The organism is Myxococcus hansupus, from assembly GCF_000280925.3.
Taxonomy (GTDB): domain Bacteria; phylum Myxococcota; class Myxococcia; order Myxococcales; family Myxococcaceae; genus Myxococcus; species Myxococcus hansupus.
On record NZ_CP012109.1, the window covers coordinates 1,199,482 to 1,314,824 of the forward strand.

The 115,343-nt window shown below is 69.0% G+C and carries 79 protein-coding genes and 2 pseudogenes (1 of these 81 running past the window's edge); 36 read left to right on the forward strand and 45 right to left on the reverse strand.

Features of this window, described 5'->3' with window-relative positions:
* The 4 genes from A176_RS05030 to A176_RS05045 all read right to left on the reverse strand — a co-directional run.
* Positions 1-41 carry the beginning of a beta-ketoacyl synthase N-terminal-like domain-containing protein gene (locus tag A176_RS05030; protein ID WP_002638802.1) on the reverse strand. Its footprint begins 1,528 nt before the window's first position, so 41 of the gene's 1,569 nt are visible here — the first part of the coding sequence; the start codon lies at positions 39-41; its stop codon lies beyond the left edge, outside the window.
* A 20-nt stretch (positions 42-61) separates the two neighbouring features.
* Positions 62-1,495, reverse strand: coding sequence for a DUF6250 domain-containing protein (locus A176_RS05035; RefSeq protein ID WP_002638803.1), 1,434 nt, complete (start codon positions 1,493-1,495; stop codon positions 62-64).
* A gap of 79 nt (positions 1,496-1,574) precedes the next feature.
* Positions 1,575-2,279 (reverse strand): hypothetical protein, encoded by a 705-nt coding sequence (locus tag A176_RS05040; protein WP_002638804.1) that lies wholly within the window; start codon positions 2,277-2,279, stop codon positions 1,575-1,577.
* A 32-nt stretch (positions 2,280-2,311) separates the two neighbouring features.
* Complete coding sequence (locus tag A176_RS05045) at positions 2,312-2,575, reverse strand: hypothetical protein (RefSeq protein ID WP_002638805.1); 264 nt, start codon at positions 2,573-2,575, stop codon at positions 2,312-2,314.
* Between the two features lie 57 nt (positions 2,576-2,632).
* Between A176_RS05045 and A176_RS05050 the strand changes: the two genes are divergently transcribed.
* Positions 2,633-3,391: a DUF4159 domain-containing protein gene (locus A176_RS05050; protein ID WP_002638806.1), complete on the forward strand. Its 759-nt coding sequence runs from the start codon at positions 2,633-2,635 to the stop codon at positions 3,389-3,391.
* 27 nt (positions 3,392-3,418) lie between these two features.
* Entirely contained in the window at positions 3,419-5,698 is a 2,280-nt protein-coding gene (locus tag A176_RS05055; protein WP_002638807.1) for a glutamine amidotransferase, read from the forward strand.
* 61 nt (positions 5,699-5,759) lie between these two features.
* On the opposite strand, the gene A176_RS05060 is transcribed toward A176_RS05055, so the two are convergent.
* From A176_RS05060 to A176_RS05115, 12 genes are all read right to left on the reverse strand, one after another.
* Positions 5,760-6,317 carry a superoxide dismutase family protein gene (locus tag A176_RS05060; protein ID WP_002638808.1) on the reverse strand — a complete coding sequence of 186 codons (558 nt, stop codon included), beginning with the start codon at positions 6,315-6,317 and terminating at the stop codon, positions 5,760-5,762.
* A gap of 114 nt (positions 6,318-6,431) precedes the next feature.
* The gene (locus A176_RS05065) at positions 6,432-8,000 is read right to left on the reverse strand and encodes an HsdM family class I SAM-dependent methyltransferase (protein ID WP_002638809.1); all 1,569 of its coding nucleotides are present in this window, start codon (positions 7,998-8,000) and stop codon (positions 6,432-6,434) included.
* A gap of 421 nt (positions 8,001-8,421) precedes the next feature.
* Complete coding sequence (locus A176_RS05070; RefSeq protein WP_002638811.1) at positions 8,422-9,135, reverse strand: MBL fold metallo-hydrolase; 714 nt, start codon at positions 9,133-9,135, stop codon at positions 8,422-8,424.
* A gap of 169 nt (positions 9,136-9,304) precedes the next feature.
* The gene (locus tag A176_RS05075; RefSeq protein ID WP_044889646.1) at positions 9,305-10,132 is read right to left on the reverse strand and encodes an ion transporter; all 828 of its coding nucleotides are present in this window, start codon (positions 10,130-10,132) and stop codon (positions 9,305-9,307) included.
* Between the two features lie 48 nt (positions 10,133-10,180).
* Positions 10,181-11,818, reverse strand: a complete 1,638-nt coding sequence (locus A176_RS05080; protein WP_002638813.1) for a sodium:solute symporter family transporter — start codon at positions 11,816-11,818, stop codon at positions 10,181-10,183.
* Positions 11,819-11,825: 7 nt separating this feature from the next.
* On the reverse strand, positions 11,826-12,110 hold the full coding sequence (locus A176_RS05085) for a DUF485 domain-containing protein (RefSeq protein ID WP_002638814.1): 285 nt from the start codon (positions 12,108-12,110) through the stop codon (positions 11,826-11,828).
* Positions 12,111-12,126: 16 nt separating this feature from the next.
* A complete protein-coding gene (gene acs / locus A176_RS05090; RefSeq protein WP_002638815.1) occupies positions 12,127-14,091 on the reverse strand; it encodes an acetate--CoA ligase in 1,965 nt (654 codons plus the stop codon).
* A 27-nt stretch (positions 14,092-14,118) separates the two neighbouring features.
* Entirely contained in the window at positions 14,119-15,225 is a 1,107-nt protein-coding gene (locus A176_RS05095) for a hypothetical protein (protein ID WP_226994204.1), read from the reverse strand.
* 153 nt (positions 15,226-15,378) lie between these two features.
* Entirely contained in the window at positions 15,379-16,206 is an 828-nt protein-coding gene (locus A176_RS05100; protein WP_044889644.1) for a hypothetical protein, read from the reverse strand.
* Positions 16,207-16,340: 134 nt separating this feature from the next.
* Positions 16,341-17,720, reverse strand: a complete 1,380-nt coding sequence (locus A176_RS05105) for a sigma-54-dependent transcriptional regulator (protein ID WP_002638818.1) — start codon at positions 17,718-17,720, stop codon at positions 16,341-16,343.
* A complete protein-coding gene (locus A176_RS05110; RefSeq protein ID WP_002638819.1) occupies positions 17,717-20,650 on the reverse strand; it encodes an ATP-binding protein in 2,934 nt (977 codons plus the stop codon). Before A176_RS05110 ends, A176_RS05105 begins: the two co-directional genes overlap by 4 nt.
* Positions 20,640-20,840: a hypothetical protein gene (locus A176_RS05115; protein WP_002638820.1), complete on the reverse strand. Its 201-nt coding sequence runs from the start codon at positions 20,838-20,840 to the stop codon at positions 20,640-20,642. The genes A176_RS05110 and A176_RS05115 overlap by 11 nt, the downstream gene beginning before the upstream one ends.
* A gap of 234 nt (positions 20,841-21,074) precedes the next feature.
* Here A176_RS05115 and A176_RS05120 point away from each other — a divergent pair, with 234 nt between their 5' ends.
* Genes A176_RS05120 through A176_RS05130 form a run of 3 tightly spaced genes read left to right on the forward strand, consistent with a single transcriptional unit; the run spans position 21,075 to position 24,182 of the window.
* The gene (locus A176_RS05120; protein ID WP_002638821.1) at positions 21,075-22,259 is read left to right on the forward strand and encodes a GNAT family N-acetyltransferase; all 1,185 of its coding nucleotides are present in this window, start codon (positions 21,075-21,077) and stop codon (positions 22,257-22,259) included.
* A gap of 60 nt (positions 22,260-22,319) precedes the next feature.
* A complete protein-coding gene (locus A176_RS05125; protein WP_002638822.1) occupies positions 22,320-23,315 on the forward strand; it encodes an NAD-dependent epimerase/dehydratase family protein in 996 nt (331 codons plus the stop codon).
* 3 nt (positions 23,316-23,318) lie between these two features.
* Positions 23,319-24,182, forward strand: coding sequence for a WGR domain-containing protein (locus tag A176_RS05130; protein ID WP_002638823.1), 864 nt, complete (start codon positions 23,319-23,321; stop codon positions 24,180-24,182).
* Positions 24,183-24,287: 105 nt separating this feature from the next.
* Here A176_RS05130 and A176_RS05135 read toward each other — a convergent pair whose 3' ends face one another.
* On the reverse strand, positions 24,288-25,136 hold the full coding sequence (locus tag A176_RS05135; protein WP_044889643.1) for a hypothetical protein: 849 nt from the start codon (positions 25,134-25,136) through the stop codon (positions 24,288-24,290).
* A gap of 172 nt (positions 25,137-25,308) precedes the next feature.
* Between A176_RS05135 and A176_RS05140 the strand changes: the two genes are divergently transcribed.
* A complete protein-coding gene (locus A176_RS05140) occupies positions 25,309-26,514 on the forward strand; it encodes a substrate-binding domain-containing protein (RefSeq protein ID WP_002638825.1) in 1,206 nt (401 codons plus the stop codon).
* A 22-nt stretch (positions 26,515-26,536) separates the two neighbouring features.
* Here the strand turns inward: A176_RS05140 and A176_RS05145 are convergent, their stop codons facing one another.
* Both A176_RS05145 and A176_RS05150 read right to left on the reverse strand, forming a co-directional pair.
* Positions 26,537-27,334, reverse strand: coding sequence for a M14 family metallopeptidase (locus A176_RS05145; protein WP_044889679.1), 798 nt, complete (start codon positions 27,332-27,334; stop codon positions 26,537-26,539).
* A 94-nt stretch (positions 27,335-27,428) separates the two neighbouring features.
* Positions 27,429-27,872, reverse strand: a complete 444-nt coding sequence (locus A176_RS05150) for a Spy/CpxP family protein refolding chaperone (protein WP_002638827.1) — start codon at positions 27,870-27,872, stop codon at positions 27,429-27,431.
* 419 nt (positions 27,873-28,291) lie between these two features.
* Here A176_RS05150 and dnaE point away from each other — a divergent pair, with 419 nt between their 5' ends.
* The 3 genes from dnaE (at position 28,292) to A176_RS05165 (ending at position 33,813) form a co-directional block, all read left to right on the forward strand.
* Complete coding sequence (gene dnaE, locus A176_RS05155; RefSeq protein ID WP_002638829.1) at positions 28,292-31,846, forward strand: DNA polymerase III subunit alpha; 3,555 nt, start codon at positions 28,292-28,294, stop codon at positions 31,844-31,846.
* A 29-nt stretch (positions 31,847-31,875) separates the two neighbouring features.
* Positions 31,876-32,703 (forward strand): crotonase/enoyl-CoA hydratase family protein, encoded by an 828-nt coding sequence (locus A176_RS05160; RefSeq protein ID WP_002638830.1) that lies wholly within the window; start codon positions 31,876-31,878, stop codon positions 32,701-32,703.
* 81 nt (positions 32,704-32,784) lie between these two features.
* Positions 32,785-33,813 (forward strand): prephenate dehydrogenase/arogenate dehydrogenase family protein, encoded by a 1,029-nt coding sequence (locus A176_RS05165; protein ID WP_002638831.1) that lies wholly within the window; start codon positions 32,785-32,787, stop codon positions 33,811-33,813.
* 9 nt (positions 33,814-33,822) lie between these two features.
* Here A176_RS05165 and A176_RS05170 read toward each other — a convergent pair whose 3' ends face one another.
* A complete protein-coding gene (locus A176_RS05170) occupies positions 33,823-36,459 on the reverse strand; it encodes a U32 family peptidase (RefSeq protein WP_002638832.1) in 2,637 nt (878 codons plus the stop codon).
* A gap of 116 nt (positions 36,460-36,575) precedes the next feature.
* On the opposite strand from A176_RS05170, the gene A176_RS05175 reads away from it, so the two are divergent.
* From A176_RS05175 to A176_RS05190, 4 genes are all read left to right on the forward strand, one after another.
* Positions 36,576-37,379 carry an SDR family oxidoreductase gene (locus A176_RS05175; protein ID WP_002638833.1) on the forward strand — a complete coding sequence of 268 codons (804 nt, stop codon included), beginning with the start codon at positions 36,576-36,578 and terminating at the stop codon, positions 37,377-37,379.
* A 170-nt stretch (positions 37,380-37,549) separates the two neighbouring features.
* A complete protein-coding gene (locus A176_RS40755) occupies positions 37,550-43,123 on the forward strand; it encodes a lamin tail domain-containing protein (protein WP_044889642.1) in 5,574 nt (1,857 codons plus the stop codon).
* A gap of 190 nt (positions 43,124-43,313) precedes the next feature.
* A complete protein-coding gene (locus tag A176_RS05185; RefSeq protein WP_002638835.1) occupies positions 43,314-48,881 on the forward strand; it encodes a lamin tail domain-containing protein in 5,568 nt (1,855 codons plus the stop codon).
* A gap of 157 nt (positions 48,882-49,038) precedes the next feature.
* Positions 49,039-50,991, forward strand: a complete 1,953-nt coding sequence (locus A176_RS05190; protein WP_002638836.1) for a M3 family metallopeptidase — start codon at positions 49,039-49,041, stop codon at positions 50,989-50,991.
* 15 nt (positions 50,992-51,006) lie between these two features.
* Here the strand turns inward: A176_RS05190 and A176_RS05195 are convergent, their stop codons facing one another.
* Positions 51,007-52,071: a hypothetical protein gene (locus A176_RS05195; RefSeq protein WP_044889641.1), complete on the reverse strand. Its 1,065-nt coding sequence runs from the start codon at positions 52,069-52,071 to the stop codon at positions 51,007-51,009.
* A 527-nt stretch (positions 52,072-52,598) separates the two neighbouring features.
* Between A176_RS05195 and A176_RS05200 the strand changes: the two genes are divergently transcribed.
* The 8 genes and pseudogenes from A176_RS05200 to A176_RS05225 all read left to right on the forward strand — a co-directional run bounded on the left by A176_RS05200 (position 52,599) and on the right by A176_RS05225 (position 60,442).
* The gene (locus A176_RS05200) at positions 52,599-53,198 is read left to right on the forward strand and encodes a TetR/AcrR family transcriptional regulator (protein ID WP_002638838.1); all 600 of its coding nucleotides are present in this window, start codon (positions 52,599-52,601) and stop codon (positions 53,196-53,198) included.
* A gap of 139 nt (positions 53,199-53,337) precedes the next feature.
* Positions 53,338-54,447, forward strand: coding sequence for an efflux RND transporter periplasmic adaptor subunit (locus A176_RS05205; RefSeq protein ID WP_044889640.1), 1,110 nt, complete (start codon positions 53,338-53,340; stop codon positions 54,445-54,447).
* A 39-nt stretch (positions 54,448-54,486) separates the two neighbouring features.
* On the forward strand, positions 54,487-57,594 hold the full coding sequence (locus tag A176_RS05210) for an efflux RND transporter permease subunit (RefSeq protein WP_002638841.1): 3,108 nt from the start codon (positions 54,487-54,489) through the stop codon (positions 57,592-57,594).
* 153 nt (positions 57,595-57,747) lie between these two features.
* On the forward strand, positions 57,748-59,190 hold the full coding sequence (locus tag A176_RS05215) for a TolC family protein (RefSeq protein WP_044889639.1): 1,443 nt from the start codon (positions 57,748-57,750) through the stop codon (positions 59,188-59,190).
* A gap of 15 nt (positions 59,191-59,205) precedes the next feature.
* A pseudogene (locus tag A176_RS41000) lies at positions 59,206-59,334 on the forward strand (dihydrofolate reductase family protein); the annotation flags it as partial.
* Positions 59,335-59,434: 100 nt separating this feature from the next.
* On the forward strand, positions 59,435-59,725 hold the full coding sequence (locus tag A176_RS05220) for a hypothetical protein (protein WP_044889638.1): 291 nt from the start codon (positions 59,435-59,437) through the stop codon (positions 59,723-59,725).
* Positions 59,726-59,883: 158 nt separating this feature from the next.
* Complete coding sequence (locus A176_RS38560; protein ID WP_002638844.1) at positions 59,884-60,036, forward strand: hypothetical protein; 153 nt, start codon at positions 59,884-59,886, stop codon at positions 60,034-60,036.
* A gap of 52 nt (positions 60,037-60,088) precedes the next feature.
* Complete coding sequence (locus A176_RS05225; RefSeq protein WP_226994205.1) at positions 60,089-60,442, forward strand: hypothetical protein; 354 nt, start codon at positions 60,089-60,091, stop codon at positions 60,440-60,442.
* 1,808 nt (positions 60,443-62,250) lie between these two features.
* On the opposite strand, the gene A176_RS05230 is transcribed toward A176_RS05225, so the two are convergent.
* Together A176_RS05230 and A176_RS05235 are read right to left on the reverse strand one after the other, a co-directional pair.
* Entirely contained in the window at positions 62,251-64,482 is a 2,232-nt protein-coding gene (locus A176_RS05230; protein WP_021781106.1) for a trypsin-like serine protease, read from the reverse strand.
* A 495-nt stretch (positions 64,483-64,977) separates the two neighbouring features.
* A complete protein-coding gene (locus A176_RS05235; RefSeq protein ID WP_002638847.1) occupies positions 64,978-67,485 on the reverse strand; it encodes a glycogen/starch/alpha-glucan phosphorylase in 2,508 nt (835 codons plus the stop codon).
* Positions 67,486-67,708: 223 nt separating this feature from the next.
* Here A176_RS05235 and A176_RS05240 point away from each other — a divergent pair, with 223 nt between their 5' ends.
* Positions 67,709-68,293 (forward strand): TIGR02265 family protein, encoded by a 585-nt coding sequence (locus A176_RS05240; protein ID WP_002638848.1) that lies wholly within the window; start codon positions 67,709-67,711, stop codon positions 68,291-68,293.
* Between the two features lie 9 nt (positions 68,294-68,302).
* On the opposite strand, the gene A176_RS05245 is transcribed toward A176_RS05240, so the two are convergent.
* Complete coding sequence (locus A176_RS05245; protein WP_002638849.1) at positions 68,303-69,481, reverse strand: M23 family metallopeptidase; 1,179 nt, start codon at positions 69,479-69,481, stop codon at positions 68,303-68,305.
* Between the two features lie 200 nt (positions 69,482-69,681).
* Between A176_RS05245 and A176_RS05250 the strand changes: the two genes are divergently transcribed.
* Positions 69,682-70,668 carry an aldo/keto reductase gene (locus A176_RS05250; protein WP_002638850.1) on the forward strand — a complete coding sequence of 329 codons (987 nt, stop codon included), beginning with the start codon at positions 69,682-69,684 and terminating at the stop codon, positions 70,666-70,668.
* Between the two features lie 19 nt (positions 70,669-70,687).
* Here A176_RS05250 and A176_RS05255 read toward each other — a convergent pair whose 3' ends face one another.
* From A176_RS05255 to A176_RS05265, 3 genes are read right to left on the reverse strand one after another with little or no spacing between them, the layout of a single operon-like run.
* Positions 70,688-72,181, reverse strand: a complete 1,494-nt coding sequence (locus A176_RS05255; protein WP_002638851.1) for a SpoVR family protein — start codon at positions 72,179-72,181, stop codon at positions 70,688-70,690.
* 36 nt (positions 72,182-72,217) lie between these two features.
* Entirely contained in the window at positions 72,218-73,327 is a 1,110-nt protein-coding gene (locus A176_RS05260) for a DUF444 family protein (RefSeq protein WP_002638852.1), read from the reverse strand.
* Positions 73,328-73,349: 22 nt separating this feature from the next.
* Positions 73,350-75,413 carry a PrkA family serine protein kinase gene (locus A176_RS05265; RefSeq protein ID WP_002638853.1) on the reverse strand — a complete coding sequence of 688 codons (2,064 nt, stop codon included), beginning with the start codon at positions 75,411-75,413 and terminating at the stop codon, positions 73,350-73,352.
* Between the two features lie 583 nt (positions 75,414-75,996).
* Between A176_RS05265 and A176_RS05270 the strand changes: the two genes are divergently transcribed.
* Together A176_RS05270 and A176_RS05275 are read left to right on the forward strand one after the other, a co-directional pair.
* Positions 75,997-76,917 carry a hypothetical protein gene (locus A176_RS05270; RefSeq protein WP_002638854.1) on the forward strand — a complete coding sequence of 307 codons (921 nt, stop codon included), beginning with the start codon at positions 75,997-75,999 and terminating at the stop codon, positions 76,915-76,917.
* On the forward strand, positions 76,914-78,584 hold the full coding sequence (locus tag A176_RS05275) for an ArnT family glycosyltransferase (protein WP_044889636.1): 1,671 nt from the start codon (positions 76,914-76,916) through the stop codon (positions 78,582-78,584). The genes A176_RS05270 and A176_RS05275 overlap by 4 nt, the downstream gene beginning before the upstream one ends.
* A gap of 51 nt (positions 78,585-78,635) precedes the next feature.
* Here A176_RS05275 and ruvX read toward each other — a convergent pair whose 3' ends face one another.
* Positions 78,636-79,091, reverse strand: a complete 456-nt coding sequence (gene ruvX / locus A176_RS05280; RefSeq protein ID WP_044889635.1) for a Holliday junction resolvase RuvX — start codon at positions 79,089-79,091, stop codon at positions 78,636-78,638.
* A 201-nt stretch (positions 79,092-79,292) separates the two neighbouring features.
* Here ruvX and A176_RS05285 point away from each other — a divergent pair, with 201 nt between their 5' ends.
* Positions 79,293-80,750: a hypothetical protein gene (locus A176_RS05285; RefSeq protein WP_002638857.1), complete on the forward strand. Its 1,458-nt coding sequence runs from the start codon at positions 79,293-79,295 to the stop codon at positions 80,748-80,750.
* Between the two features lie 6 nt (positions 80,751-80,756).
* The gene (locus A176_RS05290) at positions 80,757-81,278 is read left to right on the forward strand and encodes a tetratricopeptide repeat protein (RefSeq protein ID WP_021781104.1); all 522 of its coding nucleotides are present in this window, start codon (positions 80,757-80,759) and stop codon (positions 81,276-81,278) included.
* A gap of 130 nt (positions 81,279-81,408) precedes the next feature.
* Here the strand turns inward: A176_RS05290 and A176_RS05295 are convergent, their stop codons facing one another.
* The 4 genes from A176_RS05295 to A176_RS05310 all read right to left on the reverse strand — a co-directional run bounded on the left by A176_RS05295 (position 81,409) and on the right by A176_RS05310 (position 86,058).
* Positions 81,409-82,602 (reverse strand): M48 family metalloprotease, encoded by a 1,194-nt coding sequence (locus A176_RS05295; RefSeq protein WP_002638859.1) that lies wholly within the window; start codon positions 82,600-82,602, stop codon positions 81,409-81,411.
* Positions 82,603-82,659: 57 nt separating this feature from the next.
* Entirely contained in the window at positions 82,660-83,802 is a 1,143-nt protein-coding gene (locus A176_RS05300) for a tetratricopeptide repeat protein (RefSeq protein ID WP_044889675.1), read from the reverse strand.
* Positions 83,803-84,034: 232 nt separating this feature from the next.
* A complete protein-coding gene (locus A176_RS05305) occupies positions 84,035-85,147 on the reverse strand; it encodes an ArsA family ATPase (protein WP_044889634.1) in 1,113 nt (370 codons plus the stop codon).
* Entirely contained in the window at positions 85,144-86,058 is a 915-nt protein-coding gene (locus A176_RS05310; protein WP_002638861.1) for an ArsA family ATPase, read from the reverse strand. Before A176_RS05310 ends, A176_RS05305 begins: the two co-directional genes overlap by 4 nt.
* Positions 86,059-86,228: 170 nt before the next feature.
* Between A176_RS05310 and A176_RS05315 the strand changes: the two genes are divergently transcribed.
* Positions 86,229-86,537, forward strand: coding sequence for a hypothetical protein (locus A176_RS05315; protein ID WP_044889674.1), 309 nt, complete (start codon positions 86,229-86,231; stop codon positions 86,535-86,537).
* 61 nt (positions 86,538-86,598) lie between these two features.
* Entirely contained in the window at positions 86,599-87,399 is an 801-nt protein-coding gene (locus A176_RS05320; RefSeq protein WP_002638863.1) for a ParA family protein, read from the forward strand.
* 10 nt (positions 87,400-87,409) lie between these two features.
* On the opposite strand, the gene A176_RS05325 is transcribed toward A176_RS05320, so the two are convergent.
* Positions 87,410-88,081, reverse strand: coding sequence for a polyhydroxyalkanoate synthesis regulator DNA-binding domain-containing protein (locus tag A176_RS05325; RefSeq protein ID WP_002638864.1), 672 nt, complete (start codon positions 88,079-88,081; stop codon positions 87,410-87,412).
* A 166-nt stretch (positions 88,082-88,247) separates the two neighbouring features.
* Here A176_RS05325 and A176_RS37805 point away from each other — a divergent pair, with 166 nt between their 5' ends.
* Positions 88,248-90,704 carry a zinc-ribbon domain-containing protein gene (locus tag A176_RS37805; RefSeq protein WP_226994206.1) on the forward strand — a complete coding sequence of 819 codons (2,457 nt, stop codon included), beginning with the start codon at positions 88,248-88,250 and terminating at the stop codon, positions 90,702-90,704.
* Positions 90,705-90,763: 59 nt separating this feature from the next.
* Complete coding sequence (locus tag A176_RS05335; protein ID WP_002638866.1) at positions 90,764-91,516, forward strand: hypothetical protein; 753 nt, start codon at positions 90,764-90,766, stop codon at positions 91,514-91,516.
* Here the strand turns inward: A176_RS05335 and A176_RS39645 are convergent.
* The gene (locus A176_RS39645; protein ID WP_226994207.1) at positions 91,513-91,869 is read right to left on the reverse strand and encodes a twin-arginine translocase TatA/TatE family subunit; all 357 of its coding nucleotides are present in this window, start codon (positions 91,867-91,869) and stop codon (positions 91,513-91,515) included. The genes A176_RS05335 and A176_RS39645 overlap by 4 nt on opposite strands.
* Between A176_RS39645 and A176_RS05345 the strand changes: the two genes are divergently transcribed.
* On the forward strand, positions 91,852-92,577 hold the full coding sequence (locus A176_RS05345; RefSeq protein ID WP_002638867.1) for a glycerophosphodiester phosphodiesterase: 726 nt from the start codon (positions 91,852-91,854) through the stop codon (positions 92,575-92,577). The genes A176_RS39645 and A176_RS05345 overlap by 18 nt on opposite strands.
* Before the next feature lie 3 nt (positions 92,578-92,580).
* On the opposite strand, the gene A176_RS05350 is transcribed toward A176_RS05345, so the two are convergent.
* The 3 genes from A176_RS05350 to A176_RS05360 form a co-directional block, all read right to left on the reverse strand.
* Entirely contained in the window at positions 92,581-93,477 is an 897-nt protein-coding gene (locus tag A176_RS05350; RefSeq protein ID WP_002638868.1) for a hypothetical protein, read from the reverse strand.
* Between the two features lie 170 nt (positions 93,478-93,647).
* Complete coding sequence (locus A176_RS05355; protein ID WP_044889631.1) at positions 93,648-96,878, reverse strand: MXAN_5808 family serine peptidase; 3,231 nt, start codon at positions 96,876-96,878, stop codon at positions 93,648-93,650.
* A gap of 210 nt (positions 96,879-97,088) precedes the next feature.
* Positions 97,089-97,907 carry an EI24 domain-containing protein gene (locus tag A176_RS05360; RefSeq protein WP_002638871.1) on the reverse strand — a complete coding sequence of 273 codons (819 nt, stop codon included), beginning with the start codon at positions 97,905-97,907 and terminating at the stop codon, positions 97,089-97,091.
* Between the two features lie 59 nt (positions 97,908-97,966).
* Between A176_RS05360 and A176_RS05365 the strand changes: the two genes are divergently transcribed.
* Entirely contained in the window at positions 97,967-99,304 is a 1,338-nt protein-coding gene (locus tag A176_RS05365) for a glutamate--cysteine ligase (RefSeq protein ID WP_002638872.1), read from the forward strand.
* Between the two features lie 13 nt (positions 99,305-99,317).
* Here the strand turns inward: A176_RS05365 and A176_RS05370 are convergent, their stop codons facing one another.
* Together A176_RS05370 and A176_RS05375 are read right to left on the reverse strand one after the other, a co-directional pair.
* Positions 99,318-99,944 carry a hypothetical protein gene (locus A176_RS05370; protein ID WP_002638873.1) on the reverse strand — a complete coding sequence of 209 codons (627 nt, stop codon included), beginning with the start codon at positions 99,942-99,944 and terminating at the stop codon, positions 99,318-99,320.
* A 160-nt stretch (positions 99,945-100,104) separates the two neighbouring features.
* Positions 100,105-101,667 carry an Hsp70 family protein gene (locus tag A176_RS05375; RefSeq protein WP_002638874.1) on the reverse strand — a complete coding sequence of 521 codons (1,563 nt, stop codon included), beginning with the start codon at positions 101,665-101,667 and terminating at the stop codon, positions 100,105-100,107.
* A 391-nt stretch (positions 101,668-102,058) separates the two neighbouring features.
* On the opposite strand from A176_RS05375, the gene A176_RS39210 reads away from it, so the two are divergent.
* On the forward strand, positions 102,059-103,384 hold the full coding sequence (locus tag A176_RS39210; protein WP_162492073.1) for a hypothetical protein: 1,326 nt from the start codon (positions 102,059-102,061) through the stop codon (positions 103,382-103,384).
* A gap of 1,886 nt (positions 103,385-105,270) precedes the next feature.
* Here A176_RS39210 and A176_RS39650 read toward each other — a convergent pair.
* The 4 genes and pseudogenes from A176_RS39650 to A176_RS05395 all read right to left on the reverse strand — a co-directional run.
* Positions 105,271-105,564, reverse strand: a pseudogene (locus tag A176_RS39650) (TIGR02266 family protein); the annotation flags it as partial.
* Complete coding sequence (locus A176_RS05385) at positions 105,561-106,214, reverse strand: hypothetical protein (RefSeq protein ID WP_002638876.1); 654 nt, start codon at positions 106,212-106,214, stop codon at positions 105,561-105,563. The pseudogene A176_RS39650 and the gene A176_RS05385, both read right to left, overlap by 4 nt.
* Positions 106,211-108,904, reverse strand: a complete 2,694-nt coding sequence (gene alaS / locus A176_RS05390) for an alanine--tRNA ligase (protein WP_002638877.1) — start codon at positions 108,902-108,904, stop codon at positions 106,211-106,213. Before alaS ends, A176_RS05385 begins: the two co-directional genes overlap by 4 nt.
* 227 nt (positions 108,905-109,131) lie before the next feature.
* Positions 109,132-109,956 carry a hypothetical protein gene (locus tag A176_RS05395; protein WP_021781102.1) on the reverse strand — a complete coding sequence of 275 codons (825 nt, stop codon included), beginning with the start codon at positions 109,954-109,956 and terminating at the stop codon, positions 109,132-109,134.
* A 436-nt stretch (positions 109,957-110,392) separates the two neighbouring features.
* On the opposite strand from A176_RS05395, the gene A176_RS05400 reads away from it, so the two are divergent.
* Both A176_RS05400 and A176_RS05405 read left to right on the forward strand, forming a co-directional pair.
* Entirely contained in the window at positions 110,393-111,142 is a 750-nt protein-coding gene (locus A176_RS05400) for a HEAT repeat domain-containing protein (protein ID WP_002638880.1), read from the forward strand.
* The gene (locus tag A176_RS05405) at positions 111,139-111,876 is read left to right on the forward strand and encodes a methyl-accepting chemotaxis protein (protein ID WP_021781101.1); all 738 of its coding nucleotides are present in this window, start codon (positions 111,139-111,141) and stop codon (positions 111,874-111,876) included. The genes A176_RS05400 and A176_RS05405 overlap by 4 nt, the downstream gene beginning before the upstream one ends.
* Before the next feature lie 15 nt (positions 111,877-111,891).
* Here A176_RS05405 and A176_RS05410 read toward each other — a convergent pair whose 3' ends face one another.
* Together A176_RS05410 and A176_RS05415 are read right to left on the reverse strand one after the other, a co-directional pair.
* On the reverse strand, positions 111,892-114,858 hold the full coding sequence (locus tag A176_RS05410) for a helicase C-terminal domain-containing protein (protein WP_002638882.1): 2,967 nt from the start codon (positions 114,856-114,858) through the stop codon (positions 111,892-111,894).
* A 58-nt stretch (positions 114,859-114,916) separates the two neighbouring features.
* Positions 114,917-115,327 carry a cupredoxin domain-containing protein gene (locus tag A176_RS05415; protein WP_002638883.1) on the reverse strand — a complete coding sequence of 137 codons (411 nt, stop codon included), beginning with the start codon at positions 115,325-115,327 and terminating at the stop codon, positions 114,917-114,919.
* Positions 115,328-115,343: the final 16 nt, after the last annotated feature.

The following is a 115,343-nucleotide window of genomic DNA, read 5'->3' on the forward strand; positions in this document are numbered from 1 at the left end:
GGGGCGACGACGCCCCAGCCGAAGATGCCTACTCTGCGCACGGTGTGACTTTCCTTCGCCGCTAGGGGGCGAGCGGCACGATCTTCAAGTTGTCGAAGTGAACCCGGTTCTTCCAGCCGGAGAAGCCGAAGTACTGGTTGCGCGGCCCCTCCAGCGGGACGGGGTCCTTGAGCGTGAGGTAGGGCTGTCCGTCCAGCTCCCACGCGATGGTGCCGCCGTTGCGGGTGATTTTGATGTGGTGGCGCTTGCCGGCCACCACCGCGGCGCCGTCGCGCACCGCCCGGTCATTCGTGTGTTCGTTCTGCCGGGCGATGGCGGACTGGGTGTTGCGCCAGCCACCGAAGATGATGACGTAGCCGGTGGCGGTGTACTGGAGCCGCAGGTCGCCCGCGTAGAACGAGCGCCCGTCACCCCACACCTCCACCTTGATGTCGCCCTCCGGGTTGTCCGTCCAGGCGTCGAACTCAATGACGGCGTGGGTGGGGATGGGCTGCTTCAGCCACACCGGCCGGTTGTGCATCAGCTCCACCACCAGCGCGCCGTCCACCAGCTTCGTCGCGGACGGGTTGGTGACGTTCCACGCGTCGCCCAGCGTGTCGCGGTTGAAGTCGTCCTCGAAGGGGCCCGGCGGCGGGGTGGGCGCGCGCGCGGCGGGCGTGAAGGGCAGCCGGTCCGGCGCGTCCACGCGCAGGTTGTCGAAGAAGATTTGCGACTCGAAGCCGGACAGGCCCAGCCGGTCCTGACCGGGGCCCTTGAGCGGGTACGGGTCGTCCAGCTCCAGCAGCAGCTCGCCGTCCACGAACCAGCGCAGCAGCGTGCCCCGGCGCTCCACGCGCCAGTGGTACGTGCGGCCCGCCTGCACCTGCTGGCCCCGCGCCTCCACGCGCACCTTCGTGTCCTTCTTGAAGAGGCCGCTGGCCTTCAGGTCCAGGTCGTCCACGCCGGAGCGCGCGGCCCGGCGCTTGAGCACGTCCAGGGACTGCGCGTTCATGTCCCGGCGGGCAATGACGGACGTGGAGTTGTTCCACCCGCCCTGCACCAGGATGTAGCCGGAGGACGGGTCCACGCCGTTGCCGAAGAGCTCCAGCCGGATGTCCCCGGCGGGCAGCTCGGAGCGCACGTCGAACTCCACCGCGACGTCATCCGGCAGCGGCGCCTGGAGCCACAGCGGGTTGTTCTTCACGCCGGGGGACAGCAGCTCGCCCTGCGTGACGCGCCAGTAGCCGCCGGTGGAGAAGAAGTCGCGCTGCACCACGCCCGGGTCCGAGAAGTCCTGGGTGTAGGGCATCTTCGCCGTCACGTCCGCCTGGCCCCGCACCAGGGCGTAGTGGATGAGCGGGAACTGGACGACGAGGATGAGGCCGACGAGCACGGCCCACCCCTTGCGCGTCAGCCCGTTCGGCTTCACCCACCCGGTGCTCGCGGGCGGCTCCTGCCGGGGAGCGGGCTCCGTGGGGGACTGGTCCTGCTTCTCCTTGCGCCTGGCCTGACCCATCAATCCTTCCGGGGGGAAAGGCGGCGGAATCTACGCGCCGGACCCGTGGAGGTAAAGCACGGGCGCAGGGGAGCGGGGGTTACTTGACCCCCCACCGTTTTTCGAGCGCATGTTGCTCCGCCTGCCGCTGTTTGAGCTGGGCTTTCTCGAACCGCAGCTTGTCCGCCTCCTCCGGAGAGGGCCGGACGGCGAGCTGATACACGGCGCCCGCGATGGCGAAGAGGCCCGCGGCGATGATGACGCCCCAGGGCTTGCTGGCCACCGCCTGGACGACGCCGTCCACCTGGTGCAGCGCGGAGAGCGCGCCGATGACGAACAGCCAGGCGCCCACCGCGGAGGCCACCACCGCGGCCACCGGCCGCTGCAGCAGCGCGCCCACCAGCCCGCCAATGATGAAGCCCGGCGCGAAGCCCAGGAGGAAGTCCTGCTGCCCGGCAATCTGCCCGGCCAGCAGGCCCAGGGGCACGCCCACGCCCAGGAAGGTGATGGCCGTGGGGAGCAGGAAGCCCAGCGCCATCAGCACGGCGGCGACGATGGTGGCCATCCGGGCCACGTCCGGCAGGCCCAGCTTGGTGACGATGATGGGCGTCCACAGCAGGCCGAGCACCGCGCCAATGGGGCCCGCCAGCACGCGGAACATCTTGCCGCCGCCGGCCACGAGCAACGTCACGCCCACGACACAGCACACGACGCCGGCCCACATGGGCAGCAGCCGATAGATGGCCACCCAGCCGGAAGGGTTGAACGTCTGGTACGCCCCGAGGGCCTGGATGAGGCCTTCCATGGCTGATTCTCCTTGATGCGGTCCGCCGCAGCTTACGCGTATCGGACGATTGCGAGTACGAGCAGGAGCACGAAGACGGTGGCGCCGAGCAGCGCGAAGCCATACAGGGCGCGCGGGGTGGCGGTTCGACGGAGCAGTTCCTCGGCCTCGGCGCGGTCCTCCGGGGTGGGGGTGCCCGCGAGGATGCGCTCGGCGTCACGCCGCGCTCCGCTCACGTCCCCCGCGTCCCGGCGGGCCCAGGCGCCCTGGACCTCCGCCGACCCCGGCGCCGGGGGCGTCTGTCCGCCTTTCGCCATGATGCGGCTCTATACCGGGGAATGCGCATACCCGTCGACGGTATATAGATACGCCCTATGTCCGCGCGGCGTCTGACCCGTCGAAATCTCCTGCTCGGCACCGCCGCGCTCGCCCCGTTGCTGGCAGGGCGGGCGCACGCCTTCGGTGAGAAGAACCGTTTCATCCCCGCCGTGGCCCGGCACAAGGGCCGCTGGGACACGCGGCTGTCCGGTCTGCGCCGCATCGCCTGGGAGCTGCAGCGCCGCACCTCCGTGGAGGTGGTGCCGGACGCGCGCCCCTTCGCGCTCAGCTCGCCGGACCTCTTCGAGTACCCCTTCCTCTACTTCGGCGGCGAGGGCGAGTTCCCCCCGCTGGAGGAGGCGGAGGTGGCCAACCTGCGGCGCTATTTGACGTACGGCGGCTTCATGCTGGCGGACGCCAACGACGCCAGCGACGGGGCCGGCTTCGACGCGTCCTTCCGCCGGGAGATGGCGCGGGTGCTGCCGCAGAGTCCGCTGGCGGAGGTGCCCGCCAAGCACGTGGTGTTCAAGTCCTTCTTCCTGCTGGACGCGGCGCCCGGGCGGCTGCTCAACAAGCCCCAGTTGATGGGGTGCAACCTGGGCAAGCGCGCCGCGGTGCTGTACTCGCAGAACGACCTGGCCGGGGCGTGGAGCCGCAACGAGTCAGGCGACTACGAGTTCGATGTCTCACCGGGGGGCGAGCCCCAGCGGGAGCTGGCGGTGCGCCTGGGCGTCAACGTCTGCATGTATGCCCTCTGCCTGGATTACAAGGACGACGCCGTCCACCTGCCGCTCATCCTCAACAAGCGGCGCTGAAGCACCGGCCCCACGCCGAAAGCCTGGATGAATTCCCCCACGTTCAACGCCTGGAAGCTCGTCACCCTCTCGCCATTGCCACTGTGGGCGCTGGTTCTGCTCGCCCTGGGCCTGGTGCTGGGGGTGGCGCTGGCCGCCTGGGGCGTGCGCCGCGAGCCCTCGCGCGGGCGCCGTGTCCTCCTCTGGGCCCTGCGGGCCGGGGCGGGCGTGGCCGCGCTCTTCTTCCTGCTGGAGCCCGGCATCCGTCACCTGCAGGTGGCGCGGATGAAGAACCGCGTGGCGGTGCTGGTGGACCGCTCCGCCTCCATGAGCTTCCCCGCCGAGGTGGGCGGGCGCTCGCGCTCCGAGGAGGTCGCGGCCTTCCTGGAGCGCGCCTCGCCGCGACTGGCGGAGCTGCAGGACCGCTTCACGGTGGAGGTGTACGGCTTCGACCCGGAGCTGGCGCCCGCGACGGCGGACTCGCTGAAGACGCCTGCGCGCGCGGGCACCACGGACCTGCTCTCCGCGGTGCGCTCGGCCGCGGGCGCGGGCCAGGGCTCGCGCAAGCTGTCCGGCGTGCTGCTGTTCAGCGATGGCGCGGACAACACGGAGCTGAAGGCCGGCGTGGTGGGCCGGGCGCGCGCGGCGCTGGCGGACCTCAACGTCCCCGTCTCCACCTTCACCGTGGGGCAGGAGACGCTGAAGGACGTCGCGGTGGAGGGGCTGAAGGTGGATGACTTCGCCTTCGTCCGCAACTCGCTCACCGTGGAGGTGGAGATTCACGGCCGCGGCTTCGCGGGGCAGGACATCCCGGTGGTGCTGAGCCAGGAGGGCAAGACGGTCGCCAGCAAGGTGGTGCGGATGGCGTCCGCGGACGACGTCAAGCCCGTGTCCTTCACCTTCACGCCGGACCAGACGGGGCGCTTCGTCTACACGGTGACGGTGCCCACCTTCCCGGGCGAGGCGGTGGCGGACAACAACACCCGCTCCTTCACGCTCAAGGTGATTCGGGACCGCGTGCGGGTGCTGCTGGTGGTGGGCCGGCCCTCGTGGGACGAGCGCTACCTGCGCGGCCTGCTGCGCCAGGACGCCAACGTGGACCTGGTGTCCTTCTACATCCTGCGCACGCACGCGGATGACCCGGGCGTGGTGAACGAGCAGCGCGAGCTGTCCCTCATCCCGTTCCCCATGGACGAGATTTTCGACACGAAGCTGGACACCTTCGACGTCGTCATCTTCCAGAACTTTGGCCACGCGGACCCGCAGCTCTCCATCGCCGAGTACGAGCGCAACCTGGAGCGCTACATCCACAATGGCGGCGCCTTCGTGATGATTGGCGGGGACAGCGTGCTCGGTGAAGGCCGCGCCACCATGCCCACGCTGATGGACGCGCTGCCCGTGGCCGCCGCGGGCCCGGCCAACCTGGACGCCTTCAAGGCGCGGCTCACCCCCGAGGGCCTGCGTCACCCGGTGACGGGCATCGGCATGGGCGCCGCCAGCACGGAGGCCGCGTGGGCGGAGCTGCCGGCCATCCCCGGCGCCAACCTGACGCAGGCGCGCCCGGGCGCCACGGTGCTGCTGGACCATCCGCACCTGACGTCCGGTGGGAAGAACGCGCCGCTGGTGGCGGTGTGGGACTACGGCCGGGGCCGCTCGCTGGTGATGGCCACGGACGCGTCCTGGTACTGGGCCTTCGCGGCGCACAAGGACGGCTCGCCCAGCCGCGCGTATGACCGCTTCTGGGGCAATGCGCTGCGGTGGCTGGTGAGGGACCCGGACCTGACGACGCTGAAGGTGACGGCGGACCCGCCGTCCGTGGAGCCGGGCCGGCCCGTGGGCGTCGTCGTCCAGGCGCGGATGGCGGACTACCAGCCCGCGCAGGACGCGCAGGTGCGCGTGGAGCTGTTCTCCGTCGCCACGCAGCGGCCGGTGGCGGTGCAGACGGGCACCACCGGGACGGACGGCGTGGTGCGGTTGGAGTTCGAACCCCCCGAGCCGGGGCCGTACAAGCTGCTGGCCACCGCGAAGAAGGGTGAGACGGAGCTGGGCAAGGGCGAGGACGCGGTGGCCGTGCGCGCCGTGGGGCCGGAGCTGTCGGACGCCTCGGTGCGCTCGGAGCTGATGGCGCAAATCGCGAAGGTGACGGGCGGCAAGTCGTACACACTGCCGCAGGACGGCCTGCCGGATGTGCCGCTGTTGGACCCGCCGGTGGTGGAGGTGGGGCGCGCCAAGGACCAGCCGCTGTGGGACCGCTGGTACTACCTGGTGGCGCTCATCGCGCTGCTGGGCGCGGAGTGGTTCGCGCGGCGGCGCTTCGGTTACGTGTGAGTCACGGCGCCTCTCCGGATGACCGGGAGAGGCGCGTGGGTTTCAGCGGCGTGCCGAGCGACTACGACTTCTCCACCACGCCGCAGGCGATGCGGCCACCGGCGTCGCCGGTCGGGTCGGTGTGGTAGTCGTCCTCCTTGGCGTGGATGACCACCGCGGAGCCGTCCTTGTCGAACATGGACTTCACGGTGAGGCCGTTCTGGGAGAACGTGTCGAACTGCACCTTGCCGTCCTGGCCCACGTAGAGGTTGGGCAGGTCGCCGTGGTGCTTGCCCTTGGGCGCCAGCAGGCCGTGGGCCTTCTTCGTCGGGTTGAAGTGACCGCCGGCCGTGGTGAAGGCGGGCGCCTCGCACTTGCCCACCTCGTGCACGTGGAAGGCATGCTCGCCCGGAGGCAGGTTGCTCAGCGTGCCCTTGATGAGCACGCCGTGCTTGGTCTGCTCGAAGGTGATTTCGCCCACGTCCTTGCCCTGGGAGTCCTTCACCAGTGCCTTTGCCGTCTGACCCTTGGGCGGCGTCTTCTTCTCCGCCGGCGGAGGGGTGGCGGCCGCGCCTTCCTGGGCGACGGCGGGCACGGCGGCGGTCAGCGCGACGGCGGTGAGCAGGGCTCGAATCTTCATGAGTGTGTCTTCCTCCTGAGTAGGACGCTACGGAGCGAAGGTGGACACTAGCGGTTGCTCGTGCCCGCCGCTGCGGAAAGCAAGCGGGCATCCGAGCCAACTGCCTTGCAGTCTTCACTCGTCCGCGAGGGGCACGGGCACCACGCGGGAAGCGCCGAACGCGGGCGCCCAGACACCCTGGACCTCGGGGCTGTTGAGGAAGCGCACCAGGGCTCGGAAGGCGGGCAGGGGACCTCCCAGGCTTTCAGCCCAGGCGAGTCCCCGGGGCGAGAGATTGGGCACCAGCGGGCCCAACTCGTCCAGTGACTTCACGGAGCGGGTGAGGCCCAGGCCCTCGTCACGCAGACGCTGCGGGACGTAGAGCGGGGCGAAGCGCGCGTGGCGGTGGTCGTGGACGCAGCCCTCGTCTTCCAACAGCGCGGCGGACAAGGGGAGCTCGCGCACGTTGAAGAGCAGCTTCACCGCGCCCAGGTGCGGGTCGTAGGCACCGCGCAGCCGGTGGTCTCCACGCGGGACGAGCCTGCGGTCCAGGTAGCAGTACGCACGGGCCTCCGGGGGCACGGCGCCGCGGTGTCTCGCGCCGCCGTAGCGGTAGAAGGGCCGCACGTTCTTCGGGTCGACCTCCCATGGCGGCCCGGCCTTCAGGGCGCGCAGCTTGGGCATCAGGGCGTCGGGGAGATTGTGCGTCTTGGCGAACTCGGTGAGGGCTTCCTCGGACGTGGCCGCGAAGTCCTTCACGCGGGTGAGCAGCCGCTCCGGGTCCGCGTCCACGAGCAGCTCGTCGAAGCGCGTCTTCACGCCGGGCAGGCTCACCGGGACGAGGCGCGTCAGCGGTTCGCCGCTCTGCCTCCAGCGCGCATCCAGGGCGGAGGCCTCGGGGGCGGTGGGGGCGAGCCGCCACTCGGGGGCCTCGGGGACGAAGAACTGTCCGTTGCCGCGCCGCTCGAAGCGCGGCGGCGTGTGGGGACCCGGCAGCGAGCTCCACACGGTGATGCAGGTTCGCACCTGCGTGCCCGCGAAGGCGCCGGGGCCCAGGTCCACGACCTCGCGCAGGGACAGCGTCTCCAGCAGGGATTGCCGGAGCGGCGCGTACATGAACGCGTCGAGGAAGCTCGCGGGGGTGATGAACGCGAGCGCGCCTGGACGCGTGGCCAGCCGGTGCGCGGCGACGAGGAGGAAGAAGGCGAAGTCGTCGCGGAGGCTGGTGCCGGGCATCAACGCCAGCGGGAGCAGGGCGCGCAGCCGGGCGTAGGTGGCCGGGTCCTTCAACACGGACGAGGTGCCGTTGTAGGGCGGGTTGCCGACCCACAGCTCCTTGTGGTCCGGCGGCGTGGTGGCGAGGAGCGGCTCCAGGCCATCGCGGAGTGCGTCTCCCGCGTGCACCTTGGCCTCGGGAACGCGGGCCTGGCACAAGCGGGAGACCTCGGGGTCCAGCTCCAAACCGCAGAGCCGGACGCCGGGCCGGAGTCGCGCGGCGGCGGTGAGGAATGCCCCCGCGCCACACGACGGGTCCACGACCGTGAGCGGCCCTTCTCCCACGTGCTGGAGTGCGAGGGCGAGTGTGCGTTCCGCCAATGGTGCCGGCGTGAAGAACGCACCCACTGCCTTGCGATCCAGGCTGGGGAACTGAAGGACGAGCTTCTCCTCATCCACTTCCAGCGGCCTATGCGCAGTGCGAGGCATGGACCCGCATCCTACCCAGGGTGGTGCGGAGTGAACGTCCTGGGCCCGCATTCAGGCTCGATGTTTCGACGAGTTGTGTGCTTGGCATCAACAGACCTGCCCTGCGGTCGCAGATGCGGGGCCGTGCGGCGTGACGTTCGGGCTGCGCGCGCCGTGTTGCTACAGGTTGGCTCAGGAACGCCACCTGTTGGAAGGGGATTCCCGAAGTTCTGACAGCGCCTCATTCCCAACCGCGCTCTTCGATGACAGATGGCTGCTTGTCCTTGGCGCCTGGGCGAGGGGCGGTGACAGGCTTCGCCCCGAGCTGTTCGGAAATGTCGGGGGTTTTGAGCGCCAAAACCCCCGACATTTCCGAACAGGTAGCCACGAGGATGGGCTCGGGGGCCTCTGGCACCGGGGTGGTCTCCGGCCCTCGTCGAGTTCAGTGCGTGAGGCTTTCATGAGCGCCGTCCGGCCTCACGAGGCCACAGGCGCGGTTGGCGGGAACGGCGACGTCGATGAGTTTGGGTTTGGGCAATCCCAGGCTGTTCATGAGCTGGATGAAGCCTTCCCTGCTCCGGCCCGCGACGCGTGGATTGTGCCGCTTCTCCTCGCCGATGGTCGTCACCGTCATGCCCTTGTAGTCATGCGCGGGGTACACGAGGGTTTCGTCCGGCAGGGAGAACAGCACCCGGGTGATGGAGTCGTACAGGGTGCCGGCATTGCCATTCTGGAAGTCTGTTCTGCCATTGCCCCGGATGAGCAGGGCATCCCCGGTGAAGACGCGGTCTCCCAGCAGGTAGCTCACGCTGTCATCGGTGTGTCCTGGCGTCCCCAGCACCTGGAAGTTGAAGGCCCCCACCCGCAGCGTGTCGCCGTGCTGGACATGGAGGTCGGCGCAGGGAGCCCCGGCCGCGCCGCCGACCACCTTGGCGCCCGTGCGAGCCCGAAGCAGCCCGGACGCGGTGACGTGGTCCGCGTGGACGTGTGTGTCGAGCACATGCGTGAGGGACAGCCCCAGCTCCCGCAGCAGCGAGAGGTCCCGTTCAACCTTCTCCGCGACAGGGTCAATCAGGAGCGCCATTCCCTGCTCCTCATCTCCAATCAGATAGGTGTACGTCGACGACGTCGTATCGAAGAGCTGGCGGAAGAGCATGGTGACCTCCAGGGCGTCATGGCCAAGGGCGCGACCCTGGAAGATGGACCCTTCCAGAGGGAACGACCGGCCAGGGCCGCTGGGTCCAGCTCCCCTCCGCCAGGGATGCGTCAGGCCGCCTTTCTGGTGCGCGGCCAAACGAGCATGGTCCTCTTGGCGAGACGCGCGCCTACAACACCTGCCCGCAGTGCTTGCAGAAGTGCGCATCCAAATCGTGTCCCTGTTGCCCACAGGCGGGGCACGCCCGGTTGTCCACGGCATGCCGCGTGGCGGCGGCCAGCTCCACGGAGACGATGCCCGTGGGCACCGCGATGATGCCGTAGCCCATCACCATCAGGATGGATGCGATGAACTGCCCCGGCACCGTCTTGGGCGTGATGTCGCCAAAGCCCACCGTCGTCACCGTGACGATGGCCCAGTACATGGCGCGCGGGATGCTGTCGAAGCCGTTCTCCCGTCCCTCCACCACGTACATCAGCGTGCCCATGATGACGACGATGGTGAGCACGGTGCCCAGGAAGACGGTGATTTTCGGCCGGCTGGCGCGCAGGGCGGTGAGCAGCACCTCTGCCTGCCCCAGCAGGTGCGTCAGCTTGAGCACGCGGAAGACGCGCAGCAGCCGCAGCACCCGAATCACCAGGAGCGAGTGCGCCCCGGGAATCAGCACGCTCAGGAAGGTGGGCAAGAGCGCCAGCAGGTCCACCAGCCCGAAGAAGCTCCGCGCGTAGCGCAGGGGCCGGCTGACGGAGAAGAGGCGGAGCAGGTACTCCAGGGTGAACAGCCCGGTGAAGAACCACTCGACGTTCCGCAGGAAGTCGCCGTGGCTCTCTCGCACCGAGGCGACGCTCTCCAGCATCACCGCGATGATGCTGAAGAGGATGGCCCACAGCAGGCCAATGTCGAACGCCTTGCCCGCCGGCGTATCCGACTCGAAGATGATTTCGTGCAACCGACCGCGGAGGCCCTCGGTGGGGCCCTGCTCTGAGGCGCTAGACACGGGTCCAGTGTAGGCGACCCGTGTCCCTTGGGAACGAAACGCCTTCCGTCAGGCCTTCGCCTCGCTGCCGGTGGCGGCGGGGTGGGGCAGGCCGGAGCCCGGCGTCGAGGCCACCGGCGCCGCCGCGGGGGCCGGCTTGGGGGCACCCACGTGCATCCGGTGCTTCACCTCGGCGAAGCGGGCGGCGGACTCGTGCTCGGGGAAGAGCAGCGACACCACCGCGCCCACGATGAAGGCCAGGGGAATGGTGATGACGCCCGGGTTGCGCAGCGGGAACAGCGCTTCCGGGTTGCCCAGCAAGTCCACCTGCACCGTGGGCGACAGGAAGATGAAGAGCACCGAGCTGAACGCGCCCGTCAGCATGCTGGCCACCGCGCCATAGGTGGTGAACTTCTTCCAGGCCATGGACAGGAGCAGCGCCGGGAAGTTGGCGCTCGCCGCGATGGCGAAGGCCAGCCCCACCATGAAGGCCACGTTCTGCCCCTTGAAGGCCACGCCCAGGATGATGGCGAGCACGCCCAGGAAGAGGCTGGCGAGCCGGGCCACCTTGAGCTGCTCCGCCTCCGGCGCCTGTCCCTTGCGCACCACGCTGGACCACAAGTCATGGGACAGCGCCGCCGCGCCGGACAGCGTCAGGCCGGCCACCACCGCCAGAATCGTGGCGAAGGCCACGGCGGAGATGAAGCCCAGGAAGCCCGTGCCGCCCACGACTTCGGCCAGCATGGGCGCCGCCATGTTGCCGCCCTTGTCCACGCCGGTAATCGCCTGGCGGCCCACCAGCACGGACGCGCCGAAGCCCAGGATGAACGTCACCAGGTAGAAGTAGCCGATGAGCCCCGTGGCGTAGAACACGCTGCTGCGCGCCGCCTTCGCGTCCGGCACCGTGTAGAAGCGCATCAGGATGTGGGGCAGGCCCGCGGTGCCGAACATCAGCGCCACGCCCAGGGAGATGGCCTCCAGCGGGTTGTTCACCAGCTTGCCGGGCGCGAGCACCTCCGCGCCGTACTGGGTGGCGGCCTCGTTGAAGAGCCGCAGCGGGCTGAAGCCGAACTTGGCCAGCACCATGCCCGCCAGGCCCGTGGCGCCCGCCAGCAGCAACACCGCCTTGACGATTTGCACCCACGTGGTGGCGATCATCCCGCCGAAGAGCACGTAGAGAATCATCACCGCGCCCACGATGATGACGGCCGTCTCGTAGGACAGGCCGAACAGCAGGTGGATGAGGTTGCCTGCGCCCACCATCTGGGCAATCAGATAGAAGCTGACCACCGTGAGCGTGCCCACCGCCGCGGACAGACGCACCGGCGTCTGCTTGAGCCGGTAGGCCACCACGTCCGCGAAGGTGTACTTGCCCAGGTTGCGCAGGGGCTCGGCGATGAGGAAGGTCACCACCGGCCAGCCCACCAGCCAGCCCACGGAGTAGATGAGCCCGTCGAAGCCGGAGGTGGCCACCAGGCCGGCGATGCCCAGGAAGCTGGCGGCGCTCATGTAGTCGCCCGCGAGCGCGAAGCCGTTCTGCGCCGCGCTCACGCCGCCGCCCGCGGCGAAGAACTCCGAGGTCGTCTTCGTCTTGCGCGCCGCCCAGTACGTAATCGCCAGGGTGATGCCAACGAAGATGAGGAAGAAGAGGATGGCCGTCGCGTTGGGCTGTCCGAGCTGCGTCGTCGTCGTTTCTGCCGGGTTCATGCCTGCCTCACTTCCCACCGCGGAGTTGGTGCAGGGCGCGGTCGTACTTGCCGTTCGCCCACAGCATGTAGATGCCCGTCAGCGCCCAGGCCGTGACGATGACCAGCGCGCCCAGCAGGATGCCAACGGACAGGCCCGGGGTGATTTGCTGCCCCATGAGCGGCTTGTTGAAGGCCACCAGGAGGATGAAGCCCAGGTAGGCCACCAGCGTCGACACCGTGAGCACGCCGGCCACGCGCCAGCGCGCCGCCGCGAGTGCTTCCAGCGCTTCCTCGTTTGGATTCGTGGACATGTGGAATCTCCTCCGTTCAGCGCTTCGCCTGTGAGGGGGTGGCCTTCGCGAGCAGCTCGTCGAGCACCGACGGGTCCGCCAGGGTGGAGGCGTCACCCAGGTTCTCCACCTCGCCCGAGGCAATCTTGCGGAGCATGCGGCGCAGAATCTTCCCGGAGCGCGTCTTCGGCAGGCCGTTGACCAGCACCACCCGGTCCGGCGTGGCGATGGGGCCAATGACATGCCGGACCTGCTCCTTGAGCGCGCCCACCATCTGCTCGGAGCCGGACTCCTGCCAGTCCGGCTTCACCGTGACGAACGCGCACACGCCCGTGCCCTTGAGGTCGTGCGGGAAGCCCACCACGGCGGCCTCGGCGACGGCCTCGTGGGCGACGAGCGCGCTCTCCACCTCGGCGGTGCCCAGGCGGTGGCCGGAGACGTTGAGCACGTCATCCACGCGGCCGGTAATCCAGTAGTACCCATCCTCGTCGCGGCGGCAGCCGTCGCCGGTGAAGTAGAGGTTGGGGAAGCGCGCGTAGTACGTCTCCTTGAAGCGCTGGTGGTGGCCGTACAGCGTGCGGGCCTGGCCGGGCCACGAGCGCGCCATGCACAGGTTGCCGCTGACGCCGTTGCCTTCGATGATGCGGCCCTCGTCGTCCACCAGCACCGGCTCCACGCCGAAGAAGGGCAGGGTGGCCGAGCCCGGCTTGGACGGCGTGGCACCCGGCAGCGGCGCAATCAGGATGCCGCCCGTCTCCGTCTGCCACCAGGTGTCCACCACCGGGCAGCGGCCCTCGCCGACGACGTCGTGGTACCAGCGCCAGACCTCCGGGTTGATGGGCTCGCCCACGCTGCCCAGCAGGCGCAGCGACTGGCGCGAGGACTTCTTCACCCACGCGTCGCCCTCCTTGATGAGCGAGCGCAGCGCGGTGGGCGCCGTGTAGAGGATGCTGGCCTTGAGGTCATCCACCACGCGCCAGAGCCGGCTCGCGTCCGGGTAGGTGGGCGTGGACTCGAACATCACCGTGGTGGTGCCGTTCATCAGCGGCCCGTAGAGGATGTAGCTGTGGCCGGTGACCCAGCCCAGGTCCGCCGCGCAGAAGTAGACGTCGTCCGGCTGGATGTCGAAGACGTAGCGGAACGTGGTGGCCGCATACACGAGATAGCCGCCCGTGGTGTGCAGCACGCCCTTGGGCTTCCCGGTGGAGCCGGACGTGTAGAGGATGAAGAGCGGGTCCTCCGAATCCATCCATTCCGCCGGACAGACGCCGCGGTGCTTGGACATCTCCGCGTCCAGCCAGTAGTCGCGGCCATCGAGCATGGGAACTTCCTTGCCCGTGCGGCGCACGACGAGGATGGACTGCACCAGGGACAGACCCTCCACGGCCTCGTCGGCGATGGCCTTGGTGGCCACGAACTTGGGGCCGCGCGGGCCTTCATTGGCGGTGACCAGCACCTTGGCGCCCGAGTCCAGGATGCGCTCGCGCAGGGCCTCCGAGGAGAAGCCGGCGAACACCACCGAGTGCACCGCGCCGAGGCGGGCGCACGCGAGCATGGTGTAGGCCAGCTCCGGCACCATGGGCAGGTAGATGCAGACGCGGTCGCCCTTGCGCACGCCGTGGGCCTTGAGGACGTTGGCCACGCGGCCCACGTGGTGCTGGAGGTCGCGGTAGGTGATGGATTCGTATTCGCCCGGCTCGTTCTTCGCCCAGACGATGGCGACCTTGCCGGGGCGCGTCCTGGCGTGCCGGTCGACACAGTTGTAGGCCGCGTTGATCTTGCCGCCGCCGAACCAGGAGAAGTCCACCTGCTCGGCGTCCACGTCCATGATGGAGTCGGGCTTGTGGAACCAGGTGAGCTGCTCGGCCATCTCGCCCCAGAAGGACTCGGGCTGCTCGAGGCTGCGCCGGTAGAGGCGCTGGTAGTCCTCCAGGCTCTTCACGTGGGCGTTGCGGCTGAAGGCGTCCTTCGTGGGAATGAGCGCGTCGTGCGTTGGGGCCATCGTCGTCATCCTGGGAATGGAGGAGGGTTAGTAGAAGAGCTGCAGTTGGCTGGTGCCCGTCACGGCGGCCGGGGCCTGGGCGAGGTCACCCGTCCATGTGACGGCGACCTCGGTGCGGAGGTTGAGCGTGTGCTTCTGGAACCAGATGTTGAAGCCGGGCTTGATGGCGACCTGGTCCACGCCGGACACGCGCGCCTTGAAGTACTCGCCGGAGATGAGCGGCTGGAGCTTGCCGAAGCGCCAGCCCGTCTCCGCGTAGAAGCCCGTGCCGCTCTGCGGGTTGTCCAGGCCCTGGCGGTAGTGGAAGAGCGTGGCGTTGAAGACGAACTCCTGGTCGTTCGGCAGGGGCACGTCGAGGAACACGTCCGCGGCCAGGCCCAGCGAGTCATGGAGCCCGGACACCGTGGACACCGCCTTGGGCTGGTAGTCGGCGCCAATGCCCACCGACAGGCGCGGCTCGGAGGAGAAGTAGATGCCCTGGAAGAAGAGGTCCTCCTCCCGCGTGAAGAAGTTCCAGCGCGCCATCGCGGTGACGCGAGGCAGGTCGTCCGGGTTGAGGACCGTGCCATCCGGGGCCGTCTGGCCGTTGACGCCGTTGAAGACGGCGGCACGGAAGCCCACGGGGCCCGCGAAGCCGCGGACCTGCACGCCGATGTCCCGCCACACCTTGCCCACGCCCGGCGTCCAGCGGACCAGATTGGAGTGGTAGTCCACCGCCTGCAACGCGATGGCGCCCTGGAGCACGTGGCGCGTCAGCGGCGGCAGCAGCATGCCGACGTCAATCCAGATTTTCTCCGCGACCTCGTACGAGATGAACGCGTCCTGGATGAAGAACTCGACGTCCCAGTTGCCATTCTTTCCGAAGTTCGGCTGGTCCGTCTCCGCGAAGAACGACAGCTTCTTGGTGATGTTCCCGAAGACGAGCAGGCGCGTGCGCCGCAGGAACATGTCGCTGCCGGGGCCTCCGGACGGCGCGCCCCCGTCGACAATCTGGAGCTGCGGCTGAAGGAGGATGGCGACGTTGAGATAGGACTCCTCGCTGATGGGAATCTTGAATGCGCTCGAAGGCGTGGCTGACAGACAGACCGCGAGCGCGGCCATGAGCGACAGCATGCGTGCGGGGGCAGTGCGCATGCCCCGCACCAGAGCAACGCATCTGCCAACGCGTTGCGCTCGGCAATTCAAGACCTTACAGGTTGGCTCGGCGCGTCAGGTGTTACCGAAGGTGACGTGCGCGTTACCGCCGTAACGCTTTATGCACCGCGCCGTAACGATTCACGCACGGCGTCACGCGGGCTTCGAGTTCGAGTGGTCACCTGTCTTGCCGAGCAGGTATCCACCATGGCTGATGGCCAGCAGGGCGAGCATCCCTTGTGACAGCTCGGGCAGCGCATCATGGGATTTGCGCATCACCGCCATGGCCACGTCCATGAAGTAGCCCGTCGCGGCGATGAGCGTGAAATAGAACATCTGCACCTTGGCCAGGTCGATGTGCGCGGTGTTGCCCACCTCGTCTCCCTGGAACATGTCCGCCATGCGCGCGTCCGTCAGGTGGGGGTTGGCGTAGAGCACGCCCTGGCGGTGCGCATCGATGTCCGTGGTCGGCTCGGCGAGCTGCTCGGAGGTGTTCTGCACCAGCTTCTCATCCGGGCTGCGCGCGCGCTTGGCCCCCAGCACCAGCGGTGTGCCCAGCAGCGACGTGGTGGCGATGCCCATGGCAATCCAGAGCTCCTGGGGGATGGCGACGCCCACGGCGCTCTGTCCGCCCGCCTTCACGCGGGCGAGCGTCATCGTCAGGTAGCCCCCCATCACCACCACCGTCCAGACCAACGCCTGGAAGCGCGAGAGGCTCATCAGGTTGCGCTCGCTGATGAGCAACGCGAGGGGCACGCCCGAGATGGCCTTGCCCAGCACCAGCAGGCCCGCGGTGAGCATGGCGGTCGTTCCCACCAGGTTCCAACCGGGAGGCAGGTACCAGTTGGTGGCCAGCACGGCGATGGGCATGGCCGTGGTGAGGACCGCCAGTCGTCCATACTCCGCGCGAGGAATGGCCTCGACGACGCCCCCCGCGTGATTGCCAGCGCTGCTGCTCGTCACAGGCACGCTCTCTGCCATGTCGCCCCCCTGAGGTGTGTTGCGGGGATGCTAGCGATGGGCGGTGGCGGGCGGTCCGCCGTGCCGGCGCGCCGCCGCTGGAGGACGCGCCCGTGAGACCCGGGGGCCATGGACGGCCGCCGGTGCGCCGTGTTTCACGCGCGCGTGCGGGGGATGCCCAGCTTCTGGCGTTTCTCCCACAGCGTCTTGCGGCTGATGCCCAGCCGCTTGGCCAGCTCCGTCTCGCCCAGGTGGTCCTGGTTCTCGAGGACGAAGCGGCGGAAGTACTCCTCCATGGAGTCCGGGGAGCCGGTGGGCTCCTCGGTGGCGACGGCGACCGGGTCAGTGGCTTCGGCGGGAGACGCGAAGCTGTCCGCCGTGTCGGGCAGCTCCAGCGCCAGCAGCCCCGCTGTCACCACCGGCCCATCCGCGAGGATGACGGCGCGCTCGAGCGCGTTCTCCAGCTCGCGCACGTTGCCCGGCCACGGGTGCGTGGTCAGCGCGGCGAGGGCCTCGGGCGCCAGACTCACGGGCGGGCGGCCCACCTTGCGGCTCGCCTTCTCCAGCAGGTGTTTCGCCAGCGCGGGCACGTCCTCGGCGCGCTCTCGCAGGGGCGGCAGGCGAATCTCCACCACGCGCAGGCGGAAGTAGAGGTCCTGGCGGAACGTCCCTTCCTGCACGCGGCGGGGCAAATCCCGGTGGGTCGCCGCGACGATGCGCACGTCCACCTTGCGCGGCCGCGTCGCGCCCACCCGCCGCACCTCACCATCTTGAAGCATGCGCAACAGGCGCGCCTGCGCGGGCGCGGGCAGCTCGCCAATCTCGTCGAGGAACAACGTGCCGCCGTGGGCGGCTTCCACCAGGCCCGGGTGCGCGGCTTGCGCGCCGGTGAAGGCGCCCTTCTCGTGGCCGAACAGCTCGCTCTCCAGGAGGCCCTCGGGAATCGCGGCGCAGTTCACCGCGACCAGCGGCCCCTCGGCGCGGGGACTCTGGGCGTGGATGGCGCGGGCCACCAGCTCCTTGCCGGTGCCGGATTCGCGCAGGACGAGCACGGTGGCGGGGGAGGGCGCCACCTTGCGGACGCGCTCGAACACCTCGTGCATCGCGGGGCTGTTGCCCACCATTCCGCTGACGGGGTGGGCCTGCTCCACCTCGCGCTTCAGCGCCGCGTTCTGCCGCGTCAGCAGGCCTTCGCGCAGCACCCGCTCCACCTGCATCAACAGCTCGTCGTGGTCGAAGGGCTTGGCGATGTAGTCCACCGCGCCCAGCTTCATCGCGTCCACCGCCGACTTCACGGTGGCGTAGCTGGTCATGATGAGGACCGGCACGCCCGGACACATGTGGATGATGTCCGTCCCCGGGGCGCCCGGCAGGCGCAGGTCCGACAGCACCAGGTCGAACGAGTCCAGCGGGTAGTCGCCCGCCGCCTCGTGCACGGAGCCCGCTTCCGACACGTCGTGGCCCGCGCGCACCAGCAGCCTGCGCAGCTCGGTGCGGATGATGGGCTCGTCTTCGATGACCAGGATGCGGCTCATGTCGGGGCCCCCGGAAGGCGCACCACGACGCTAGTCCCGCCCCCCTGTCGTCTGTCCACCTGCATTGTTCCGCCGTGCTCCCGGACGATGCCCGCGGCGAGCGCCAGGCCCAGGCCTGTTCCCTCGCCGGGACCCTTCGTCGTGAAGAAGGGTTCGAAGATTCGCTGCGCCAGTTCGGCGGGAATCCCATGCCCCCGGTCCATGATGTGCAAACGCACGACGCCCTCGTGGACGTCCGCTTCCAGCTCCACCACGCCGCGCTCCGGAGACGCGTCCATCGCGTTCGTGAGCAGGTTGACGAGCACCTGCTCCAGCCGCTGCGCGTCGCCTTCGACCTCCAGGCCTTCCGGGCAGCGGTGCTCGAAGCTCACTCCACGTTGCTTGCGTGCGAACTGGGCGAGCTGCATCGCCTCTCCGAGCAGTTGGGCCACGGACACCCGCGTGAAGGGCCGCGCTTGTCCACCCACCGTGCCTTCGTGGCTGAACGTCACCAACGTCCGGACGATGGCGTCGATGCGCCGGCACTGCTGGAGGATGAGCCCCGCGCGCTCCTGCACCGCGCCCGGGTCATCCAGGTCGTACTTGAGGTTCTGCGTCAGGCTGGCGATGGCTGTCAGGGGATTGCCAATCTCATGCGCCACGCCGGCGGCCACGCGGCCCAGCGAGGCCAGCCGGTCCTGGTGGGCCAGCCGCGCGTCCACGGCCTTGCGCGCCGTCAGGTCCTCCACCAGCAAGGCCATGCCCTCGGACGTGCCGCCGCCTTCCTCGGCGGGGGACAGCCGGGAGCGGTGCAGCCGCAGGGTGCGCTCGACGCCGGACACGGTGAGCCGCACCTCGGTGTCGCTGTCCGCCCCGCTGGCGAAGCGGGACAGGAGCTCGCCCCAGGTCGCGGGGAGCGCCTCCAGCAGGTGGCCTCGCGCGGCGTCCACCGGCACGCGGGTGAGCTGCTCCATCGCCGCGTTCCAGATGAGGACCTCGCCATCCGGCCCCACGGCGCAGACGCCCACTGGCAGGTCCTCCAGGATGCGGCGCAGGTAGCGGCGCACGGCCTCCAGGGCGGGCACGGGGCCGCGCATGCTCCGCGCGTCGCGCAGGCGCTCCTCCACGAAGCGGAGCTGCTCCGCCAGGGCGGTGCGCGCGCCCGGCTCCAGGCGCAGCGCTTCTTCCACCGTCATCCGGGCGAGCACCGGCCCCAGCAGGCCGGACAGGTTGCGCTCCACGCCGTCGCGCAGGCGGCGCAGCTCGGAGGGGCGGCGCTCGTCCGGAGGCAGGGCCAACGCCGTCAGCGCGCGGTCCACCTCCGCGGACGCGGCCTCCTCGCCCAGCAGCGGCGCCAGCTTGCGCCGGAACTCCTCGGGCGAGCCCGCCACCACGCCTCCCGCCGCGGGGGCCACTTCCTCGCGGGTGCAGGTCCGCGCGGCCTCGGTCTCCTCGGCGGACTGGCGCGTGACCAGCGACACGCCGACGAAGGCGAGCGTGTTGAGCGAGAGGGACGCGAAGGTGGCGAAGCCCCAGGGCTCCGCGACCGGGAAGCCCAGCAGCGCCGCCATCCGGTGCGTCCACGCGACGACGCCCGGCGAGGCCCACAGCGGCAGCACCAACGTGAAGAACCACAGCACCGCGCCCACGCCCATGCCCGTCAGCAGGCCCGCGCGCGTGCCACGCTTCCAGAACAGCAGCCCCAGCACGCCGGGGATGAACTGCGCCACCGCGACGAAGGACACCAGGCCCAGGTCCACCAGCCCCGTGCCGCGCGTGTTCAGCAGCCAGTGGAAGCCGTAGCCGGCCAGGATGATGATGCCGATGAGCAGGCGGCGCGCCCACAGCAGCCAGCCGTACAGGTGCGGCTGTCCGCGCGCGTACCCCAGGGGCAGCACCAGGTGCGTGAGGCACATGGGCGCCAGGGCCAGCGTGGTGACGATGACCATGGCGCTGGACGCGGAGACGCCGCCCAGGAAGGCCCCCAGCGCCAGCCACGTGGCGCCGCCCGCCGCGGGCACGGCCAGCACGTGGAAGTCCGCGGGCCACGGCAGGCCCATCGCCTCGCCGCCCCACAGCACCAGCGGCACCATGAGGTTCATCACCAGCAGCAGCAGCGGGAAGGCCCAGGTGGCGGTGGCCAGCCCCTCGCGCTCCGGGGCCTCGGTGAAGGCGACGTGGTAGCTGCGCGGCGTGAGGAAGGCGGCGGCGCAGGACAGCACCAGCAGCGGCGCCCAGGGTGCATCGCGCGCGGGGCGCTGCAGGCCGTCGATGGCTTCCGGGTGCGCGTCCAGCCAGGCGCGCAGCCCGTCCACGCCGCCGAACACGTTGGAGACGGCCCAGAGGCCCACGGCCACCAGGGCCACCAGCTTCACCGCGGACTCGAAGGCGATGGCCAGCATCAGGCCTTCGTGCCGCTCGCGCGGGGTGAGGTGCCGCGCGCCGAAGAGGACGGAGAAGACGGTGAGCACCGCGCAGAAGCCCAGGCCCACCAGGGTGGGGGACGCGGACGGGCTGAGCACGCGCGCGGACTCCACGACGGCGCGCACCTGGAGGGCCAGGTAGGGCAGGCTGCCCGCCAGCAGGAGCAGCGTCACCGCCGTGCCGGTGCTCTGTCCCGGGTAGCGGAAGGCCAGCACATCCGCCAGGGAGGTGAGCTGGAGCTCGCGCGACAAGCGCAAGAGCGGGCGCCACAACACGGGCACCAGCAGGCATGCCAGCGTGGCGCCCAGGTAGATGCCGAGGTAGCGGAAGCCGTGCCTCGCCGCATAGCCCACGCTGCCGAAGTAGGACCATGACGTGGCGTAGACGCCCAGGGCCAGCGCGTAGACGAGCGGGTGCTGGGTGATGCGCGCGGGGATGGCGCCGCGCTCCGCCGCGTAGGCCACCAGGAAGAGCACCAGCAGGTACGCGACCGAGGCGGCGACGAGCGAGCCCAGGTCAAGCGTCATGGCCACCGCTCCGGTGGGCCACCCAGCCGCCGAGGACGATGACACCCAGCCACACCACGAAGGGCAGGTAGCCCGGCGCCCCCTCCGCCAGCCACAGCCGGCGCAGCGGCGAGCCGAAGAGCAGCACCGCGATGGCGAAGACGAGCAGCGACGGCATCACTGGTGCGTCGGGCTCGGAGGGGCGCTTCATCGCGGTGAGGATACCAGCGGAAGGGGCCACCGGTGGGGCGTCGTCACGCGTTCAGGCGGAAGCGGTGGGCTGGCTTCCTGGGCGCGGGCAGGGCGGCCATTCGCTCACCGTATCCCGCGAGGACGGCGTCCACGGACCTTTTCGTGCCGGCGAGTTGCTCGACAGACCACCTGGGCTGTCATGAGAATGCGGCCGCCGCGGGGACCGTCTTCGTCCCCGGGAAACGGAGGGCAGATGGAGACGACGCCTGCTGGTGATTTCGGGCCGCCGCGAGACGAACGCGAGCTGGCCGCTGTCGCGGACATCATGGTGCATTCGTACGCGATGTCCCCGGCGGACAGCGCCGCGTGGATGCAGCGGACGACGCGGTCGGACCTGCGGGTGTTGCGCGAGGGCGGCCACGTGGCGGGCTCGTTGGTGCACATCCCCATGGGGCAGTGGTACGGCGGGCGCAGCGTGCCTGTCATCGGCGTGGGTGGCGTGGGCGTGTCGCCCGTGCACCGGGGGCGGGGCACCGCCACGCGGCTCATGCAGCACCTCCTGCGCGAGGCGCGCGCGTCGGGCGCGCCGCTGTCCGTGCTGTACCCCGCGACGCAGCCGCTCTACCGGCGCGTGGGCTATGAGCACGCGGGCGCGCGTTACGAGCTTCGCGTCCAGGTTCCTTCACTGGACTTCACGGAGCGGACGCTGGCGCTGAGGGCCATCGAGGCGGCGGACACGCCCGCCATCCTCCAGGCTTACCAGCGGTTCGCGCGCCATCGCACGGGCTGGTTGGACCGGACCGACTTCTCGTGGAGCCGCGTCCGGAACCTGCGCGGAGAGGTGGCGCATGGCTACCTCGTGGAGGGGCAGGACGGCGTGGAGGGCTACCTCTACGTCATCCGCAGGCCGGTGAAGGACTTCAAGCAGGAGCTGTTCCTCACCGACGTGGTGGCCCACACGCCGGCCGCGGCGCGGCGGATTCTGAGCTTCCTGGGCGACCACCGCTCCCTGGCCATGGAGGCGAGTTGGTACGGCGGCGTGGATGACCCGCTGCTCCTGCTGCTGCGTGAGCAGACGTACTCCGTGAAGCTCTACATGCACTGGATGGTGCGCGTGCTGGACGTGGCGTCCGCGCTGCAGGCGCGGGGCTGGCCGGAGGGCCTCACCGGGACGCTCCACCTGGAGGTGGAGGACGACCTCTTCCCGGAGAACACCGGGCGCTACGTGCTGGACGTGGCGGACGGACAGGCGAAGGTCCACCGTGGGGGCGACGGGCGGTTGCGGCTGCACGTGAAGTCGCTGGCCCCGCTGTACGCGGGCCACCTGAACGCCGAGTCCCTTCGCGCCATGGGGGCGCTGGAGGCGGACGATGCCTCGGTGCGCGTGGCCGGGGCGCTCTTCGCGGGCCCTCCACCTTCGCTGCGCGACATGTTCTGAGCCGGGCCTGAAGTGGTAGGAGCAGGGGGCAGTTCTTCACGTCACCAGGGAGTGCGGTCGATGCGGGCATTCGTCACCGGTGGTTCTGGCTTCGTGGGTCGACACCTCCTCACCGCGCTGAAGGTGCGGGGGACGCCGGCCCGGGCGCTCGCGCGCTCCACCGCGGCCATGGAGGCGGTGGCGGCGGCCGGCGCGGAGCCCGTCGATGGGGATTTGTCCGACGTGGAGAAGCTGCGGGCGGGCATGGAGGGCTGCGACACCGTCTTCCACTCCGCCGCGTACGTGAAGGGCGCTGGCGCGCGCAGCGAGTTCTACGAAGCGAACGTGCGCGGCACCGAGCGCGTGCTGGAGGCCGCGCGCGCCGCGGGCGTGAAGCGCCTGGTCCACGTCAGCACGGAGGCCGTGCTCGTGGATGGCACGCCGCTGGTGAAGGTGGACGAGACGATGCCGCTGCCCGAGCGCCCCATCGGGGACTACCCCTCCACCAAGGGGGAGGCGGAGCGGCGGGTGTTGAGCGTGAATTCGGAGGACTTCGTCACCGTGGCCGTGCGGCCCCGCTTCGTGTGGGGCGCGGGGGACACGTCGCTGTTCCCCCAGTTCGCGGAGGCGGTGCGCGCGGGGCGCTTCCGCTGGTTCAGCGGCGGGCGTTACCTGACGTCCACCTGCCACGTGGCCAACTGCGTGGAGGGCATGTTGCTCGCGGCGGAGAAGGGGCGCGGCGGCGAGGCGTACTTCCTCACCGACGGGGAACCCGTGGAGTTCCGCGCGTTCATCACCGCGATGCTCGCGGCCCGGGGCGTGGACGCGGGCTCGCGCACGCTGCCGTACGGCGTGGCGGCGACGGTGGCCACGGTGGGAGACCTGCTGTGGGGCACCCTGGGGCTCCCGGGGCGGCCTCCGCTCACCCGCACCGAGGTGCTCCTCATGGGGCGCGAGGTGACGGTCCGGGACGACAAGGCTCGCGCCGAGCTGGGGTATGAGGGCCGCCGCTCCCGCGAGGAGGGGCTCCGGGAAATGAAGGCGGAGCACGAGAGCGCCGCGTCGCGTATGCTCTGAGGCATGCGCAGGTTCGAGTTCGTCGAAGGCAGCAGCTCCAAGTTCTGGGAGCCGGAGCTTCAGGGCAACACCTTCATCGTCACGTTCGGCCGCATCGGTACCGCGGGCCAGCGGCGGGAGAAGGCCTTCGCGGATGAGGCCGGCGCCCGGAAGGAATACGACAAGAAGGTCGCGGAGAAGGTGCGGGAGGGCTACCGCGAGGTGACGGAGGGTGGCGCCCCCGCGGCCGCCGCGCCCACGCCACCCCCGCCGCCGAAGAAGGCCGAGCTGCCCCGGCGCGTGCCCGTCGCCACCCCCACGCCCGAGTCGCTGAAGGCCGCCGCCGAGGCGCTGGCCGCGCTGAGGGCCCGGCTGGGCTGGCGAAGCTGGGAGGTGACGTCCCGCGCGCGTCGCGCGAGGCGTGCACTGCAGGCCCTGGGCGGCGTGGACCCCGCGGCCCACCCGGAGCTGGCGGGGACCTTCTCCGCGCTGATGGAGCGCGTGGTCGCGTCGCCGAAGGACGGCCGCTTGCCGCTTCGTCACGCGCTCGGGCTGCTGGGCGTGCTGGACGTGGCGGCCTTCGTTCGCGCGGCCGAGGTGTGGCTCAAGTCGCCCACCGCCGTTCCCGCGGCCACCGCCCTGGCCCGTCAGGCGACGGAGCTGGGCCAGCCGGAGCTGGCGCTGCGGCTGGGGCTGCTGCTCTCGGACCGGCCGGGGCAGGCGGGGGCACCGTCGGAGGATGGCTGGAGCAAGCGGTGGACGTCGCTGCGTCCCCACGTGGAGGACCACCTGTCCTCCAAGGGGGGGGCGCTGGCCGCGTGGATTCAGTCGGTGGACGCCGCGGGCGACGCGCACCTCGCCGGACGATTGACGCGCCTGGGGGCCTGAGCGGCCGATCAGGCTCCCTCGTGGAGGCCCTGCCCGGGCCTCTGTGAGGGCGAGCGGGGCATCTGGAGCGCATGAGGTGAACCCATGCGCTCCAAGGACGCGTGGTCAGCCCGGCCCGTTGCTGTCGGTCGACGGTTTCGTCTTCTTCGCCGCGCCCTGGCCAGAGCCAGGCACGCTCTCCGGCTGCCGGTCCATCTCCGCCAGCGGGTAGTCCCGCGCCGCGTCCAGGTATGACTGCGGCTTGATGCGGCGGCGCATGCGCCATGTCAGGTTGTCGGGCTGGACGAGCACGGGCTCGCCATCCGGGCGCTGCTCCACGAGGTGCCCGTCGCAGAAGCGCCACTGCTTGCGGCCGTCCACGTCGTGGCGCGCGTAGTAGAGGTCCGTCTGGCCAATCTCGGGCTTGGGCGGGCACCAGGTGCGGCGGGCGGACTCCTCGCGCTCGGGCATCTCCTCGCGCCACTGCTGGCGCGCCTGCTTCAACGCCACCGCCGCCAACACCTTCGGGCCTTCCTCCAGCCGGGCATCCGCCTCGCGCAGCAGCTCCTGGCCGCGCCGGGCAATCTCCGGGAACGCGCCCGTGTCACGGAAGCCGCACTCTCTCAGGCGGTTCAACGTGTACCGGTGCACGTCCATGATGGCCGGAAGCGAATCGGTGGCCTCCCGCATCATCGCCAACTGCTTGGGGTGGTCTGGCGCGTCGAGCCTGGCGACGTCCTCCGTCTCCCGGAGGAAGCGGGCCATGAGCCCGTTGACCGTCGTCAGCTCGTCCGCGAGCCAGCGCGGCTCCGAGGACGCACACGGGTCCGCCTTGGCCTTCTTGTAGTTCCGGTAATCCGCCCGGGACATGCCCAGGGCGTAATGCTCCACCGGAGGGGCGGGCTTGGTCGCGCACGCGCTCAGCGCCGCCGTGCCCAGGCCCGCAAGCACGAGCCGCCGAATGTTTGCCGTCATTCGGCCATTCTGGCATGTACTTTGTGTTCAAACAAACGTGCGGTAGCCAACGGTTCCGACGCGAGGTCCGGATTTCCTGAAGGACGTGCCGCCACCTTGAACGGCGCCACCGAGGTTGCCTACAAGACGTCCCAGGCGCCGAGCAGGCCTTCGCGGAAGTGTGAGCCGGTACATGAAGCCCGCGGTCCTCATCATCATCGGAGTGCTCACGGCGTTGGGCGGGGCGCTCTACTTGTCCTCGCGCCACACGCACGGGAGTCCGCGAGAGGTGCGCCCCGAGGCGCGCGCGCCCGTCTCCACGCCGCGGGGCGTGCGGACCGAAATCACCTTCCTCTACAGCACGGAGAAGCAGGCGTGGGTGGAGGAGGCCGCCAAGGACTTCCAGAAAGCCAATCCGCTCATCCGCGTGAACCTGGTGGGCCGGGGCTCGCTGGAGGCGGCGCAGGCCATCCTCGAAGGCCGTGAGCGCCCCACCGTGTGGAGTCCCGCGGACAGCGCGGTGCTGCGGATGCTGGAGTCGGATTGGGCGACGGACACCGCGCGCGAGCCGCTGTTCGCCGCGGACGGTGACGCCGCGCCGCGGCCCCTGGTCGTCACCCCGCTGGTCTTCGTGGCGTGGGAGGAGCGGGCGGAGGTGCTGACGCGGGCCCGTGGGAGCGGCGCCGTGTCTTGGAAGCTCATCCAGGAGGCGGTCTCGAGCGACCGGGGCTGGCCCGCGGTGGGTGGCAAGCCCGAGTGGGGTTTCGTGAAGCTGGGCCACACCAACCCGACGCACTCCAACTCCGGACTCCAGGCGCTGCTGCTGGCGGCGCTGGAGTTCTACGGGAAGCAGGGTGGGCTGACGGTGGCGGACCTGCTGGAGCCCCGGTTCCAGACGTGGTTGAGCGAGCTGGAGCGGGGCGTGGGACGCTTCGAGCTGACGACCGGCGCGCTGATGGCGGACATGGTCCGCTTCGGTCCGGACCGCTACGACGTCGCGGCGGTCTACGAGAACCTGGCCATCGCCCAGCTCGCCCAGCCACAGGGGCCGTGGGGCGCGCTGAAGGTCCTCTATCCGCCGCTCACGTTCTGGAGCGACCATCCCGCGGCGGTGTTGCAGGGCGAGTGGGTGTTGCCCCGGCAGCGGGAAGCCGCGCTGGAGTGGCTTCGCTACCTGCGCAGCCGGCCCGTGCAGCAGCGCGCGCTGGCCTACGGGTTCCGGCCGGCGGACCCGACGGTGCCCGTGCGGGCCGACGCGGAGGAGAGCCCCTTCCAGCGCATGGAGGCGCGGGGCATCCAGGTGGACGTGCCGCCCAGCGCGGAGGTGCCGGACGGCGCGGTGGTCCGCAACCTGCTCACGCTATGGTCTCGCAGGGTGGGCAACGCGCGAGCGCCCTGAACCCGGGCGCCCGTCACGGGCTTCAGCCCCGGCGCGCGGCCAGGTCGATGAAGCCGCGAATCCAGACGAGGTTCACCGCGTCACACACGGCGAGCGGCGTGGGCGTCGTCGTCTCCAGCGCGGCGGTGTAGGGCACGCCCTGGCGCGAGTACCAGTCGGTGACGCTGCCGTCGTGGTACTCGATGAGGCCGTCCGCGTCGGTGAAGCTGTGGTCGTCCACCTTCTGGCTGCGCACCACCGTGACGTGCTTCGCGCTGGCCTCCACCAGCGGGCGGTACGCGGCCTTGTCCCCGAAGGTGTACGCGTACGTCGAGGACCCGCCCAGGTAGTCGTCCTGGTGGATGTCGAGCGCGGCGGCCGGAGCGGGGTAGCGCGCCAGCTCGCTGCGAATCGCCCGCGTCTCCTTGGGGCCGCCGTCGTAGAGCGCCCAGCGGAGGATGGGCCGCTCCACGTGCAGCTCGCCCACCCATTCACCCGGGGCGACCTCGTAGCGGAGGAAGTCGTTGTTGGGCTTCTCGCCGCTGCGGTTGTAGCGGGTCCCCGCCTCGAAGCCGGAGGGGTTGATGCAGGGGTAGACGCGCAGGCCCACGCCGCGCTCCACGGCGTAGGCCGCCACCTGGGGAAAGTGCTCGGCCAGCGTCAGCGGCCCCGCGGGTTCCTCCCCGTGGAAGCCGGAGGTGATGACCAGCCAACGTTCTCCCGGCACGATGAGCCGGAAGAGGGGGTAGTCCTGGTCTCCCTCCGTCACCCGTCCGTACTCGGAAACCTCCGCGAGCTGGCCGTGGGCGCGGATCCGCTTGGCGTAGTCGGTGTAATTCACCCGGGTAAGGTAGCCGCGAGTCACCAGCGCGCCCACCCTTTCCCGCAACCGCACACCTCACCTGTCCCGCGCGCCCCGCCGCGCCCCGCAGGGGCTACTGGCCCATGCGCTGGCGGAACTCGTCGGCCAGCTCCTTGCGCTGCGCGGGCGTCAACGTGCCGTGGACCTCCAGGGCCGCGTCCGTCGCCTTGTGTGCGAAGGCGCGCAGGGCCTCGATGCGGGCATCCACCAGGGCGTGCAGCTTCTGCCGGTCCGGCGTGTCCGACGCGAGCTGTTGGAAGGCCTCGTCGCGCGCGGCGTGGTGCTCCTGCATCACCTGCACGCCGTCGGTGAACAGCCGGTCCTTCACGGCGTGGATGGCCTGTTTCTGCGACGCGGTGGCGTCCAACGTGTCCAGCTTGTCGTCGAGCTTCCACGTCACCATCTGCTTCACGCGCTCGGGGTCCTTGCCCCAACGGGGACCGGAGCGGAACGCGAAGCCGCTGAGCAGGGCGACGGCGAGCAGCGCGGAGCCGGCGATGGCGAATCTCTTCATCATGAGGGCACTTCCTTTTTCGGAGAGGTGGATTGCGACAGTGGCCAATCTGCAGGGCCGGCGTTGTCGCCACTTGTACGAGGCGTGAAGAAGTATGAAGCGCGCCCGCCACGTGGGCCCGCAGCGACGCGGGCGCCTGTCCGCGAGGGTGCGCGGGTGGCCCGCCTGGCCGCCAGGGGAGGGGGCTGGACGGGGGCGCCAGGGCCCCGTGGGAAGACGCATCGTGACTTCCACGGAGACGGGCGGTGGGGCAGGCGGGCCGTTAGGCTTCCCGTGGTGTCTTCCGCCTAGGGCGGAACGTCGCAAAGGGCCGATTTTCCGGCCTCGCCCGTGACGGCAACGAAGCTGCGTTTGCAGAGTAGCGGGCGTGCTGCCACGGCCGTACTGTACTGCCCCCCGGCCTCCAGGAGCGGAACGCACCCATGTCCTTTACCCACCTCCATCTGCACACCCTCTACTCGCTCCTCGACGGAGCGATTCGGATGAAGGACCTCATCAAGACGGTGAAGGAGAAGGGGATGAGCAGCGTCGCCGTGACGGACCACGGCAACATGTTCGGCGCCATCGACTTCTACAAGAAGGCGAAGGACGCGGGCATCAAGCCGATTCTGGGCATGGAGGCCTACGTCGCCGGTCCCAAGGGCCGCGAGGACCGCTCCGAGAAGGTCTCCCACCACCTCATCCTGGTCGCGAAGAACGCGGAGGGTTACGCCAACCTGCGCTACCTGTCCTCCACGGCGTACATGCACGGGTTCTACTACCACCCGCGCATCGACAAGAAGGTCCTGGCGGACCACAGCAAGGGCCTCTTCGCGCTCACCGCGTGCCTGGGCGGTGAGGTCACCAGCGCGTGCTTCCGCGGCGACATGGACCACGCCCGCCGCGCCGCGCAGGAGTACAAGGACATCTTCGAGCCCGGGCAGTTCTTCCTGGAGGTGCAGTCCAACGGGATGCCCGAGCAGGACAAGGCGAACGAGAACCTCAAGCAGCTCTCTCGCGACCTGGACATCCCGCTGTGCGCCACCGCGGACGCGCACTACATCAAGCGCGAGGACGCGCGCGCCCACGAGCTGCTCATGTGCATCGCCAGCGGCAAGACGCTGGCGGACGGCAAGCGCATGAAGCACTCCACGGACAAGCTCTACGTCACCAGCCCCACGGAGATGCTGGAGTTCTTCAAGGACACGCCCGAGGCGGTCCACAACACCCAGCGCATCGCCGAGCAGTGCAACCTGGAGCTCAAGCTGGGCAAGCCGATGCTGCCCACCTTCAAGGTGCCCGACAGCCACACGCCGGACAGCTACATGGCGGAGCTGTCCTACGAAGGCCTGCGCGAGCGCTTCATCGAGCTGGCGGCCACCGTCACGTACCCCATTGACCGCGAGCAGTACCAGGCGCGCCTGGCGCTGGAGCTTGGCGTCATCCAGAAGATGGGGTTCAGCGGCTACTTCCTCATCGTCCAGGACTTCATCAACTGGGCGAAGAAGATGAACATCCCGGTGGGCCCGGGCCGTGGCTCCGGCGCCGGAAGCCTGGTGGCCTACGCGCTGCGCATCACCGACGTGGACCCCATCCCGTACAACCTCCTCTTCGAGCGCTTCCTGAACCCGGAACGCGTGTCGATGCCCGACTTCGATATCGACTTCTGCCAGGACCGCCGGGACGAGGTCATTCAGTACGTCGGCCGGAAGTACGGCGAGATGAACGTGGGGCAGATCATCACCTTCGGTTCGCTGAAGGCGAAGAGCGTGCTGCGCGACGTGTGCCGCGTGTTCGCGTTGCCCTTCAGTGAAGGTGACCGCATCGCGAAGCTGGTGCCGGAGGTGCTCAACATCACCTTGAAGGAGGCCATCGAGATGGAGCCTCGCCTCAAGGAGATGATGGAGTCGCCCTCCAACATCGGCGAGGTGGAAGGCAAGCCCGTCACCACCAAGGAGGTGCTCGAAATCGCGCTCGCGCTGGAAGGCCTGCACCGCCAGCCCGGCATGCACGCCGCCGGCGTGGTCATCGCCGACAAGCCCCTGTGGGAGTTCGTGCCCGTCTACCAGCCGCCGGGTGAGAAGACGCTCATCACCCAGTTCGCCAAGGACGAGGTGGAAGCGGCCGGCCTGGTGAAGTTCGACTTCCTCGGTCTGAAGACGCTCACCGTGATTCAGCACGCGCTGGACCTGGTGAAGCGCAACCACGACAAGGACATCCCCCGGCACGAGATTCCGCTCAACGACGAGAAGACCTGGGAGTTGATGGCCAAGGGCGACACGGCCGGCGTCTTCCAGATGGAGTCGAGCGGCTTCACGGAAATGGTCGTGAAGCTCAAGCCGAACTGCTTCGAAGACGTCATCGCCGCCGGCGCGCTCTACCGCCCGGGTCCGCTGGACTCCGGCATGGTGGACGTCTTCATCAACCGCAAGCACGGCCGGGAGAAGGTGGCGTACCCGCACCCCGCGCTGGAGCCGGTGCTCAAGGACACCTACGGCGTCATCGTGTACCAGGAGCAGGTGATGCAGATTTCGCAGGTCCTGGGTGGCTACACCCTGGGCCGCGCGGACCTGCTTCGCCGCGCCATGGGCAAGAAGAAGGCCGAGGTCATGCAGGCCGAACGGGCCGGCTTCCTCGAGGGCTGCGCGAAGAACAACGTCGACCTCAAGGTCGCCGGTGAAATCTTCGACCTGATGGAGAAGTTCGCCGAGTACGGCTTCAACAAGAGCCACTCGGCCGCCTACGGCCTGGTCACCATCCACACGGCCTGGCTGAAGGCGCACTACCCCTGCGAGTTCATGGCGGCCCTTCTCTCCAGCGAGAAGGACAACACGGACAAGGTGGTGAAGCACATCGGCGAGGCGCGCGAGTCGGGCCTCGAGGTGCTGCCGCCGGACGTGAATCAGTCCGACATGGAGTTCGGCGCGGTGGAGGGGAAGATTCGCTTCGGCCTGGGCGCCATCAAGGGCGTCGGCGAGGGCGCCATCGAGTCCATCCTGGAGGCGCGCAAGGACGGTCACTTCAAGAGCCTGTTCGACTTCTGCGAGCGCGTGGACAGCCGCAAGGTGAACCGGAAGGTGATGGAAGCGCTGGTGAAGGCGGGCTCCTTCGACTTCGAGAAGCGCTCGCGCCGGCAGATTTTCGACACCATCGAGAAGGCGATGAACCGCGGCTCGGCCAGCCAGAAGGACAAGGCGGCGGGGCAGAGCTCGTTGTTCGGGATGCTGGCCGGTCCGGCCTCGGGTGGCGGCGGCGGTCTGAAGGATGACTACGTCGAGGTGGAGGACTGGTCGGAGAAGGAGCGGCTGTCGCTGGAGAAGGAAGCCATTGGCTTCTACGTGTCCGGCCATCCGCTGCACCAGTACGACAAGGAGCTGAAGCGCTACTCGCGGCCCATCACCGCGGTGCAGCGCGCGCGCAAGGACGACAAGCTCACGGTGGCGGGCATCGTCACGGTGCTGCGCGAGCGGCCCACGAAGACGGGCAAGCGCATGGCGTGGGTGACGATTGAAGACCTGTCCGGCTCCATCGAGCTGGTGTGCTTCCCGGGCAAGGACGGCGTGCGCAACGTCATGGGCCGGGACGGCAAGTGGGCGAAGCAGGGGCCCAAGCCGGGCTTCGAGCACTGGGAGCACCTGCTCAAGTCGGACGACCCCATCCTGGTGTCCGGCACGGTGCAGATCAGCCAGCGTGACGAGGATTCGCCCACGCCGGAGCTCATCGTCGACGACATCCAGAGTCTCAAGGCCGTGCGTGAGAAGCGCACCAAGCGGCTGGAGCTGCGCGTGCCGGCGGACCTCCTCACGGAGGAGCGGGTGGCGAAGCTGCACGAGCTGGCGAAGAAGTACGTCGGCGCCACGCCCGTGGCGGTGAGCGTGCTCTTCAAGGGCGAGGGCGAGGCGCTCATCGCCAACACCTCCATCAAGGTGCAGGTGAACGACGACCTGCTCCTCGCGGTGGACCGCCTGTTCGGCATGCGGGTGGTGGAGTTCGGCTGATGTCTGATTGCGGTGTTCGGGAGGGCTGAATGGACGGCACCTACAAGTCGCTGCGCATCGAGAAGAACGAAGGCATCGCCGAGCTCGTGCTCACCGGACCGGGCAAGGGCAACGCCATGGGCCCCGACTTCTGGCGGGAGATGCCCGAGGCCATTCGCGCCCTGGACGCCGATGACGCCGTTCGCGTCATCCTCGTGCGCGGGGAAGGGAAGAACTTCACCTACGGCCTGGACCTGATGGGGATGATGGAGTCCCTGGGGCCGCTGCTCACCGGGGACAGCAACCTGGCGCTGGAGCGTCTGAAGCTACTGGCCCTGATTGGTGACATGCAGCAGGCCACCGAGGGCCTGGCCCGCTGTCGCAAGCCCGTCATCGCCGCTGTCCATGGCTGGTGCATCGGCGGGGGCATGGACCTCATCGCCGCGTGCGACTTCCGGTACTGCTCAGAGGACGCGAAGTTCTCCCTGCGAGAGGTGAAGGTGGGCATCGTCGCCGACCTGGGCGCGCTCCAGCGTCTGCCGCGCATCATTGGCGAAGGGAACACGCGCGAGCTGGCGTACACGGGCGGCGACGTGGGCTCGGCCCGGGCGCTCCGCATGGGGCTGGTCAACGAGGTGTTTCCCACCCAGGAAGCCCTGCTGGCCGAGGCCCGGGCGACCGCGAAGCGCATCGCCGAGAACCCGCCGCTCGTCGTCCAGGGCGCCAAGCAGGTCATGGAGTACTGCGCCGACAAATCCACCGCGGATGGCCTGCGTTACGTCGCGGTGTGGAACTCCGCGTTCCTCCAGTCGCAGGACCTGGCCGAAGCCTTCGCCGCCTTCGCGGAACGTCGAACGCCCCAGTTCCAGGGTCGCTGACGCCCCGGGGCAGCGCCCTTTCGTCAGGCCGGCTGGGGATGCGAGAATTCCAGGAACAACTTGGATTCGGAGCCCGGCGACATGACGGAAAGCATCGCGTTGCTGGGGTACGGCCGCTTTGGCCGTGCCCTCTCGGGGCTGTTCGTGGACGCGGGCATCTCGCATCGGGTGTTCGACCCCGGGCAGGACGACGTGCCCTCGGCGCTGCGCGCGCCGGCGCTCGCGCAGGCCGTCGAAGGCGCGACGTTCGTCATCCTGTCCATGCCCGTGTCCGCGATGCGCTCGGTGCTGGAGGCGCTTCGCCCGCACCTGACGCCCGCGCAGACGGTGCTCGACGTCGGAAGCGTCAAGGTGCGGCCCGTGCAGGTCCTGGCCTCGGTGCTGGGGCGGGACATTCCGTGGGTGGGCACCCATCCGCTGTTCGGCCCGGCCAGCCTCGCGCGCGGTGACCTGCCACGCCGCACGGTGGTGTGTCCGAACGAGCTGCACCCGGCCGCGGTGCACAAGGCCCGGGCCCTGTTCGAGCGCATCGGCTGTGAAGTCACGGAGCTGTCGCCGGATGCCCATGACGCGCTGATGGCGCGCACGCACGTGCTCACCTTCTTCCTGGCGCACGGCTTGTTGAAGGCCGAGGCCGGGAAGGACCTGCCCTTCGCGCCGCCCAGCTTCCAGCCCGTGGCGCGCCTGGAGGAGTACGCGCGCCTGGAGGTGCCGCATCTCTTCGGCGTCGTGCAGTCGGAGAACCCCTACGCACGCGATGCCCGCGTGCACCTGCTGGATGCGCTGACGCAGCTCCACCTCGCATGTGAGGCGGGAGGGCCGGGGGCCTCCGTGCCCGCGCCGCCGGGACTGGCCGAGGTCCGGGAGCACGTCGATGCCGTGGACCGTGAGCTGGTTCAGCTCCTGGACCGCCGCGCCCGGCTCATCCATCAAGCGGCGCGCCTGAAGGCGGAGCACGGACTGCCGCTGCCCGACTCGGAGCGGGAGGCGAGCCTGCTGGAGGCTCGGCGTCAGTGGGCCTCGGAGTTGAATCTGGACCCGGACGCGACGGAGGACGTGTTCCGCGCGGTGCTGCGCTTCTCGCGCCGCGCGGTGCCCACGTCCCACTGAGCGTCGCGCTCAGCGCTGCACGGTGAAGGTCGGGTTGAGCACCTTCATCGTGCCCTTCGTCACGCCGAACTGCTCGTGGACGGCCGCGCGCCGGATGGCCTCGGCGGGGGAGATGCGGCCCGCGAGCAGCTCCTGGTAGGCGGCGAGCACCCGCGCGGACTCCTCGCGCGACTCCCGCACGAACTCCACCCGGAAGCGGCGCACGCCCCGCGTGAGCAGCGACGGCACCAGCGACGCGGCGCTCTGGGCCTGCGCGTTGAACACCGTGTTCCGGCAGCCCACGTCTACCACCACGGGGTGCTCCAGGCCCTTGTGGTCTCTCAGCGACACGCGCTGCTTCTCACACGGGCGCCCACAGCTCCGGTAGTCGCGCCCATGGGACAGCGTGTGGGAGTACACGCAGTGCTCGGTGTGGAACGTGGAGATGTGGTGGTGCAGCGTCACCGTGAAGCGCTCCGCGGGCAGGTGCTCCAGCATGGCCCCGAGCTGCACCGCGTCCAAATCATGGGCGAAGGTCAGCGTGTCCAGCCCGAGCCCCAGCAGGTGCAGCGCCGTCACGGAGTTGGTGACGTTCAAGGAGAAGTCCGCGTGCAGGGCAGGGCGCGTCTCACCGGGAGCGGGAGGCCGCTCCAGGAAGTGCATCATCGCGCCCCAGTGGCGCACCAGCACCGCGTCCGGCTTCAGCTTCGCGATGCGCGCGTCGTAGCCTTCCTCGCCCGGCTTCTGCACGCGCACCGTGGCAATCGTCACGCGCAGCCCCGCGGCGCGAGCCCGCTCCACCGCGCGCTGGAGCCCCACCAGCTCCATCCAGTCCAGCTCGACCTCGGGCAGGCCCGCCGCGATGACCGCTTCGAGTTGCTCATCCGTGCGGCACAGCGGCAGCAAGCGCGCGTCCTCCACCGCGCGCGGCGTGGGCGTCACCCGCTCCCGCAGCGAGGCGCGCAGGGGCTCCAGCGTGGAGCCCGCGTTCACCGTCCGCACGGGCCCACGGGCCACGGCCTCGGCCAGCTTGGGCACCAGCCGGCGGCGCAGCGCCTTCATCTCCGACACCGGCAGGTGCAGCCCCGCCGCGAGCCCGGAGGTGTCCAGGCCCGCCAACTGGAAAGGCGTGCCGCCCAGCGCCGCCAGCTTGTCGCGCAGCAGCGCTTCATCGATGCCACCGCCGCGAGACTCGGCCAGCATCACCTCGCTGGACACCGTGGCCACATGGCCACCGCGCGCGCGGCCCACCACCGTCAGCGGCGCGCCCGCGGCGCCCGTCACGGTCAGCTCAAGCGGCACGCGGCCTTCCGGCTCGCCGCGCTCCAGCAGCTCCTCGGTGCGCTTCACCAGGGCGGGATCGCTCGTCACCCACACCCGCTGGCCCGGCTTCACGCGCGCCAGGTCCGGCCCGGGGTTGCCGAAGCCCAGCACCCACCCCGAGCCCTTGCGCTCCACGCGGAACAGGGGGCCGCCGGGCTCGTGCTTGTCCTCGGGGTGCCCATCGTCGAACACCACGCCCATGCCGGGCCGGGGCGATACGTCCGCCGCCACCGGGGCCGCCGTCTCCAGCGGAGAGGACACCTTGCCCACGGGCGCATCGCCGCGCTTGGGCGCGTCATCCTGGCCCAGCCCGCCCGTCCAGGGGCGGCCCTCCGCGTCGTCCACCACGCGCACGTCGCGCCCGTGCACGGACTCCACCCGGCCCAGGAACGCGCCTCGGTGCTTGGGGAAGCGTCCCTCCACCAGCGTCTGGTGGTCCGAGCCCGCGAAGAAGCCGTGCGAGAAGCCGCGGCTGTACGACAGCGTCATGTCCGACAAGTCCCGGCGCAGCGCGCCCGTGTCCGGCGTGCCCGCGGCCACGCCGTCCACCCATCGCCGGTAACCTTGCACCGCCGTGGCGACGTACTGCGGGCCCTTCTGGCGGCCTTCAATCTTCAGCGAGTGGACGCCGATGTCCACGAGCTGCGGCACGGCCATGACCCCCGCGAGGTCCTTGGGGCTGAGCAGGTACTGCACGTCGCCCAGCTCGCGCGTCTGGCCATCCACGACCAGGTCATAGGGCAGCCGACACGACTGCGCGCACTGGCCCCGGTTGGCGGAGCGGCCACCCCACGCCTCGCTGGTGAGGCACTGGCCGCTCCAGGACATGCAGAGCGCGCCGTGGATGAACACCTCCAGCTCGATGTCCGTCTCCGATGCCAGCCGGCGAATCTCCGCCACGGACAGCTCGCGTGGCACCACCACGCGGGTGGCGCCCAGGCCCCTCGCGAAGCGCGCGCCCTCCGCGCTCGAAATCGTCATCTGCGTGGAGGCGTGGACCTCCATCTGAGGACACACCGCGCGCGCGACCAGGGCAATCGCGGGGTCCTGGACGATGAGCGCGTCCACGCCCGCCTCGGCCACGCGGCGCAGGATGTCCTCCACCACGGGCAGCTCGGGCTCGAACACCAGGGTGTTCAGCGTCAGGTAGGCCCGGGCCCCGGCGCGGTGTACGAGCGCCAGCGTCTCGGCCAGGTTGGCGAGCGAGAAGTTCTCCGCGCGGGCTCGCGCATTGAAGCCTTCGTCCAACCCGAAATAGATGGCGTCCGCGCCGCTGGCGAGCGCGGCCTTCATCGAGTCAAGGTCCCCAGCGGGGGCGAGGATTTCGGGGCGGCGGCGGGTCATGGCGCGACCTCTAACACACGGGCCCAGGTTCCGCCGTCCGTCCGGCGATGGACGTGGACGCAGTGCGGCAGGTTTGTTCAAGTCCGAGCCTGGTTGCTTCCACAGGAGACGGTCAAATGGCTGATGGCGTGTTCCGGGACGGGCTGCTCGCGGGCAAGGTGGCGTTCATTTCCGGCGGCAGCAGTGGCATCAACCTCGGCATCGCCGAGGCCTTCGTGAAGGCGGGCGCCAAGGTGGCCATCAATGGCCGCAACGTGGAGAAGCTCGAGGGCGCGGTGAAGGGCCTCCAGGCGCACGGCACCGCCATGGGCGTGGCCGCCGACGTCCGGGACTTCGCGGCGGTGGAGAAGGCCCTGCAGACGGTGCGCGACGCGTACGGCGAGCTGGACATCGTCGTCTGTGGCGCCGCCGGCAACTTCCCGGCGCCGGCCCTGGGCATGTCCTCCAACGGCTTCAAGGCGGTGATGGACATCGACGTGCTGGGCACCTTCAACATCAGCCGCGCCGCCTTCGAGCACCTGCGCAAGCCGGGCGCGTCCCTCATCAACATCTCCGCGCCCCAGGCCTATCTCCCCATGGCCATGCAGGCCCACGTCTGTGCGGCCAAGGCGGGCGTGGACATGCTCACGCGCGTGTTGGCCATCGAGTGGGGTGGCTCCGGTGTGCGCGTGAACTCCATCACGCCGGGCCCCATCGACGACACCGAGGGCATGCGCCGGCTCGCCCCCAGCGATGAAGGCCGCGACAAGCTCGCGCAGGCCCTGCCGCTCCAGCGCTTCGGCAAGAAGCAGGACATCGCGCAGCTCGCGCTGTTCCTGGCGTCGGAGGGCTCGGCGTACATCACCGGTTCCATCATGGTGTGCGACGGTGGCCAGTCCCTGCTGGGTGGCGGCGCACTCATGGCCGCGCTCGGGATGTAACGCCAGACGCTACATCTTTTCTCAGGGGGTCATGCCCGGCGCGGGCAGCTCTGTCGGAGTCGTAAAATTCCGATATGTGATTGCTTTGCGCCGGGGCATGTCTGCTAGAAGGCCCCGCCGCCTCGTGAGGGGGAAGTTCACACGAGGTGCGTCTGCTCTTGGGGCCTTCCATGTCCGTGCGGCGTCTTCTTCACACCCAGGTGCTGGGTGTGCTGTTCCTGGGCCTGTCTCTCGCGTGTGGTGGTGGGGATTCCAAGCCCCCTGGGCCTCAGCCGCAGCCGGGCCTGGACGCCACGCGCTCCTCGGTGGAGGTGAGCCGGACCTCGCGAGTCATCGCGGACGGTCAGGACGTGGTCACCGTCACCGTGACGGCGCGGCGCGAGGACGGCTCGCCCGTGGAAGGGGCCTCGGTGAGGGTGGAGGTGTCCGGTGAAGGGAACACCGTGACGCAGCCCACGGGCCGGACGAACGGACAAGGGGTTGCCGTCGCGTCGGTGATGTCCACGCGCGCGGAGGAGAAGACGGTCTCCGCCACCGTGGAGGTGGATGGGCGCTCGGTGCTCGTGAGCACGCGTCCGGTCGTCACGTTCGACGCGGTGCCGCCCGCGCGGCTGGTGTTCTCCGCGGGGGCGCTGAGCGCCCGTGCCGGCGTGCCCGTGGACCCCTTGGCGGTGGTGATTGAGGACGCGAACGGCCGCTTCGTCGAGACCTCGACCGCGGAGGTGACGCTTTCGCTCGTCGCGGGGCCCGGTGCGGCATCGCTGGACGGCACGGTGACCGCCTCCGCGGTGGGCGGTGTGGCGCGCTTCACCGAGGTGGTGTTGACCCGAGCGGGTGCGGGCTACCAGCTCAAGGCGGAGGCGGACGGACTGGAGCCGGCACTGAGCCCCGTCTTCGACGTGACGCCCTCCTACGCGGCGTCGGTCGAGACGTCGGGCCTGCCGTCGAACGTGGTCGCTGGCGCGGCCTTCGATGTGGAGGTGACGGTGCGTGATGCCTTTGGCAACGTCGCCAGCGGGTATCGGGGCACGATGTCGGTTCGCGCGTCGGATGTGACGGCGGAGGTGCCATCGGCGCATGCGTTCACGGAAGGCGACGCGGGGCGTTTCCGCTTCACGGGCCTCCAGCTCAAGCGGGCGGGCTCTCAGCGCGTGGACATCGTGGACGAGGTCCAGCCCGCGCTCTCGGCGGGCGCGGACCTGCGTGTGTCCGCGGGGAGCGTCGCGGGGCTGGTGTTCGTGCAGGTGCCTTCGCGCGTGTCCGTGCGGGCGACGCTGCCCCTGGTGCAGGTGGGGCTGGAGGACATCCACGGGAACCGGGTGACGGCGTCGGCGCCCGGGGTGACGTTGGGGCTGGGGTCGTCGACGGTGTCCCTGATGGGGAGCACGGAGGCAACGCCGGTGGAGGGCGTCGCTTCCTTCGCCAGCGTCCGGGTGGAGTCGGAGGGTCGCTTCCGGCTTCGGGCCACGGCCGACGGCTTGCCCCCTGTGGAGAGCGCGGACCTCGACGTCGTGGATGACGTTCCGCCCGCGACGCCGGTCCTCACGGCGAGCGCCGCGACGTTGAGCACCGTGACGGTGTCCTGGGTCGCGGTGGGGGATGACGGTGAATGGGGGCAGGCCACGGCACACGACCTGCGCTACTCGACGTCGCCCATCGACACCGATGCGCGGTTCGACGCGGCGACGCCAGTGCCTGGGCTCTCCGCGCCGTCACCGGCGGGGACGTCCGAGTCCGCCACCCTCACGGGCTTGAACCCCGGGACCCCCTACCACGTGGCGTTGCGTGTGGTGGACAACCAGGGCAACACCGCGCGCTCGGCGGGGGTGATGGTTCAGACGCGTGACCCGGGCGTCGCGCGGGTGGCCTTCACGGTACAGCCCGCGGGTGGCATCGCCGGGGCCTCGCTGCCCGGCGTTCGTGTCGCCTTGCTGGATGCGGATGGCCAGGTCTTCACGTCGGCCACGTCGCCGGTGACGCTGACGTTGGTGGGCAGTGAGCGTTTCCAGGCCGTGCAGGTGGCCGCGGTGAACGGCGTGGCGAGCTTCGACGGCCTGACCGTGGCGTCGGCGGGGACGCACCGCTTCTCCGCGAGTGTCGCGGGGCTGCCGGCGGTGCAGAGCGAGCCGTTCACCATCCAGCCGGGCCCGGCGGTTCGCCTGGGGCTGTCGTTGGCCTCGGGGACGCTCTCCGCGGGTGTCGCGGGGGAGCTGGTCGTCACGGCCTATGACGCCTTCGACAACGTGGCCCCGGGATACACCGGGACGGTTCGCTTCACGTCCGACGACGCGCAGGCGCAGCTACCGGCCGACTTCACCTTCACGTCCGCCGCGGGCGGCCGACACACCCTCGGAGGCGTCATCCTGTACGCCTCGGGTGTCCGGCACATCACCGTGACGGATGCGGCGCAGCCGCAGTTGACGGCGACGCTCGACGTGGAGGTGGTCACGGGCGCGGTGGACCGGCTGGAGCTGGCCGGGCTGCCTGGTGCCATCTCCGCGGGGGTGGAGCAGCACGTGACGGTCTCCGTGAGAGACCGCTTCGGCAACCTCGTCACCGGGTATGCGGGCACGGTGCGGTTCACGTCGACCGACAGCGGCGCGACCCTGCCCGCGGACTACACCTTCGTGCCGGGGCAGGACGCCGGGCAGCACACCTTCCCGGTGGTGTTGATGGCGGCGGGTTCGCGCTCGGTGACGGTCCGGGACGTGGGGCAGACGTCGCTGACGGCGACCGCGAGCACGCAGGTGTCGGCGGGCGCGGTGGCCCGGATGGTGCTGACGTTGTCGCCCGCGCAGCCGGCGGTCGGCGCGAGCGTGACCGCGACGGTGTCCATCCGCGATGCGTTCGACAACGTGGCCACGAACTACCGGGGCACCGTGCGCTTCGAGGCGCCGGGGGATTCGGGGGCCACGGTGCCCGCGGACTACACGTTCACCGAGGCGGACGCGGGCCAGCGGATGTTCAACGTGGCCTTCACGGTGGTGGGAAGCCGGACCCTCGTTGCGAGGGACACGGTGGTCGCGGGGCTGACGGCGCAGGCGCAGGTGGCGGTGCGGCCCGGGGCGCTCGCGGCGTTGCGGATGACGCCGCTCCCGACGGAGCTCGTGGCGGGTCAGTCCCGCTCCTTCTCGGTCACCGCGTATGACGGGTTCGGCAATGTGAAGACGGACTACACCGGGACCGTGGTGACCTCGTCCTCGGATGCCGCCGCCTCTCCTCTGCCGACCCGCACCTATGCACTGGCGAACCAGGGCGTGCAGTCGTTCCCCATCACCCTTCGGACCGCTGGGAGCCAGTCGGTGACGTTCCGGGACTCCGCGGCGCAGGTGTCGGCCTCGCATGCCCTCACCGTGACGCCCGGGGCGCCGGCCGAGCTGCGCTTCCCGTCGTCCGTCGCCTTCGGGCTCGTACGGCAGGTCCTTCCGGGGTTGCGCGTCACGGTGACGGACCTCTTCGGCAATCGGGTGAGCACCGCGTCGTCCGCGGTGACGCTCGGTCTTCAGGGCGGGCCGGCGGGGGCATTGCGCGGCACCTTGACGGTGGTTCCTGTGGACGGGGTCGCGACCTTCTCCGACGTGTCCCTGGATGACGAAGGCACGTACACGCTCACCGCGACCATCGGAGGCTCGAGCCTCACCTCCGCGGAGGTCCTGCTCGTCGTCACGGATGACATTGCCCCCGCGCAGCCGGTGCTGTCCGCGAGCCTGCGGGACTACCGGACGGTCCACCTGACGTGGCGGGCGACGGGGGACGACGACATGCTGGGCACCGCCTCGCGCTATGAGCTGCGTTACAGCGCGTCGCCCATCACCGAGGGGAACTTCGCCAGCGCGACGCTGATGACGACCGCCCAGCCGCGCGCACCGGGTGAGGAAGAGGAGGCCACGCGGGTCCTGCCGTCCGCGGCGGCGACCTGGTACTTCGGCCTGCGCGTGTTCGACGGCGCGGACAACAGCAGCGCCCTGGCCACCACGTCCATCACGCTGCCCGGGGCGTGTGCGGACTTTGTCTGTCCGCCCAGGGCGGCCGAGTGCGCGGCGGATGGCGTCCGCATCGTGCGGTATGCCGAGGCGTGCGTGGTGCAGGACGACGTGCCCCGCTGCGTCTACACGCCGACCACGAACCTTTGCCCGGGCCAGGGCGCGGTCTGCTTCGACGGCGCCTGTGCCACGCCGTCGCGCGCGGGCAGCAGTGACGTCCTCATCACCGAGGTGATGTATCAGCCCACGGGGGGCACGACCGAATACGTGGAGATTCTCAACCTCACCGACAAGCTGCTCGACGTCTCCGGGCTGGACGTCGATGTCGAGATCGCGTCGGGCGAGCGCTTCACGGTCGACGTCCGGTGGGTCGCCGGTCAGCGCCCCCTGATGGCGCCGCACGGGATGCTCGTCCTGGGCCCGAACGCGAATCGCGCCACCAACGGCGGCATCCCCGTTCACGGTGTCTTTCCGGGCAATCCGCTGGATGACACCCGGGGCCGCGTCGGCGTCCTCCTGGGGAACTCCTACCTGGACCGGATGAGCTACGGCTACAGCACGCACATGAACTCCGGACCCGGCCGCTCCCTGAACCTGGCGCCGCTGATCTACGACGCGCCGAGCTCCCGGCCCTGGTACTGGTGCCCCAGTGAAACGCTGCTCTCCGGGGCGAACCGGGGCACGCCGGGGCAGCCGAACGAGTCGTGTGGCGTCGTCATCCCGGGCCCCGTGGAGGACTGCTCCATTCACAGGCCCAAGACCTTTGGGCTGCCGGTCAACCAGGGCACCACCCAGAACGTCTTCAGCCGCTTCTATACGGACCAGGTGACCACCCGGAACGCAGCGGGCAACGACGAGTTCCCCTACCTCGTGGTCCAGATGGGGTACGGCACGGATGCCCAGGCGCCGGAGACCTGGGCGTGGCAATACGCGACGTTCCACTACGCCTACGCCGCGGACGCGGCCTCCGCGCACGAGGACGAGACGTGGTCCATCTTCGACTTCAACACGCTGGGCACCTACTTCTACGGCTTCCGCTACCGCTTCACCCGGGGGCCCGCGGAGGCCCAGGAATGGGTGTACTGCGACCAGGACGGCGCCGTCGCGCAGGGGAGCCCGGCCAACTTCGGCACCGTGACGGTGCAGCCCCCGGTGGCCGACCACGTCGTCATCAGTGAGGTCTCTGGCGCGGGCGTCGGCTCGAGCCTCGAGGACTTCATCGAGCTGCACAACCCCACCATTCTCGATGTCGACATGAGTGGATGGCAGGTGCAGTACCGCACGGCCGCCTGGGACAGCTCCGCCATCAACTTCACCGTGCTGACGACGTTGCCGCCTGGAAGCGTGATTCCGGCGCGGGGCTACTTCCTGGTGGGCAGCAACGGCTACGCGGCCTCCAACCCGAGCGTTCCGCCGGATGTGGTCTGGGGCAGCACCAACATCGCGTCGGGCGTCGGAAACGTGCGCCTGGGCACCGGACGCCTGGGGACGCAGCCCACCGACCGGGACGGGCTCGTGGATGCCCTGGGTTACGGCGTGGGACGGAGCGTTCCGGAAACCAACCCAGGCCCCGCGCACCCAGCGGCTGGAGGCAGCGTGGAGCGCAAGGCCCAGCCCACGTCGACTTCCGCGACGATGGCGGTGGGCGGCGCCGACGAGTTCCGGGGAAATGGTTCGGACACCGACGACAATTCACGGGACTTCGTGACACGCGCGGTGCGCCAGCCGCAGAACACGGCGAGCCCCACCGAGCGGCCCTGAGCCCTCTTCCCCGGGGGGCGGCCCCGGGGCCCGGACTCACAAGAATGGGTCAGGATGACCCCGTGGATTTTACCTGGGCTGCAAAGCTCTTGCTGGGGCCTACTTGGTAGGGCGGGATGTCTGGTAGAAGGCACTGGGGCCCCGCGAGGGGATGCGTGCATGTGGGGCCCGTTCGCTGCCGGAGCCATTCATGTCGCGTCGTCTGCTGGTGCTCGCCCGGTCTTTCGGGCTGAGCGTGCTGTGCCTGGGCGTTGCGCTGGGGTGTGGTGGAAGCTCCACGCCAACCCCCCCGCCCCCCGTGATTCCGCTGCCCGATGCCTCGCTGTCCACCGTGGAGGTGGACCGCGCGGCGCAGGTGCTGGCGAACGGGAGTGATCCCGTCACCATCACCGTGACGGTGCGGCGGAGGGACGGCTCCCCGTTGGAGGGCCGCACGGTGCGGGTGGAGGTGTCCGGCGACGGCAACACCGTGACGCAGCCCGCGGAGCGGACGAATGCCCAGGGCGTGGCCACCGCGTCGGTGGTCTCCACGCGGGGTGGTTCGAAGCGGGTGACGGCCGCGGTGGACGCGGAGGGGGGCGCGGTGGTGTTGGGCTCGCGCCCTGTCGTGGTCTTCTCGGCGTTGAGCGCGGCGCGGCTGGCGTTCGTGTCTTCCTCCGTGACGGCGAGGGCGGGTGCGCCCGTGGGAGGCCTGGAGGTCGCGTTCCAGGATGCCGAAGGTCACATCGTGACGTCTGCCACGGGCGAGGTGACGCTGGCGCTGGCCGCCGGTCCCGGTGGCGCGCCGCTGGGAGGAACCCTTCGGGCGCAGTCCGTGGAAGGCGTCGCCCGTTTTCAGGAAGTGGTGCTGACGCGCGCCGGTGTCGGCTACCAGCTCCGCGCGGAGTCGGCGGGCGTCGAGAGCGCGCTCAGCCCCCTCTTCAACGTGACGCCGGCCGCCGCGGCCACGGTCGAGGTGAGCGGTCTGCTGGCGACCGCCCCGGCGGGGGTTCGCCACGATGCGGACGTGACGGTGCGTGACGCGTTCGGCAACGTCGCCACGGGTTACCGGGGCACCTTGGCGGTCCTGTCTTCCGACGCGGCGGCCTCGCTGCCCGCGCCGCACACCTTCACCGAAGGCGATGCGGGCCGCTTCCGCTTCACGGACATCGTGCTCTATCGCGCGGGCCTTCAGCGCGTCGACATCCAGGACACCACGCAGACGGGCCTGACGGGGCGGCAGGACGTGCGCATCGCGGCGGGGCCCACCGCGGCCCTGGCCTTCGTGCAGGTGCCTTCGCGTGCGTCCGTGCGCGCTGCGTTGTCGCTCGTTCAGGTGTCGCTCCAGGATGCCTATGGCAACCGGACGCCGGTGGGCTCGCCCAACGTGACCTTGTCGTTGGCCGGCGGGGCGCCCCTGCGCGGCGTCACCGAGATGGCGCCCGCGGAGGGCGTGGCGTCGTTCACCAGCCTTCATGTGGACTCGGAGGGACGTGTCCGGCTCCAGGCCAGCGCGCCGGGACTGACGCCGGCCACGAGCACCGAAATCAACATCGAGGACGACGTGCGCCCCTCCACGCCGGTGCTCACCGCGACGGCCTCCACGGAGGACAGCGTCACCGTGGCATGGGTGGCCGTGGGGGATGACGGCGACCTGGGCCGGGCGGCGTCCCAGTCCTTGCGCTATTCGCTGGCCCCCATCCTGACCCAGGCGGACTTCGACGCGGCGACGCCCGTGAGCGTGGGCGCCCCCGAGGAGCCCGGCACGCCGGAGTCCGCCGTCCTCACGGGCCTCGAGCCGAACACGAACTACCACGTGGCGTTGGAGGTGGTGGACAATGCGGGCAATGGGGCGCGCTCCGCGAGCCTGATGATTCAGACGCGGGACCCGGGCGTCTCGCAGCTCGTCTTCTCGCAGCAGCCCCAAGGGGGCGTCGCGGGCGCCGTGCTGCCGGAGGTCCACGTGTCGCTGCGGAACTCGAGCGGAGAGGTCGTCACCACGGCGACGTCGCCTGTCACCCTCGCGGTGGTGGGGGAGCCCAGCTTCGAGCCCGTCCAGGTCGCCGCCGTCAACGGCGTGGCCGTCTTCACCGGGCTGGTGGTGGAGAAGGCGGGGACGCACCGGTTCACCGCGACCGTGACGGGCGTCCCCGAGGCGCAGAGCGATGTGTTCACCATCACCCCGGGCGCCGCGGCACGGCTGGGGCTCATCGGGCTCGTGGGCCCGGTGGCCGCTGGCGTTCAGGGAAGCGTGGAGGTGACGGCCTACGACGCGTTCGACAACGTGGTCACCGGCTACACGGGCCAGGTGCGCTTCACGTCGACCGACGCGGAGGCCGCGCTGCCCCAGGACTACACGTTCACCGCGGGAGACCAGGGCACCCATGTCTTCAACAACGGCGTGACGCTCCGGACTTCGGGAGCGCAGACCCTCACCGTGACGGACCTGGCCGCGCCGCAGGTGTCCGGTGAACTCACGGTGGAGGTGAGCACGGGCGCGGCGGCGTCGCTGGCGTTGAGCGAGCTGCCCGTTGGCGGCGTGGAGGCCGGGGCGGCGCAGAACCTCACGGTCACCGCGCGCGATGCTTTCGGCAACATCGTCACGGGCTATGCCGGCACGGTGCGCTTCGAGTCGAGTGACGGCCAGGCTGTATTGCCCGCGGACTACACCTTCGTGCCCGCGGACGCGGGGCTGCGCGGGTTCTCCGTGACGTTGGTGACGGTGGGCTCGCGGTCCGTGACGGTGCGTGACGTGGGCAACATGGCGCTGACGGCGACGGTGAGCACGGAGGTGCGGCACGGGCCGGTGACCCAACTGCGGCTGGCGCTGTCCACCGCCACGGCTTCCGCAGGCCAGTCGGTGGGCGTCACCGTCTCGCTGCGGGACGCGCACGACAACCTCGCGACGGGGTACCGGGGCACCGTGCACTTCTCGGCGCCCGGTGACACGCAGGCGACGCTTCCGGCGAACTACACGTTCGGCGAGGAAGATGGTGGGCAGCACCTCTTCAATGTGAGCTTCGCCACGGCGGGGGTGCGGCAGCTCGTCGTCACGGACACCCTGTTCGCTGCGCTGACGGCAACGGGGCAGGTGACGGTCGCTCCTGGCGGTCTCGCGGCTTTTCACGTGGTGGCTCCGACGGAGGCCACGGTGGCGGGTGAGCCCCAGTCCTTCACGGTCTCCGCGCAGGACCGCTTCGGCAACGTCCTGACGGACTACTCGGGGACGGTCGTTCCCTCCTCCTCGGATGCGGAGGCGGAGCCGCTGTCCGCGTACACGTACACGGAGGCGGATGACGGCGTGCACACGTTCGTCATCACCTTCCAGACCGCGGGCGAACAGTCGGTGACCTTCGAGGACGCTCAGGCGGATGTGTCCGGTACGGCCGCCTTCACGGTGGCGGCGGGCGCGCCCACGCGGCTCGCGTTCATTTCCGCGCCGGAGACGGGTTCCATCCTCCAACCGCTGCCCGTGACACGCGTGGCGCTGCAGGATGCGTTCGGCAACACCGCGGACGTCACGGCACCCGCTGTCACGCTCCATCTGGAGAACGCGCCCGGAGTGACCCTGGGGGGCACGCTGACGGTGTCGCCCGTGGCGGGCGTGGCGGCCTTCAGCGACCTGACCGTGAACCGGGCGGGGGACTTCGTGCTGACCGCGACCAGCGCGAACCCGGCGCTGACGTCCGCGGCGGCGCTGATCACCCTCATCGACGATGTCCCCCCCGCGCGGCCTGGGATGATGCTGGGCCTGGTGAACAGCTCGACGGTGCGAGTGACCTGGACGGCGACGGGCGACAACGGCATGGATGGCACCGCTGCTCGCTACGAACTCCGTTACAGCAACACGCCGTTCGACGCGCAGACGTTCTCGAACGCCACGGAAATCCCCACGGGCACGCCCAGGTCGCCCTGGCTGCCGGAGGAACTCCAGGTGACGCCCCCCGTGGGGCAGGCGACGACCTGGTACTTCGGGCTGCGCGTGTTCGATGCGGCGAACAACGGCAGTGCGCTCACCTACGCCTTCATCGAGGTGCCTGGGCCGTGCGCGGACCTCGTCTGTGCGCCTCGGGCGCCGGAGTGCTCGGAGGACGGCCTGTCGCGCGTGACGTACGCGGAGGCCTGCGTGGTGACCGCGGGCCTGGCGGCGTGCGAGTACACGGAGACCCCCGAGGTCTGCCCTGGCCAGGACGGCGTCTGCTTCGAGGCCGCCTGCACCACGGCGCCCGCTCCCGCGGCGGGGGAGTTGGTCATCAGCGAGCTGATGCACCGCCCCGACGCCAACACCACCGAGTACCTGGAGCTGACCAGCACCGTCGACGGTCCTCGGGACATCGCGAACCTGCGCATCCGCTTCGACAATGGCGCGGGCGCGGTGTCGGACTTCAGCGTGCTGACGCCAGGCGACCGGCCCTTCATCATCCCGGGGCGGGGCACCTTCGTCGCCGCGAGCAACGCGGATGCGGCGAACAACGGTGGCGTGCCGGCGCAGTACGGCTACGGCGGCACGCTCTTCACGCTGGGTCACTCGGGGCACCTCTTCGTCGAGATGGGGGCCACCGTGGTGGATGACGTGGCGTACTCCGCCGCCTTCCCGCAGACGGTGGGGCGCTCCATGAACCTGTCTTCCGCGGTGCTCGGGACGCGGGCCAGTCAGCACGCCTGGTACTGGTGTGACTCGGACGCGTCGCTTCCGGGCGGAGGCCGGGGCACGCCGGGCGCCGCGAATGAGTCCTGCTCCGTGGCCATCACGGGCCCGGTGGACTACTGCGCCATCCAGTACCCGAAGACGTTCTCCGCGCCCATCAGCGTGGGCACGTCACACTCCGTCTTCAGCCAGTTCTACGAGCCGCAGGTGACCAACCGGAACCAGAACGGCAACGACGGGTTCCCGCACCTCGTCGCGGAGCTGGGCCACGGCACGGACCCCTCCGCGCCGGAGTCATGGACGTGGGTGGCGACGGCGCCGAATCCTGGGTACGCCCCTTCGGGGAACAACAACGATGAACGGGTGGCTTCGCTCAGCGTTTCTGTTCCGGGGACCTACGCGTATGGCTTCCGCTATCGCTTCACGCAGGGCCCGCCCGAAGCCCAGGAATGGGTGTACTGCGACCAGGATGGCGTCGTCGCTCAGGGTGTCACGCCGAACTACGGCGCGGTGACGGTGACGCCGGCCGCACCGCCCGGGGCCAACCACGTTGTCATCAGCGAGGTGTGCGGCGGCAATGGCACCGGGAGCGCGGCCACGGATGAGTTCATCGAGCTCTACAACCCGACGAACGCGGACTTGGACATTGGCAACTGGCGCGTGCAGTACAAGTCCGCGACGGGGTCCTCGTACGGCGCCGGCTACCTCATCCCCGCGGGGACCCTCATCCGGGCCCATGGCTACTTCCTCCTGGGGGGCGCCAACTACAGCGGTGCCGTGGCGCGGGACCTGTCGTACGGCACGACGTTCGACGTGTCGGCGTCCACGACCGCCGGCGGACATATCCGCATCGGCCCGGGGCTGACGACCGCTGTCGGTGACGTGGCGGTGGACAAGGTGGGCTGGGGCACGGGGAACTCGCCCGAAGGCACCGCGGCGCCCAGTCACCCCTCCGTGGGTGGCAGCCTCGAGCGGAAGGCGCTGCCCACCTCCACCCCCGCGACCATGGCCGTGGGTGGCAGTGACGCGCTCCGGGGGAATGGCTCCGACACCGACAACAACGGCGCGGACTTCGTGACGCGCGCCGTTCGTCAGCCACAGAACTCCCAGAGCCCGACGGAACAGCCGTAGCCCCGGTCTCTCGTCCCGAGCCGTCCTTGGAGGCCGCCCTGGCGTGCATGCGCCGGGCGGCCTTTGCTTTTCCTGCGCCAATCCCTGCTGCTCCCAGGCGGACGGCGCATTAACTTCGCGGCCAGAGTCTCGCCGTCATCACATTCAGGAGCTGACTGTGTCAGAGAGCCAAGTCCCGGACGCCGCCCGCCTCGTCACCTGCCCGCCGGCCGAATTCACGCGCGCCGCCGAGGCGGCCATGACCGCCGCCCGCGAGGGAATCGCCCGCCTCAAGGCCCTCCGGCCCCCCTACGTCACGCGCGAGGTGTTGGAGCTCTACGACGAGTCCACGGCCGCGCTCGACGACGCGGGTGCCCGTGCCAGCGTGGCCCGTCACGCGCACCCGGACGCCGCCATGCGCGACGCCGCCGAGTCCGCCGAGCAGGCCCTGGAGACGCTCAGCAACGACATCCGCATGGACCGAGGCGTCTATGACGTGCTCGCGGCGGTGGACCTGTCTGGCGAGGACGCCGCCACCCGCAAGTGGATGGAGAAGGTGCTGCGCGAGTTCCGCCGCGCGGGCGTGGACCGGGACGACGCCACGCGCGCCCGGGTGAAGGCGCTCCAGGAGGAGCTGGTCCGCATTGGCCAGGAGTTCAGCAAGAACATCCGGCAGGACACGCGCACGGAGGCGCTGCCGCCCTCCGCCCTGGACGGCTTGCCCGACGACTACGTCCGAGCCCACCCGCCGGGCGAGGACGGGAAGGTGCGCGTCACCACGGACTACCCGGACATCGTCCCGTTCATGACGTACTCGCGGGACGCGAAGGCCCGCGAGCAGATGTGGCGCACCTTCCGTCAGCGGGGCCACCCTTCCAACGGAGACGTGCTCCAGCGGATGGTGGCGCGGCGGAACGAGCTGGCGGTGCTGCTGGGCTACCGCAACTGGGCGGCCTACGCGACCGAGGACAAGATGATTCGCGACGAGCAGGCCGCGTCGGACTTCATCCAGAAGATCGCCGACGCGTCCGGCGCGCGGATGGAGCGCGACTACGCCGTGTTGCTGGAGCGCAAGCGCCGCGACGAGCCCGGCGCCGAGCGCGTGAATCCCTGGGACCAGGCGTACCTGGACGACCGCGTGAAGGCGGAGCAGTACGCCTTCGACTCGCAGGCGGTGCGGCCCTTCTACGAGTACACGCGGGTGAAGCAGGGCGTGCTCGACCTGACGGCGCGCATGTTCGGCGTCAGCTACCGCCATGTCGCGGACGCGCCGGTGTGGCACCCGGACGTGGAGGCCTACGACGTGTTCGAGGGCGCCACGCTGCGCGGCCGCTTCTACCTGGACATGCACCCGCGCGACGACAAGTACAAGCACGCGGCCCAGTTCACGCTCACCAGCGGGAAGACGGGCCGGCGGCTGCCGGAAGGGGTGCTCGTGTGCAACTTCCCCCGTCCGGGCAAGGAGCCCGCGCTGCTCCTGCACAGCGAGGTGGAGACCTTCTTCCACGAGTTCGGCCACCTGCTGCACCACATCTTCGGCGGCCACACGCGCTGGGCCGGTGTGTCGGGCGTGCGCACGGAGTGGGACTTCGTGGAGGCGCCGTCGCAGATGCTGGAGGAGTGGGCGCGTGACACCGCCAGCCTGCAGACGTTCGCCCGGCACCACGAGACAAACGAGCCCATCCCCGCGGACCTGGTGGAGCGCATGCGGCGCGCAGAGGAGTTCGGCAAGGGGCTGTGGGTGCGCCAGCAGATGTTCTACGCGGCGCTGAGCCTGGAGCTGTACCGGCGCAAGCCGGACAGCGTGGACGCCGTGTCGCTCGTGCGCGAGCTGCAGGGCAAGTTCACGCCGTTCCCGTACGTGGAGGGCACCTACTTCCACCTCTCCTTCGGGCACCTCGACGGGTACTCGTCCAACTACTACACGTACATGTGGTCGCTCGTCATCGCGAAGGACCTGTTCACGGTGTTCCAGCAGAAGGGGATGCTGTCGTCGGAGCCCGCGCAGGCGTATCGGCGCGCGGTGCTGGAGCCGGGTGGTTCGGACGACGCGGCCCGCCTGGTGCACGCCTTCCTGGGGCGCGACTACGACTTCCGCGCCTACGAGGAGTGGCTCAACCAGGCGGCGTGACGGCGCGCCACGGCCTCAATTGCGCCCCCAATGCCGGGGGCGCGTGAAGCGGAAGAGGCCGCTGGCTTCCTCCTGGGCGATGACGTCCGCCTCGGCGCCGAAGTAGCGGAAGCGCACCTCCTGGAGGCGCGCTTCCAGGTCCTCTCCGGACAAGGTCCGCGCCAGCTCCGCGCGCTCTTCCATGTACCGGGTGCCCGCCTCCCAGCGGGCGTCCCGCGTCCGGTCCAGCGTGTCCCAGCGGCGCAGGGCTTCTTCCGTCAATCCCATCTCCTTGCGCACGGTCCGCAGGCTCCGCGCGCGCTCGGCGGGGGCCATGCCCGTCAGCTCCTGCTGGATGGAGGGCAGGCCCAGGAAACGGTTCATCGTCTCCTGGGGATGCCGGGCCAGGTGGGCCGGCGCGGCGTCTCCGTAGATGGCGTCGAGCCGCTGCTTGTAGGTGGACAGCTTCTCGGAGAGGGACGCGCCCTGCATGCGTTCGAGCGCCTGGAACGTATCGGCGACGGCCTGGTTCCGCAGCTCGGAGGCCCACAGTTGCCGCGCGGTCTCCGGTCCGAAGAGCCGGCCGCGCGCATCTCGCAGCGCGGCCCGGCGTTGCTTCTCGTCGAGTCCTCGCAGATACGAGGCGTTGGCCTCCATCCACTTCTCGTAATCCAGGCGGTTGCGCAGCAACGCCATGAGCACTTCGTATTTGCCGGGGAAGGCCTTCCAGAGGAAGTCCTCCATCAGCTCACGCCAGCCGTCTGGCGAGCGCATCTGGAAGTAGCGCATGAGCTGCTCCAGCATTCGGAGCTGGACGGACGGCTCGCTCAGACGCGCGCCATAGCGTTCGAGCAGCGAAGCCCGCAGCGCCTCCATCTCTCCGTCTGGAGACGCCGTCGCCGGCGACGACGCGGCCTTCACGCCGGGGCGGGGCGGGGCGGGCATTCCCGGAGCGGCCGTGGAGGGGAGGGCGCGGGGGGAGACGGGCTCGAGGGACGACTGCCCCGAGCGAACCTGCTCGGTGGGCACGAGAGACTTCACCACGAGCAGCCCGAGAATGAGCGCACCGGCCCCCAGCACGCGCGTCGCTTTCGTTCGCATGGAGCCCGTTCGTCGAACAGGCGGCTCCCTGCTGCCAATGCGCCCGGGGTCTAGTGATCACTGCTGGATGCCAAGGACATCCACTGGCAGGCGTTGGCCCGCGCGCGGCCGCCGCGGGTGACGCGGAGAGGACGTTGGCACTGCGGGGTGGGGCGCCCCTGCGGGCCAGGCGGGGGACTGGTGTCCCCGAATGGGAAAAGATTCATGGGGTAGGCAACGGCCGCGGCTGTCAGCGCTTCGCTCGGGTCCCTCGCCGGCACCTGTTGGGTTCCTGCGTGGGGAGGACGCGACCCGCTCATGGCGGAGCGCCGCTGTCCGCTTTGGGCCTGAAGGCGTTGAAGCGGGGAAGTGCCGGACAGCTTCGGGTCGTCTGGCCGACCTGGCTTTCCCTTCATCACGAAGGCGCTGCGCCCACTCGCCTTATAGGCCTCTGCTGTACCTGCTCCGGCGCTGCTCCCGGCGAGCGGCGTCCGCGACAGCGCGTTGTGCTTGCGTGAACGAATTGACCAGATTATAAATCTGGGTCAATGGGTTCGGACGCGCGAACAGCAATCCTCGATGCCGCCATCGAAGTCTTCGCTCGCTATGGCTTCAAGAAGGCCTCAGTCGAAGACATCGCCCGTCGTGCGGATGTCGGCAAAGGCAGTATCTATCTGCACTTCGAGAACAAGGAGGCGCTGTTTGAAGCCTGCGCTCAAAAGGTGTTCGCCGAGGTCAATGCCGCGCTCAATGCGGCCATCCGACAGGCGACAACGCCCCAAGAGCAGATCCGCGCCTACATTCGGTTTTGCCTCAAGCCACATGCCTGGACTCCTGGTGGGCGGCGCGTGGAGCTGACCACGGTCCTGGAGCTCGGCGAGCAGGCGGCACACCTCATTCCTGTGATGGTGGAGCAAGAGGTGGCTCTTCTTGCGGGCATCATCGAGAGCGGTGTGGCACAGGGGCTCTTTTCCGTGGCCGAGCCTCGCTTGCTGGCTGAGGGGTTGGTCGAGCTGATGTCCAGTGTGGGGGACTCGCTGTTAACAAAAGACCTCGACGGCCATCGTGAGCGAGCGCTCGAGGCCTGCTTCACCGTCTTCATCCGTGGGCTCTCGGCCTCCAAGGTTCCGCAGACACCCTCCCGCTGAAGTGCCACACCCGCCGTGCCGCTCCATTCCGCGCCAAGGCGAAGAAGGCATTCGTGCGCTCGGAACTGACCAGAAAACCCAACTTAGTCAATTTGTGCCGAAGGCAAAGAGTCACCCGCCTACCACGAGGAACGCAGTGATGAAGATGACCTGGAAGACAGCAGCGGTGGCCGTGGCGGTGGTTGTGGCTGGGTGCGGCGGTGGCAATGCAGCGCCCGCGCCGTCCGCGGCGCGGGTGGTCCAGAAGCCCGTGGGGGTCCGTACCGTCAGGCCGGCTCCCCAACTCAAGGCGAGCGTCTTGAAGGCCACTGGCAGCGTACGCGCCCGGCAGGAGGCGACCTTGAGCGCCGAGGCCACGGGCCCCATCACCCGCGTCGCGGTGGACGTGGGGGACACGGTGAAGCGGGGCCAGGTGCTCGCACAGATGGACACCACCAACGTCCGGCTCGCCGTCAACCAAGCGCGGGCCGCGCGTTCGGCGGCGGATGCGGCGCTGGAGGGCGCGAAGATGGAGGTGGAGCGGGCGAGGGCGCTCGCGCAGTCGGGCAGCCTCGCGCGGGCTTCACTTGAGAAGGCAGAGGTGGGCTACCGCCAGGCGCAGGCCCAGGCCGAGCAGGCCGTTGCAGCCCTCGACAGTGCGCAGGAGGCTCAGCACGACACTCGCCGCATCGCCCCCTTCGACGGCGTCATCACCCGTCGCACCTGCAACGAGGGGGACTACGTGTCGCCCGGCACCGCCCTCTTCGGGCTCATCAATACGCATGCGCTCGAGGTTCGCGCGCCAGTGCCCGAAGCACTCGTGGACCGCGTGAAGGTGGGCAGCCTCGTCAGTGGGACGCTCAATCCTTCCGGGGCTCCGTTCGAGGCGAAGGTGCGCAGTCTGGGGGCCGTCATCGACCCGCAGACTCGCACCGTCGAAGTGCTCGCGGACGTGGTGCCGGGCAAGAACAAGGGCGTGATGCTGCGTGCGGGCGCTCTTGTGGAGCTGGACTTCACCGGCACCCTGTCCGCCGACGGAGAGGGGGCGTCCGCGGGGCTGTTCCTGCCCGCGCAAGCCGTCCATTCCCGCGGCCAGGAGGGTTTCGTCTGGGTGGTCCGCGAGGGCAAGGCCCAGCGCCGTGATGTCAAGGTGGAGCGAGTGCTGCCTGGCTTCGTGCGCGTGGTCCAGGGACTCGGCCTCGAGGAGCACGTCGTCGCCGACGTGAGCCTCCCTCTTCAGGACGGCGCCGCTCTCCAGGTCGTCCGGTAGCCCCCTTCATCTCTTCCCGCTCCACCGCACGCCACCGTCATGCTCAAAATCTTTATCAAACACTCCGTCTTCACCGTCATGTTGATGGCGGCGGTCGTCGTCTTCGGCCTCTACGCCTACCCGCGCATCGGCGTCGACCAGTACCCCAACATCGACATCCCCTACGTCTCCATCACCACGCTGCTGCCGGGCGCTGCTCCGGCGTCCATCGAGGAGACTGTCTCCAAGCCGCTGGAGGAGGGGCTCAACACGCTCAACGGCGTGGACGAACTCAGCTCCATCAACCTGGAGAGCGTCAGTCAGATCACCATCGCCTTCAAGATGGGCACCGACGTCAATGTCGCGGCTCAGGACGTGAGAGACCGCGTGCAGGCCTCGCTGCGCTCGCTGCCAGCCGGCATCGAGACGCCCGTCGTGGAGAAATTCGACCTCGGCGCGGCCCCCATCCTCACGCTGTCGCTCACCGGTGCGCTGCCCGTGGAGGAGTTGACGCGGGTGGCGAAGGACGTGGTGAAGCCCGCGCTTCAGAGCCAGGCGGGCGTGGGCAGCATCGACGTGGTGGGTGGCCGCGAGCGTGAAATCCAGGTGGTGGTCGACCCGCAGCGTCTGCGCGGCTACGGGCTGGCCGTGGGCGATGTGAGCCAGGCGCTGCAGGCGCAGAGCGTGGACCTGCCGGGTGGCCGCGCCACGCAGGGCGGCCGTGAGCGAATCATCCGGCTGACGGCCGAGGCGCAGAGCGTGGAGGAGCTGAGCAACATCATCATCGTCAGTCCCAACGGCACACCGGTGCGAGTGCGGGACGTCGCGGCGGTGGTGGACGGCGCTCAGGAGGCGCGGGGCCTTGCGCGCTCGGACACCGGCGCCGCGCTGGCGCTGGTGGTGCGAAAGCAGTCAGGCGCCAACACCGTGCAGGTGGCGGAGAGCGTCAAGGAGTCGCTCGCCGAGCTGAACGCGTCGCTGCCCCAGGGCGTGGACATCAAGACCATCAGCGACAACTCCACCAACATCCGCTCGTCCATCAGCGCGGTGCAGTTCGACATGCTGCTGGGCGGCGCGCTGTCGGTGCTCATCGTGCTGGTGTTCCTGCGCAACCTGCGCTCCACGCTGGTGTCCGCCATCGCGCTGCCGGTGAGCGTCATCGGCACCTTCGCGGTGATGGCGATGCTCGGCTTCACCTTCAACATCATCACCATGCTGGCGCTGACGCTCTCCATCGGCCTGCTCATCGACGACGCCATCGTGGTCATCGAGAACATCGTCCGGCACCTGGAGGAGGGGAAACCGCCCATGCAGGCGGCGCTCGAGGGCACCCAGCAGATTGTCGTCGCGGTGCTCGCGGTGACGCTGGCCATTGTCGCGGTGTTCATTCCCGTGGCCTTCATGGAAGGAATGATTGGCCAGTTCTTCTACCAGTTCGGCGTCACGGTGGCGGTGTCGGTGCTCATCTCCTACGCGGTGTCGATGACGCTCACGCCCATGCTCTCCAGCCGCCTGCTCAAGGGCCATGCACATGGCCCTACCAACAAGGTGAGCGCCGCCATTGAACGGGTGTTGGTGGGCATGGAGAACGGTTACCGCCGCATCCTGGAGGGCGTGCTCAAGCGGCGCGCTTTGACCCTCGTCGCGGCCGTGGGTGTGTTGGTGTTGACCTTGGGTCTGGCGAGCTTCCTCAAGTTCACCTTCATCCCGCCTTCCGACAACAGCGCCGTCAAGGTGACGCTCGAACTGCCCGTGGGCGCCACGCTCGAGGACACCGAACGGGAGCTGGGCGTCGTCGCCGCGCAGGTGCGCACGCTGGAAGGCGTCAAGGAGACCTTCAGCACCGCGGGCGGTGGCACGCTCGAGGAGGTGCACAAGGGCGAGGTGATGGTGAACCTGGTTCCGCCCAAGGAGCGCTCATTCGACCAGGAGTCCTTCAAGGTGCGCTTGCGTGAGGCGCTGCCCGTGCGCCCCGGCGTGTTGACCTCCGTCCAGAACATCTCCGACGTTGGCGGTGGCGGCAACACCCAGGCAGTCCAGTTCATGCTGCGCGGCACCGACTGGGAGCAACTCGTCGCATCGAGCGAGAAGCTGCTCGGCACGATGAAGACGAACCCGAACTTCACCGATGTCGACTCGACCTACCGCAGCGGAAAACCCCAGTTTGACGTGAAGCTCAACCGGGAGCGCGCCGCACAGCTCGGCGTGCCGGCTGCTCAGGTGGGCCAGGAGCTGCGCGCCTATCTGGGCCGCGACGAGTTCATGACGTACCGCGAGGGTGGCGAGACCTTCGATGTGAAGTTGCGTCTGCCCGAGGCCACGCTCGCTTCGGAAGATGCGCTGGGCCAGCTCACCGTGCGCACCGTTGGCGGACAGTTGGTGGAGCTGCGCAACGTGGCGGACATCATCCCGTCCGAGGGGCCGGTGCAGATTGACCGGCAGAACCAGAAGCGGCAGATCACCCTGCTCGCCAACCTGGCACCCGGCTACTCCCTGGGCGAAGCCATGACCTATCTCTCCGAGCAGTCCGAGAAGGACCTGCCCGCGGGTGTGGAGGCGGGCTTCTCCGGTGATGCGAAGGAGATGGGCAAGACGGCCGCAGCCTTCGGCATGGCGCTTGGGTTGGGCATCTTGCTGCTCTACATGATTCTGGCGGCGCAGTTCGGCAGCTACATCCACCCCTTCACCATCATGCTGTCGCTGCCCTTCGCGCTCATCGGTGCCATCGGCGCGCTGCTCTTGTCGGGCAATGCGATGTCCATGTTCGCGCTCATCGGAGTCATCATGTTGATGGGGCTGGTGGTGAAGAACGGCATCCTGCTGGTCGACTTCACCCAGCAACTGCGCGAAGCGGGCAGGAGCGCGGGACACGCGCTGCTGGAGGCAGCGCCGGTGCGTCTGCGTCCCATTCTCATGACGACCATCGCCATGGTGGCCGGCATGGTGCCCGTGGCGCTGGCTCAGGGGGATGGCGCCGAAATGCGAGTACCGATGGCGCTCGTCATCATCGGCGGACTCATCAGCTCCACGGTGCTGACGCTGGTGGTGGTGCCCGTTGTCTACTCGCTGCTGGACGGACTCGTTGCCCGCTTCGCGCGCCGCGAGGTCAGTCCGCTGGCATTGGATGTCCCTGCGGCATCCTCCAATCCCTCGAGCTCCCTTCTTTAAGGATGCTCACACCCACGTGACCTCCGCGGTTTCTCGTTGAATGCGGAGTTCTCAGGTCGCGGGTCCGCGGGCTCTGGTCCATTTCGTTCTTCTTTATCGGCGCCGTCCGGCGCCGCAGCGCTTGTCGTGTCTCCTCTTTCTAAGTCAATCACCATGTTCATCCCTGTTCTCGTATCAAGCCTCCTGCTGACCCAGGCTTCCAGCTTCCCTGTTATTTCCGCACGAGCCCCAACTGCCCCAGAGGCTCTCACCGAACCCAATGTGCCTGTGCGTCCAGTCGACGCGCAGAAGGTTGTCAGTGTCGACAAATCCGAGACAGTTGCCGCTTCAGAGGCTTCACTCAGGTTGCTTTCATTGACGGAGGCACTTCGACTCGCGGAGCGGGGGAACCCTGGCCTTGAGGCGGCCCGCGCCCGACTCAGACAAGCGAGGCTGTTGAGTAACAAAGCCTGGGCTGGGTACTTCCCGAGCGTCACCGCGAACGGTACATACACCCGGAATCCCGTGGAGTTGGTGTTCGAGGTACCTGAAGCTCCGGAGCCCATTCCTCTCCTGAAGAGGGACCAGTTCGCTGGCCAGCTCAACGCACAACAGGCGGTGCTCGTGCCGAGACTGTGGCCCGCCATTGAGAATGCCTATCTTGGGGAAAAGGCGGCGGAGTTGACGGCGGAGAGTACCCGCCGTGAGACGCTGTTCGCAGTGGCCCAGGCATACTTGGGGGCTGCGAGCTTGCGTGAGGCGATGGCAGTGCAGGAGCAACTCCTGGATGTACGCCGGGGCTTCGAGCGCGACGCCCAGAATCGTCTCGAGGTTGGCGACGTGGAGCGGCTGGCGTTGCTGCGCGCGACCCTGGACCGCAAGGAGGCAGAGCAGGAGGTGGTGCGCAGCCGCAATGCCTATGCCAATGCCAAGAGCGCGCTGGCCGCGCTCCTCGCCCGTCCCGTGGACTTCGACGTCGCACTGCCGAAGGAGTCAGCGGTCGCGATTCCCGTGGAGGTCAGGGATGTGTCCGCCGCGGAGACGACCGCACTCGAAAGACGTCCGGACGCCGCGAGTGCGCGCCTTGACATCGACCTGGCTAGAGGGGGCCGGAAGCAAATCCTCTTCGAGTACCTCCCCGACCTGTATGCCACGGCCAACTACACGGCAACGAACGTCGCTGGACTCACAGGACAGGCGACGATGTGGACGGCGGGGCTTTCCTTGTCGTGGACGCTGTTGGACGGCGGTTTGCGTGAAGCCAACCTGCGCGAGGCGAACGGAAGGATTGCCGAGGCCCGCGCCAACTTGCGTGGGGCAGAAGAGAAGATTCGTGACGAGGTGCGCAGGGCCGTGACGGACTTGGGGACTGCCGAAGCCAATCTCGGCACGGCGGAGGAGCGCGTGAAGCTCTCATGGGAGAGCGCACGCCTGGCGAAGGAGAGCTTCGAGGCGGGCGCCAGCACGTACCTTCAAGTGACGGACGTCAACGCGACGCTCGCCAATGCCCAACTGTCTCTGGTGGCAGAGTCGCTCAACGTGCAGCTCTCTCGCTTGGCTCTGGCGAGAGCGATGGGCCTCTTTGACCCCACCGGCAATTCGCTCGTGGAGCCCTAGGGGCTGTACCCGATTCCCATCATCAGTGGCCGTGGGCCGACGTTGTTTCATGGCCTGTCGAGTGCGCGGCATCTCGAGTTCCTCTCGACGCAGCGGTTCAAGTCTGGCGTGCAGGCGCTCCACTTCCGTCGCAAAGCGGGATGAGCGTGGAAGGACCCGAGCGCTTCACCGGCTGCTGCCTGTGAGATGAAGTCGAGGAGGTTCCCCGCCGTTACAGTTCGGCGCTCTTGGGGCGAGAGGACACATGCATCGCGACGATGAGGCAGAGACGGACAGCCTCCACCCGACGACGGTGTCGGAGGAGGAAAGGGCGCTCGGCTTCAAAGAAGAAGCCATCCCTTCACCAGGTGCTGGGCAAGCCGCCTCGGCGCCTGGCCTGCGCGCGGTCTCCATGTGGGTCATGAAGGGGAAACGGGCGATCAAAACGGCCAGCCCCGACGGAGAGGTTTTCTACGCCATCAGGAATGAACAAGGTCGAGAGGTCGACCCCCCCGTGGAGTCGCTGAGCGTTCTGTGGCGGCGGTACATGGCGTAGAACCATCCCGGATGGAGCCTCCTGCTTCTGACCTCTCCCCCATTGGGGATTGCCGCCGGACGCGCTTGCGACGCCTACTGCTGGTTGCGGAGCACGGCATACGGATGAGGCTGACGCCGGATGTGGAGCTGGAGGACGACGGCGGGTGAGCGCTGTCGGTGAAGGTCTTCGTCCACGAGCAGCGCGGCTGCGTCGCTGAGCTCCATCCCGCGGGCGCTGAGTGGCAAGTGCGATGGCTGCGTGGGACGGTGGACCTCAACCGCCAGGGCAGCGGCACGGCCACGGTGCGTGGGACGGCGCCGGGCCTGTAACTGAGTACGGAGCATCGCGAGTGTCTGGCGTGCCCAGGATGCCTACGTTGAGGTGACGGACGAAGCTGGCGCCTTCCCTGCTGGCGTCCTCGGAGTGGACGAGCAGCCTCCTTGTACGACGGGGCCCGTGCCCCAGTCCCCGGAAGAGCGATTCGGCGTCACCTCCGCCCGGGCCGCGCGTGCGGCCCAGCGACGTGACGCGGCTGACGCCTTCGCGGACCAGCTCGGGGCGGGCTGCGTCCACGTCATTCTGCCGCACGTGGTCCTGGCCGTGGAAGGGCTGGAGGTACCGTCCCTCCAGACCGTCAGCGACAAGCAGCTCGCTTATACGCGGGCTGACCGCGCAGATGCCGTCGAGGGCTTCCTCAGCACGATGCTGGCGCGAAGCTGCCACGCTCCAACGTAGATGAGCAGATGCCGATGCTGCGCCGGCTGGGTGCAGAGCCACCTGCGTGCGGACACGGAGAGCCGCTACGGGTTGGACGGCCAGGCAGGGCGGACCCGGGCAGCGGGGTGGTGGGCGAAGCCTTCCGCAAAGCACGAGTCGCGAAGGTGGAAATGCCCGCGGGCCCGCTTCTTCACATCGACCTGGCGTGGCCATGAGCCTGACGGTGATCTCGGACCTCCTCGCTGAGCAGGGCCGCGTGATGCCCGCGCGCCTCGGCCACTCGCATTGACGCAATGCCGGACTGGTCTTGAAGCGTGCGTGATGTAGCGACCGAGTTTGAGTTAGGCACATGCCGCCACGAGAGGTGCGTGGGGCTCAACGTCTACGCCGAGTTGATGGAGTCTTCTTAGTGCGATTGTGCGGGGGCTTCTTTGACACGGGGGGCGGGAACCAGTCGGGTGCTGATGGCGTGTACCAACTCTGGCTCCTGAGCCAGGCATCGTAGTGGACATAAATAGCTTGGAGTCCGCCTGGTGCATCTCGCTCTTTAAAGAATGCCTCAAGCGTTTCGAAGAGGAACTCGACGCGTTCTTTCTCCCCAGATTCATGAGGCCCCCTGTTCGGGGATGTCCGCTGAGCCATGAGGTGGGGCACAATCCCAAACCAAGCAAGATTATACCCCCTTTGAGCTGGGGGATGAGCCACTCTCGAAATCCCGTGAGTGCTCCTTCGCCGACCGCTGTGTCGAATCCGAGCAGGTAAGCGACCATGACGTCGTATCCCTCCGTCGGCAGGAACATGAGTGGATGTGACTTCAATTGATGAAGGTGTTCCCTCAAAACCATTATCTTCCTCTATGTCGGTCGCCAAAATCCGGTCGCATGCGCGACTTCCAATGCATGCAACCGGCAAGAAGTCCTGCCGGACTGAGGCTGATAGCATACGACAGGAGGAGCTGGGTCGGGCGCTGCGGCAGGCACGCTACGCCCGCCACTTCCGTTGCCTGCTGACCATCAAGCTCCGCGCCGAGAGCAAAGGCTCTTGCGAACCTGCGTACCTGGAGCCTTGATCCGGCCGCCGTCTCTCTCTGAGTGGGGAGCTGCCTGAGAGCGAGCACCCCGTAAGTGCTGGTGGATGGCCCGCGCCTGGGGCGGACAGAGGTGGAGTTGCAGCGGGCGTATGCGTGCTTGGACGGTAGTCCCGCGGCCTGGACGCGGTTGGCCCAGGCGAAGCTGGGGTATGGAGCGCCGGAGGCCGCTGCCTTGGTGGAACTGGGTGCCTATGAGGCTTTGGTGCCTGTGGAGGCAATCAGTTCCGATGAGGGCCCTCTGCACGCCACGGTGGGCCTCCTGGCGGGATGCATGGTTGATGGGCTTCAGAAAGCACGGGAATTTGGTCACGTCGGTTGGAGGGCTTGTCTTCGAGCCAGTGCTCTCTGAGCACAGGCCGATGGCCGCATGCCGTCGGGGCCCCCGACGTGGACTCAAACCACGGACCCGTCGATTCACAATTGCTCGCTCAACCGGCCGAGTCTTCTTCTCAGGCCGAGAGGGTAATTCAAGGTGCCCCAGAATGGCCGGCTCTGCCCTCGCGTGATGGCGCCGAGGGACCGCTGCTCAAGGTCGCTGGAGGTCGTGCTCCTTCTTGAGCGCGCGACCCTCCTGGAGGAACGGGGCTTCCACGTCGAGTTCCTTCGACGCTTCGAGCCGCGCCTGTCTCCACGCAGCCCTGCACTCATCGCGTCGAGGAGGGGTTGCGCCTGTCCCGGGCCGCTCCTCGCTTCCCGCGGCGCTGCATGGGGGGCCTCCGCACGTGCCGGTCCGCGTCTACGGCTTGGAGCAGAAGTGCAATTCGTAATCGAGGCCGTTGGTTCCCAGCACCTGCCTGTCAGTGAATCCTGGCGGACAGGAGATGGCGCCCGTCGAAGGATTGGGCACATACGTGCCGCCATTCACCTGGCCCCACATGCCTCCGAAGGGGTACTGCGCTGGTGTCTTGGACATGTTGCGCATGTGGCAGTAGTGGAGGTTGGCATCGAGGCCAGGGGTCCCCAGGACGCGTGTGGCCGTGTACCCGGAGGGGCAACTGGCACTGTTCGTATAGGGATTGGACCTCAAGACGCCGTTGACGGTGCCCCACATCCCGCCGAAATGGAGGGCCTCGTTATTGCCCCCGAGAGAGGGCCGTGAGCAGAGGAACACGCTGAAGTCGACGGCGCGGGTCCCCAACAACTGCGTGGCCTTGTACCCAGCGGGACACGTGCGCTGGTCGGTCGCGGGGTTGTCCACGGACGTGCCCCCATTCACGGAGCCCCACATGCCGCCGAAGTCCCAGCGCGTGGGCGGCTGGTAGCAGAAGTGCAAGGACCAATCGACGTTGGGGTATCCCGACACCGGCCTGCTCACGAAGCCAGTCGGGCACGAGGCGGCGCCCGTTGCTGGATTGGGCGCGACCTTTCCACCGTCCACCTGGCCCATCATGCCGCCGAAGGGGAGCGACGGAGTCGTGCCGGAGCCGTGGGGCCTGTAACAGACGTGCACTTCGTAATCGACGTTGGGAGTCCCCAGGACCCGCTGATCCGTGTATCCCTCAGGGCAGGACGCCTCGAGCGTATAGGGGTTGGGCATCACAGCGCCCAAGACGTAGCCCCACATGCCGCCGAAATCGTAGAGCGGCGCTCGGCCCGCCTTCTGAGGCCGGGAGCAGAGGAAGACATCTCCATCGCGCCCGGGGTAGGCCACGGAGCCAAGCAGCCGCGTCGGCTTGTAGCCCACGGGGCAAGTGTCCGAGCCGGTCGCGGGGTGGTGCGCGAGGACGCCGTTGTCCACGTAGCCCCACATGCCGCCGAAGTCGAGGAGGCTGGAGTACCCCGCCTTGAGGCGCATGTCATTGGCACTCGCGTAGACGTGTATCTTCACGGAGTAGGTGCCCACGCTCGGGTAGTCGATGGTGCACTTCTCTCCATTGCCAGGATTTGCCGAGTCGCAGGGGTGTGTGAACGCATCGGGCTCGGCGCCGAACCTCACATACACGTCGCCGTCACCCTCGCTGCTGCTCAGCTCGAACTTCAGGTCGGAGGCGCCCTCGGGCACCGATAGGGTGTAGGTGCAGGTCCAGTCGTCCTCGTCCACGTCGATGACGGGCACCGACGCTCCATTGGTGAGGATGCAGGTCGTCGAGGTAATCCAGGAGCCGAACGACGACACCCTCGCGGACATGCCAGGGAAGCGCGAGTCGCCACAGCCGTAGCCCCAACTGAGAACGCCCGCCAGCGCGCGCGTGTCGCCGTAGGGGACCGTGAGCGGGCCGCCGCTGTCGCCATCACAAATGCCCGTGCCGAGCGCCGCCGCGGGGATTTGGTCCTCGGTGATGTGATGCGTCGGATAGGCCGCTTGGGCCACGCTGTTGCTCTGGATGATGAGGTTCGTGGTCCGAAGCGTGTTGTTGAAGGTGTCGTTGAGGAAGTGCGCTCCCCAGCCGGTGGCTCGCGCGACGACGCCCGGGGTGGTGACGCGCGAAGATTCATCGACCGGCGTGATGAGTGGGATGGCTTTGGCGTTGGGCCCGCTCAGGTCGAGCGGCGTGGCCAGGAGCACCAAGGCCACGTCCTTGCCCGATGAGGTGTCCAGGAAGCCGGGGTAGGGGATGACATCTTCCACGGTGGGGGTCTGGCCATGGTGGACCCCGTCCAAGGTGGTGCTGCCTACCATGACGAGATCCGGCTCGATGAGGTTGCCGTACTTGTCGAGCACGCAATGCTGCGCGGTGAGGATCCATTTCTCGTTGAGAATCGAGCCGCCACAGACCCTGCGACCCATTTGGGTCGTCGCACTGTTGAAATAGAGCATCGCCTGCCAGGGATTGTCGCCAATCGTCGTGTCAGTCCCGTTGACGATTTCCTGGGCACTGGAGGGGGCCGGCTCCTGCGGCTCCACGACGGCTTGCGAACCACACCCCACCAGCAGAGACATCAGTACGGCGCTGGCCCATCGGCGAGAGGCGCAGCGGACGATGGCGCCCTGGAGGGGCGCGAGGAAGGAGGACCTGAGACGGGGCATGGATTTCGTGTTCCGTGGCCAATGCGAGGGAAGCGCGGCGTGGTCATGAGCGGTTCCACGGCGCAGGTTCAATCGCTATCACAGTTCCCGAGGGGCCGCGCTTGGGGGCCGAAACGACCCGTACTCACGACGAAGCCATGCCGAGGCTGCTTCTACGCGGCGAGCGTCAGACGTATGTCGTTTCGCTGCCGCGTCATGCGGTATTGATGTGAGATGTATTATGGGGGCTGCCCAGGCCGTCTGAACTCATCGACATGCACCACTTCACGTGAGGAAGCGGGGCCGCCCACGGGCAGACGAACGGGCAACGCGAGGCCTACGCCTCCAGGAAGAACCGACGAGGGCTCCTCCTTCGCGGCATCACTCCTCGAATCTCGCGTCCGGGCATCAAGCCCAAGGAGCGACTGGGGTGCTACCGCTGGGAGGCTGCTACCTTGAAGTCTGCTTCCCTTCCGGCCGGAGTCATCACCAGCCGGAAGGGGAAACCCAAGACGACTACGGCTCCACGGGCGTCTGCTGAATGCGCCAGATTTCCTCGGCGTACTGCTTGATGGTCCGGTCCGAGGAGAAGATGCCGCCGCGCGCCACGTTGATGATGCACTTGCGCGCCCAGCCATCCGCGTCCCTGTAAGCGTGCGCGACCTCTTCCTGCTTCGCCATGTACGAAGGGAAGTCCGCCAGCATCAGGTAGCGGTCCTCGTCCAGGAGGCTGTCCACCAGCGGCTTGAAGAGGTGCTTGTCCTCCGGCGAGAAGAAGCCGGTGGAAATCAAATCCAGCGCCTCGCGCAGCTCGCGGTGCTGGTTGTACACGTCGCGCGGGCGGTAGCCCTCGCGCTTGCGAGCAATCACCTCGTCCGCCGTGAGGCCGAAGAGGAAGAAGTTCTCGTCGCCCACCGCGTCGCGAATCTCCACGTTGGCGCCGTCCAGCGTGCCCAGCGTCAGCGCGCCGTTGAGCATCAGCTTCATGTTGCCCGTGCCAGACGCCTCCATGCCGGCGGTGGAGATCTGCTCGGACACGTCGGCTGCGGGGATGATGCGCTCGGCCAGGCTCACCCGGTAGTTGGGGGCGAAGACCACCTGGAGCCCCGTGGTGCCCGCGTCGCTGTTCACCACCTCGGCGATGCCGTTGATGAGGCGGATGGTCAGCTTCGCCAGGTGGTAACCCGGCGCCGCCTTGGCGCCGAAGATGAACGCCCGCGGGTGGATGATGGTGGACGGGTCCCTGCGCGCCTTCATCCACAGCGCCACGATGTGCAGCGCGTTGAGGAGCTGCCGCTTGTACTCGTGCAGGCGCTTGATCTGCACGTCGAAGATGGCGTCCGGATTGAGCTGCACCCAGCGCAAGTCACGGATGTGGCGGGCCAGGTCTTCCTTGTTGGCGCGCTTCACGTCGCGGAAGGCCTTGCGGAACTCGGGGTCCTCCGCGTGCGCCTCCAGCTTCGTGAGCTTGTCCAGGTCCGTGGCCCAGCCGTCGCCAATGCGCGACGTAATCAGCTTGGACAGCCGCGGGTTGCACCACGCCAGCCAGCGGCGCGGCGTGACGCCGTTCGTCTTGTTGTTGAACCGCTCCGGGTTCATGGCGGCGAAGTCCGTCAGCACGTCCCGGCGCAGCAGGTCCGTGTGCAGCGCGGCCACGCCGTTGACGCTGTGGCTGCCCACGACGGCGAGGTGGGCCATGCGAATCTTCTTCTCGGCGCCTTCCTCCACCAGGCTCATCCGCTGCATCTTCTCCTGGTCGTACGGGTAGCGAATCTGCACCTGCCGCAGGACGCGCGCGTTGATTTCGTAGATGATTTCCAGGTGGCGGGGCAGCAGCCGCTCGAACAGCGTCGCCGGCCACTTCTCCATCGCCTCGGCCAGCAGCGTGTGGTTGGTGTAGCCGAACGTCTCCTGCGTAATCGTCCACGCCTCGTCCCAGAGCAGGCGCTTCTCGTCCACCAGCACGCGCATCAGCTCCGCCACGCCAATGGCCGGGTGCGTGTCGTTGAGCTGGATGGCCGCCTTGCGCGAGAAGTCCCGGAAGTCGGTGTGGTTCTTCAGGTAGCGCCGGACGATGTCCGCGATGGAGCACGCGACGAAGAAGTACTGCTGCTTGAGCCGCAGCTCCTTGCCGGCCTGGAACGCGTCGTTGGGGTAGAGGACCTTGGAGATGACCTCCGAGTCGTTCTTCTCCACCACCGAGCGCTCGTAGTCGCCCGCGTTGAACAGCAGCAGGTCGAACTCCTCGGAGGCGCGCGCCTGCCACAGCCGCAGCGTGTTGACGGTGTTGTTGTGGTACCCCGCGATGGGCGTGTCGTACGGCACGCCCACCACCGTCTTGCCACCCACCCAGCGCGCCACCGGGCGGCCATCCGGGCCCTGGTGGTGCTCCACGCGCCCGAAGAAGCGCACCGGCACCGCCTTCTCCGGCCGGACGATTTCCCACGGGTTGCCGAACTTCAGCCACTCGTCGGCGCGCTCCACCTGGTAACCGTCGACGATGTCCTGCGTGAAGATGCCGAACTCGTAGCGGATGCCGTAGCCCATGCCGGGGTAGGCCAGCGTGGCCAGCGACTCCATGAAGCACGCCGCCAGGCGGCCCAGGCCGCCGTTGCCCAGGCCCGCGTCCGGCTCCATCTCCAGCAGGTTGGTGAGGTCCACCCCCACCTCCTGCATCGACTCGGCCGCCGCTTCGTACATCCCCAGATTCAGCAGGTTGTTGCCCAGGGCCCGTCCCAGCAGGTACTCTGCGGACAGGTAGTACGCGCGCTTGACGTCCTTCTCGTAGTAGGTGCGCGACGTCTTCACCCACCGGTCCGCCAACCTGTCACGGACGGCGAGCGACAGCGCCATGAAGCGGTCATGCGGCGTGGAGGACTCGTAGTTCTTCCCGCGTGAGTAGCGCACGTGGTCGAGGAAGGAGCGGCGCAGGCTGGCCGCGTCGTGCCCGGCGGGGCCGCTGTCGTCGGTCGTTACCGGCTGGGCGGGGCGGGGCTGCTGGGAGGCGGAGGCAGGAGGGGCCATGTCGCTGGAGTCTCGGAACGTTGATGCTGCGGTTCATGGTTCCGCGAGCCCCGGGCTTTCCCGGGTACGCGAAGGTGCGTCACGCTAGCGCAGCCGTGTCTCACACCGCACCGGGAAAGCGCCGCTTCGCCCCACGGGACAGCTCACCTGGAAGGGCGGCGGACTGCCTGTCGGTGGATGTGGCGACAACCCGGCGACGGATTGATGTAGAAATCAAGCCGCCATGGGCATTGCGCAGAACGAACTTGAACAACGGTTGGCCATCATCCGACCCGAAGACACGGTGCGCGGGCTCGTCTTCAACGCGGTGTTCATGCTCGCGGAGAAGAAGCTCGGCGCGGAGGCGGCCACGCGGCTGCGAGAGCCCTTCTTCAAGCGCTCCCCGGTGGACTTCTTCTCCTATCCGGCCGTGGACGCCATGCGCCTCCTGTACGCCACGTCCGAGGTGCTGACGCCGCACTACGGCTCCATGGAGGACGCGGTGCGCGCGTGCGGCGCGGCCGCCGTCACGCACTTCTTCCAGTCCACGGTGGGGCAGACGCTCAACCGGCTCATCGGCAAGGGAGACCCCAAGCGCCTGCTGTCCCACGCGCCCACCGCCTACTCGACGTTGGTGAGCTACGGCCGGCGTGAGTACGCCGTGCTGGGGGACAAGCAGGTCCGCCTGGCCTTCCACGGGGACATGCAGCCGGTGCAGTACCACGAGGGCGTCTTGCAGGAGGCGCTGAGCGTCATCGGCTGCAAGAGCCGCGTGGTGGGGACGCCGCGGGGCATGAGCGGCGCCGACTACGTCATCACCTGGGAGTAGCCCGGCCCGTCACGGCATGGCCGTGGCCTGCCCGGCGACGGCGGCCACGGACACGGCCTCCATCTGCCCCGTGAGCTCCTGCGCCTTGGCGAGGAAGTCCGGCAGCAGCTCCTTGGGCAGCGGGTCCGCGCGGGGGAACTGCTGGTTGAGGGGGTTGGTGTACTGGCCGTTGCGCTTGAGGCCGAAGTGCAGGTGCGGGCCGGTGGAGCGGCCGGTGTTGCCGGAGAGAGCGATGACCTGCTTCTGCCGCACCCGGGCGCCCACGCGCACGCCCTCGCCGAAGCGGGACAGGTGCATGTACTGCGTCTCGAAGCCGTTGGCGTGGCGGATGACCACCATGTTGCCGGCGGCGCCCGCGTAGCCCGCCTGCGTCACCGTGCCGTCCGCCACCGCCCACACGGGGGTGCCAATGGGGGTGCCGTAGTCCACGCCGTTGTGCGCCTTGAGGTACTGGAGCACCGGGTGGAAGCGCGAGCCGAAGCGGCTGGTGATGTTGGCGTACTTCAGGGGCGTCTTGAGGAAGGTCTTCTTCGCGCTGGCGCCCTCCTCGTTGAAGAAGTTGGGCTGCCCGTCGGGGAGCACGTAGCGGAACACCCGCTTGTTGCCCACGAGGCCGCCCGCGTACGTGGCCGCCAGCACGTCGCCGTAGCGCAGCAGCCGGCCCTTGGAGACGAACTTCTCCACCAGCGCGCGCGCCGTGTCGCCCTTGCGCACGTCCCGGTAGAAGTCGATGTCCCAGGCGAACACGTCCGCCAGCACCATGCCGATGGCCGGGTCCTCGCCCGCGGCCACCGCCGCCTCGTACAGCGACGACTGGATTTCCAGCGCCACGACGGCGACCTGCTTCTCCACTTCAATGGCGCGCTTGCTGCCGACGTACTTCTCGCCGTCGCGGCGCACCTGCCACTCGTCCACCATGCTCTGCCGGTAGTCGAAGAAGTCGAGCTCCCCGTCACGCATCACCAGCCGGAGCTGGTCCCCCACGCGGGACTTGCGGAAGTCGAACACGCCCTCCAGCGCGGAGATGACGGCGGCCACCTGCGCGTCCGGGAGCTGCGCGTCGTGCAGCGCCTTCGCGAGCGTCTGGTTCGGCTCGATGCGGCGGTTCTTGATGACGTAGCGGACAGCGGCTTCGGACGTCGAGGCCACCAGCGCGGCGGCCAGGCAGAGCAGGGGGGCGATTCGCATGGGGAGCCGCCGAGTCTAGTGGACACCCCGCCGCTCGCCCAGCGAAGCGCCCGGAAATCTCCCAGGCTCGGTTGCCCGCCTGCTTCGCGCCCATGTCGAGCGCTCGGCCAGGCACTCCGGCCGTCCTCGATGCGCGCTGCCCACTTTGCGGGTGGGCCGGGCGGCACCGCGCGCCCGCCTTCGCACGCGAGGAGGAACACATGGAGAAGCGCAAGCTGGGCTCGCAGGGGCTCGAGGTCCCCGCCATGGGGCTGGGCTGCATGGGCATGAGCGAGTTCTACGGTCAGTCGAACGAGCAGGAGGCACTCGCCACGCTGAAGCGGGCCTTGGAGCTGGGCGTCAACTTCCTCGACACCGCGGACATGTACGGCCCCTTCACCAACGAGCTGCTGGTGGGGAAGGTGCTGGCGGGCCGGCGCGGGGACGTGGTGCTTGCCACCAAGTTCGGCAACGAGCGGCGCTCCGACGGAAGCTGGGTGGGCGTCAACGGCCGGCCGGAGTATGTGCGCGCCGCGTGTGAGGCGTCCCTCCAACGGCTGGGCACGGACTCCATCGACCTGTACTACCAGCACCGCGTGGACCCGAAGGTCCCCATCGAGGAGACGGTGGGCGCCATGGCGGAGCTGGTGCGGCAGGGCAAGGTCCGCTACCTCGGGCTGTCGGAGGCCGCGCCGGCCACCATTAGGAGGGCGCACAAGGTCCACCCCATCACCGCGCTCCAGACGGAGTACTCGCTGTGGAGCCGGGACCCGGAGGACGCGCTGCTGCCCACCTTGCGTGAGCTGGGCATCGGCTTCGTGGCGTACAGCCCGCTGGGGCGCGGCTTCCTCACCGGGCGCTTCCGCCGCTTCGAGGACCTGCCCGAGGGCGACTTCCGCCGCGGCTCCCCGCGCTTCCAGGGGGAGAACTTCCAGCGCAACCTCCAGTTGGTGGAGCGCATCCAGGAGTTGGCGCGCGCCAAGGGCGTGACGGCCTCACAGCTCGCGCTGGCGTGGGTGCTTCATCAGGGGCGGGACATCGTGCCCATTCCGGGCACGAAGCACGTGCGCTACCTGGAAGAGAACGTGGGCGCGCTCCAGGCGAAGCTGACGCCGGAGGACCTCCGGCGCATCGATGAGGCCTCACCCGTGGGCGTGGCCGCGGGCCTTCGCTACCCGGAGCAGTCCATGCAGTCGGTGAATCTCTGAGGCACCGCGGCGGGGCCGCTCAGAGGTCGACCTTCCGCTCTGAGTGGCTCTGCCCGTCGAAGCGCAGCATGGTGCCCTTGTTGTCGTACCGGGTGAGGATGTTGACGGGCCGGCGCCAGAGCGACTGCAGGTTGCGCAGCGTCTCGCGCGCGTAGTCGCCCTTGAGGTCCTGGCCGTCATGCCGGTGCGTCAGCAGCAGCTCGCTGCGGTTCTCGAAGTTGCCATCCACCACCTCGATGATGGGCTGGCCGAAGTTGGTGAGCCCCTGGAGGAGCTTGTTCTTCACCTTCCGGAACTCACGGTCGAGAATCTCCCACGAGTTGCGCTTGTCGTTGAAGCCGTACACGAAGAGCTTCTGCTCCATCGCGAACTCGGGCGTCAGGAACGTGTCGATGAAGGTGATGTCGTTGTAGTGCTTGCGGACCTCGAAAATCTTCTCGCGGCCGGCGCCCAGCTTCTTGTCCCAGGAGCGGCGCGCGCGCAAATCGTCGCACTCGTCCCACTCCTTGCCGAAGCGGCCCTTGTTCCACCGCTCCTCGATGTCCCGCCACAGCTCGATGCCCAGCTTGTACGGGTTGATGGCGCCGGGGCGCGTGCCCATGGTGCCGGAGTGGTGGTCCGCGTAGTCGATGATTTCGTCATCGCGCAGGGCCCTGCGCGTCATGATGGTGGAGTGCCAGTAGCTGGCCCAGCCCTCGTTCATGATTTTCGTCTGGCCCTGGGGCGCGAAGTAGTAGGCCTCGTCGCGGAGGATGGCGAGGATGTCCGCCTCCCACGGCTCCAGCGGGGCCTCTTCCAGCAGGAAGAGCAGCACGTCGCGCTGGGCGCGCTCGGGGAACTTCTTGGCGCGCTGCTTCTCGTCCTCCACCTTCTTGCGCTGGGAGTCGAGGAACTCGGACGGGTTGATGTAGCCGCGCATGTATTCGCGGCCCACCTTGAAGCCCTCCACGCGCTCGTTGGCCTTGAGCTCGTCCTCGGCCTTCCTCGGGTCCGGGTTGCGCCGGATGTGCGGCGCGTGCTGGTCAATGAGGTTCTCCAGGCTCAGCGTCCGGTCGATGAAGTCCTCGACCTTCTCCACGCCAATCTTGTCCACCCAGCGCCGCACCCGCGTGGCGTGGTTGGCCATCTCGTCAATCATCCGGCGGTTGGTGTGCCGGAAGGAGAAGTTGTTCTTGAAGAAGTCGCAGTGTCCGTAGACGTGGGCCATGACGAGCTTCTGGTCCACCTCCGGGTTGCTCTCCATCAAGTAGGCGTAGCAAGGGTCGTTGTTGATGACGAGCTCGTAGATTTTGCTCAGCCCGTACTCGTAGCCCTTGGCGAGCTGCTCGTACTCCATGCCCCAGCGCCAGTGGGGATAGCGGGTGGGGAAGCCGCCGTACGCGGCGACCATGTTCATCTCGTCGTAGGACACCATCTCGAAGATGGTGTCGAAGAAATCCAGGCCGAACTCCTTGGCGTGGCCATGGATTTCGTCCCTGAGCGCGGCGAGGCGGGGGGTGAGGCTCTTGGGCATCGGGCAGTCGCTCCGGTGGGACAGGGACGCTGAGGTTCAGCGGCCCTTGCCGAGGAAGTCCTTGATGGACGCGTAGATGGCGTCCTTGTCCGCGATTTCGCTCAGCGCGACGTTGGGCGTGTCCCCCACCGCCTCGCGCAAATCCTTGATGAACTGGCCGCTGCCGTAGGGTGACTCCACCTGGCCGTAGGCGAACTGGTTGACGTTGGGCAGCACGTCGTTGCGCAGCATCTCAATGCACTGCCGCGTGTCGTCCGCGCTCCAGTTGTCCCCGTCGCTGAAGTGGAACGGGTAGATGTTCCACGCGCTCTTCGGGTAGTCCGCCAGGATGATGTCCCGGCAGAGCTTGTAGGCGCTGGAGATCATCGTCCCGCCGGACTCGCGGGTGTGGAAGAACGTGTCGCGGTCCACCTCGCGCGCCACCGCGTCGTGGATGATGTAGCGCGCCTCCAGGCCCTTGTATTGGTGGCGCAGCCACGTATCGAGCCAGAAGCTCTCGATGCGGACGATCTCCTTCTGCTCGTCACCCATGGAGCCGGACACGTCCATCATGTAGATGATGACCGCGTTGGTCTCCGGCAGGTCCTGGAGCTTGTAGCTGCGGTAGCGCCGGTCCTCCCGGGTGGGGACGATGACGGGCCGCGCCGGGTCATACGTGCCGGAGGCAATCTGCCGCCGCAGGGCCTGCTTGAAGGTCCGCTTGAAGTGCCGCAGCGACTCCGGGCCGGTGGTGTTGATACCGGTGTAGCGAATCTTCTGGCTGATGAGCCGCTCGTTCTGCCGCCGCTCGATGTTGGGCAACTGCAGCTCCTCGCCCAATATCTGGGCGAGCTCGTCGAGCGTGACGTCGACTTCGAGCGCGTGGTCGCCTTCGCCCTGGCCGGCCTGCTTGCCCTCTCCGGGCTCCACCGCCCCGGGGCCGAGCTGCTGGCCGACCTCGCCTTCACCCTGTCCGACGCCGCCTTGCTCCTTGTGGCCGTACTTGAAGCGGGGGATGTCGATGAAGGGAATGGGGATGGAGATGGCGTCCTTCCCCTTCTTCCCAATCATCTCGCCCTTCTGCACGTACTTGCGCAGGTTGGCTTTGATCTTCCCCCGGACAATCTGTTTGAAGCGGGAGTGGTCCTGGTGAATCTTCAAGGTCACGGCACACGCCTCTCTCTGGGGGTTACTCCTTCGCGTCGCCCCGGGCGAAGATGCTGGCCACGAAGTTCAGCACGTCCGTGGAGCAGATCTCGCAGTAGCCGTAGTTCTTCATCATCCGGTCCTTCACCAGGTCGATCTTCTCCTGCGTCTCCTTGTCCACGACGGAGGACACCAGGTTCTTGAGCTTGATGCTGTCCTTCTGGTCCTCGAACAGCTTCAGCTCCAGCGACTTGTGGAGCCGCTCGTTGGTTCGGTAGTTGAAGGTCTTCCCCTCCACCGCGAGCGCGCCGATGTAGTTCATGATTTCGCGGCGGAAGTCGTCCTTGCGCGTCTCGGGGATGTCGATCTTCTCCTCGATGGACCGCATCAGGCGCTCATCCGGCTCCTCGTAGAGGCCGGTGTACTTGTTCTTGACCTTCTCCTTCTGGGTGTAGGCCTTGATGTTGTCGATGTAGTTGCCGCACAGCTTGCCAATGGCGTCCTCGTCCGCGGAGATGGCGCGCTGGACCTCGTTCTTGACGATGTCCTCGTACTCCTGCTTCACGGACGTGAGCAGCTCCTTCATCCCCTTGCGCGTGTCCTCGTTGTTGATGAGGGAGTGCGTCTTGAGGCCGGCCTCCAGCTCGTTGAGGACCATGAAGGGGTTGATGCAGCCCTCGCCCTTGTCGCTCACCAGCGCGTTGGAGATCTTGTCCTGGATGTAGCGGGGAGAGATGCCCTCCAGGCCCTCGCGGTTGCTCTCCTTGCGCAGCTCCTTGATGTTGTCTTCGGTGAAGTTGGGGAGCGTCTTGCCGTTGTAGAGCTTGAGCTTCTGGAGCAGCGACAGGTTGTGCTTCTTGGGCTCCTCCAGGCGCGTGAGGACGGCCCACATGGCGGCCATCTCCAGCGTGTGGGGCGCGATGTGCTTGCCCTTGATGGCGCGCGAGTTGAAGTCCTTCTCGTAGATCTTCACCTCTTCGGACAGCTTGGTGATGTACGGCACGTCGATCTTCACCGTGCGGTCCCGGAGCGCCTCCATGAACTCGTTGTTCTCGAGCTTCTTGTACTCGGGCTCGTTGGTGTGGCCGAGGATGACCTCGTCGATGTCCGTCTGCGGGAACTTCTTCGGCTTGATTTTGTGCTCCTGCGACGCGCCGAGCAGGTCGTAGAGGAACGCGACGTCCAGCTTGAGCACCTCGACGAACTCGATGATGCCGCGGTTGGCGATGTTGAACTCGCCGTCGAAGTTGAAGGCGCGCGGATCGGAGTCGGAGCCGTACTCGGCGATCTTCCGGTAGTTGATGTCGCCGGTGAGCTCGGTGGAGTCCTGGTTCTTCTCGTCCTTGGGCTGGAAGGTGCCAATGCCCACGCGGTCCTTCTCGCTGAAGACGAGCCGGTTGACGCGCACGTGGTCCATGACCTTGGCGAAGTCACCCTGGTACTGCGTCATCAGGTCCTTGAAGACGAAGCGGCAGGCGGGGCACAGCTCGGAGCCGTCGGGGATGGTGTAGCCGGACTCGGGCGGGCACACCTCCGCGTAGACCTTGGAGCGCCACTCGCGCGGGATGAGGTTGAGCGGCTCCTCGTTCATGGGGCACTTCATCTTCTCCTTCACGGTGTGCCCGTCCGTGCCCTTCTTGTCGATGTTCCAGGAGAAGGTGTACGCGGCGCCCTCGGGCGTCTTGGAGTAGTCCTCGGTGCCCTTCTTGAGCAGGCGCGCGATGGTGGACTTGGACGAGCCGACGGGGCCGTGCAGGAGGATGACGCGCTTCTCGGTGCCGTAGCCCTGGGCGGCGGACTTGAAGACGTTGACCAGCTTCATCAGCGGCACATCGAGTCCGAAGATGGCGTCACGGCCGCCGAACTTCTCGTCACTGAAGAAGTGGTAGCGGATGAGCTTCTTCTTGTTGTCGATGTACTCCGTCTTTCCGTGGCTGAGGATCATGTCGTAGATCCTCTGGAAGGCGGTGCGGGTGACCTTGGGATTCTGCCGGACGACCTCGAGGTACTCCTCGAACGAGCCTTCCCAGTTGAGCTCCGCGTAGGTCTTCGCGTCCTGCAACGCGGCGATTCTGGAGACCCACGAACCCTTCTCAGCGTCCTTCATGTCTCTCCCTCGGAGCCACCCGGGACGCGGAGGAGCCGCGCCGGCAGGGGGCCAAAATGGTCAACCTGGAGGGCATGACTGCCATTCCACACCCACCCCGACGAGGTCCCAGGCACAACAGCCCTGCTGCCCCTTCGGGACCCCGCCGCGGAGTGGGACCGCGCGTTACGCTCGTGTCAGGGATGGAACGCCCGAAGGCGCACCCCCTCCACGGGGTGAAAAGGCACTTTGATTATAAGGGCCCTCGCCCACGGGGGTAGGCGCACACCGGCGGCGCGGAGGGGTAGTGAACGCCTGAACGGTTCTTTCCCTGGCGCTCGGCAGCGGCAGTGCTCGGATGGGCTGTGGGGCGGCGTGTCCTTTCATTGCACATGTCGGCGCTGAGCCTTCACGCGAGCGCCTCCTGTTCGGCATGACGCTCGGCCTGACGTCGGGAGCAGGCGAGCGGCCTCCGGATTCCGCGCGCTGTGTTTCACACGCTCCGTCTCGCATCCTGGACGCTTCGGACGCGCGTCCCCGAGGTGTGCCTTTGTGCACGCCCCATGCATTGGCGCCGCCGGTCTGTTCGATTCCGGAGTGTCTGGTGCCCGTCTTGCTCATCGCGACCTGTCTGCTCGGGACGCTCGTTCATGCCGTGCCACCCGTGGAGGGAGACGCGGTGGCCGTGGCGTTGCTGGATGCCGGCGACTCGCCCAGGCGGGTGCTTCGGTTGGCGCACCCTCCGGGATGGGACACGGCCGCGACGCTGCGGGTGTCGCCGGAGGTGGAGACCACGCTGGGGACCGGGGCGGACCAGGAGCTGCGCACGGAGTACGGCCCCGAGATATCGGTGCCGTTGCAGGTGGCGTGGGCGTCCGAAGCGGGGAGCGGGCGGGCGCGATATCGCGTGAGGGTGGGGCGGCCCGAGGTCCGCGCTGTCGACGAGGAGGGGGCCGAGACGGCCTGGCGTCTGGCGGAGGCGCTGGGCGCGATGAGTGGCCGCGAAGGCGTGGTCGTGCTCTCCGGCACGGGGCAGCTCGTCCAGGGTGGGTTGGCGCTGGGCGTGGGGGCTTCGTCCGACTTGAGTGCGTGGGTGGGGGCCGCGCTGTCGTCGGAGTGGTTCACGACGCCGCAGTTTCCGGAGTCCCCCGTCGGTCCGGGGGCGCGCTGGGCGGTGGCCCGGACGCGGGGGCCTGGCGGACTGGCCGTCGTCGCGTACGAGCTGGTGGCGTTGCACCGCCACCATGGCCGGGTCCGCTTCCAGGTTCACACCCGGCGTCCCGAAGGCGCGGCGGCGCCCGTGGCGGAGGGAGAGCTGCGCTTCGACCTGCGTCAGCCGTTTCCCTCTCGGCTGGAGGCCGTCTTCACGTCGAGCACCGAGCTGCTCACGGAGGGCCCCCGGCGCCTGGTGGTCACCCGCCGCGCCCGGGTGAGCCTGGAGCGGGGTGGCTCCCTGGCGTCCTTTGCCAGGGAGGTGGTTGCTGCTCCTTGGGCCGGGGAAGCAGGAGAGGTTCGCGCTCGGTGAAGTCAGGAACGCTCTCCGAGCAGGGGAGTCGTGGCCCTTGGCTTGGCTTTGGGCCGTGCCTGCGTATCCTGCCGCGCGTCATGGCTACCGCCCCCGCACCCCACCCTGTGTCACCCCCCATCACACCCGGCCTGTCAGCAGTGCCCGCGCCTCAGCATGAGCCGAGCACCCGGCTGCTCGTCGGGTTGCTGCTGGCGGCGACGCTGGTGCCCCGGCTGGTGGTGTTCTTCGTCAACGAGAACCTCTTCGGCGACGCGGTGGTGCGCACGGAGCTGGCGGAGCGTTGGTTCCGGGCGCCGCACCTCATCACCGCCTACGGCGACGGCGCGTACCAGTTCGGCCCGCTGCACCTGTACCTCGTGGGCACGGCGCTGTCGGTGTTCGACCGGGAGATCGCGGGCCGTGTGGTGAGCTTGCTGTTCGGCGTGCTGTCGGTGGTGCCGTTGTTCGCGCTGACGCGGAGGCTCTTCGGCTGGCGCGCCGGCGTGGTGGCGGGATTGAGCTTCGCCGCGTGGGGCATGCACATGCAGTTCGCCACCACGGCGTGCAGCGAGGCGGTGTCCCTCTTCTTCATGCTGGCCACCTTCGCCCTGTACGCGGAAGGGGTGGACGAGAACCGCTTCTCGCCGCTGTTCTCGGCGGCGCTGATGCTCAATCTGGCGTGCGCCCTTCGCTACGACGCGTGGATGTACATCCCGTTGCTCACGCTCGCGCTGTGCTTCAGCAGCGCCGACAAGGTGGTGGCACTCACCCGGGCCGTGGGGTTCGGTCTGGTGTGCCTGCCGTTCCCGCTGCTGTGGATGCAGGGCAACGAGCTGCTTCACGGCAACCCGTTCTTCCCGGTGGCGGCGGTGGAGGACTTCCACCGCAACTGGGTGCAGTCGTCCGTGGGGTCGGGGTCCACCATCGTCTGGCGGCTGAAGCAGCTCGCGTTCTGGCCGGGCATCGCCCTGCTGACGCTGTCGCCGCTGGTGGCGCTCCTGGGCATGTTGGGCATGGTGCGCGCGTGGAAGTCCCGTCCGGACACGCGCTGGCTGGTGGCCGCGGCGGTGATTCCCGCCGCCTACTTCACGTTCCGCTCGTCCGTCCTGCTGACCTTCGTGCCCCTGGGCCGTTTCACGGTGACGCAGATCGCGCTGGTGCCTGTCTTCGTGGCCCTGGGCTTCGCGTGGGTGATGGGCGCTCGCGGGAGCCCGGCGGTCCGCAAGGCGCTGGCGGGGGTGACGGCCCTGGTGGCGGTGGCCGTGCCAGTGGCGATGGGGCTCTACACCTTCCGCTCGGACGGCCCGCTCCAAGACACCATGCGGCCGGTGAGCCCGACCTCCACGAACCCGGTCAACCTGATGCAGGTGGCGAAGTTCCTGAAGGCGGAGGTGGCGTCCAAGGGCGGCGCCGCGGCGCTCGACGTCGACCCGAACTACATGGACCTGCAGTTGGCCTTCTTCTCCGGCCTGCCCGAGGAGCGGCTGGCGCGCGTGCGCTGGGACACCTTCCGTCAGCGCCTGCGTGAGGCGCGGCCGGAGGTGCTCGTCCGCTTCGACGGCGGTTCCCTCGCGACGGACGCGGGCGTGAAGCTGGAGGGCCGCTCGCTGGTGCTGGACGGCGTCGCCTATCAGGAACTGGAGGGTTTCTCCGCCCCGCTGCACGTGTATCGCCGCCAGCCGTAGTCACACGCGGCTTCCGGCACGCGGGCCCACGGATGTTCCCGTGGGCCTCGTTCACGGCTCCGGGTCGTAGTCGTCCGGGTGGTAGTCGGAGTCCGCGGGCCGGCGGGCATCCAGCCACCCTTGCAGGATGAACTGCGCGGCCACCTGGTCGATGACCTCTCGCCTGCGCGCCCGGCTCACGTCGGCCTCGAGCAAGGTCCGCGTGGCGGCCACGGTGGACAGGCGTTCGTCCCACAGCTCCACCGTCACATCGAGCGACTGGGCGAGCGTGTCCGCGAATTTCCGGGAGGCCTCCGCGCGAGGGCCCTCGCTGCCATCCATGTTGAGCGGCATGCCCAGGACGACATGACGGACTTCGTACTCGCTGGCGACCGCGGCCAGCGCGGCGAGGTCCGCCTTGAGTGAGGTCCTGCGAACCGTCGTGACGCCCTGGGCGGTGAGCCCCAGGCCATCCGAGACGGCCACTCCAATGGTTTTGGTGCCCAGGTCCAGGCCCATGGTGCGCATGCGGCGCAACTTAACCGCAATCCTTCGCCGTGGACCGCTCCGTCCGCGCCTGGGGACGCGCCCCGGTTGCTCGGAGGGCTAACCGCCGGAATTCGCTGGGCGCGCCGAGTGCCGTGCGTCGGCACCGCCGCTGCATTTCCACGGCCCGTCCGAATGACGACAGCGCGGCGTTCACTTCAACCCCGTCGCGCGAGAGGGTTCATGCTCGACTTCCTCAAAGGTGCGGCCAACCTGCTGGCGGGCCCCATGGCCGGGGTGGTGGATTTCGCTGGCAATGCGCTGGGACTGCCGCCGCTCATCACCAACTCCATCAAGGTCGCCGCGGGCGCCGCGACGGGCAACGTCATGCTGGCCGCCAGCGGCGCCATGGGGGCGGCGCAGGAGCTGTCCAAGAACCCACCCGCGAAGACGGAGTACCGCGCGTCCTCCTCCAGCCATGCGAAGACGGACAACGGCTACGCGCCTTCCTCCTCCGCGTCTTCGTCGCCCATCCTGGGCCCGGGGAGCAGTCCGCTGGACCCGAAGATGCTGGACTACGCGGACGCGCTGCGGGTGCTGGAGGCGAACTTCCAGCAGTTGGACCTGGTGGATGGCAAGCAGAGCGGCGTCCTGTCGAAGAAGGATTTGAAGCGCATCGCCGCGGACGCCAGCCTGTCGCCGCAGCTCCGCGACGCGGCGGGCTTCATGGTGGAGAACACGGCCTTCTTCGAGCGGCTCGACCGCCAGGGGCCCCTGGCGCGAATCGGCATCTTCTCCCCGCTGTACAACCTCGACACCTTCACCGTGAAGGACCTGCGGCGCGAGCTGACCGTGGTGGAGTCGGAGTTCGCGAAGTACGGCCGGCCCACGCGGCCTGGCGGCGGCGGAAGTCCCTCGGTGCCTGGGCCTGGCGGTGGGCGGCCCACGCCACCACCTCCGACGACGGGGGGCACACCCGGGGGCGGCTCCACGCCCGGCGTGGACCGCGTGCCGCCCTCGACGCCGAGCGCGGTGGACCCGGACCTGCGCGAGTACCACGACGTGCTGCGCATCCTGGATGCGAACTGGGACACCTTCGATACGGCGGCGGGGGTGAAGGACAACCGCTTCACGCGCGACAGCCTGGACGCCATCCTGGCCAGTCCGGCGGCCTCGTCGACGTTGAAGCGCGCGGCGCAGTTCCTCAAGGACCATCCCGCCTACTTCGACCGGCTGGAGATGGCCGCCGGGGTTGGCACGCGGGACGGCATCGTGGGCAGGCCGGACGTCACGGCCGCGCTCCGGCAGGTGGACGCCGAGCGCGGGGGCACCAACGGCTCGGGGGGAGTCCGCGGAACGGGCGGCACTTCCTCGAACGTGCGGAGCATCGTCGACAACCCCAACATGAGCATCGAGGACAAGATTCAAGCCATCCTGATGTCCATCTCCAGCGACACGGACGAGGAGATTCTCGACGTCATGGAGCAGATGGCCAACGTGCGCGACCAGCGGGCGACGCTGGGCACCGGCGAGTCGGACCGCAAGGCGGGCGCGAAGCTGGAGAGCAGCATGCAGGAGCTGGAGTTGCGGCTTCAGCGACTGGTCGAGAAGCGCAAGGCGATGTTCGACCTGATGAGCAACATGTCGTCGAAGTTCCACGAGATGGCCAAGACGGCCATCTCCAACCTGCGGAGCGCCTGAGCCGTCATGGGACGCGTCATCAAACACGAAGGAGCAGTGGCCATGCGGATGCAGCGCGGCGCGGTGCGGAACCTGAAGGCGTTCGCCCGGGGCGAGATGACCTGGGCCGAGGTGGAGGGGATGACCTTCGAGGAGGCGAAGGCCATTGCCCAGGTGGGCTGCGACCTGGCGGCGGCGGGCCGTCTGGAAGAGGCTCGCATCCTCTTCGAGGGGTTGGTGGAGGGGAACCCGAAGGACGCGGCGGCGCGCGCGGCGCTGGGCACCGTGTACCAGAAGCTGGGCAAGCTGGAGGACGCCATCGCCGAGTACAGCGCCGCGCTGGAGCGCGAGCCCGACAACCCGGTGGCGCTGGCGAATCGCGGCGAGCTCTACCTGCGCAAGGGCGAGCGGCAGGGGTTCACCGACTTGGCGAACGCCGTGGAGGCGGACCCGCATGGCGAGACGGCGGGAGGCCGCCGGGCGCGCGCGCTGGTGAAGGCCATCACGTTGATGGCGGTGGAGAAGATGAAGGAGGGCGCTCAGCCGTAGCGGCGTGGCGGGTGGTGTGGGGCCACCCGGCTGGCGGGGAGCGGCCGGGGTGGAGGCAGTCGGCGGGTGGGCTCGGGGACGAGGCGTGGTGGAGGAAGGGGAGGGGGGAGCCCACCTGTCGACCGCTGTTTCACGGAGGAGGAAGCGAGGCGAGCCGCTCGCCAATGGGCGGATGGCTCATGCCCTTGAGGACGACCCACCGGGGGGGCTCGGGGTTCATCTTGTTGACGCGCGCGGCCTTCACCAGCATGCGGCGGAAGGCGTCGACGTCGCCCGTGAGCCGCAGGGCATAGCGGTCCGCCTCGCGCTCCCGCTCCCGGGAGAACGCCCCGGAGATGGGCCGTGCCGTCACCATGACGAAGAAGAAGAGCAGGGAGAGCAGGGGCAGGCTCCGGATGTCAGCGAAGCGGTGGGTCCCGAACCAGCCTCGGGACGCCGACAGCCGCAACAGCCGGTCGAGCGCGAAGAGCAGGGCCACGAGCGCCAGCGACGAGGCGATGCGCGCGGGCCACTTCGGTTCCTGCACATGGCCTGCTTCGTGGGCCACCGCGGCCAGGACTTCGTCCTCGCTCAGCTCCTTGAGGATGACGTCGTTGAGGACGATGGTCCGCGTCGGGCCCTGCCCGGCGAAGTACGCCTGGAGCCGGCGGGAGGCCACGGACGTCTCCTCCACCATGACGTCGGCGAAGGCGATGTCCGCCTGCTTCATGAGCCCCGTGATTCGTTCGCGCACGGGGCCTTCGGCGAGCGGCTTCTGGTCGAAGTAGATGCGTCCGCGGTACGGGTCCAGCGCGGAGGAGACGAGCAGCATCAGGGCCACGGGGACGCCCAACACCAGCCACCAGTGCCGCAGTCTGCGCGCCAGCCCGAAGAGCCCGATGACGAGCGCGGCGATGGCGAAGGCCGCAATCAAACGGCCCTTGAGCAGGTCCCACGCGAAGGTGCCGGGCGTCTGCGTGGACATGCCGTGCCGGTGCTCGAGCGTGTAGCTGAACCAGACGTCCACCGGCAGGTAGACGAGCGTCACGAAGAGGTCGGTGAAGAGCGCGAAAATCACCGCCGCGCCCCAGCCGGGCTCTCCCCACAACCGGTCCATGGCGCTGAAGAAGGCGCGGCTGACGGGGGCGGTGCGGAGGAAGCCGAGCCGTCGCTCCAGGCCCGCCGCCGCCGCCGTGGCCAGTCGGTAGAAGGGCTGGACGAGCACGCCCAGGAGCAACAGGAGCAGGGCCAGCCGGACGAAGGGCTCCACCGCGGCCCGGATGTAATAGGGCTGGTGGTAGGCGTGAATCTCCGCCAGTTGCTCGGGGGTGAACAGGGGCTCCATGGGCCCCAGGCTACGCCGGGGGCCCCGGCCTGCCCAGCCTGGGGCGGAGCGTCGCGCTCAGGTGTGCGGTTCGCTCACGGGCGCGGACGGGGCCGAGGTCGCGGGCTCGGCCTCCGCGTCCGCGAGCAGCAGGGCCTTCACCTTGGCGAGGCTTTCTCGCGTGCGGTCCACGAACGTGCTCTGCGAGCCGATGCGCTCGGCCGTCTCCAGGGTGCGCTCGTAGATGTTGATGGACTTGGTGAGCAGCACGCGGACCTTCTTGCGCAGCTCCTGCCGGTAGATTTCGGCTTCGCTGGCGTCCAGCTCTGCGGGAGCGGGCGAGTTCACCATGTGCTCATAGAGGTTCTCGTACATCGCGCCAATCTGCGCGCCCGCGGCGGTGGCCCAGTAGCCGTTGCCCACGCGGATGGAGCGCAGATAGTGCCCCTGCGCGGAGAGGAGCAGCTCCGCCTTGTAGTTGAGGTCCTCGGAGAGCTTGTCCACGCCCTTGGCGGGGGCCAGCTTCACGTTGTCGTAGTGGAGCCGGTACAGCTCCCCCATGAAGAAGTGGGCCTGGGCGGGGAAGTAGTCGTCCACCTCGCCCTTGTCCTCCAATGCGTCGTAGGTGGAGAGCGCCTTGCGCAGCGTCGTCTCCGCGGTCTCCGGCGCGCCGCTCTCCAATTGGCAGATGCCCTGTTGCACCTGGGCTTCCAGGCGGCGGTTGACGGGCACGTCCGCGCGCGCGGCGATGGTGCCCAGCGCCTTCGCGGCCTGCTCGAAGCGCTCCAGGTGGTAGTCCACCTCCGCGACGCGGAAGGCGGCGTCGAGCGCGTCACCCTGGCCCTTCGCCGGGTCCGCCAGCTCGGAGAAGCGGTGTCCGGCCTCCTCCCACTCCTTGAGTCGCTGGTGAGAGAGGCCCGCGTTGTAGAGCGCCGCGCGGCGGTGCTGGCTGTCCGGGAAGAAGTCCGCGAGCCGGCCGAAGTAGCGCGCCGCCTGCTGGAACTCGTTCGCCGCGAAGGCCGAGGTGCCAGCGGCGAACAGCTCTTCGTCGTTGAGCTTGTCCAGCTCCAGGTCCGCCGTCACCGTCACCGCGTCGAACTGGATTTCCTGCCGCGGCGTCGCTGACGCGCTCGCCTCATCCCGCGCGGCGGAGCCCGTCGTCCGGCACCCGGACACGGCGACTCCCAACGCCGCCACCCACCACCACCGGCGCACTGGCATGTGCTTCACCCTTCTCCCACTCAAGGCGTCATCCTCCCGCTGGACCGGCCACCTCCCAGGACAGCACCAGTCCCCGTGGAGTTCCCACCACCGTCACCGCGCCCGCCAGCTTAATGCGTGGACCCCTGCCGCGCTTCCCCGGCCGCCTGCTTCCCGTGGACGGCAGCACTGAAGAAGTGCGCCCGGTGCGCAAGGGCACCGGGCGAAACGGGAAAACACAGGCGTTGCGAGCTCAGCCGTGCGACTCGTCGCCCACCAGATAGCGTCCGGTACGCCACAGGGCGGAGATATCGTGCACATCCATCGCGAAGCGGGGCACCTGGACGATGGGGACGCCCGGGCAGGCGGCCTGGAGCTGCGCGATGCCGGCGTGGTCCTGCTCGGCCATGACTTGCTGCTCGCGGAGCGTTTCCTCCACCTTGGCGCGGCGGCTGGGCGTCAGCGTGGCCGCGTCCTCCCAGAGTGACGGGGTGGGCATGGGGTGCACGCGGTTGACCACCAGCGACACCACTTCCATGCGGTGCTGCTTGAGCATCTTGTGGAAGTGGATGGCCTCGTCCATGCGCTCGGGATGGGGGCTCGTCACCAGCACGAAGCCGGTGTTCGGGTCCTCCAGGAGCTGGCGCACGCCGCGCGCGCGCTCGCGGAAACCCTCGTTGAGGGAGGAGATGGCGAGCAGGAAGTTGGAGAGCTCCTGGAGCATCTCCGTCCCGGTGAACTTCGCCAGCCCGCGCATGACGTAACCGCCGCGGTTGAACAGCGACATCCCCAGCTTGCCCGCCTTCAACGCGGGGGTGAGGAGGAACTTCGCCGCGTCGTTGTCCAGGAAGTCCAGCACCCGGTTGGGCGCGTCCAGGAAGTCCAGCGCGTGCGCGGTGGGCGGCGTGTCCAGGACGATGAGCTCGTAGTTGCTGCTGCGGCGCAGCTCCCACAGCTTCTCCATGGAGATGTACTCCTGGCTGCCGGCCAGGGCGGTGGAGAGCGACTGGTAGAAGCGGTTGGACAGGATGCGCTCGCGCTGTTCGGGCGAGGCGACGCGGGCGATGAGCTCGTCCCACGTCTGCTTCATGTCCAGCATCATCGCGTAGAGGGGCGCGCGCGGCTGGATGCCCAGGGGCTCCAGCGCGGTGGCGGGAACGCGCGTCTCCGCGTTGCCCAGCGCGGTGAGGCCCAGCGAGTTGGCCAGCCGCTTCGCCGGGTCAATGGTGCACACCAGGCTGGAGCGCCCGTCCGCGGAGGCTCGCAGCGCCAGCGCCGCCGCCGCCGTCGTCTTGCCCACGCCGCCGGAACCCACGCAGATGAGGACGCGCTTGCCCGCGAGCGCGGGCGCGAGGGGCGTGCTCACTTGGCCCCCGTCACGAGAGGTTCGAGGTGCTCCATGACCTGTTCAATCGCCTTGCGTCCGAATTCGGGGGTGAAGAGCCGGGGCACCGGGTAGACGGGCGCGTGGAGGTTGCGCTCCAGCTTGGTCCCCGCGAGCACCGCCTGCGTCGCCCGGTCGTGGTGCGCCTGGGCCACGGCGAGCAGCTCCGGGTGGCCTTGCAGCGCCTCCAAGTCCGCGCCGGTGAAGCGCTCCGGGAAGGACTGGTTGAGCACCGCCGCGTGCGTGCGCAGGCTCACCTTGTCGCGCAGCGCCGCGTGCAGCTCCAGCGCCTCGTTCACCGGCATCTCCTCGGGCAGGGCCACCAGCACGGCGGCGGTGACGGAGGGGTCCACCAGCAGGTCGCGCATCTTCTGGGCTTCGCGTGCCATGGGGCCCGGCGGCACCGTCTGAATCAGCACCTGCGGCACGCTGAGGAAGGAGATGGCGTGGCCGGTGGCGGGCGCGTCCATGACGATGGTGTCGAAACGCCAGCGCCCGTCCGGGAGCTTCTCCTGGAGGTGGAACATGATTTTGCCCAGCAGCACCAGCTCCTGCAGGGACGGGATGAAGCGGAGGAATTGCCGCGACAGCCGGTTCTCGAAGACCGTCTTGTAGAGGGTCTCGAAGCGCAGGACCATGAGGCCGTACTCACGCATGGCCTCCTGCGGGCGCACGTTGACGGCCCAGAGGTTCTCCTCCAGCAGGCGTATCTCCGGGCCCGCCTCGGGACGCTCCAGGAAGCGGCTGACGCGCTCCTGGGTGTTCACCTCGCACACCAGCGTGCGTTTGCCGGCGCGCGCCGAGCGCAAGGCCAAGGCCGCCGCGACAGTGCTCTTGCCGACGCCGCCCTTGCCGGAGACGATCCACAGTCGCTTGTCGAGTAGTCCGGCCATAGAAAGAGAGCGGCGAACCGTAGGAATCGTGTTCACGGGAGTCAACGCGTTTGGCTTCGGGTTGTTGCGCTGCTTGACACGTCGCGTTGCCCCCTCGCAGAGTGCGGCGTTTTCTTCAAGACTTCCCGCTGGCCCGGCAGGGCCCCATTCGCGAGGACGCGCGGTTCCCCATGCTCAAGAACAATCCGGTGATGAAGAAGCTCGTCGAGACGGGCGAGGAGCGCATCGGCAAGCTGGCCCAGCAGCTTCTGTCGAACGAGAAGTTCGTCACGGCGGTGCAGACGCTGGTGTCGCGCTCCCTGGCCGCGAAGGGCACCCTGGACAGCGCGCTGCGCACGGCCCTGTCCGCGGCGAACCTGCCGTCCACCGCGGACCTGGAGCAGCTTCGTTCGAAGGTGGACGACCTGGAGCGTCTGCTCTCGTCCGTTGAAGGCAAGGTGGACACGCTGCTGGCCTCGAAGGCCCCGCAGAAGAAGTAGTTCGCCCGCGCGGCGGAAATCGGTTGTCACCACCTTCTCGGTGGATGAGGAGTGCCCGGCCATGAGGCGCATCGCGTTCATCAATGAGAAGGGTGGTACCTGCAAGACGACCCTGGCGGTGAACACGGCCGCCTGGCTGGCCAAGGAGCGGGGCCTGCGGGTGCTGCTCGTGGACCTGGACACGCAGGGGCATGCGGGCAAGGCGCTGGGCGTGGATGTCCGCACCTTGCCGCGCAACGTGTTCCACCTGCTGACGGATGCGTCGGTCACCTTCGAGGACGTGGTTCAGCGCTCCGCCTTGGAGGGGCTGGACGTGCTGCCGGCCTACAAGGAGATGTCGGACTTCCCCGTGGTGGTGGCCTCCGACGCGCGCCGTGCCCACCGCCTGGCGGACCGGCTGCGCGCTGCGGAGGCCGCGGGCTACGACGCCATCGTCTTCGACGCGCCGCCGTCCATGGGGACCACCACGCGCAACATCCTGGTGGCCGCCACGGAGGTCGTGGTGCCGGTGGCGCTGACGTACCTGGCGCTGGACGGTTGCGCGGAGGTGGCGGACACCGTGCGCCAGGTGGGTGAGGCGGAAGGGCGGCCCGACCTTCGCGTGACGAAGGTGGTGCCGACGCTGTACCGGAAGACGGCGCTGGCCACGGCGATTCTGGAGCGCCTGAAGGCCTACTTCCCGGACGCGCTGGCCGCCACGCCGCTGGGCTACGACGTGAAGGTCGACGAGGCGCAGAGCCACGGACAGACCATCTGGGAGTACGCGCCGCGCAGCCGGGGCGCGCAGATGCTGGCGGCCATCGCGGCGGAGCTGCACGGCGAGCCCGCCCCCAAGCGGAGGCGGGCGGCGCGCAAGGCCTGAGGCGGGAGCGTTACTCCGGCTTCGGCGGCTGCTTCTGCTGCTCGACCTCGGCCAGCTTCTTCTCCAGCTCCTCGAGACGCTGCGTGAGCGTGGCCATGTCGCGGCCGAGGGCGGGGAGGTTGCCGGTGAGGTTCTCGACGACGTGCTTCACGCGCTCGTCGATGCGGCGCTGCCACTCCTCGAAGGCGCGCTGGCTGGCCTTGAGCAGGTCGGCCGGGCTGAGGCCCGCGGCGGCGGCGTCCGGGGTTTCGGCGGGGGCTTCGGCGGGCGCCTCCTCGGCTTCACCTTCGGCGCGGGGGGCGTTCTCGTCCCGGCGCAGGAGCTTGTCGAGGCGGGATTCCGCTTCCTCGCGGATGGAGGCGACTCGCGGGGAGACCTCCTTCTGGATGAAGCCCGAGATGGACTCGCCGGGGTGGCGGATGATTTCCCGCAGCACCGACAGCGGCATCTGGTTCTTCTTCTTCTCCTCCTCGAAGATGATTTGAGCGAGGGTGACGGAGGTCAGGTCCTCTTTGGTACGGTTGTCGACAATCCGTACCTCGGTGCCCTCCTTGATCATCGCTGCGATCTCATCAAGGGTGACGTACCGGCTCTCCACGGTGTCGTAGAGCTTCCGGTTCGTGTACCGCTTGATGATCTTCGGCTCCTTGTTCGGAGCGCCTGCTTGCTCAGCCTCGCTCATGTGTCTCTCCGCCCCTTTTGGGCTCGACATCAAGCCACGTGCCCCGCCTGAGTCTCGCAGGGGCGATTCTCGTAGCAGAGGGGTTGGAGGCGAGCAAGCAACGTGAACCCGGTTCGCCGTGTCCGCCCCGTCGTCCTATACTCGTGGTTCCTGCCGGGCCTGCTGAATGATCGTCAAGTGTGAGCGGTGCCAGACGCGGTTCAAGATCCCCGACGAGAAGGTGACCGAGAAGGGGGTCAAGGTCCGCTGCACCAAATGCCAGAACACGTTCCGGGTCGCCCGCGACGCCGCGGCCGTCGCCCCTCCCGAGCCGCCCGCTCCCTCGACGGACGGGCAGGCCGACCCCTTCGCGCGCTTCGGGGTAGCTGCCGACCCCCGGTCGGTGGAGCTCACCAAGCCGGGCTATTTCGAGATGGGGGTCGAGGCGACCAGGCCCCTGCCTGAGCGCCCCAGCGCTCCTCCCTCGACCTGGAACAGCATGGACGGGGACCTGGGCTCGGATGACAGCGTCTTCCAGGAGCCGACGCGCGTCACCCGGTTGCCGCTGCCGGAGGCTGCGCCTCCGCCGCCCCCACCCGGGGCCTTCGTTGTGCCAGTTCCGGGGAATTCCGGACGTCCGCCGCCCTCCAAGGCGGGGGCCGCCGGTCCCGTCGCGCCGCCACGGGGCCCTCCCATGGGCCTCGAGGACCGGGCCGCGCCTCCGGTGCCCGAGTCCACGCCTCCAGGTGTTTCCCCCGCCAGTGCCCGCCGGGGGGCCGTGCCGCCTGCACCGCCTCCGCCCGGAGCGGACCCGTTTTCGGACCTTTTGGGAGAGCCGGCTCCGGCCAGGCCCGAGGCTTCGGCCTCGGCGGGGGCGCTCCGCCGTGGCGCCGTGGCGCCTCCGCAGGGGGGCAGCCCCTCGGGCGCGGTGGCGCTCGGGGTGATGCGGCCCGCCGGGCGTCAGCCGTCCGCGGCAACTCCCGCGTATGGCGGAGACGACCCGTTTGCCTCCATCGACATCGATGTGGCGCCGGTGTCCTCGGCGTCCCCGGGCGCTCCTCCTCCCGTGGAGGACGACCCGTTCGCGTCGCTCGACATCGACGACGCGGGGAGCGCGGCGGCTCCAGCGGCGTCCGCCCATGGCGCCTCGGGTCCAAGAGGGGCGGCCGTCAGCGCGCCTGTGCCGCCGTTGGGGGCGGACCCGTTCGCGTCCATCGACCTCCATGGCGCGCCGCCTGCTCACGCCGGTGCTCCGACGGGGGACGCGGACCCGTTCGCGTCCATCGACCTTCATGGCACCCCGGCGCCCAAGCCTGCCCGGAGCAGCCCTCCCCAGGCGAGCGCGGACCCGTTCGCGTCCATCGACCTTCACGGCGCGCCGGGGCCCAAGCCCGCCCGGAGCAGCCCTCCCCAGGCGAGCGCGGACCCGTTCGCGTCCATCGACCTTCATGGCACCCCGGCGCCCAAGCCTGCCCGGAGCAGTCCCCCCCAGGCGAGCGCGGACCCGTTCGCGTCCATCGACCTTCACGGCGCGCCGCCTGCGAAGTCGGCCAAGGGCGCTTCGCCGGCTTCATCCGCGAAGGGTGCCGCGCCGGTCGCGCCTCCTCCAGCGGGGCCTGACCCCTTCGCGGCCATCGACGTTGGCGCCGCGCCGGTCGCGCCGCCTCCAGCGGGGCCTGATCCCTTCGCGGCCATTGACGTTGGCGCGGCGGGGGACGCCGGGGCCTCAGGGGCGCCGTCTCCCTTCGGTGTCTTGGATGCGGCGGGCGGCCTCTCTCCAGACGATGGGGCCTCCGCATCCGGGCACGATGCCACTTCGAACCCCGGAGACTTGTTCGACCTCGGCGCGCACGGTGAGGACTCGGGGATGCACCCGACGGACACCGGGCGTGCGGCGCTGTTCGGGACGACCGCCCCAGGCTCCGAGCACCTGTCGGGTGCATCGCTGCTCGCGGATGTGCCCGCCATGGAGGGCGCCCAGGACTTTGGGGTGACGCTGGGCCGCGTGGGCGCGCCCAGTGGCGTTCAGCGCGAGGTCCTGGACGTGGACGGGCTTCCGACGAAGCCCGTGGTCACCGTGGCCAAGCCCACCGCCCGGCCCGAGGACGTGGGCATCCCCCAGCGGCGACCGTCGAGTCGGTTCGGCAAGGCGGTGGGGTTCGTCGTCAACTTCGTGCTGGCGGCGGTCGTGGTCGCCGCGTTGGGTGTCGCGGCCCGGATGTACCAGCGTGACGGGCGGGTCGACCTGTCGGCCTTGTCACTGGAGTCGGTGCGCTCGCTGGTCGTCCCCACGGCGAAGCCGCTCGTGGCCGTGGACGTGACGAACGGCCTCTACGAAACGCGCGACGGCCGGGCCCTCTACTACGTCCGGGGCGAGGCGTTGAATCACTCGGAGACGGCCGCCCGCATCCGGGTGCGCGCCGCGCTGTATGACGGACAGCAGCGCGTGGCCTCCTCCGAAGCGCTGGTGGGGGCGTGCCCACGCCCGAAGAACTCTATTCCGCCAGCACGCTCGAGGCGGCTTCGGCCCTGCGCCAGCGCATCGACGCGGCCGCGGTGCCCGTGGCGCCCGGGGCGAAGGCGCCCTTTGTCATCGTGTTTCCGGAGCACCCCACGGACATGGGGGGCTTCCGGTTGGAGCTGACGTTGGAGCCCGACCTCTCCAAGACGGCGGAGGCGGGTCGCAAGCGCGAGTGAGCCATCATGCCCACGCAGGAGGATGCACGGACTGTCGCTCGCTTCATCCACGCCTTGAGCGGCGGCGCGGAGGTGCGGCGCAAGGCCGCCGCGCGTGAGCTCGCCTGGAGAGACCCGCTCGACTCCAACGAGCTGATAGGTGAGCTCATCTCCCTCTCTCGGGCGGGATGGGGCCCCGCGGCCTGCGCGCTCTCCGACTTCATGGCCGCGCTGGCGCAGGAGTCCGAGCACATTCCCCACGTGGAGTCCCTGCGGCGGCTCGCGAACATCCAGTCGCTCGACACCGTGGCGGACCTGTTCGCGCAGGGGCCCGCGAAGCTGGAGATGGACGCGGACGCCGCCGCGCGCGCGGATGCGAATGCGTTCTCCCAGTCGCTCGGCCACTTGAAGCAGCAGGCCCGCCTCACGAAGGACCCGGATACCCTGTCGCGGCTGGCCACCGTCAGCAATCCGACGGTCCTGCGCAACGTGCTCATCAACCCCCGTCTCACCGAGGAGTTGGTGGTCCGCATCGCCGCGCGTCGTCCGGCTCGGCCCGAGCCCCTCATCGAAATCTGGAAGTCACCGCGCTGGTCCGTGCGCCATGCCATCCGGCGCGCGCTCGTCTTCAACCCGTACCTGCCTCCGGAGACGGGCGCGAAAATCGTTCCGCTGCTCAACACGGGCGACTTGCGGGAGCTGGTCGCGAACGCGGCGTTGCACCCGGCCCTGCGCGCGCAGGCCGCTCGGCTGCTCACAGGAGGCGAGGGGACGCGTTAGCGGCGGCGCGGCTGCTCGGGCTCGGTGAACTCGGCGTCCGAGGTGCTGCGACGCGCAGGGGGGAGTGGCTTCGCATCCACCAGGTCGTCGCCACGCGACGCCTTCCGGAACGAATACACGAACTTGCCCACGGCATTGCCGAGCTGACCCATGCGGGCGGCCGAGAAGACCACCAGCAGGATGAAGCCGAGGACGATGATTTCTCCGAGGCCGAGGCCCAGCATGATGAAGCACAGTGCAGCAAAGGGCGGGGGGAGGCAAGCCGCGCGTCCACCGCTGTACGCCCGGTTGGACTTCTGCTGCACGCCGCCGCGCACCAGCGCAGACTGGAGGGCATGCTCCTGCTTGCCCACCGTGGCGCCAGCGCCGACGCCCCCGAAAACACCCTGGAAGCCTTCGCCGAGGCGGCCCGCCAAGGCGCCGACGGGGTGGAACTGGACGCGATGCTCTGTGGCTCCGGGGAGGTCGTCGTCTGCCACGACGAGCGGCTGGAGCGGCTCGCACGCCTTCCGTGGGAAGTCCGCCTCACGCCGTGGTGGAAGCTTCAGCGCGCGGATGTCGGCTCGCCGCTGGGTTTCGCGCCTGCTCGCATCCCCCTGCTGGAAGAAGTCCTGGGGGCCCTGCCGCCCCAGTTCCTGGTCAACATCGAGCTCAAGTGCGAGCGCGCTGACGACGGGGGCCTGGCGGAGCAGGTGGCGCGGCTGGTGCGCAAGCATGGGCTGGCGGGCCGGGTGGTCATCTCCAGCTTCAACCCGCTCTGCCTCTTCCGGCTCGCGGCTGCGGCGCCAGAGCTGCGCCGGGGGCTGCTCATCGACCCGGACAAGTCCTGGGCCGTCCAGGCCTACGCGGTGAGCCCGCTCGTCTCGTCACACTCGGTCCACCCCTTCCACGAGGCCTGCACCCCGGAGCGCGTGGCCGGCTGGCGTGCATCGGGGCTGAGCGTGGCGGCGTGGACGGTGGATGATGCCCAGCGCGCCCATGAATTGGAGCGCATGGGCATCAGCTACCTCATCACCAACCGGCCGGGGGCGGTCCGTCAGGCCCTGCACCCCGCCGGGTGACGCTCAGAAGTCCAGGCCGAGCGTGGTGTTGAAGGCGAACACGGCCGGGAGTCCCCGCTCCACGGTGTTGCCGTTCTCCTGGTAGGAGACGCTGCCCGTGCGCGTCAGCGAGAGCTCCGCGCCAAGCTGAAGCACGCCACCGATGAACCGCACGCCGCCGTAGATGCGCTGGTTGATGTTACTGCCGAAGCCCACCTTCCGGTACACGGCGGTGTCGGTCAGCGCCTCGCGCGAGTCATCCCCGGTCGTGTCGTCGAAGGACCGGTCCTGGTTGAAGTCGATGCGGCTGGACGTCGCGCCGACGAAGCCCAGGTCCAGGCCGCCGTAGGGCGTCAGCGTCACCATTCCGCCCAGGGGGAACTGCTTGCCCACGCCGAAGTCCAGGCCCATCACCGTGAGGCTCAGGTCCCTGGCGCCGAACAGCTTCGTCACGTGCCCGCGCACGCCGAAGTCGGGCAGGTAGGTGAAGCCCTCGTTGGCGGCCCACTTCACCTCGCCCGTGGCCACCACCTGGCTGCTCTCCTCCACCCAGCCAACGCGGCCGCCCAGCTCCAGCGAGAAGGGCAGGCCCTTGCGCGCGTGGAACGATGGGATGAGCACCGTGGAGGGCTGCTCTCGCTGCGTGGGGATGTTCACGCTGCCCGGCAGGGACACCACGGAGAGCTCCGCGTTGATGGCCCAGGCCGAGTGCCCCGTCGTCTCCGGGGGCATCAGGTTCACCGAGGTGATGGCCGCGCCCATGATGCGGGCGAACGCCTGGAAGTCCGCGTCGGCGGACGCCACCGCGTTGTCTCCGGTGGGATTGCCGAACCGAGCGATCTCCAGGTCATTCGGACCCGCGAGCGCGGACGCCCCTGCCGCCCAGGCCGCAAGGGCCAGCCACCGACTGAACGTCCGCATTCGATTCACCGCCTCCCGGGCGCGCGACCGGCCGGTGAGGCGCCCACCGCGCCGGACGCTAACGCCTGCTCGCGAGGAGCGTCAACAAAACGGGCGGCCCCCCCCGTGGTCTCCAAAGGAGTCCCACCGGAAAGGCCGCCCGGAAAGCGGCGGAAAACGCCTGGCCGCGCCTACTGCTGCTGCTGCTTGCCGGCGGGGTTCCCCGCCTGGGCGGCCATCTTCTGAGCGACCTCCGCCGGGCGGCGGCGGATGACCAGCGTGCGGCGGCTGGCGAAGTCACTGTCCTCGCGGGCCACCACCAGCACGTTGTTGTTGCCCTCCTTCAGCGCGAACTCGGTGGAGAACTTCAGCGTGTTCGGCTCGCTGCCCTTGGGGTCCACGCCCTTGAAGTAGACCTTCTGGTCGTTCACCAGCACGTAGACGTCCAGCAGGCCGTGCGGGTCCGTCACCACACCGGAGAGGGTGAACTTGTCGCCGTTGGCGACCAGTCCGCCCGCGGCGGGGTCCACGTCCAGGCGGATGTCCGGCGGACGGTGGTTGGTGGCCAGCGTGGCCTTGGGCGCGGTGGCCTTGCCCGACTTCACTTCCTTCGCGTCCTGGCTGCGCACGAAGGCGAAGCGGTCCTTCTCCAGCTCCACGCGGTAGAAGCCCTTGGTGGCCGCCTCGGAGGCGAGCACCGTGGTGCCGCTCAGCTTCGCCACCGGACGGGCCGCCTGCGTGGGGGCGCCGTAGAGGTCCACCTTGTCGCCCAGGCGGACCAGGCCCTTCTTCGGCTCCATCGTGGCCACGGCGCCGTCGGTGACGGGCAGCTCCAGCTTCTCCATCACGAACTCCTCGAGCGGCTCATCGATGATGGCCAGCTTCAGCGGGAAGGTGTCGCCCTTGAAGCCCTTCTTCACCTCGAGCTGGAAGCGCGCCGTCTTCGTCTCGCCGGGCTTCAGCTCGCCCAGTTTGAAGCGGCCCTTCTCGATGAAGATGTTCGCGTCGCCGCCATTCTTGATCTGCGTGAACGAGTCGAGCGCCGGGCCGGTGCCCGCGTTCGTCACGTCGAGCAGCACGGAGACCGTCTCGCCGCGCTGCACGGTGCCGTCACCGTTGCAGGTGGCGCAGTCGTCGATGACCTGCCAGTTGAAGGCGAAGGCGGGGCGGGGCAGCTCCACGAAGTTGAGCTCGGCCACCCGCGTCTCCGGCAGCACGCCGTTGTCGTCGAAGAAGCGCACCGTCACGTCGTCACGGCGGCTGGTCAGGTCCTTGGGCAGGCGCACCTTCACCTTCCAGGTCTTCTTCTCACCCGGGGCCAGCGCGCCGAAGAGGAACTCGCGGCGGTCGAGGAACGCGTTGTCGCTCTCCGTCCAGGCGCGCACGCGCTTGAGCGGCTCGGTGCCACGGTTCTCCGCGGTCAGCGCCATCTCCATGACCTCGCCCGCGGCAATCTTCGCCTCGGGGCCCGGCGTCATGGACACGGCCATCTGCACGTTCTTCGGCGTCGGACCGGCGCTCCAGTCGACCCCCAGCGCCGCGATGGCGCCGTTGATGCGCGTCTCTTCCTCGGCGCGCTTCTGGTCGATGAACGTCTTGCCCTGCTTGAGCTGCTCCTTGCGCGTGGTGGCCGGAGCGCGCAGCACGAAGTCACGGGCGAAGACGACCTCGAAGTCCTCCTTGATCTCCTCCTGCGCCTCGGCGTCGAGCTGGTCGTCCAGGTCCTCGCCGCTGCCCGCCACGTCCACGTCGAGCAGCGGGTCCTTGTCCCCGTGCTTCTTGTCGTTGGCGGCCGTCTTCGGCGCGGCCTTGCCCTCTTCCTTCTCCTTCTTGGCGGTGGCCTGGGCCTGCTTCTCGTCCACCTTCAGGTACTTGAGGGTCACCAGCGGCTTCTCGCGGTCGAGCACGTCCTCGCGCTTCTTGGCCACGGTGGTGGAGTCCGGATTGCCGAAGTGCTGGTCCAGGTCGGCCTCGCCCATGGAGCGGCGCGGCGCGAACACGTCCACGCGCTCGTCGGTGGCGCGGGTGGGGATGAGCTGGATGTCCGGGACGATACCGACCTCCTGGATGGAGACGTCACCGGGGGTGAGGTACTTGGCGATGGTCAGCTTCAGCGCGCTGTCATCCGGGAAGTCGTACAGCACCTGCACGCTGCCCTTGCCGAACGTCTGGCGGCCAATGATGGTCGCGCGGTCGAGGTTCTTCAGCGCGCCGGCGACGATTTCGGACGCGGAGGCGCTGCCGGCGTTCACCAGCACCGCGATGGGGTAGGTGTCCTCACCCTCCGTCGGACGGGCGCGCTTCTCCTCGCGCAGCTTGTCGGACAGGCCCACCGTCGCGACGATGGTGCCGCTGGACAGGAACGTGTCGGACACCTGGATGGCCTGCTCCAGCAGACCGCCCGGGTTGCCGCGCATGTCGAGCACCAGGCCCTTGAAGCCGCCCTTCGCGTCCGCCTGCTTGCGCATCTGCGTCAGCGCCGCCTCGAGGTCGCGCGTGGTGTTGCCCTGGAAGTTCTTCAGGCGGATGTAGCCGACGTTGTTGGCGAGCAGCTTGTGCTGCACGCTCTCAATCGAAATCATGGCGCGGGCGAGCGTCATGATGCGGGGCTTCTCCCAGCCGTCGCGCTCCACCGTGATCGTGATGCGGCTGTCCACCGGACCGCGCAGCTTCGACACGGCCTCGTTGAGGTCCATGTTGACGGTGGACTCCTCGCCAATCTTCTTGATGCGGTCGTCCTTCTGGATGCCGGCGCGGTGCGCGGGCGTCTTCGGAATCACCTTCACGACGGTGAGGTTGCCCTCGCGCATCTGGATGACGAAGCCCAGGCCGCCGAACTCACCCTTGGTGGACAGCTTCATCTCCCGGTACAGCTCCGGGCGCAGCAGCACCGAGTGCGGATCCAACGTGGACAGCATGCCGTTGACGGCCGCGTACTCCACGTCGCGCGTGTCCTCGATGGGGCGCATGTTCTTCGACAGGAAGTCGAAGACGTCCTTGAGCGCGAAGGACATCTTCCACAGCGAGTCCACGTGGGCGATGTCGAACTCGCGCTGCTTGCCGTTCACGTTGACGTTGAGCTTGCCCGTCTCCGCGTTGCCGTCCACGAGCACGTCGGGAACGCTCTTCTCGACGTACTCCAACGACGCGATCATCATCTCCTTCGGCTTCACCCGCTTCGGGTCGACGTAGTTCTCCTTCACGTAGAGGATGACCTTCGTCAGCACCCGCAGGCTGTTGAGGTCGTGAGGGGCCTTCTCGCCTTTGGCGGCAGGAAGACTGCCATCCCACGAGCCTTGACCGGCCTCGGCTGCCCCCATGGTGAGCGGCAAGGGAGCCCGGTCATTGCCCACCAGGGCCCAGGCGCCGAGGAGCACGGCAACGGCTGTGATGCGGCGGAGGAAACGCGGCATTTGGTTCATCCAAGCTGGGATGCTGTCCGGCACCCCGGGTGTGGCGTGAAGCCTTGAGATTTCGACCGTTTATGCGAGTAGGCGAACACTGTAAGCGGCCGGGCAAGCCTAATCACGGGCTCCAGGTGCTTCAAGGCATCGCCTCTCTGCTGGTGATGCAGAACGTCCTTGGTGAGCATTGCGTTCCCGTTCCTCCCGTTCGACACCCGGCCCAGGCGTTTATTTCAACGCAGCGGTAGAGGACGCTCCTGGAGGGGGTGGCAGCAGCCGGGCCTCGCGCAGGCCGCCGTAGAGCAGGGTGCCGGCGACGATGGCCACGGGCAGGAAGAAGGTGTTGAGGATGGGCACCCAGAGCAGGACGTAGATGCCCGCGCCCAGTCCCAGGCAGAGCGCCCGGCGCTCGCGCATCATCCGGCGCACCTCCGCGAAGGGGTAGAGGTGGCGCGTCATGGGGGCGGCCAGGAACTCGCCCGCCATCCACATCGTGGTCCACAGGCTGCCGAGCACCGTCCACAGGACGCTGCCCACGCCGGGGATCAGATGGAGGGGCAGGAGGATGGCCAGGCCCGCGAGGAGGAAGAACAGGCGCGCGAGCGTGTGGGCAATGCCGGTGACGAGCCCGCGCAGGAATCCCCCCAGGGTGAAGGCCGCGCCCGGGCTGCCGCCCCACGCCTCCTCGGTCATTTCGGACAGGGGGTCCTGGAGGGGGGCCAGCAGGAGCGGCGGCACCACGTTCGCTCCCACCACCCAGAGCACCAGGGAGGACAGGATGAGCACGGTGGACCAGGCGGCCCGGCCGTACCAGCTCTCCGGGCGGGCCCAGACGGAGGCCAGGGCGCCGGGGGCGTAGGTCCACAGCAGCCAGACGAGCCCCACCAGGGCCACGGCGGTGACGGCGGCGCACAGGGCGGACAGGAGGAACAGCCGGCGGTCGCGCAGGATGAGGGAAAAGGCCCGGCCAAGCAGTCCCAACCCCTGGAAGAAATCGGACAGGCGGGGCTCGGGGGCGACGTGGGGGAGGACGGAATGTGGGCTCATAAAGGGCCGATGCTCAAATCAAAGCGGGTCCGAAGGGCTACGTTATATAGGGCGCGCCCATGTCTCTCGACCTCAAGCGCGCGGCCTCAGAGCCCATCTCCTCTGTCGACATGCTGGTGGCCGGTTTCCGTGCCGCCGAAAAGCCCCGCGGAGCGCACCGACTGGGGCTCGAGCATGAGAAGTTCATCTATCCCGTCGGGGGCGCGGAGCCCCCCACCTATGAAGGTGCGCAGGGCGTTGGCGCGCTGCTGAACCGGGTGTCCGCCGCGGGGTACACCCCGTTCCGGGAGACGCCGGAGTCGCCCGTCATTGCGTTGCAGCGGGGGGGCGCCACCATCTCCCTGGAGCCCGGCGGCCAGTTGGAGCTGTCCGGCAGCCCCTTCGTCACCGCGCGGGAGGCCCACGCGGAGAACCTCACGCACCTGTCGGAGGTGTCGGCCGCCGCCGACGCGCTGGGGTTGCGGCTCGTGTTCCTGGGCTACCGCCCCTTCGGCACGACGGCGCAGATGCCGTGGATGCCGAAGACGCGCTACCTCATCATGCGCCGCACCCTGCCGGAGCGCGGCCGGCTGGCGCTGAACATGATGTTGATGACGTCCACCGGCCAGGTGTCGCTGGACTGGGCGGACGAGGCGGACTGTGTCCGCAAGACGGTGGTGGTGGCCCGGCTGGCCCCACTGATGAATGCGCTGTACGCCAACAGCCCCATCGTGGAGGGCAAGCCCTCGGGCTACATGTCCTTCCGCAACCGCGTCTGGGACGAGGTGGACCCCACGCGCTGTGGCTACCTGCCCGCGTTCTTCGACGGCTCCTTCTCCTACCAGGCCTACGTGGAGTGGGCGCTGGACGCGCCGCTGCTCTTCCTGCGGCGGAACAACGAGTACCTGTACCCGAAGATGACCTTCCGGCAGTTGCTGAAGGACGGCTTCGAGGGCAAGCCGCCCGACCTGAACGACTGGACGGACCACCTGTCCACGCTCTTCCCCGAGGTGCGGCTGAAGACGGTGGTCGAGGTGCGCGGGGCGGACTGTGTGAATCCCGCGATGACGGGGGCGCTCGCCGCGCTCTGGCGGGGCATCCTCTATGACGCCACCGCGCTGGAGGAGGCCGAGCGGCTCCTTCCGAAGCTGAGCTACGCCGACCACCTGGCGTTCCATGACACGGCCCGGCGCGAGGGGCTGGCGGGGCGCATGGGCACGCAGGAGATTCACCGGTTGGCGGCGGAGATGGTGGCCATCTCCCGGCGAGGCCTGGAGCGGCTGGATGCGCTGGACGCGCCGCTGCTGGAGCCCCTCGCCGAGGTGGCCGCGTCAGGGCGTTCGCCCGCGCAAGCGGTGCTCGAGGCGTGGGAGAAGAACCCCCGCCCCGAGGCGCTGCTCGACGGCTTCGGACGGTGATGTGGCGGGCGGCCTAGAACTGGCCGCCAATCATCACGTTGCCGTTGAAGAGGCTGCCCTTCTCGTCGGCGTTGGTGACGGGGTTTCGGACGAGGCCCTCCCCTCCGACGAAGCGGTACGTGGCGCGCGCACCGGCCACCAGGTGGCCCAAGCGGAAGTCCAGGCCCGCGGCCACTGGCAACTCCGTCTGCCAGTCGTTGTTGTAGTACGCGTCCGCGCCGTCGGACGGGTTGAGGTAGCTCAGTCCCACGCCCACGCCGACGAAGGGACGCCACTTCTCCTTGATGAGGGGCCCCGCCTTCGCGAGCAGCGTGGCGTTGTTGCGCCAGACGCCCTCGCCGCGGCCGTCGTCCCGCAGACGCTCGTCGCGGATGGGCAAGCGCTGGCCCTCGTAGCCGACCTCGACGCCGCCGTGCTCCCACGGATAGGCGCTGGCGGTGATGCCGAACAGCGGGCCCACGCGCGTGTTGCGGCCCAGGTCGCCCGTGAAGTTACCCAGGCCCACTCGGGCGTCGATGCCCACGGTTGGTCGCTCCTCGACGCGCAGCCGCTCGCCCACCTGTTGCGCTTCGACGGCGAAGGCCGGTCCCGCCATGCCCAGCGCCGCCGTGGCGACTCCACCCACAATCGAACGTCGCATCGCATCCCTCCCCGGGAAATCAGTCACCGGAAAGCTGGCCATCTGTCGGCACGGTTACAGAGAGAGCCGCAGGGGCGCACGGTGGCCTGGAGGGCCCCTGCCGCGTCGGCCCACGGGGCGGGAGGTTTGGCGGCGTCCACCCGGACGGGCGGGCAGGGGCTCAGCGGCGGCCGAAGAGTTTCTTGATGCCGGACAGCAGGCCCCCGGGACGCGGCTCTGGGGCGGGCTCCCACGGAGAGCGGGCGATGAGCGCGTCGAAGGCCGCGTCGTCCAGAGGCTCGGTGCCCAGGGGCACCGCGTGCCGCTTCACGCCGGGCAGCGTGGCCTCCAGCGACAGGGCGCCGTCCGCGGTGAGCGCGAAGTGCAGCTCCACCTCGCCCGCGCGTTCGACGTTGAGCGCGAGCCGGCCGAGGTACTCCGCGTCGTTGGCCTGAGCGGAGGTCCCTTGGAAGAGGGCGACTTCGAGCGGGCCGGGCGCGCAGGGGACCACCAGCGTCTTGGTCGCGGGCAGGCGGGTGTTCCGTTCGAGGACGCGCCGCAGGGTTCCACCGCGCTCGGCGACGGCGAGGGGTGAGGAGAGCACTTCGGAGACGGTCGCCGCGGGCTTGCCGACCTCGGCGAGGAGCAAGCCTTGTCCGAGCAGCGCGGCGCCCAGGGCCACGCTGTTCTTCGCGTCCACGTCCTCGCGCACGCTCACTCCGAGACTCTCCTCGAGCCGGCGACGGACCATCGGCGTGGCGCTCTGCCCACCGACGAGGAGCACCGCGTCGAGCCCTTGCGGTGAGAGGGCGTTGGAGTCGAGCACGTCGCGGACGACGGTGGTGACGCGCTGGGCGAGGTCGGCGGTGAGGGCTTCCACGCGCTCCCGGTTGAAGGGAGGCACGGTGCCCGAGGGCAGCGTGACGTCCACCTGTTCCTGGGTGGAGAGGGCCACCTTGGTGGACTCGGCCGCGGCGCGCAGGGGCATCCAGTCGAGCGGGTGGTCTGGCTTGGGCACGCCTTGTTCGGAGAGGTCGCTGGCGAGCGCCTCGGCGATGCGGCCGTCGAAGTCCATGCCGCCCAGCGTGGCGTCTCCGCCGGTGGTGATGACCTCGAGGTCGTCACCGGTGACTTGCACCACGCAGACCTGGAGCCCGCCGCCGCCGAGGTCCACGACGAGGACGCGTTTGCGCGCGAGTCCTCGGCCATGTGCATACGCGAGCGCCGCCGCCGCGGGGGCGATGAGGATGCGTTGGGCGTCGAGCCCCGCGAGCGTCGCGGCTTCCCGTAGGGCCGCGCATTGGCGGTCGGTGAAGTGCGTGGGCGCGCAGATGACGGCGCGAGTCGGCTTGCGGCCCAGGTGAGTCGCGGCGGCGTGCTTCAGCTCGCGAAGCAGCATGGCAGTGAAGAGGGTGGGCGAGATGACGCGGCCTCGGACCTCCACGGCTGCGTCCCCGTTGGTATCGGTGGTGACGGGGTAGGGGAGCAGCGGCGCGAGCCAGCGGAGCTGCGGCGAACGGGGCTTCAGCCCGAGCAGGCGTTTGAGGCCGGGGACCGCGCGGCGCGGTGCGCGGCTGCCTTCGAGTTGCGCGGACGCGCCGACAACGAGGTCGCCGCTGCCATTCACGGCGATGAGGGCGGGGAGGTCCGTGGCGGTGGTGCCGGGGAGCGGAATGAGCGTCGGAGTCCCATCGCGGACGAAGGCGACGCGCGCCTGCGTGGTGCCGAGGTCGATGCCGAGCACGACCTCGGGGGAGGCGGGCGCGGAGGTGGGAGCCGGAACGGGGACTTCGAACAGGGCACGGCGGCGGTTGCGAGGCGCGTCCGCATCGAGGGCGACGGCGGGCGTGGGCTCGGGCTCAGCGCGGGAAGGGAGTGCTGCCGCCGCCGAGGGCGCACGGGTGCCCGCTTCGTCACGGGGGGCCTCGGGCTCAGTGGTGTCGCCTGTCGACGTGGCCGGTGCGTCGGGCGTCGTGGGCTCTTTGCCGGGAGACGGCTGCGTCAGCGCTTCGTCGTTCTGATGGGACGTCGGGGCTGCTTGGCCGCTCGTGAGGGCGTCATGTCGTGCCGTGGGCGCGTTCTCGCTGGAACTTGGGGCGAGAGGGGGCGCGGTGACAGGCGCTGGGGATTCGGGATTGTCTGTCGCATCGCCAGATTCAGCGCTCAGGCTGGCCGTTGATGCGGGCTGTTTTTCGTCGGAGCCCTGCGAGACGGCCGCCGAGTCGGTGAGAGCCGCAGATGTTGACGTGCTCGCCACATCGTCCGTGTCGGCGCTTACGGTCGCTGCGACGGCGGTCGGGTTCTCCTCGGAGCGATGCGAGGTTGTGGATGCCGCGGATGCGGGCGTGCTCGCCACATCGTCTGCGTCTGCGCTCACGCTCGCTGAGACGGCGGGCTGCTTTTCGTCGGAGCTCCGCGAGTGGAGGGCAGAAGTGGCAGGAGCTGCGGGTGCGGGCGTGTCCGCAAGATCATCTGAGTCGGCGCTCACGCTCGCTGAGACGGCGGGCTGCTTTTCGTCGGAGCTTTGCGAGTGGGGGGCAGACGTGGCAGGAGCCGCGGATGCGGGCATGCTCGCAACATCGTTTGTGTCGGCGCTCACGCTCGCGGCGACGAGGGGCCGCTGTTCGTCGGAGCTTTGCGAGTGGGGGGCAGACGTGGCAGGAACTGCGGATGCGAGCGTGTCTGCGGCATTGTCCGTGTCGGCACTCGCATGTGCTGTGACGGCGGGCTGCTGTTCGTCGGAGCTCTGCGAGTTGGGGGCAGAGGTGGCAGGCGCCGCGAATGCGGACGTGCTCGCCGCATGGCCCGTGTCGGTGCTCACGCTCGCTGTGACGGCGGGCTGTTTTTCGTCGGACTGCTGCTCAATGGGCGCCGAAGTGACAGGCGCTAGGGATGCGGGCGTGGCCGCCACATCGTCAGTGCTGACGTTATCCCTGGTAGAGGGTTGCTTCTCGTCGGAACTCCGAGCGATGGGCGCCGAGGTTGTGGGCGTGCTCGCCACATCGTTCGTGTCGGCGCTTGCGCTGGCCGCACCGGAAAGCTCCTTGTCGTCAGACCTCTGCGAAATGGGCGCTGAGGCTGCGGGCGTGGTCGCCACATCGCCCGTGTCGGCGCTTGCGCCGGCCGCACCGGAAGGCTCCTTGTCGTCAGACCTCTGCGAAATGGGCGCTGAGGAGGCGGGCGTGGTCGCCACGTCGTCCGTGTCGGCGCTCGCGCTGGCCGCACCGGCGGGCTCCTTGTCGTCAGACCTCCGCGAAATGGGCGCCGAGGTTGCGGGCGTGGTCGCCACGTCGTCCGTGTCGGCGCTCGCGCGGGCCGCACCGGAAGCCTGTTCCTCATCGGAACTCTCCGAGAGGGGACGCCGGGCGACAGGTGTTTCCGAGGCGGGCTGCTCTGATGAAGGTACGCCCATGCTGGCGCCTGCGCCAACCGTGGAGGCGGACTGCTGTTCGTCAGAGTGACTCGCGGCGGCAGATGCTTTTGCGGCGGGCTTGTCCGGCGCGTCGTCAATGTCGGCGCTGACGTTGACCGAGGCGGCGGTGGGGGACTCGTCGGAGTTCGGCGGGATGGGACTCGCCGCGACGGGTGCCTCCAAGTCGGACGAGCCTGCTGACTCGTTCGTTCTGGTGCGCTCGCCAGCCGTGGAGGCGGACGTCTTTTCATCGAAGGGCTGCGAGACGGGGCTCGCAGCGACACGCGCTTCTGACCCGGGCTTGCCCGATGAGGCATCAGCGTGTGCGCTCGTGCGAGTCGCTGCGACTGCGGAGGAGGTCTCGTCCGCCTCGGTGGGCACTTTGGCGGTCAGCCCGGTGACGTCGGCTCCTTCATCCTGTTCCCGTTGTGGAGACGTTTCATCGGAGGCCGTGCTCGGACGGGCGCTTTCGTTGGCCTCCGTGCCCTTGTCGAGAGTTCCGGAGGACGCGCGTGTGTACTTCGCTTCGCCTGGCTCTTCACCGCCGCGGGGGACCTCTTCGGGGACGCTCGTCGAAGCTTCCCGGTGCTCGGTGCTCTTGCTGAGCTCCTCCAGGGACGACGTCACTGCTGCATCAATTGCCGCGCCACCCTGACTGTTGGCTCCCGACAGATGCATCTTGGCTGCGGTGCCGATTGCATCGCCCTGCCTGTCGGTGCCCTCTTCGTGAGGATGCTCCTCCTCGATATCGAAGTGCGCATCCTCCGGGCCGGTGACGTCATGCTCGTGATGCGGCGTGCCGGTCGCTTGGGATAGCGCCGTGCGCGTGTTGTCTTCCGCCGCGCCGTGTTCAACCGCGACGTGCGAAGACGGCGAGCTTGATGGCGCGGCAACATCCACGGCCGTTGGGGAGGGTGTGCTCGCTGCTGTGTCGAAGGAGGTTTCTTCCGGGGCATCCGTGGCCAGCGCACCTGCCGCGTAGGCGTTGGCGGGTTCGTCGGAGGTGCCCGTGCCTGGCTGCATGAAGGTGGAACTGGCCTGATTCGGATGTGCGTCGTCGCCGGCACCTTCGAGCTCGGGTTCAGGCCCCTCCTCGCCGCGCTCCGTGAATGCGCCTCCTTCCGGATACGCGTCGTGGCTGCTCGCCTCGGCTTCAGCAAGCCTCGCGGCGATGGCGGAATCGAGCCCATCGCTCGAATCGGCCTCGAATCGAGGAGTGAGGACCCGGGGCTGTTGCTCCGGCTCATCCCACGCCTCCGAGTCCCGCGCTGGTTCGGACGCGGTGTCACGGACCGCAGCGGGTTCATCAGTCGCGTTGTCGGGCGAGGAATCTGGCGCTGTTGCTACCTCGGTACCCGCGATTGCCTCCGGCGCAGGGAGATGGGCCTCGACAGAGGGAACCGGCGCATCCGGTTGTCCACTTGCTGCGGTGGGCCTTTCCTCTGTGCCTGCCTGTGCATTGTCGGGCGTGGCCTTTGCCACTGCCGACGAATCAGTGCGGACGGATGCGTCTGTGTCCGTGTTCGGCGGGACACGCGTGGCCGCCTCATCGGGGTGTGCTGCATCCCGTGCCGTTTCGGCGATTGGCTGCGCGGCGCGTACGGAGCTGGAGCCCCGTGCCCCAGGCGCGCGGCGCACGAGTCCCGGCGGAGGTGCCGGTGTTAGCGCGGGAGGAGAGGGCGTCACCTGCGCTGGATGTGTTTCCGTCAGCGCTGGTTGCGTTGCTGTCCGCGCTGGAGGGGAGGGCGTCGGCGCTGGAGGGGAGGGCGTCGGAGCGGGAGGTGTTGGCGTCAGACGTGAGGGCGGTGCTGGCGTCGATGCCGGACGCGTTGCCGCCAGCGCTGGAGGTGCCGGAGGCTGCGCTGGATGCGTTGCCGTCGCCGCAGGCGGAGGAGGCGACTCCGCGCCGCCCGTGCGCCGTGCCACGACGCGGTCGACCAGCGACTTGCTCGCGGCGTCCAACTTCACGAAGCGCACCGTCATGCCCGTACGCCCGCCCACTGCGTCCACCTGGGCCTTCACGACGACGCCTTCGCCGCGAAGCAGCCGTGTCCCATCCGCGAGGACGAACTCGAACGCGAGCCCGGTGCCTTCGGGCTTCATGGCTCGCGTGGCGACGAACACGCCACCGCGCGCCACGTTCGATCCGTACTTCTCGATGAACTCCTCCTCCGTCGTGTACGGGAGGCGGATGCGAAGCGGGAGGAGGTTGGACGCGGTCCCGCTCATTTCAAGGGAATCCGCGCATCCCCCCCGGAGCCCTGAAGAAGCAGATGCAGCCCGTCATCCCGGAGGGCCTCCGAAGGAAGCTCGAACAGGAGGACCACCTCGGTGCGTTCGTCCGGGGCCCAGGTGCGCCGCAGGGGCCGGGTGCCCGCGACGGCCTGGGCGTCACGAGCCACGGCATATGACTGGGCTCCGGAGCCGACGAGCTTCGCCCCATCGAGGTCCAGCGTCATGGGCGTACTGCCCACGTTGTGCGTCATGAGCTGCACCCGGAAGAACAGGTCCTCGGAAGTCACGCTGACCTTCCCCGAGCCCTTCACCGAGTGCGATGACTCCAATCCCGTCAGCTTCACGGAGAGCGAGTCCAGGCGCACGGTGTCGTTGGAAGCAGGGAGCTCCCAGGTGCGTTCAGCGGGCACGTTGAGGCCCGCGGCGAGGCCCGCGAGGTTCGCGTTGGGGTCTCCACGCGTGGCCTCGGGACCCTGGGTGGCGCGGCCACCCTGATTCACCCGGTCCACCTCCTGGCGGAGCTTCTGAAGCGTCCGGTCATCTCCGGCGCCCGGATACTCAGGCGCGGACTCCTCCTTGCAGCCGCCCAGAACGAGCACGGCCGCCAGGAGCGCCACGGAAGTGGAGGCCCGGTGGTTGTTCACGCCGCGCCCATGCCCTTCACCAGCTCGTACAGCTTCTCGAGCGCCGCCGGGAGCTTCGAGGCATCGGGACCGCCGGCCTGGGCCATCTCCGCCTTGCCGCCGCCCTTGCCGCCGACCTCCTTCGCCATCTCGCGAACGAGCGCGCCCGCGTTGATGCCCTTGGCCACGGCGTCCTTGGTCGCCGCGACCAGGATGATGGCCCGGCCGTCCTTCTCGCCGCCGATGGCGACCACGCCGGACTGGATGCGGTCACGAAGCTGGTCCGCCATGCCGCGCAGGACGTTGTCGTCCGCCGCGTCCACCTTGGTGGCGAGGACCTTCATGCCGTTCACTTCGCGAGCCTGCTCCAGCAGGTCCTTGCTGCTGGCGGTCTGTGCCTTGACGGCGACCTCCTCGACCTTGCGCTCCAGCTCCTTCACGCGCTTCTGGGTCGCCTCGACGCGCTTGGAGACATCCTTGGCGTTCGACTTGAACAGCTCCGCCACCTTGCGCAGCTCGTGCTCCTGCTCGCGGACGTACTGGAGCGCTCCGATGCCCGTCAGCGCGACGATGCGGCGCACGCCGGACGCCACGCCGCTCTCGCTGCTGATCTTGAACAGGCCGATGTCACCGCTGCGCCGCACGTGCGTGCCGCCGCACAGCTCGGTGGACTCGGGGTGCACGGTGACGACGCGAACCGTCTCGCCGTACTTCTCGCCGAACATGGCGACGGCGCCGGACTTCTTCGCGTCCTCGATGTTCATCACGCGCGTTTCGGCCGACGCGTTGTCGCGAATCCAGCCGTTGACCAGGTCCTCGACCTTCTCGAGCTGCTCGGACGAGGCAGGGGAGAAGTGCGCGAAGTCGAAGCGCAGGTAGTCCGGCGCCACGACGGAGCCCGCCTGCTTCACGTGCTCACCGAGCACGAGCTTGAGCGCCTTGTGCAGCAGGTGCGTCGCGGAGTGGTTCGAGCGGATGGACTTGCGGCGCTCCACGTCCACACCGGCCTGGACCATGTCGCCGACCTTGAAGGTGCCCTCGGTGACCTCGACCGAGTGAACCACGAGGCCCGGCACGGGGCGCTGCGCATCGCTGACCTGCGCCACCGCCTTGCCACCGTGGCCGACGATGCGGCCCGTGTCGCCCATCTGGCCGCCGGACTCGCCGTAGAAGGGCGTGCGGTCCAGGACCAGCTCCACCTTGTCTCCCTGGCTGGCCTGGGTGACCTCGACGCCGTCCTTCACGATGGCGCGCACGCTGCCTTCGCCCTCGTGGCCCTCGCCCTCGTAGCCGAGGAACTCGGACGGACCGAGCCGCTCCGACAGCGTCAGGTAGATCTCGCCGGTGGCCTTCTCGCCGGAGCCCGCGAACTTGTTCTTGTTCGCCTCCTCCTCGAGGATGGCCTCGAAGCGGGGCAGGTCCACGTCGAAGCCACGCTCACGGGCGATGATCTGCGTGAGGTCCCACGGGAAGCCGTAGGTGCCGTGGAGCAGGAAGACGACCTCGCCGGAGAGCTGCTTGCCGCCAGCCTTCTGCAGCTTGGACAGCTCCTCCTCGATGAGCTTGAGACCGCGGCTGAGCGTCTGACGGAAGCTCGTCTCTTCGTGCCGGCAGACCTCGAGCACGAAGGTGCGGCTCTCCTTGAGCTCGGGGTACGCGTCGCCCATCAGCTCGATGACGCGGTCCACGACCTTGAAGAAGAAGACCTCGTCCAGGCCGAGCTGGGTGCCGTGCCGGATGGCGCGGCGCATGATGCGGCGCAGGACGTAGCCCCGGCCCTCGTTGGAGGGCTGGACGCCGTCCGAGATGAGGAACGCCGCCGCGCGGCTGTGGTCCGCGACCACGCGCTGCGACGCGCCCGTCTCCTGCGAGTAGGGCTTGCCGCACAGCTCGCTGACGGTGGCGAGGATGTTCTGGAAGAGGTCGGTCTCGTAGTTGGACCGCTTGCCCTGGACGACGGACGCGATGCGCTCCAGGCCCGCGCCGGTGTCGATGGACGGCTTCGGCAGGGGGATGAGCGGCGCGTCCTTCTCCTTGCGTTCGAACTGCATGAACACGAGGTTCCAGATTTCGAGCCAGCGGTCGCAGTCACACGCGACGCCCAGACACGTGTTGCCCGCGGCCTCTTCGACACAGGGGATGTCGTCGCCCTGGTGGTAGTGGATTTCGGAGCAGGGGCCGCAGGGGCCGGTGTCGCCCATGGCCCAGAAGTTGTCCTTGAGGCCGAGCTTGTAGAGTCGCTCGGCGGGGACGCCCTGCTTCTTCCACAGCTCGTAGGCCTCTTCGTCCCACGGGGTGCCGCCCTCGCCGTTGAACACGGTGACGGCGAGCCGGTCGGTGGACAGGCCGAGCGTCTTGGTGACGAACTCCCAGCCGTACGCGATGGCGTCGGACTTGAAGTAGTCGCCGAAGGAGAAGTTGCCGAGCATCTCGAAGAACGTGTGATGCCGGGCGGTGAAGCCCACGTTGTCGAGGTCGTTGTGCTTGCCGCCGGCGCGCACGCACTTCTGCGACGTGGTGGCGCGGCGGTAGTCGCGCTTCTCACGGCCGGTGAAGACGTCCTTGAACTGGACCATGCCCGCGTTGGTGAACATCAACGTCGGGTCGTTGGCCGGCACGAGGGAAGAGGACGCCACACGGCGGTGGCCGCGCTCTTCGAAGAACTTGAGGAACGCCTCGCGAATCTCGGAGGCGGTCAGGGCGGAAGGCATGGTGTGGGTATATGCCACAAGAGGCGGCTTCGCAGGAGTTCTTGGTGGTTGCATGAGGGGCCGGACGGCCCCTGGAACCCCGAGCTGACCCGCCCGGTCGCCCGGAGGGTGGGCGAGCGGGACGCGGGTTGAGGCCCGGACACTCCCGGAGTCCGCGCGGGAGCGGTTTGTTCAAAGGCAAAGGAGTTTGGCGACGCTGTTTGCCTTTGAGGTGCGGGACTCGTCGCTCAGGCCCCCGGCGTGGCGTTCCCGAAACGGCTCAGCATCTCTTCCACGTACTGGACGCCTCGGGGCGTGATGGCTTTGCCCTTCTGGGTGTCCTGGGCGTAGCCCCCGTGCAGCCGGAGCGCCTTGGCCGCGTTGGGCGCCGCATAGGTGACACCCAGCTCTCCCCAGAAGCGGGACGTCGTTCCGGACGTCACCTCGAAGTCCGCGTCGAGAGAGCGCGCGAGGTAGAGTGGGATGAGCGACCGGACGAGCTGGTCCTTCTGCTTGCCCGCGGAGATGAGCTCCTGCTGACGCGGATGTCCGTGCAGCGCGGCCAGCAGTTGTTCCACCGCCGAGCCGCCGTTCCCGGTCGAAACCGAAGCGGGTTCCTTCGCGGTGCTCGTCCGCTTCTTGGCCTTCGCGGCCGGGCGGGTCGTCCGCTTCTCCGACTTCGGACTCGAGGCCGCCCGGGCCTGCTTCGTCGCGGGCTTCTTCTTTTTCGCACCCGGGCGCTGTGGCTTCGACGCCGCCTTGGCCGCGGGCCGCTCGGCCACGGGCGAATCCGCGTCGACGGTCATCGCGCTTCGGGGCGGCGTGCGCTCGGCCACGGTCGGCTCCGGGGCCGCCGTGTCGATGGGTTGCGGTGCGATGGGTCTGGGGCGCGGCGTGCGCTCGACCACGGTATGCTGCGGGGCGGCGCGGGGCACGGGGGAGGGGAAATCTGCGTCACGGGGCGCGGATGTGTCCTGGGCGCCTTTGAGCCCAAGCCGCGCGCGCACCTCACCCACGATACCGCCCAGCCCCACGTTCTGGAGCAGACCTTCCAACCGGGAAGTGAAAGACACCTGGCGAGCCCTCCTGGAGAGGCGCACATTACCCCATCACCGCCACATCCCCGAGCCAATGGCTCGATTCCTGCCAGATGTGCCCACCGAGCGGGCCTCCGGAGCCCGTTTCCGGGAGGGGGCGGGGCCCTCATTCCTCCGGCGGCAAACCTCGCGCTTCATCCCGTGGGACCGAAGCCTGGACGCCAGCAGCGCGCCGCATCGGCCGCTTCTCGGAGGCGGGCATGTGGGCAACAGGTCGTGATTGCGCTCAGGGCCTAGGCCTACATCGCGGGGCGGCTTCCTCAGTCAGAGGTCTGAACAGACACCCGAAGCCCGTGGTGGGACACCCTTCAGGGAGGGAGCAGGCCTGACCCACTGTCCACCACGTGCAAGGCCATGCAAGTGTTCGGCAATCGGCAGACGGCATTAGACTCTCCGGATCCCCTTCCTGCACATGCAGCCGTTTTCCTTCGCCCTCGTCCTGTTGCTCCTCGCGCCTTGCGCGGCCCTGGCCCAGGGTGACTCCCGTATTGGCTTCCTGGGCAAGCAGCTCCAGAAGAGCAAGGACCCGCGTTCGCGCTCGCAGGCGGCGCTGGTGCTCGGAGCCACCGAGGACCCCGAGGCCCTGCCGCTGCTGTGCAATGGACTGAAGGACGAGAGTGAGCTGGTGCGCGCGGCCGCCGCGAAGGGGATGGCGAAGCTGCTGGAACTCGACGCGCTCGACTGCCTCCAGGCGCACAAGGGGGAGGCGGACGCCTCGGTGCAGGCGGCGGTGAGCGAGGCCGTGGAGGCGTTGAAGGAGTATCAGTCCCGGCCGCCTCGCTTCTACGTGCAGCTCGAGGCGGTGAAGGACCGCACGGGCAAGCTGTCCGCGGAGTTGGTGAAGGCGACGGAGGCGCGGCTGCGCTCGCGGCTGGTGCGCAATGGGGCCCAGCTCGCGCCTGCAAAGGAGACGAAGGCCGCCGCGAAGGGCACACTGAAGAAGCTTCGGGTGCGCGGCTACCGCATCACGCCGGAGCTTCATGAGACCGAAGGGGGCGGGTTGCGGGTGGCGCTCGTCTGCCTCACCTACCCGGAGTTGTCGCTGATGGGGCAGGTGGAAGTGAATGCCGCGGGCGCTCAGCCGGGGGACCTCATCAAGGCCCTGGTGCCGCGCGCGGTGGAGGAAGCGGCGGAGACCTTCGAGTGGAGCAGCGAGACATGACGACGACCACGGCGCCCCTCGCGCCCGCCAAGCGACGCTGGCGCAACTTCCTCCTCGATACGGGCTTCCAGCTCAAGCTGACGGCGTACATCGTCACGGTGACGCTCGTGCTGTCGGCGTTGCTGGGCGTGTTCCTCGTCCGCGGCGCGCAGTCGCTGATGCAAGAGACGTCGGCGGCGGTGGAGGCTCGCTCGCGCGCGGCGGAGGTCAGCCGGGAGCTGTCCGGGGCCACGCTGTCCAATGAGCTCCTGGCCCGGATGGACGACCCGACGTTCGAGGCGACCTTCCGCGAGAAGGCGCAGGCCATCGATTCGGCCTACGAGGCGGAGCGTGCCGCCATCGTCGCCCAGCGCGCCGAGCTGGAGCGGCAGCAGAAGCTCACCTGGTGGGTCCTGGGTGGCTTCCTGGTCGCCTTCATCTTCGTGGTGGCGCTGGGGACCATCGTGGTGACGCACAAGGTGGCGGGGCCGCTCTTCCGCATCCGCCGCATGGTGCAGGAGGTCCACGACGGCCGGCTGCGTCCGCCGCAGCACGGGCTCCGCGAAGGGGATGATCTCCAGGAGCTCTTCGAGGCCACCCGGAAGATGGTGAACCGTCTGCGCGAGACGAACGAAGAGGACGCCAGGACCCTGTCCAACGTCCTCGTCGCCGCCGAGCGGTCGGGGGCTCCGGCGGAGTTCATCCACGAGCTGCGCGCGCTGGATGCTCGCTACAAGGCGCGGCTGGAGGACTGAGGCCGGAGTCCGGGCTCAACCCCAGGTGCGCTCAGGCCCCGATTCCACGGTGAGCCCCGTTTCCTTCAGCATCGCGTGGATGCGGAGGCGGGCCTGGGCCCACGGGAGGGCTTCGACGCGGTAACCGTCCAGGGCGCTCATCAAGTGCGCCCGGTAGCTGGGGTGACCGGGGTCCGCGATGATGACCACGCCTCGGTCCGTGGTGGAGCGGATGAGCCGGCCCACGCCCTGGCGAAGTTGCAGGAGCGCCCGAGGCAGCCGGTAGTTCAGGAACCCGATGTACTCGCCGCCGTTCCGCGACAGGGGCTCCTCTCGCGCCGCGACCAGGGGCCGCAAGGCGGGCTCCAGCGGCAGCTTGTCGATGAAGACGCAGCCCACGCCACGGCCAGGGATGTCCACGCCCTGCCAGAAGCTCTTGGTGCCCAGCAGCACCGTGCCCGTGTCGCGCTCCTGCCGTGCCGCCAGGGAGCGGCTGTGCCCGCGCGACTGCCGCAGCACCTCGATGCCCAGGGGATCCAACCGGGCGCGAACGCTCGTGCCCACGCGGTCCATGCGCCGCGTGGAGGCGAACAGCCCCAGCAGCCGGCCGCCCATCGTCTGCGCCAGGCCCGAAATCCGGTGCGAGGCCCATTCGATGAACGGCTCTTCGTGCGCGCGCGGCGCGTCGGTGACGAGCACCACCAACGCCTGCTCGCGAAGCTTGAAGGGCGTGGCCGCGCGCACAATCCGTGGCGCGGGGCGCCCGCCGCGTCCGTCCAGTCCGAGACGGCGGAGGACGAAGGGGGCGTTGTCACCCGTGCCCAGCGTCGCGGAGGCCAGCACCAGCGTGCGCTTGCTCTCCGCGAAGTCCTTCGACACGTAGGCGGACACGTCCACGGGTTGGGCGCTCAGGCTCCACCGCTGGCGCTTCGGCTCCGAGGTGGCGGCGTAGCACCGGCCCGGAGCGGCTTCGCCGGACAGCTCGCCCGCGAGCATGGCCAGCTCACCCAGCTCCGTGTTGGCGCCGGACAGCTCTCGCTCCAGCGCGGGCTGCCGGGCCGCGAGCTCGGGAAGTGCCGCCGGTACACGCACGGACATCAGGACATGGAGCGCCTGGAGCGCGCCACGCACGGCCTCCAGGCCTTCGCGAACGGGCTCCCACACCGGCAGGGCGCGCACCGCCGCGGTGATTCGCAGCTCCGGGGAGTACGCCCCTTCGTCCGAGTCCTCACCCACCGCGGTGGCCGAGGGCTCGCACAGCTCCGTCACCCGCGCCCCAAGGTCACGCGCGTCGTCGAGCAACCGGCGCAGGCCGTCCTCCACTTCGCCCATCAGCGACCGCGTCTCCGTCCGCCGCGAGCCGCTCAGCGCCTTGCGCAGCTCGGCGAAGAGGCCGCGCCGCCCGTCACGGCCGTGAAGCCGCTCGGTGAGGCGGAGGAAGGCCAGGTCCGACAGCTCCAGCGCCAGGGCGGTGGTCGCGACATCCTCGACCTCGTGCGCCTCGTCGAGGACCAGATGGTCCAGCTTCGGGTAGCGCGCGGGCCACGCGAAGGCGAGCGACTGGTTGATGACCAGGACGTCCGCCTCACGCGCCTGGGCCACGGCCGAGTGATAGAAGCACCGATGGAAGTGCGGGCACTTCTCGCCCAGCGTCGTCGAGGCCTCGGAGCGCACGGCGGGCACCAGCGCCATCAGCACCGGGAAGCGCTCGCGGAACCAGTGGCTCAGCCGGTCCAGGTCGCCTTCGCCACTGCGCCGCAGATATGCCCGCAGGTACGCCCGAGGTGCTCGCGCGGCGTGCCCCATGCCGGGCTCAACGCGCGTGGCCTCCAGCGCACGGCGGCGGCACAGGTAGTTCGTCTGTCCCTTCAGCAGCGCGTAACCGAAGCCACCTTTCGTGGCCCTGTGCAGCCGGGGAAGGTCCTTCTCCAGGAGCTGGTCCTGCAGCGTCTTGGTGTGCGGCGCCACGCCCACCTTGCGCCCGTTGCGCGCCGCGAACAGGGCCGCGGGCGCCAGGTACGCCAGGGACTTGCCCGTGCCCGTGCCGGCCTCCACCGCGAGCTGCCCGCCGTCCGACAACGCACGCGCCACGGCCTGCGCCACGTCGAGCTGCGAGGCGCGGCTCACGAAGCCCTCGCCGGATTGCTCCAGCGCGCCGCTCGCGCCCAGCAGCGCGTCAACCTCGTCCGGCCGCACCGGGAGCACGGGCGTGTCGGCCTCGGGCTCCGGCGGGGCGCTCGCGCCTCCCGCGCGCCGCCGCTCCGGCTTCCCGCGCAGGAAGCCCTGGGCCTCCAGCGACAGGGGCGCGGCTTCCGCGCGGCACGCTGCGGCCAGGCGGGACAGCACGTCCACCAACGGCCATTCCTCGTAGTCGAAGGCGCCGAACGCGCCATTCGTCAGGCCCACGCCCTCCATGGCGAGCCGCAGCTCCGCGCCCTTGCGGGGGTCCAACGCGGCGAGCAGGTCCACCACGTCATCGCCACGGCCTTCGCGGATGCACCGGTCCATGGCGTGCACCAGCACCGAGTACACCGCCTCGCAGTCCGACACGGCGCGATGCGGCTGGCGCAGCGCGAGCCCGGCCCAGCGCAGCAGCGACTCCAGCGAGTGGCTGGTCAGCTCCGGGTGCAGGTAGTGCATCAGCTCGCACGAGTCGAGCACCGGCGCGCGGATGGGGCCCAGCAGGTCCGGCAGGAAGCCTTTTTCGAAGGGCGCGTTGTGCGCCACCACTGTCCAGCCGGTGAGCCGCGTGCGCAGCTCCGCCATGTCGGTGCCGAAGCGCGGCTTGCCCGCGAGGTCGGCATCCGTCAGGCCCGTCAGCCGCCGGATGGTGAGGGGAAGAGGCCGCGACGCCGAGTACAGGCGCGCGAAGCGGTCCACCTCGCGTCCGTTCTCGAAGAAGATGCAGCCCAACTCGATGATCTCGTCCACACGAGGGTCCAGCCCCGTGGTCTCGAGGTCGAGGAAGACATGCCGGGTGAAGAGCTCCGCCGCGCCGCCCATTTCAGGGCGCGGAGACTACTCCTCCCGGCGGCGCTGCCCAGAAATCGGCCAGCGTCCTTCAGTCGACCATGAAAACGCCGGAAATCATCTTGTTCATGGCGCAGCCGTACACGAGCTTGCCGGACTCCTTCGGGGTGAAGGCAATCTCCACCGGCTCGTTGAGCGGCAGCGGCGTGTTGATGTCGTAGCCGTCCATGACGACCTCGGTGGCGCACGTGTGGTCCGTCTTGCGCGTCACCACGAGCTTCACCGGCTCGCCCTTCTTGAGATTCACGGGGCTGGGCTCGTAGCCCTTCTCCGTGACGGACAGGTCCACGATGCGCACGCCGTTCTCCCGCTTCTCGGGGGTGAGCGGCGCCTGCTCCACGTCGGGGGACTTGGTGCAACCCTGCTGGGTGACGCCCACCATGGCGGCCGTCGCGGCCAGGGCGAGCCAGGGCTTGATGATGCGGGAGATGAACTGGCGCATGTGGGTCTCGGCGGTG

Bases quoted from the DNA above. Each gene is read 5' to 3' on its own strand.
- A176_RS05335 (WP_002638866.1), top strand. From the start codon at position 90,764: ATGCCCACGCAGGAGGATGCACGGACTGTCGCTCGCTTCATCCACGCC.
- A176_RS05290 (WP_021781104.1), top strand. From the start codon at position 80,757: ATGGGACGCGTCATCAAACACGAAGGAGCAGTGGCCATGCGGATGCAG.
- A176_RS05205 (WP_044889640.1), top strand. From the start codon at position 53,338: ATGAAGATGACCTGGAAGACAGCAGCGGTGGCCGTGGCGGTGGTTGTG.
- A176_RS05230 (WP_021781106.1), bottom strand. From the start codon at position 64,482: ATGCCCCGTCTCAGGTCCTCCTTCCTCGCGCCCCTCCAGGGCGCCATC.
- A176_RS05235 (WP_002638847.1), bottom strand. From the start codon at position 67,485: ATGGCCCCTCCTGCCTCCGCCTCCCAGCAGCCCCGCCCCGCCCAGCCG.
- A176_RS37805 (WP_226994206.1), top strand. From the start codon at position 88,248: ATGATCGTCAAGTGTGAGCGGTGCCAGACGCGGTTCAAGATCCCCGAC.
- A176_RS05185 (WP_002638835.1), top strand. From the start codon at position 43,314: ATGTCGCGTCGTCTGCTGGTGCTCGCCCGGTCTTTCGGGCTGAGCGTG.
- A176_RS05220 (WP_044889638.1), top strand. From the start codon at position 59,435: ATGCATCGCGACGATGAGGCAGAGACGGACAGCCTCCACCCGACGACG.
- A176_RS05130 (WP_002638823.1), top strand. From the start codon at position 23,319: ATGCGCAGGTTCGAGTTCGTCGAAGGCAGCAGCTCCAAGTTCTGGGAG.
- A176_RS05415 (WP_002638883.1), bottom strand. From the start codon at position 115,327: ATGCGCCAGTTCATCTCCCGCATCATCAAGCCCTGGCTCGCCCTGGCC.
- A176_RS05065 (WP_002638809.1), bottom strand. From the start codon at position 8,000: ATGCCTCGCACTGCGCATAGGCCGCTGGAAGTGGATGAGGAGAAGCTC.
- A176_RS05050 (WP_002638806.1), top strand. From the start codon at position 2,633: ATGTCCGCGCGGCGTCTGACCCGTCGAAATCTCCTGCTCGGCACCGCC.
- A176_RS05410 (WP_002638882.1), bottom strand. From the start codon at position 114,858: ATGGGCGGCGCGGCGGAGCTCTTCACCCGGCATGTCTTCCTCGACCTC.
- A176_RS05035 (WP_002638803.1), bottom strand. From the start codon at position 1,495: ATGGGTCAGGCCAGGCGCAAGGAGAAGCAGGACCAGTCCCCCACGGAG.
- A176_RS05300 (WP_044889675.1), bottom strand. From the start codon at position 83,802: ATGCCAGTGCGCCGGTGGTGGTGGGTGGCGGCGTTGGGAGTCGCCGTG.
- A176_RS05135 (WP_044889643.1), bottom strand. From the start codon at position 25,136: ATGACGGCAAACATTCGGCGGCTCGTGCTTGCGGGCCTGGGCACGGCG.
- A176_RS05115 (WP_002638820.1), bottom strand. From the start codon at position 20,840: ATGAAGCGCCCCTCCGAGCCCGACGCACCAGTGATGCCGTCGCTGCTC.
- A176_RS05405 (WP_021781101.1), top strand. From the start codon at position 111,139: ATGACGACGACCACGGCGCCCCTCGCGCCCGCCAAGCGACGCTGGCGC.
- A176_RS05120 (WP_002638821.1), top strand. From the start codon at position 21,075: ATGGAGACGACGCCTGCTGGTGATTTCGGGCCGCCGCGAGACGAACGC.
- A176_RS05250 (WP_002638850.1), top strand. From the start codon at position 69,682: ATGGAGAAGCGCAAGCTGGGCTCGCAGGGGCTCGAGGTCCCCGCCATG.
- A176_RS05060 (WP_002638808.1), bottom strand. From the start codon at position 6,317: ATGAAGATTCGAGCCCTGCTCACCGCCGTCGCGCTGACCGCCGCCGTG.
- A176_RS05200 (WP_002638838.1), top strand. From the start codon at position 52,599: ATGGGTTCGGACGCGCGAACAGCAATCCTCGATGCCGCCATCGAAGTC.
- A176_RS05070 (WP_002638811.1), bottom strand. From the start codon at position 9,135: ATGCTCTTCCGCCAGCTCTTCGATACGACGTCGTCGACGTACACCTAT.
- A176_RS40755 (WP_044889642.1), top strand. From the start codon at position 37,550: ATGTCCGTGCGGCGTCTTCTTCACACCCAGGTGCTGGGTGTGCTGTTC.
- A176_RS05370 (WP_002638873.1), bottom strand. From the start codon at position 99,944: ATGCGACGTTCGATTGTGGGTGGAGTCGCCACGGCGGCGCTGGGCATG.
- A176_RS05315 (WP_044889674.1), top strand. From the start codon at position 86,229: ATGCTCAAGAACAATCCGGTGATGAAGAAGCTCGTCGAGACGGGCGAG.
- A176_RS05350 (WP_002638868.1), bottom strand. From the start codon at position 93,477: ATGCGGACGTTCAGTCGGTGGCTGGCCCTTGCGGCCTGGGCGGCAGGG.
- dnaE (WP_002638829.1), top strand. From the start codon at position 28,292: ATGTCCTTTACCCACCTCCATCTGCACACCCTCTACTCGCTCCTCGAC.
- A176_RS05110 (WP_002638819.1), bottom strand. From the start codon at position 20,650: ATGACGCTTGACCTGGGCTCGCTCGTCGCCGCCTCGGTCGCGTACCTG.
- A176_RS05085 (WP_002638814.1), bottom strand. From the start codon at position 12,110: ATGTCCACGAATCCAAACGAGGAAGCGCTGGAAGCACTCGCGGCGGCG.
- A176_RS05095 (WP_226994204.1), bottom strand. From the start codon at position 15,225: ATGCGCACTGCCCCCGCACGCATGCTGTCGCTCATGGCCGCGCTCGCG.
- A176_RS05320 (WP_002638863.1), top strand. From the start codon at position 86,599: ATGAGGCGCATCGCGTTCATCAATGAGAAGGGTGGTACCTGCAAGACG.
- A176_RS05355 (WP_044889631.1), bottom strand. From the start codon at position 96,878: ATGAACCAAATGCCGCGTTTCCTCCGCCGCATCACAGCCGTTGCCGTG.
- A176_RS05040 (WP_002638804.1), bottom strand. From the start codon at position 2,279: ATGGAAGGCCTCATCCAGGCCCTCGGGGCGTACCAGACGTTCAACCCT.
- A176_RS05165 (WP_002638831.1), top strand. From the start codon at position 32,785: ATGACGGAAAGCATCGCGTTGCTGGGGTACGGCCGCTTTGGCCGTGCC.
- A176_RS05345 (WP_002638867.1), top strand. From the start codon at position 91,852: ATGCTCCTGCTTGCCCACCGTGGCGCCAGCGCCGACGCCCCCGAAAAC.
- A176_RS05245 (WP_002638849.1), bottom strand. From the start codon at position 69,481: ATGCGAATCGCCCCCCTGCTCTGCCTGGCCGCCGCGCTGGTGGCCTCG.
- ruvX (WP_044889635.1), bottom strand. From the start codon at position 79,091: ATGCGCACCATGGGCCTGGACCTGGGCACCAAAACCATTGGAGTGGCC.
- A176_RS05240 (WP_002638848.1), top strand. From the start codon at position 67,709: ATGGGCATTGCGCAGAACGAACTTGAACAACGGTTGGCCATCATCCGA.
- A176_RS05365 (WP_002638872.1), top strand. From the start codon at position 97,967: ATGTCTCTCGACCTCAAGCGCGCGGCCTCAGAGCCCATCTCCTCTGTC.
- A176_RS05255 (WP_002638851.1), bottom strand. From the start codon at position 72,181: ATGCCCAAGAGCCTCACCCCCCGCCTCGCCGCGCTCAGGGACGAAATC.
- A176_RS05125 (WP_002638822.1), top strand. From the start codon at position 22,320: ATGCGGGCATTCGTCACCGGTGGTTCTGGCTTCGTGGGTCGACACCTC.
- A176_RS05055 (WP_002638807.1), top strand. From the start codon at position 3,419: ATGAATTCCCCCACGTTCAACGCCTGGAAGCTCGTCACCCTCTCGCCA.
- A176_RS05285 (WP_002638857.1), top strand. From the start codon at position 79,293: ATGCTCGACTTCCTCAAAGGTGCGGCCAACCTGCTGGCGGGCCCCATG.
- A176_RS05215 (WP_044889639.1), top strand. From the start codon at position 57,748: ATGTTCATCCCTGTTCTCGTATCAAGCCTCCTGCTGACCCAGGCTTCC.
- A176_RS05310 (WP_002638861.1), bottom strand. From the start codon at position 86,058: ATGGCCGGACTACTCGACAAGCGACTGTGGATCGTCTCCGGCAAGGGC.
- A176_RS05045 (WP_002638805.1), bottom strand. From the start codon at position 2,575: ATGGCGAAAGGCGGACAGACGCCCCCGGCGCCGGGGTCGGCGGAGGTC.
- A176_RS05150 (WP_002638827.1), bottom strand. From the start codon at position 27,872: ATGATGAAGAGATTCGCCATCGCCGGCTCCGCGCTGCTCGCCGTCGCC.
- A176_RS05100 (WP_044889644.1), bottom strand. From the start codon at position 16,206: ATGGCAGAGAGCGTGCCTGTGACGAGCAGCAGCGCTGGCAATCACGCG.
- A176_RS05400 (WP_002638880.1), top strand. From the start codon at position 110,393: ATGCAGCCGTTTTCCTTCGCCCTCGTCCTGTTGCTCCTCGCGCCTTGC.
- A176_RS05140 (WP_002638825.1), top strand. From the start codon at position 25,309: ATGAAGCCCGCGGTCCTCATCATCATCGGAGTGCTCACGGCGTTGGGC.
- acs (WP_002638815.1), bottom strand. From the start codon at position 14,091: ATGGCCCCAACGCACGACGCGCTCATTCCCACGAAGGACGCCTTCAGC.
- A176_RS05170 (WP_002638832.1), bottom strand. From the start codon at position 36,459: ATGACCCGCCGCCGCCCCGAAATCCTCGCCCCCGCTGGGGACCTTGAC.
- A176_RS05195 (WP_044889641.1), bottom strand. From the start codon at position 52,071: ATGCGAACGAAAGCGACGCGCGTGCTGGGGGCCGGTGCGCTCATTCTC.
- A176_RS05105 (WP_002638818.1), bottom strand. From the start codon at position 17,720: ATGAGCCGCATCCTGGTCATCGAAGACGAGCCCATCATCCGCACCGAG.
- A176_RS05175 (WP_002638833.1), top strand. From the start codon at position 36,576: ATGGCTGATGGCGTGTTCCGGGACGGGCTGCTCGCGGGCAAGGTGGCG.
- A176_RS05210 (WP_002638841.1), top strand. From the start codon at position 54,487: ATGCTCAAAATCTTTATCAAACACTCCGTCTTCACCGTCATGTTGATG.
- A176_RS05160 (WP_002638830.1), top strand. From the start codon at position 31,876: ATGGACGGCACCTACAAGTCGCTGCGCATCGAGAAGAACGAAGGCATC.
- alaS (WP_002638877.1), bottom strand. From the start codon at position 108,904: ATGCCTTCCGCCCTGACCGCCTCCGAGATTCGCGAGGCGTTCCTCAAG.
- A176_RS05080 (WP_002638813.1), bottom strand. From the start codon at position 11,818: ATGAACCCGGCAGAAACGACGACGACGCAGCTCGGACAGCCCAACGCG.
- A176_RS05295 (WP_002638859.1), bottom strand. From the start codon at position 82,602: ATGGAGCCCCTGTTCACCCCCGAGCAACTGGCGGAGATTCACGCCTAC.
- A176_RS05360 (WP_002638871.1), bottom strand. From the start codon at position 97,907: ATGAGCCCACATTCCGTCCTCCCCCACGTCGCCCCCGAGCCCCGCCTG.
- A176_RS05265 (WP_002638853.1), bottom strand. From the start codon at position 75,413: ATGAAGGACGCTGAGAAGGGTTCGTGGGTCTCCAGAATCGCCGCGTTG.
- A176_RS05325 (WP_002638864.1), bottom strand. From the start codon at position 88,081: ATGAGCGAGGCTGAGCAAGCAGGCGCTCCGAACAAGGAGCCGAAGATC.